At 67.6% G+C, this 115,343-nt stretch carries 102 protein-coding genes and 1 pseudogene (1 of these 103 running past the window's edge); 50 read left to right on the top strand and 53 right to left on the bottom strand.

The genetic code is table 11. The features are described from left to right. The 4 genes in view from VNF71_04180 to VNF71_04165 are tightly spaced (at most 33 nt apart) and all read left to right on the top strand, a layout consistent with a single transcriptional unit that may run on beyond the window. Positions 1 to 289 carry the 3' end of a Stp1/IreP family PP2C-type Ser/Thr phosphatase gene (locus tag VNF71_04180; protein HVA73743.1) on the top strand. Its footprint begins 947 nt before the window's first position, so only the last 289 of its 1,236 coding nucleotides appear in the window; the start codon falls outside the window, past its left edge; the stop codon is at positions 287 to 289. After that, the gene (locus VNF71_04175; GenBank protein ID HVA73742.1) at positions 286 to 1,626 is read left to right on the top strand and encodes an FtsW/RodA/SpoVE family cell cycle protein; all 1,341 of its coding nucleotides are present in this window, start codon (positions 286 to 288) and stop codon (positions 1,624 to 1,626) included. The genes VNF71_04180 and VNF71_04175 overlap by 4 nt, the downstream gene beginning before the upstream one ends. Beyond that, complete coding sequence (locus tag VNF71_04170) at positions 1,623 to 3,104, top strand: penicillin-binding protein 2 (protein ID HVA73741.1); 1,482 nt, start codon at positions 1,623 to 1,625, stop codon at positions 3,102 to 3,104. The genes VNF71_04175 and VNF71_04170 overlap by 4 nt, the downstream gene beginning before the upstream one ends. A 33-nt stretch (positions 3,105 to 3,137) precedes the next feature. Continuing rightward, positions 3,138 to 5,177, top strand: coding sequence for a PASTA domain-containing protein (locus VNF71_04165; GenBank protein ID HVA73740.1), 2,040 nt, complete (start codon positions 3,138 to 3,140; stop codon positions 5,175 to 5,177). Here the strand turns inward: VNF71_04165 and VNF71_04160 are convergent. Continuing rightward, on the bottom strand, positions 5,174 to 5,809 hold the full coding sequence (locus VNF71_04160) for an aminodeoxychorismate/anthranilate synthase component II (protein ID HVA73739.1): 636 nt from the start codon (positions 5,807 to 5,809) through the stop codon (positions 5,174 to 5,176). The two genes, VNF71_04165 and VNF71_04160, sit on opposite strands and share 4 nt — an antisense overlap. 32 nt (positions 5,810 to 5,841) lie before the next feature. Between VNF71_04160 and VNF71_04155 the strand changes: the two genes are divergently transcribed. Continuing rightward, positions 5,842 to 6,174: a cell division protein CrgA gene (locus tag VNF71_04155; GenBank protein HVA73738.1), complete on the top strand. Its 333-nt coding sequence runs from the start codon at positions 5,842 to 5,844 to the stop codon at positions 6,172 to 6,174. A 106-nt stretch (positions 6,175 to 6,280) separates the two neighbouring features. Here the strand turns inward: VNF71_04155 and VNF71_04150 are convergent, their stop codons facing one another. The 3 genes from VNF71_04150 to VNF71_04140 form a co-directional block, all read right to left on the bottom strand. After that, the gene (locus VNF71_04150; protein ID HVA73737.1) at positions 6,281 to 7,471 is read right to left on the bottom strand and encodes a thiolase family protein; all 1,191 of its coding nucleotides are present in this window, start codon (positions 7,469 to 7,471) and stop codon (positions 6,281 to 6,283) included. A gap of 125 nt (positions 7,472 to 7,596) precedes the next feature. Continuing rightward, on the bottom strand, positions 7,597 to 8,232 hold the full coding sequence (locus VNF71_04145; GenBank protein HVA73736.1) for a peroxiredoxin: 636 nt from the start codon (positions 8,230 to 8,232) through the stop codon (positions 7,597 to 7,599). Between the two features lie 92 nt (positions 8,233 to 8,324). After that, on the bottom strand, positions 8,325 to 9,305 hold the full coding sequence (locus VNF71_04140; GenBank protein HVA73735.1) for a mechanosensitive ion channel family protein: 981 nt from the start codon (positions 9,303 to 9,305) through the stop codon (positions 8,325 to 8,327). Positions 9,306 to 9,513: 208 nt separating this feature from the next. On the opposite strand from VNF71_04140, the gene rpmH reads away from it, so the two are divergent. From rpmH to VNF71_04105, 7 genes are all read left to right on the top strand, one after another. Beyond that, a complete protein-coding gene (gene rpmH / locus VNF71_04135) occupies positions 9,514 to 9,648 on the top strand; it encodes a 50S ribosomal protein L34 (protein ID HVA73734.1) in 135 nt (44 codons plus the stop codon). A gap of 322 nt (positions 9,649 to 9,970) precedes the next feature. Beyond that, complete coding sequence (yidD, locus tag VNF71_04130; GenBank protein HVA73733.1) at positions 9,971 to 10,288, top strand: membrane protein insertion efficiency factor YidD; 318 nt, start codon at positions 9,971 to 9,973, stop codon at positions 10,286 to 10,288. Then, the gene (gene yidC, locus VNF71_04125) at positions 10,285 to 11,637 is read left to right on the top strand and encodes a membrane protein insertase YidC (protein HVA73732.1); all 1,353 of its coding nucleotides are present in this window, start codon (positions 10,285 to 10,287) and stop codon (positions 11,635 to 11,637) included. Before yidD ends, yidC begins: the two co-directional genes overlap by 4 nt. A gap of 7 nt (positions 11,638 to 11,644) precedes the next feature. Continuing rightward, entirely contained in the window at positions 11,645 to 12,754 is a 1,110-nt protein-coding gene (jag, locus tag VNF71_04120; GenBank protein ID HVA73731.1) for an RNA-binding cell elongation regulator Jag/EloR, read from the top strand. 21 nt (positions 12,755 to 12,775) lie between these two features. Continuing rightward, positions 12,776 to 13,414 (top strand): RsmG family class I SAM-dependent methyltransferase, encoded by a 639-nt coding sequence (locus VNF71_04115; protein HVA73730.1) that lies wholly within the window; start codon positions 12,776 to 12,778, stop codon positions 13,412 to 13,414. A 127-nt stretch (positions 13,415 to 13,541) separates the two neighbouring features. After that, positions 13,542 to 14,750, top strand: coding sequence for an AAA family ATPase (locus tag VNF71_04110; GenBank protein HVA73729.1), 1,209 nt, complete (start codon positions 13,542 to 13,544; stop codon positions 14,748 to 14,750). After that, positions 14,725 to 15,600: a ParB/RepB/Spo0J family partition protein gene (locus VNF71_04105; protein HVA73728.1), complete on the top strand. Its 876-nt coding sequence runs from the start codon at positions 14,725 to 14,727 to the stop codon at positions 15,598 to 15,600. Before VNF71_04110 ends, VNF71_04105 begins: the two co-directional genes overlap by 26 nt. A 151-nt stretch (positions 15,601 to 15,751) precedes the next feature. On the opposite strand, the gene trxA is transcribed toward VNF71_04105, so the two are convergent. From trxA to VNF71_04090, 3 genes are all read right to left on the bottom strand, one after another. Next, a complete protein-coding gene (gene trxA / locus VNF71_04100) occupies positions 15,752 to 16,078 on the bottom strand; it encodes a thioredoxin (protein ID HVA73727.1) in 327 nt (108 codons plus the stop codon). Positions 16,079 to 16,340: 262 nt separating this feature from the next. Further along, the gene (gene trxB, locus VNF71_04095) at positions 16,341 to 17,369 is read right to left on the bottom strand and encodes a thioredoxin-disulfide reductase (protein ID HVA73726.1); all 1,029 of its coding nucleotides are present in this window, start codon (positions 17,367 to 17,369) and stop codon (positions 16,341 to 16,343) included. A gap of 34 nt (positions 17,370 to 17,403) precedes the next feature. Beyond that, a complete protein-coding gene (locus VNF71_04090; protein ID HVA73725.1) occupies positions 17,404 to 17,754 on the bottom strand; it encodes a phage holin family protein in 351 nt (116 codons plus the stop codon). A gap of 97 nt (positions 17,755 to 17,851) precedes the next feature. Here VNF71_04090 and VNF71_04085 point away from each other — a divergent pair, with 97 nt between their 5' ends. Beyond that, positions 17,852 to 18,274 carry a hypothetical protein gene (locus tag VNF71_04085; GenBank protein ID HVA73724.1) on the top strand — a complete coding sequence of 141 codons (423 nt, stop codon included), beginning with the start codon at positions 17,852 to 17,854 and terminating at the stop codon, positions 18,272 to 18,274. 11 nt (positions 18,275 to 18,285) lie between these two features. Here VNF71_04085 and VNF71_04080 read toward each other — a convergent pair whose 3' ends face one another. The 4 genes from VNF71_04080 to VNF71_04065 all read right to left on the bottom strand — a co-directional run bounded on the left by VNF71_04080 (position 18,286) and on the right by VNF71_04065 (position 23,927). Next, a complete protein-coding gene (locus tag VNF71_04080; protein ID HVA73723.1) occupies positions 18,286 to 19,929 on the bottom strand; it encodes a protein kinase in 1,644 nt (547 codons plus the stop codon). A gap of 73 nt (positions 19,930 to 20,002) precedes the next feature. Beyond that, positions 20,003 to 20,842: a DegV family protein gene (locus tag VNF71_04075; protein ID HVA73722.1), complete on the bottom strand. Its 840-nt coding sequence runs from the start codon at positions 20,840 to 20,842 to the stop codon at positions 20,003 to 20,005. A 131-nt stretch (positions 20,843 to 20,973) separates the two neighbouring features. Beyond that, entirely contained in the window at positions 20,974 to 23,205 is a 2,232-nt protein-coding gene (locus VNF71_04070) for a DUF6049 family protein (GenBank protein HVA73721.1), read from the bottom strand. Then, on the bottom strand, positions 23,202 to 23,927 hold the full coding sequence (locus VNF71_04065; GenBank protein ID HVA73720.1) for a GNAT family N-acetyltransferase: 726 nt from the start codon (positions 23,925 to 23,927) through the stop codon (positions 23,202 to 23,204). Before VNF71_04065 ends, VNF71_04070 begins: the two co-directional genes overlap by 4 nt. 51 nt (positions 23,928 to 23,978) lie before the next feature. Here VNF71_04065 and VNF71_04060 point away from each other — a divergent pair, with 51 nt between their 5' ends. Next, positions 23,979 to 24,995: a histone deacetylase gene (locus VNF71_04060; protein ID HVA73719.1), complete on the top strand. Its 1,017-nt coding sequence runs from the start codon at positions 23,979 to 23,981 to the stop codon at positions 24,993 to 24,995. 81 nt (positions 24,996 to 25,076) lie between these two features. Then, positions 25,077 to 26,165 (top strand): PilT/PilU family type 4a pilus ATPase, encoded by a 1,089-nt coding sequence (locus VNF71_04055; protein ID HVA73718.1) that lies wholly within the window; start codon positions 25,077 to 25,079, stop codon positions 26,163 to 26,165. On the opposite strand, the gene VNF71_04050 is transcribed toward VNF71_04055, so the two are convergent. Genes VNF71_04050 through VNF71_04035 form a run of 4 tightly spaced genes read right to left on the bottom strand, consistent with a single transcriptional unit; the run spans position 26,158 to position 30,105 of the window. Continuing rightward, entirely contained in the window at positions 26,158 to 27,552 is a 1,395-nt protein-coding gene (locus VNF71_04050) for a CCA tRNA nucleotidyltransferase (protein HVA73717.1), read from the bottom strand. The two genes, VNF71_04055 and VNF71_04050, sit on opposite strands and share 8 nt — an antisense overlap. Positions 27,553 to 27,607: 55 nt before the next feature. After that, positions 27,608 to 28,327 carry a class I SAM-dependent methyltransferase gene (locus tag VNF71_04045; protein HVA73716.1) on the bottom strand — a complete coding sequence of 240 codons (720 nt, stop codon included), beginning with the start codon at positions 28,325 to 28,327 and terminating at the stop codon, positions 27,608 to 27,610. A 39-nt stretch (positions 28,328 to 28,366) separates the two neighbouring features. Continuing rightward, positions 28,367 to 29,443, bottom strand: coding sequence for an inositol-3-phosphate synthase (locus VNF71_04040; protein HVA73715.1), 1,077 nt, complete (start codon positions 29,441 to 29,443; stop codon positions 28,367 to 28,369). Beyond that, the gene (locus VNF71_04035) at positions 29,440 to 30,105 is read right to left on the bottom strand and encodes a PadR family transcriptional regulator (protein HVA73714.1); all 666 of its coding nucleotides are present in this window, start codon (positions 30,103 to 30,105) and stop codon (positions 29,440 to 29,442) included. The genes VNF71_04040 and VNF71_04035 overlap by 4 nt, the downstream gene beginning before the upstream one ends. 106 nt (positions 30,106 to 30,211) lie before the next feature. On the opposite strand from VNF71_04035, the gene VNF71_04030 reads away from it, so the two are divergent. The 3 genes from VNF71_04030 to panB all read left to right on the top strand — a co-directional run bounded on the left by VNF71_04030 (position 30,212) and on the right by panB (position 33,737). Next, positions 30,212 to 30,616, top strand: coding sequence for a DUF5318 family protein (locus tag VNF71_04030; protein ID HVA73713.1), 405 nt, complete (start codon positions 30,212 to 30,214; stop codon positions 30,614 to 30,616). A gap of 39 nt (positions 30,617 to 30,655) precedes the next feature. Next, complete coding sequence (locus VNF71_04025; GenBank protein ID HVA73712.1) at positions 30,656 to 32,806, top strand: transglycosylase domain-containing protein; 2,151 nt, start codon at positions 30,656 to 30,658, stop codon at positions 32,804 to 32,806. A gap of 70 nt (positions 32,807 to 32,876) precedes the next feature. Continuing rightward, the gene (panB, locus tag VNF71_04020) at positions 32,877 to 33,737 is read left to right on the top strand and encodes a 3-methyl-2-oxobutanoate hydroxymethyltransferase (protein HVA73711.1); all 861 of its coding nucleotides are present in this window, start codon (positions 32,877 to 32,879) and stop codon (positions 33,735 to 33,737) included. A 258-nt stretch (positions 33,738 to 33,995) separates the two neighbouring features. On the opposite strand, the gene VNF71_04015 is transcribed toward panB, so the two are convergent. Continuing rightward, on the bottom strand, positions 33,996 to 34,583 hold the full coding sequence (locus VNF71_04015) for a DUF192 domain-containing protein (GenBank protein HVA73710.1): 588 nt from the start codon (positions 34,581 to 34,583) through the stop codon (positions 33,996 to 33,998). Positions 34,584 to 34,780: 197 nt separating this feature from the next. Here VNF71_04015 and rpsF point away from each other — a divergent pair, with 197 nt between their 5' ends. From rpsF to rplI, 4 genes and pseudogenes are all read left to right on the top strand, one after another. Further along, positions 34,781 to 35,155 (top strand): 30S ribosomal protein S6, encoded by a 375-nt coding sequence (gene rpsF, locus VNF71_04010; protein ID HVA73709.1) that lies wholly within the window; start codon positions 34,781 to 34,783, stop codon positions 35,153 to 35,155. A gap of 20 nt (positions 35,156 to 35,175) precedes the next feature. Next, positions 35,176 to 35,619, top strand: coding sequence for a single-stranded DNA-binding protein (gene ssb / locus VNF71_04005; protein HVA73708.1), 444 nt, complete (start codon positions 35,176 to 35,178; stop codon positions 35,617 to 35,619). A 3-nt stretch (positions 35,620 to 35,622) separates the two neighbouring features. Next, positions 35,623 to 35,880: pseudogene (rpsR, locus tag VNF71_04000) on the top strand (30S ribosomal protein S18). A 186-nt stretch (positions 35,881 to 36,066) separates the two neighbouring features. Then, the gene (gene rplI / locus VNF71_03995; GenBank protein ID HVA73707.1) at positions 36,067 to 36,513 is read left to right on the top strand and encodes a 50S ribosomal protein L9; all 447 of its coding nucleotides are present in this window, start codon (positions 36,067 to 36,069) and stop codon (positions 36,511 to 36,513) included. A gap of 38 nt (positions 36,514 to 36,551) precedes the next feature. Here rplI and dnaB read toward each other — a convergent pair whose 3' ends face one another. Further along, entirely contained in the window at positions 36,552 to 39,044 is a 2,493-nt protein-coding gene (dnaB, locus tag VNF71_03990) for a replicative DNA helicase (GenBank protein HVA73706.1), read from the bottom strand. Positions 39,045 to 39,480: 436 nt separating this feature from the next. On the opposite strand from dnaB, the gene dnaA reads away from it, so the two are divergent. The 8 genes from dnaA to VNF71_03950 all read left to right on the top strand — a co-directional run bounded on the left by dnaA (position 39,481) and on the right by VNF71_03950 (position 50,000). Then, positions 39,481 to 40,917, top strand: coding sequence for a chromosomal replication initiator protein DnaA (gene dnaA / locus VNF71_03985; protein HVA73705.1), 1,437 nt, complete (start codon positions 39,481 to 39,483; stop codon positions 40,915 to 40,917). Positions 40,918 to 41,161: 244 nt separating this feature from the next. After that, positions 41,162 to 42,262 (top strand): DNA polymerase III subunit beta, encoded by a 1,101-nt coding sequence (dnaN, locus tag VNF71_03980; protein ID HVA73704.1) that lies wholly within the window; start codon positions 41,162 to 41,164, stop codon positions 42,260 to 42,262. 9 nt (positions 42,263 to 42,271) lie between these two features. Continuing rightward, entirely contained in the window at positions 42,272 to 43,387 is a 1,116-nt protein-coding gene (locus tag VNF71_03975; protein HVA73703.1) for a DNA replication/repair protein RecF, read from the top strand. Further along, positions 43,384 to 43,746 (top strand): DUF721 domain-containing protein, encoded by a 363-nt coding sequence (locus VNF71_03970; GenBank protein HVA73702.1) that lies wholly within the window; start codon positions 43,384 to 43,386, stop codon positions 43,744 to 43,746. The genes VNF71_03975 and VNF71_03970 overlap by 4 nt, the downstream gene beginning before the upstream one ends. A 151-nt stretch (positions 43,747 to 43,897) precedes the next feature. Continuing rightward, positions 43,898 to 45,856, top strand: a complete 1,959-nt coding sequence (locus VNF71_03965; protein HVA73701.1) for a DNA gyrase subunit B — start codon at positions 43,898 to 43,900, stop codon at positions 45,854 to 45,856. Beyond that, positions 45,853 to 48,357 (top strand): DNA gyrase subunit A, encoded by a 2,505-nt coding sequence (gene gyrA, locus VNF71_03960; protein HVA73700.1) that lies wholly within the window; start codon positions 45,853 to 45,855, stop codon positions 48,355 to 48,357. Before VNF71_03965 ends, gyrA begins: the two co-directional genes overlap by 4 nt. Next, the gene (locus VNF71_03955) at positions 48,357 to 48,992 is read left to right on the top strand and encodes a DUF3566 domain-containing protein (GenBank protein HVA73699.1); all 636 of its coding nucleotides are present in this window, start codon (positions 48,357 to 48,359) and stop codon (positions 48,990 to 48,992) included. The genes gyrA and VNF71_03955 overlap by 1 nt, the downstream gene beginning before the upstream one ends. Positions 48,993 to 49,088: 96 nt before the next feature. Further along, the gene (locus VNF71_03950) at positions 49,089 to 50,000 is read left to right on the top strand and encodes an SDR family oxidoreductase (GenBank protein ID HVA73698.1); all 912 of its coding nucleotides are present in this window, start codon (positions 49,089 to 49,091) and stop codon (positions 49,998 to 50,000) included. Here the strand turns inward: VNF71_03950 and VNF71_03945 are convergent. After that, on the bottom strand, positions 49,997 to 51,673 hold the full coding sequence (locus VNF71_03945; protein HVA73697.1) for an amidohydrolase family protein: 1,677 nt from the start codon (positions 51,671 to 51,673) through the stop codon (positions 49,997 to 49,999). The two genes, VNF71_03950 and VNF71_03945, sit on opposite strands and share 4 nt — an antisense overlap. Positions 51,674 to 51,714: 41 nt before the next feature. Between VNF71_03945 and VNF71_03940 the strand changes: the two genes are divergently transcribed. Then, the gene (locus tag VNF71_03940; GenBank protein ID HVA73696.1) at positions 51,715 to 52,218 is read left to right on the top strand and encodes a MaoC family dehydratase N-terminal domain-containing protein; all 504 of its coding nucleotides are present in this window, start codon (positions 51,715 to 51,717) and stop codon (positions 52,216 to 52,218) included. Between the two features lie 19 nt (positions 52,219 to 52,237). Here the strand turns inward: VNF71_03940 and VNF71_03935 are convergent, their stop codons facing one another. Beyond that, positions 52,238 to 52,663, bottom strand: coding sequence for a MaoC/PaaZ C-terminal domain-containing protein (locus tag VNF71_03935; GenBank protein ID HVA73695.1), 426 nt, complete (start codon positions 52,661 to 52,663; stop codon positions 52,238 to 52,240). Positions 52,664 to 52,730: 67 nt separating this feature from the next. Then, positions 52,731 to 53,882 (bottom strand): amidohydrolase family protein, encoded by a 1,152-nt coding sequence (locus tag VNF71_03930; GenBank protein HVA73694.1) that lies wholly within the window; start codon positions 53,880 to 53,882, stop codon positions 52,731 to 52,733. 64 nt (positions 53,883 to 53,946) lie between these two features. Between VNF71_03930 and VNF71_03925 the strand changes: the two genes are divergently transcribed. Further along, positions 53,947 to 55,632, top strand: a complete 1,686-nt coding sequence (locus tag VNF71_03925; GenBank protein ID HVA73693.1) for an AMP-binding protein — start codon at positions 53,947 to 53,949, stop codon at positions 55,630 to 55,632. Here the strand turns inward: VNF71_03925 and VNF71_03920 are convergent. After that, entirely contained in the window at positions 55,629 to 56,285 is a 657-nt protein-coding gene (locus tag VNF71_03920; protein ID HVA73692.1) for a TetR/AcrR family transcriptional regulator, read from the bottom strand. The two genes, VNF71_03925 and VNF71_03920, sit on opposite strands and share 4 nt — an antisense overlap. A gap of 29 nt (positions 56,286 to 56,314) precedes the next feature. Then, on the bottom strand, positions 56,315 to 58,027 hold the full coding sequence (locus tag VNF71_03915) for a class I adenylate-forming enzyme family protein (GenBank protein HVA73691.1): 1,713 nt from the start codon (positions 58,025 to 58,027) through the stop codon (positions 56,315 to 56,317). 58 nt (positions 58,028 to 58,085) lie between these two features. Here VNF71_03915 and VNF71_03910 point away from each other — a divergent pair, with 58 nt between their 5' ends. After that, positions 58,086 to 59,657, top strand: a complete 1,572-nt coding sequence (locus VNF71_03910; GenBank protein ID HVA73690.1) for a class I adenylate-forming enzyme family protein — start codon at positions 58,086 to 58,088, stop codon at positions 59,655 to 59,657. Here the strand turns inward: VNF71_03910 and VNF71_03905 are convergent. Beyond that, positions 59,623 to 60,735: an acyl-CoA dehydrogenase family protein gene (locus VNF71_03905; GenBank protein ID HVA73689.1), complete on the bottom strand. Its 1,113-nt coding sequence runs from the start codon at positions 60,733 to 60,735 to the stop codon at positions 59,623 to 59,625. The genes VNF71_03910 and VNF71_03905 overlap by 35 nt on opposite strands. Positions 60,736 to 60,810: 75 nt before the next feature. Here VNF71_03905 and VNF71_03900 point away from each other — a divergent pair, with 75 nt between their 5' ends. Genes VNF71_03900 through VNF71_03890 form a run of 3 tightly spaced genes read left to right on the top strand, consistent with a single transcriptional unit; the run spans position 60,811 to position 64,059 of the window. Then, on the top strand, positions 60,811 to 62,010 hold the full coding sequence (locus VNF71_03900) for an acyl-CoA dehydrogenase family protein (protein HVA73688.1): 1,200 nt from the start codon (positions 60,811 to 60,813) through the stop codon (positions 62,008 to 62,010). A 10-nt stretch (positions 62,011 to 62,020) separates the two neighbouring features. After that, positions 62,021 to 62,824 carry an SDR family oxidoreductase gene (locus VNF71_03895; protein ID HVA73687.1) on the top strand — a complete coding sequence of 268 codons (804 nt, stop codon included), beginning with the start codon at positions 62,021 to 62,023 and terminating at the stop codon, positions 62,822 to 62,824. Next, positions 62,821 to 64,059 carry an alcohol dehydrogenase catalytic domain-containing protein gene (locus VNF71_03890; GenBank protein ID HVA73686.1) on the top strand — a complete coding sequence of 413 codons (1,239 nt, stop codon included), beginning with the start codon at positions 62,821 to 62,823 and terminating at the stop codon, positions 64,057 to 64,059. The genes VNF71_03895 and VNF71_03890 overlap by 4 nt, the downstream gene beginning before the upstream one ends. Positions 64,060 to 64,088: 29 nt before the next feature. Here VNF71_03890 and VNF71_03885 read toward each other — a convergent pair whose 3' ends face one another. From VNF71_03885 to VNF71_03865, 5 genes are read right to left on the bottom strand one after another with little or no spacing between them, the layout of a single operon-like run. Further along, positions 64,089 to 65,276: a thiolase family protein gene (locus tag VNF71_03885; GenBank protein ID HVA73685.1), complete on the bottom strand. Its 1,188-nt coding sequence runs from the start codon at positions 65,274 to 65,276 to the stop codon at positions 64,089 to 64,091. After that, positions 65,263 to 66,810: a hypothetical protein gene (locus VNF71_03880; protein HVA73684.1), complete on the bottom strand. Its 1,548-nt coding sequence runs from the start codon at positions 66,808 to 66,810 to the stop codon at positions 65,263 to 65,265. Before VNF71_03880 ends, VNF71_03885 begins: the two co-directional genes overlap by 14 nt. Next, complete coding sequence (locus tag VNF71_03875) at positions 66,807 to 67,616, bottom strand: enoyl-CoA hydratase-related protein (protein HVA73683.1); 810 nt, start codon at positions 67,614 to 67,616, stop codon at positions 66,807 to 66,809. The genes VNF71_03880 and VNF71_03875 overlap by 4 nt, the downstream gene beginning before the upstream one ends. 3 nt (positions 67,617 to 67,619) lie before the next feature. Then, positions 67,620 to 68,276 (bottom strand): L-fuculose-phosphate aldolase, encoded by a 657-nt coding sequence (locus VNF71_03870; protein ID HVA73682.1) that lies wholly within the window; start codon positions 68,274 to 68,276, stop codon positions 67,620 to 67,622. Then, positions 68,273 to 69,265, bottom strand: coding sequence for an NAD(P)-dependent oxidoreductase (locus VNF71_03865; protein ID HVA73681.1), 993 nt, complete (start codon positions 69,263 to 69,265; stop codon positions 68,273 to 68,275). Before VNF71_03865 ends, VNF71_03870 begins: the two co-directional genes overlap by 4 nt. 46 nt (positions 69,266 to 69,311) lie before the next feature. Between VNF71_03865 and VNF71_03860 the strand changes: the two genes are divergently transcribed. From VNF71_03860 to VNF71_03840, 5 genes are all read left to right on the top strand, one after another. Then, positions 69,312 to 70,688 (top strand): FGGY-family carbohydrate kinase, encoded by a 1,377-nt coding sequence (locus VNF71_03860; protein HVA73680.1) that lies wholly within the window; start codon positions 69,312 to 69,314, stop codon positions 70,686 to 70,688. After that, positions 70,689 to 72,899: an acyl-CoA dehydrogenase gene (locus VNF71_03855; GenBank protein HVA73679.1), complete on the top strand. Its 2,211-nt coding sequence runs from the start codon at positions 70,689 to 70,691 to the stop codon at positions 72,897 to 72,899. A 74-nt stretch (positions 72,900 to 72,973) separates the two neighbouring features. Then, the gene (locus tag VNF71_03850) at positions 72,974 to 74,776 is read left to right on the top strand and encodes an NAD(P)/FAD-dependent oxidoreductase (protein HVA73678.1); all 1,803 of its coding nucleotides are present in this window, start codon (positions 72,974 to 72,976) and stop codon (positions 74,774 to 74,776) included. Continuing rightward, on the top strand, positions 74,773 to 76,437 hold the full coding sequence (locus VNF71_03845) for an SDR family NAD(P)-dependent oxidoreductase (protein HVA73677.1): 1,665 nt from the start codon (positions 74,773 to 74,775) through the stop codon (positions 76,435 to 76,437). The genes VNF71_03850 and VNF71_03845 overlap by 4 nt, the downstream gene beginning before the upstream one ends. Then, the gene (locus VNF71_03840) at positions 76,434 to 77,306 is read left to right on the top strand and encodes an amidohydrolase family protein (protein HVA73676.1); all 873 of its coding nucleotides are present in this window, start codon (positions 76,434 to 76,436) and stop codon (positions 77,304 to 77,306) included. The genes VNF71_03845 and VNF71_03840 overlap by 4 nt, the downstream gene beginning before the upstream one ends. On the opposite strand, the gene VNF71_03835 is transcribed toward VNF71_03840, so the two are convergent. Together VNF71_03835 and VNF71_03830 are read right to left on the bottom strand one after the other, a co-directional pair. Beyond that, entirely contained in the window at positions 77,296 to 79,224 is a 1,929-nt protein-coding gene (locus VNF71_03835) for a GMC oxidoreductase (protein HVA73675.1), read from the bottom strand. The genes VNF71_03840 and VNF71_03835 overlap by 11 nt on opposite strands. After that, the gene (locus tag VNF71_03830; protein HVA73674.1) at positions 79,221 to 80,291 is read right to left on the bottom strand and encodes a gluconate 2-dehydrogenase subunit 3 family protein; all 1,071 of its coding nucleotides are present in this window, start codon (positions 80,289 to 80,291) and stop codon (positions 79,221 to 79,223) included. The genes VNF71_03835 and VNF71_03830 overlap by 4 nt, the downstream gene beginning before the upstream one ends. Positions 80,292 to 80,385: 94 nt before the next feature. On the opposite strand from VNF71_03830, the gene VNF71_03825 reads away from it, so the two are divergent. Genes VNF71_03825 through VNF71_03810 form a run of 4 tightly spaced genes read left to right on the top strand, consistent with a single transcriptional unit; the run spans position 80,386 to position 85,329 of the window. Next, complete coding sequence (locus VNF71_03825) at positions 80,386 to 81,543, top strand: acyl-CoA dehydrogenase family protein (protein HVA73673.1); 1,158 nt, start codon at positions 80,386 to 80,388, stop codon at positions 81,541 to 81,543. After that, complete coding sequence (locus VNF71_03820; protein HVA73672.1) at positions 81,540 to 82,487, top strand: acyl-CoA dehydrogenase family protein; 948 nt, start codon at positions 81,540 to 81,542, stop codon at positions 82,485 to 82,487. Before VNF71_03825 ends, VNF71_03820 begins: the two co-directional genes overlap by 4 nt. Next, the gene (locus tag VNF71_03815; GenBank protein ID HVA73671.1) at positions 82,484 to 84,130 is read left to right on the top strand and encodes a class I adenylate-forming enzyme family protein; all 1,647 of its coding nucleotides are present in this window, start codon (positions 82,484 to 82,486) and stop codon (positions 84,128 to 84,130) included. Before VNF71_03820 ends, VNF71_03815 begins: the two co-directional genes overlap by 4 nt. Positions 84,131 to 84,141: 11 nt before the next feature. After that, positions 84,142 to 85,329, top strand: coding sequence for a MaoC family dehydratase N-terminal domain-containing protein (locus tag VNF71_03810; protein HVA73670.1), 1,188 nt, complete (start codon positions 84,142 to 84,144; stop codon positions 85,327 to 85,329). Between the two features lie 10 nt (positions 85,330 to 85,339). Here VNF71_03810 and VNF71_03805 read toward each other — a convergent pair whose 3' ends face one another. Then, positions 85,340 to 86,017, bottom strand: coding sequence for a TetR/AcrR family transcriptional regulator (locus tag VNF71_03805; GenBank protein HVA73669.1), 678 nt, complete (start codon positions 86,015 to 86,017; stop codon positions 85,340 to 85,342). A 130-nt stretch (positions 86,018 to 86,147) separates the two neighbouring features. Then, positions 86,148 to 87,434: a cytochrome P450 gene (locus VNF71_03800; GenBank protein HVA73668.1), complete on the bottom strand. Its 1,287-nt coding sequence runs from the start codon at positions 87,432 to 87,434 to the stop codon at positions 86,148 to 86,150. 233 nt (positions 87,435 to 87,667) lie between these two features. Here VNF71_03800 and VNF71_03795 point away from each other — a divergent pair, with 233 nt between their 5' ends. Next, positions 87,668 to 89,395, top strand: a complete 1,728-nt coding sequence (locus VNF71_03795) for a PQQ-binding-like beta-propeller repeat protein (GenBank protein ID HVA73667.1) — start codon at positions 87,668 to 87,670, stop codon at positions 89,393 to 89,395. A gap of 130 nt (positions 89,396 to 89,525) precedes the next feature. Next, on the top strand, positions 89,526 to 90,734 hold the full coding sequence (locus tag VNF71_03790) for a hypothetical protein (GenBank protein HVA73666.1): 1,209 nt from the start codon (positions 89,526 to 89,528) through the stop codon (positions 90,732 to 90,734). A 36-nt stretch (positions 90,735 to 90,770) separates the two neighbouring features. Here VNF71_03790 and VNF71_03785 read toward each other — a convergent pair whose 3' ends face one another. The 12 genes from VNF71_03785 to VNF71_03730 form a co-directional block, all read right to left on the bottom strand. Next, the gene (locus tag VNF71_03785) at positions 90,771 to 91,988 is read right to left on the bottom strand and encodes a CoA transferase (protein ID HVA73665.1); all 1,218 of its coding nucleotides are present in this window, start codon (positions 91,986 to 91,988) and stop codon (positions 90,771 to 90,773) included. Positions 91,989 to 92,022: 34 nt separating this feature from the next. Beyond that, positions 92,023 to 93,531, bottom strand: coding sequence for an aldehyde dehydrogenase family protein (locus VNF71_03780; protein HVA73664.1), 1,509 nt, complete (start codon positions 93,529 to 93,531; stop codon positions 92,023 to 92,025). Continuing rightward, complete coding sequence (locus VNF71_03775; protein ID HVA73663.1) at positions 93,518 to 94,405, bottom strand: acyl-CoA thioesterase domain-containing protein; 888 nt, start codon at positions 94,403 to 94,405, stop codon at positions 93,518 to 93,520. Before VNF71_03775 ends, VNF71_03780 begins: the two co-directional genes overlap by 14 nt. 94 nt (positions 94,406 to 94,499) lie before the next feature. Then, entirely contained in the window at positions 94,500 to 95,102 is a 603-nt protein-coding gene (locus tag VNF71_03770; GenBank protein ID HVA73662.1) for a helix-turn-helix domain-containing protein, read from the bottom strand. Positions 95,103 to 95,108: 6 nt separating this feature from the next. Beyond that, complete coding sequence (locus VNF71_03765; protein HVA73661.1) at positions 95,109 to 95,411, bottom strand: hypothetical protein; 303 nt, start codon at positions 95,409 to 95,411, stop codon at positions 95,109 to 95,111. A gap of 34 nt (positions 95,412 to 95,445) precedes the next feature. Continuing rightward, entirely contained in the window at positions 95,446 to 96,663 is a 1,218-nt protein-coding gene (locus VNF71_03760; GenBank protein ID HVA73660.1) for a thiolase family protein, read from the bottom strand. Beyond that, on the bottom strand, positions 96,660 to 97,103 hold the full coding sequence (locus VNF71_03755; protein ID HVA73659.1) for an OB-fold domain-containing protein: 444 nt from the start codon (positions 97,101 to 97,103) through the stop codon (positions 96,660 to 96,662). The genes VNF71_03760 and VNF71_03755 overlap by 4 nt, the downstream gene beginning before the upstream one ends. Next, positions 97,100 to 97,567: an SRPBCC family protein gene (locus VNF71_03750; protein ID HVA73658.1), complete on the bottom strand. Its 468-nt coding sequence runs from the start codon at positions 97,565 to 97,567 to the stop codon at positions 97,100 to 97,102. Before VNF71_03750 ends, VNF71_03755 begins: the two co-directional genes overlap by 4 nt. Further along, positions 97,564 to 99,123: an AMP-binding protein gene (locus VNF71_03745; protein HVA73657.1), complete on the bottom strand. Its 1,560-nt coding sequence runs from the start codon at positions 99,121 to 99,123 to the stop codon at positions 97,564 to 97,566. The genes VNF71_03750 and VNF71_03745 overlap by 4 nt, the downstream gene beginning before the upstream one ends. Beyond that, positions 99,120 to 100,070 carry an enoyl-CoA hydratase gene (locus VNF71_03740; protein ID HVA73656.1) on the bottom strand — a complete coding sequence of 317 codons (951 nt, stop codon included), beginning with the start codon at positions 100,068 to 100,070 and terminating at the stop codon, positions 99,120 to 99,122. Before VNF71_03740 ends, VNF71_03745 begins: the two co-directional genes overlap by 4 nt. Further along, a complete protein-coding gene (locus VNF71_03735; GenBank protein HVA73655.1) occupies positions 100,067 to 101,332 on the bottom strand; it encodes an amidohydrolase family protein in 1,266 nt (421 codons plus the stop codon). The genes VNF71_03740 and VNF71_03735 overlap by 4 nt, the downstream gene beginning before the upstream one ends. Before the next feature lie 75 nt (positions 101,333 to 101,407). Continuing rightward, a complete protein-coding gene (locus VNF71_03730) occupies positions 101,408 to 101,602 on the bottom strand; it encodes a ferredoxin (protein HVA73654.1) in 195 nt (64 codons plus the stop codon). Between the two features lie 47 nt (positions 101,603 to 101,649). On the opposite strand from VNF71_03730, the gene VNF71_03725 reads away from it, so the two are divergent. Next, the gene (locus tag VNF71_03725) at positions 101,650 to 102,459 is read left to right on the top strand and encodes an SDR family oxidoreductase (GenBank protein ID HVA73653.1); all 810 of its coding nucleotides are present in this window, start codon (positions 101,650 to 101,652) and stop codon (positions 102,457 to 102,459) included. A gap of 14 nt (positions 102,460 to 102,473) precedes the next feature. On the opposite strand, the gene VNF71_03720 is transcribed toward VNF71_03725, so the two are convergent. Genes VNF71_03720 through VNF71_03710 form a run of 3 tightly spaced genes read right to left on the bottom strand, consistent with a single transcriptional unit; the run spans position 102,474 to position 106,050 of the window. Beyond that, a complete protein-coding gene (locus VNF71_03720; GenBank protein ID HVA73652.1) occupies positions 102,474 to 103,670 on the bottom strand; it encodes a cytochrome P450 in 1,197 nt (398 codons plus the stop codon). Positions 103,671 to 103,705: 35 nt separating this feature from the next. Further along, on the bottom strand, positions 103,706 to 104,914 hold the full coding sequence (locus VNF71_03715; protein HVA73651.1) for an acyl-CoA dehydrogenase family protein: 1,209 nt from the start codon (positions 104,912 to 104,914) through the stop codon (positions 103,706 to 103,708). Then, positions 104,914 to 106,050 (bottom strand): acyl-CoA dehydrogenase family protein, encoded by a 1,137-nt coding sequence (locus tag VNF71_03710; protein HVA73650.1) that lies wholly within the window; start codon positions 106,048 to 106,050, stop codon positions 104,914 to 104,916. The genes VNF71_03715 and VNF71_03710 overlap by 1 nt, the downstream gene beginning before the upstream one ends. Before the next feature lie 75 nt (positions 106,051 to 106,125). Between VNF71_03710 and VNF71_03705 the strand changes: the two genes are divergently transcribed. Both VNF71_03705 and VNF71_03700 read left to right on the top strand, forming a co-directional pair. After that, positions 106,126 to 106,788, top strand: a complete 663-nt coding sequence (locus VNF71_03705; protein ID HVA73649.1) for a TetR/AcrR family transcriptional regulator — start codon at positions 106,126 to 106,128, stop codon at positions 106,786 to 106,788. Positions 106,789 to 106,855: 67 nt separating this feature from the next. Beyond that, the gene (locus tag VNF71_03700) at positions 106,856 to 107,869 is read left to right on the top strand and encodes a hypothetical protein (protein HVA73648.1); all 1,014 of its coding nucleotides are present in this window, start codon (positions 106,856 to 106,858) and stop codon (positions 107,867 to 107,869) included. 28 nt (positions 107,870 to 107,897) lie between these two features. On the opposite strand, the gene VNF71_03695 is transcribed toward VNF71_03700, so the two are convergent. The 6 genes from VNF71_03695 to VNF71_03670 are packed head-to-tail and all read right to left on the bottom strand — an operon-like array spanning position 107,898 to position 114,943. After that, positions 107,898 to 108,539 (bottom strand): hypothetical protein, encoded by a 642-nt coding sequence (locus VNF71_03695; protein ID HVA73647.1) that lies wholly within the window; start codon positions 108,537 to 108,539, stop codon positions 107,898 to 107,900. 8 nt (positions 108,540 to 108,547) lie between these two features. Continuing rightward, positions 108,548 to 109,966, bottom strand: coding sequence for a hypothetical protein (locus tag VNF71_03690; GenBank protein HVA73646.1), 1,419 nt, complete (start codon positions 109,964 to 109,966; stop codon positions 108,548 to 108,550). Further along, entirely contained in the window at positions 109,966 to 110,673 is a 708-nt protein-coding gene (locus tag VNF71_03685; protein HVA73645.1) for an ABC transporter ATP-binding protein, read from the bottom strand. The genes VNF71_03690 and VNF71_03685 overlap by 1 nt, the downstream gene beginning before the upstream one ends. Then, positions 110,670 to 111,464 (bottom strand): ABC transporter ATP-binding protein, encoded by a 795-nt coding sequence (locus VNF71_03680; GenBank protein ID HVA73644.1) that lies wholly within the window; start codon positions 111,462 to 111,464, stop codon positions 110,670 to 110,672. The genes VNF71_03685 and VNF71_03680 overlap by 4 nt, the downstream gene beginning before the upstream one ends. After that, positions 111,457 to 113,403: an ABC transporter permease gene (locus VNF71_03675; protein ID HVA73643.1), complete on the bottom strand. Its 1,947-nt coding sequence runs from the start codon at positions 113,401 to 113,403 to the stop codon at positions 111,457 to 111,459. The genes VNF71_03680 and VNF71_03675 overlap by 8 nt, the downstream gene beginning before the upstream one ends. Before the next feature lie 10 nt (positions 113,404 to 113,413). Further along, positions 113,414 to 114,943, bottom strand: a complete 1,530-nt coding sequence (locus tag VNF71_03670; protein ID HVA73642.1) for an ABC transporter substrate-binding protein — start codon at positions 114,941 to 114,943, stop codon at positions 113,414 to 113,416. Positions 114,944 to 115,343: the final 400 nt, after the last annotated feature.

Here is a 115,343-nt window from a genome sequence, read left to right as displayed (position 1 = left end):
CAAGATCACCATCTTCCAGGGCCAGCCGGGCGGTGTGCTCTGGCTCCACCCGACCATCGCGGACGCCACCCACACCACGACCTCGGACGTGCTCCCCCACCAGGTGCCCCGCCTGCGCGCTGGCCAGACCGAGCCGTCCCTGGAAGCCGCGCGCCAGTTCATCAGCCGGCTCGTCGCCGAGGCACAGGCCGCACGCGCCGCCGCGGCACCGCCGCCGGCTGCCCCGCCGCCTGCCCCGACGACGACCACCCAGCCAGCCCCGCCGATCACGGCCCCGCCGTCGACGTGAGGCGCAAGCTCGCCGCCGGCGGCGTGAGACGAGTGCCTGCGAGGCGGCGCACCGAGCTCGGGCTCATCATCCTCGCCGTGATGCTCACCGGCGGCCTGTACGCCCTCGCAGGGCTGGGCAAGGCTGGCAACCTCCCTGCGAACATCGGGCCGTTCCTGATAATCATCTTCGCCCTGATCTTCGCCGCGCACTTCGCGGTGAGACGGCTCGCGCCGAACGCAGACCCGATCCTGCTTCCCACAGCGGGGCTTCTCAACGGCATCGGCTACGTATTCATCGCACGGTTGTCAAACCACGAAGCCCGGTTGCAGGCCGTGTGGACCGCTATCGGCATTGGCTGCTTCATCGGCACGCTCCTGCTGGTGCGCCGCGGCAGGGATCTCGAGCGCTACCGCTACAGCTTCGCGTTCCTCGGAATCGGCCTGCTGCTGCTTCCCCTGGTTCCCGGCATCGGCGAGAACATCAATGGGGCGCGGTTGTGGATCCACCTCGGGTCGTTCAACTTCCAGCCGGGCGAGATCGCCAAACTGGCGCTGGCCATCTTCTTCGCCTCGATCATGGTCGAGCGCGCCGACCTGCTCAGCCAGGGCACGCGGCGAATCGGACGATTCTTGGTACTCGACCCGCGGTACCTGGCACCGATCCTCGTCGCGTGGGGGCTCTCGCTGGTCATCTTCTTCGCGGAAAACGACCTGGGCTCTTCATTCCTCTTCTTCGCGTTGTTCATCGGGATGCTGTGGGTCGCCACCGGCCGGCACTACTACCTGGGCCTCGGGGCCGGTCTCTTCGCGGTCGGCTCGGTTCTCGCGCTGAAGGTGATCGGCCACACCCGTTCGCGCATCAGCGGCTGGCTGGACCCGTGGGCGCACTCCAACACGAGCGGCTACCAGCTGATCCAGGGGTGGTTCGCGATAGCTGCCGGCGGGATCTTCGGCGAGGGTCCCGGGCAGAGCAATGCCGCTCACATCCCCGAAGCATCGACCGACCTGATCTTCGCGGTGATCGCCGACGAGCTCGGGCTGATAGGCGCCGCCGCGCTCCTGTTCGGTTACCTGCTGATGGTCGGCACGGGTCTGCGCGTCGCGGTGCGCTGCGAGCGACCCTTCGAGAAGCTGCTCGCCACCGGCTTGTCCCTCATCATCGGGGTGCAGACCTTCGTGATCGTCGGCGGGGTCACCCGGCTCATTCCGCTCACCGGCATCACGCTCCCCTTCGTGTCCTACGGCGGCTCGTCGCTGATCGCCAACTACATCCTGCTCGCGCTACTGCTGCGTCTTTCTCATGACACCGAGACGCTGCCGGCTCCGGCTCCGATCATGGAGGCGGTCAGCGCGTGAACCGCCAGATTCGTCTCGTCGGCCTCGGGATGATCGTGCTCTTCGTGGCACTGTTCCTGCAGCTCAACTACCTGCAGGTCGTGCACGCCAAGGCGCTCGAGTCCAATCCGCTCAACGGCAGGGCGGTCGTGCGCGAGTACACCGCCAAGCGCGGTGACATCGTCTCCGCCGACGGGGTCACGCTCGCGACGTCGGCGCCGGCACCCGATCAGTTCAAGTACCTGCGCCAGTACCCGGCAGGACCGTTGTTCGAGCAGATCACCGGCTTCTGGTCGTTTACCTACGGCGCCGACGGCGTCGAACGGACCTACGACAAGGTCCTCACCGGAGGGAGCAGTCCCTTCCACCTGCCCACGAGCCTCAGCGGTCTGCAACAACTGTTCTCCAACCACGACAAGAGCCAGTCGCTCACTTTGACCGTCCTCGACAAGCTCCAGACCCTCGCTCAGAAGGAGCTCGCCGGGCGGATCGGCTCAGTTGTCGCGCTGAACCCCAAGACGGGCGCGATCCTCGCGATGTACTCCAACCCCACGTTCGATCCCAACCAGCTGAGCTCGCACAACCTCCAGCAGGTACAGGCCGCGTACAAGGCGCTCCAAGCGGTACCCGGCGGCGTGCTCTCGCCGGGCGTCTACCGGCAGCGCTGGTTCCCCGGTTCGACTTTCAAGATCGTCACCTCGTCCGCGGTGTTCGACCACCAACCCTCTCTGGTGACCAAGACGTACCCGGTGCTCTCCGCGCTTATTCTGCCCCAGACGACCAACCTGTTGCACAACTTCGCCGGCGAGCGCTGCGGGGGGCAGCTGATGCAGTTGTTCACGGTGTCGTGCAACAGCGGTTTCGGGCAGATCGGCCTGGACCTGGGTGCAGGGTCGTTGTACGCGGAGGCGCACAGCTTCGGCTTTGGCCAGACACCGCCGGTCGACCTTCCCTTCGCCGCGCAGTCGACGTTCCCCACTGCGGACGCCTTCACTCACGACCTGCCGGGTCTCGCCTACTCCGCGATCGGCCAGCAGGACGTGCAGGCGACGCCGCTGGAGATGGCGCTCGTTGCTTCGGCGATCGCGGACGGGGGGACGATCATGACGCCCCACGTGCTCGACAAGGTGACGAATGCGCAGAATCAGGTGGTCAGCACCTACCAGCCCAAACCCTGGTTGCAGGCGACTTCCACTGCGACAGCTGCGCAGGTCACCCAGTTGATGCTGTCGGTCGTCAATTCCCCCAACGGGACCGGTGCCGCAGCGCGGATCCCCGGCATCCAGGTGGCAGCGAAGACCGGGACCGCGCAGACCGGTACCAACAAGATCGACGCGTGGTTCGCCGCGTTCGCCCCCGCGCAGGACCCCCAGATCGCGGTCGCCGTGCTCATCCCCGACCAGCCGTCCCAAAACGAGTACCAGGGCGGGACGCTCGCCGCGCCTATCGCAAAGGCGCTGATTCAGGCCTACCTCAGCACCGCGAAGGCGACCCCATGACCCCACCACTCGCCCCTTAGGCTCAGGAGCCGAATGCAGGAGCAGCAGGTTTTCAGCGACCGCTACCAGCTGGTCAACCACATAGCCCGGGGCGGGATGGCCCAGGTGTACCTGGCGCGCGACCTGCTGCTCGACCGGCCGGTCGCTTTGAAGGTGCTGTTCCCGGAACTGTCTGTGGACAGGGCATTCGTCGAGCGGTTCCGCCGGGAGGCGAAGGCGGCGGCGAACCTCACCCACCCGCACATCGTCTCGATCTACGACTGGGGCCAGGGGGAGAACACCTACTTCATCGTCATGGAGTATGTCGACGGGCGCACGCTCTCGTCGATGCTTCGCGACGGCGCGCTCGACCCGGTTCGCGCCGCGGCCATCGGAGCCGACGTGGCGGCCGCGCTGGACTTCGCGCACCGCCGCGGTGTGATCCACCGGGACGTCAAGCCCGGCAACGTGCTCATCGACAACTCCGGCCAGGTGAAGGTCGCCGACTTCGGCATCGCACGCGCGATCGGCACCTCCGAGGACCTGACCCAGACGGGGTCCGTGATGGGCACCGCCACGTATTTCTCACCCGAGCAGGCGCAGGGCTACGGAGTGGATCCGAGGAGCGACGTGTACTCGCTCGGCGTCGTGCTCTACGAGATGGTGGCCGGGCGGGCGCCCTTCGCCGGGGACAGCCCGGTGTCCATCGCCTACAAGCACGTGAAGGAGCCGCCGCCACCGCCGCGCACCGTCAACCCGGCAATCCCGGCGGCGTTCGAGGCGATCGTGTTGAAGTGCCTCGAGAAGCAACCGGAGAACCGCTACCAGACAGCCGAGGAACTCCGAGCCGACCTGATCCGCTTCGCCAACGGCCAACCGGTGATGGCGGCGAGCGACATCACAAGGGTCGGCAGCGCCGTGGGTGCCGCTGCGGCCGGCGGCCTCGTGGGAGCGGCGCTCGCAGGAGCCGGTGCAGCCGGTGGCGGTGCGGCATTCGGGGGTGACCCCGCCGGCGCTACCCGCGTCCAGCCCGCCGCCGGAGGCACGGCGGCCATGCCCGTCACCACCGTCGGCGGCGCCGGCGTGCCTGGTGCGGGCGGGTGGGGCTCGGGCGATGAGCCTGGCGATCGGCGGGCTTGGACCTACGCTGCGATCGCCGCGATCGTGCTGGTGCTGATCGGCGTGGGGATCTTCTTCCTCGGTCGTTCTCAAGGCTGGTGGGATGCTTCGGCCAAGACCCTCACCGTCCCATCGGACCTCGCCGGCAAGCCGGCGTCGAGCGCACTCAGCGAGCTGCAGCAAATGGGCTTCACGAAGGTGAGCGAGAAGAACCAGGCGAGCTCCCAATACCAGTCGGGTGACGCCATCGGCACCCAGCCACCGGGCGGCACATCGGTGAAGAGCGACTCGCCCGTGGTACTGCTCGTCAGCACCGGCCCGACGCCGGTCCAGATCCCCGATGTCGCCGGCAAGACCCAGGATCAGGCCACCGCGATCTTGAAGCAGGCGGGATTCACCGTGAACGTCACGCAGCAAAACTCGAACACCGTCGACCAGGGAATCGTGATCGGGACCAACCCGCCGGCTGGCCAGACCGCCGGCAAGGGCGCCGCGGTGCAGCTGATCGTCTCCAGCGGGAAGCAGCAGGTGCAGATCCCCTCACTCGTCAACCAATCCCCCGGACAGGCGGGCCAGGCGCTCGGCCAGCTGGGCCTCAACGTCAAGCAGGCGAGCGAACCGTCCTCGTCGGTCCAGGCGGGCCTCGTGACGCGGACCGACCCGCCGGCGGGAGCCACAGTTCCGGTGGGATCCACCGTGACGGTGTACGTCTCGAGCGGGCCCCAGCAGGTCACGGTGCCGAACGTCGTCGGTGAGACCCAGAGCCGGGCACAGCAGGACCTGACCAACGCCGGGTTGCAGGCCAACGTCGTCGACGTGGCGGTTACGCGCCCGGACAAGGACGGGATCGTCCAGCAGCAGAACCCACAGGCGGGCCAGACCGTAAGCCAGGGTTCCGCGGTCACGATCTACGTCGGCCAGTACCAGGGCCCCCTGCCGACCACTACGACATCGACGCCGGTCCCCCCCGGCTAGGCGCTGATCGAGGCCTCGGCGCCGGCGACGACGTCGGGCGGGACCGCCTGGCCGCACGCGGAGAGCCAGTTGGCCAGCAAACGGTGGCCGCCGCCGGTGATGATCGACTCGGGGTGGAACTGGACCCCCTCGACGCGCAGCTCGCGATGGCGAAGCCCCATGACCACCCCGTCCTCGGTCCACGCCGAGACCTCGAGCGCCGGCGGGACGGTGGCGCGCTCGACCACCAGCGAGTGGTAGCGCGCCGCGGTGAGCGGATCGGGAAGGCCGGCGAAGACCCCACGGCCGTCGTGGGTCACCTCGGAAGCCTTGCCGTGCATCACCTGGTTGCGGACGATCTCGGCGCCGTAGACGGCCCCGATGCACTGGTGGCCGAGGCACACGCCGAGCACCGGTACAGCCAATGCCAGGCTCTCGATCAGCTCGCAGCTGGCGCCGGCGCTCTCCGGGCGCCCCGGCCCGGGCGATACCAGCAGCCCGTCCGGCTGGAGCGAGGCGGCGGTGGCGGCGTCGATGGCGTCGTTGCGGTACACGAGCGGCTCGGCTCCCAGCTGGCCGAGGTACTGGACCAGGTTGTAGACGAACGAGTCGTAGTTGTCGACGACCAGGATCCGCGCCACGCCGTGCTGCACGCCGGCACCCTACCGCCACCTAGAGTCGAGGTATGCCGAGGAAGACCAAGGACGCTCCCGGGCGCGTCACACCCAAGGGAGGCCCCGTCAGGCGCGGGTCGGCCGGTACCGGCGGGCGCACGACGGCGGGTGCCAGCGGGCGGACCACGCCGGCGGGCGGGCGCTACACCGCGCCGATCCCCCGCGAGTTCCGCTCGAGCCCGTGGTGGGTGCCGGTGCTCATCCTCACCTTCTTCGGGCTCGGCCTGATCTGCATCCTGCTCAACTACCTCGGACTGCTGCCCGGCGGTGCCAACAACTGGTACCTGCTGCTGGGCCTGGGCCTGATCGTCGCCGGTTTCATCGCGGCTACCAGATACCACTGAACGGGTTACGGAATAGTTACATATATGTAAGTAGTCCCCAGCCTGTGGAGAAAGCTGGGGACTACTTTCTGCTATCGACTTGCTGAGGCGCTGAGCCTCTCGATGCCTAGAGCCTCTCGATAATCGTGGCGTTGGCCATGCCGCCGCCCTCGCACATGGTCTGGAGGCCGTAGCGGCCGCCTGTGCGCTCGAGTTCGTTGAGCAGAGTTGCCATGAGCTTGGCTCCGGAGCAGCCGAGCGGATGGCCGAGGGCAATGGCGCCGCCGTTGACGTTGACCCGTTCCATGTCCGGGTGGTGCTCCTTCTCCCACGCCAGGACGACCGGGGCGAACGCCTCGTTGATCTCGACCAGGTCGATGTCGTCGATGGCGAGCTTCGCCCGCTCGAGGACCTTCGAGGTGGCGGGGATGGGGGCCGTCAGCATGATCTGCGGGTCGTCGGCCGCGACGGCGAACGAGTGGAACCTGGCGCGGGGGGTGAGCCCGAGGGAGGACGCCTTCTCCTCGCTCATGATCAGCACCGCAGACGCACCGTCGGTGATCTGCGAGCTGTTGCCGGCGGTGATCTTGCCATCCGGCTTGAACGACGGCTTCAGCTTGGCGAGCGTCTCGACGGTGGTGTCGGGGCGAATGCCTTCGTCCGCGGTCACCGCCTCGCCGGACTCGGTGACCTTTCCGGTCTCCTTGTCCTTGTGCTTGGTGGCGACGGGCAGGATCTCACGCTCGAAGCGGCCCTCGGCGGTGGCGCGGGCGGCGCGCTGGTGGCTCTGGGCGCTGAACCGGTCGAGGTCCTCGCGCGACAGACCCCACTTCTCGGCGATCATCTCCGCCGAGATGCCCTGCGGGACGAGGCCGCCGACCTCTGCGTAGCGCATGCCCACCGTGGGCCCGAACGGCAGCCCGACACCCTGGCCGATGCTCGCGCCCATAGGCACGAGGCTCATCACCTCGACACCACCGGCGATGACCACGTCGTAGGCGCCGGCCATCACACCCTGCGCGGCGAAGTGAACCGCCTGCTGCGAAGAGCCGCACTGGCGGTCAACCGTGGTGCCCGGGACCGACTCCGGGTACCCGGCGGCGAGGACCACGTTGCGGGCGATGTTGACCGCCTGGGCGCCGACCTGCATGACGCAGCCGAGGATCACGTCGTCGACGATCCCGGGGTCGAGGTCGTTGCGTGCGGCCAGCGCCTTCAGCGTCTCGGCAGCGAGGTCGACTGAGTGCCAGCCGGACAGCTTGCCGTGGCGCTTACCGCCGGGGGTGCGCACTGCATCGACGATTACGGCAGAGGGCATCGGATCTCCTTGGTCACGCGCCGTTACAGCGGAAAGGCTATCCCCATGCCGGGTGTAACCGACAATTGCGACGGCGCCGGCAGTATCCCGCCGGCGCCGTCACTCTGAGTTGCTGGTGGTGCTGATTACTTGTTGGGCTGAGGAGTGATGCGCAGGTAGGGCCGCGGTGCGGTCCAGCCCTTGGGAAACTTCTCCTTGGCCTCGTCGTCGGAGACGGCGCCGGAGATGATCACGTCCTCGCCGTCCTTCCAGTCGGCCGGCGTGGACACCGAGTACTTGGACGTCAACTGGAGGGAGTCCAGCACGCGCAGGATTTCCTGGAAGTTGCGGCCGGTGGACTGCGGGTAGGTGAGGGTGAGCTTGACCTTCTTGTCGGGGCCGACGATGAACACCGACCGCACGGTGACGGTGTCCGACGCGTTGGGATGGATCATGCCGTAAAGGTCGGCGACCTTGCGGTCCGGGTCGGCGATGATCGGGAAGTTCACCGTGGTGCCCTGGGTCTCGTTGATGTCGGGAACCCAACCCTTGTGCGAGTCGATGGGGTCGACGCTGACCGCGATGACCTTCGCATTGCGCTTGTCGAACTCGCCCTTCAGTTTGGCGACGGTGCCGAGCTCGGTCGTGCAGACCGGAGTGAAGTCCTTCGGGTGCGAGAAGAGGACTCCCCACTTGTCGCCCAGCCACTCGTGGAAGTTGATGGTCCCTTCGGTGGTATCAGCGGTGAAGTCGGGGGCTTCATCGCCCAATTGCAGCGCCATGTGGTTCCTCCTGTTGCTTGCCTTGGATTGTCCTGATTCAAAGTCGCCGAGGCCAACCTACCGCGCCACGGCGCAAAAGGCGACCGGCCAGATCAGCTTTCGTCCGGACTATCACCCGGAACGGCCGGTGGTGGGACCGGCACCGCGTCGGCCCACGCAAGCCCGGATTGGCGCAACCTCTCGAGGATGCGCAGCCTCAACTGGCGGCATGCCCGGAAGTGCTGCCCCGGCTGCGTCCACGCCATGATCCGCAACGTCGCGCCATCGTGGTCGGTCGCCTGCACCCCCGCGAACGTGGGATCGCCCACGAACACGCCTTTCCATGCAGGCTCGCCCGCTAGCTCCCGCGCCGCCTGCTCCGCGGCCCGCCCGGCAGCCTGAAGGTCCGTGCCGTGCGGGACGACCACGTCGACGATCGCCTGGCTGTCGCTCTCGGTGTTGTTGCCTACGGTGCGGATCTCGCCGTTGGGCACGTACCACACGACGCCGTCGACTCCGCGCACCCGGGTGGTCCGCAGGTTCACGCCTTCGACGGTTCCCGACGTGGCATTCGGACCCGAGCCGACCACGATGCTGTCCCCCACCCCGTACTGATCCTCGGCGAGGATGAGGACGCCGGAGAGGAAGTCCTTTACGAGGGTTTGCGCGCCGAAGCCGAGCGCGGCGCCGATCACGGTCGCTGTCGCGACAAACGGCACGAGGTTGATCTTCAGTTGCCCGAGGATGGTCAACACCGCGATGATCCAGATCACGACCCTGAACACCGACGCGAACACACTGGCGAGGGTCTTGAGGCGGTCCTCGCCCCGCGGCGTGGCGCGCAAGAGCGGGGACATGAGCCGAAGCGAGCCGACGAGTCGCCGGGCGAGCCTGGTGACGAGGCGCGCCAGGATGAGCGCGATCACGACGATCAGCAGGATGCGTAGCGGCCCGATGAGGTAGACCTGCATGGTGTGGGCCCGCTCGGGGCTCACACCGAGGTCGACGAGGATCTGGCGGATGATGCCCCGGTCGTTGGAGGACGCGCTCGACTCGGCGGGGTGCGCTGCGGCCGCTTGGACGACTGAAAGCATGACGGGCCAAGACTAAAGAGGTTCGCGCCATTGGTGGAGCAGAACCCGGCCGCGGGCGTGCCCCACACGACGCGTGGTCTTTTTCCGTAGGTCGCCTTTACCGTGTACCATCGTGGGCTGTGCCAGCGGGCCGAGTGCGCTGACGCGCACCCCCTTCGCCCGGGAGTACCGGCGACTGGTAGCGCTGCCGGGACCGAGGAGGCGATGAGTGAAGCGAACGTTTCAACCCAACAACCGAAAGCGGGCGAAGAAGCACGGCTTCCGCCACCGCATGTCGACCCGCGCTGGACGGGCGATAATCAAGGCGCGCCGGCTGAAGGGTCGCGTCCGCCTGTCGGCCTGATCTGGCGGGTTGACCGGCGCGAGACCTTCGAAGAGTTGCGCCGCGCGCGCCGACAGAGGAGCGGACCGCTCACAGTATCGTGGGTTCCCGGTGACCCCGCCGAACCCCCCCGGGTTGCTTACAGGATCGGGCGGCAGACCGGGCCGGCCGTCGTTCGCAACCGTGTTCGCCGGAGGCTCCGGGTGCTGATCCGCGAAAACGCCGCGAACCTGCGCCCCGGCGCGTACCTCGTCGGCGCTGGATCTGGCGCGGTCTCAATGAGTTTCGATGATCTTCGACATTCACTCGTGTCCGCGCTGCGCAAACTGCAGGCGGTGCCCAGGTGACGGCCACCCGCGTCGACGTCGGCGCCGGCAGGCGTTCGGTAGCGGTAAATGCCGTGGTCGCGCTGATCCGCAGCTACCAGCTGGTACGGGTGGGGCGCGTGTCTCCTTGTCGTTTTACGCCTACGTGCTCCGCCTACGCGCTCGAGGCGGTCGAGAGCCACGGCGTCGCCAAAGGCGTGTCCCTGGCCGCCCGCCGGCTGGCCCGCTGCCGGCCCGGCGGCCCCAGCGGCTACGACCCTGTCCCCGAAAAGCCGCCGCAACGTCCTCGGGAGGCTGAAGGCGGCGGCTCGACAGCTTCCGAAAGAGAACAGTGATCCTCCACCTCGCCACGCTGCTCGCCAGCGGCCCCACGACCACGGCCGCGGCGGCGCACAAGTCGAGCGGCAGCCTGCTCGATCCGATCGCCAAGCCGATCGCAGGTCTGCTCGCCTACATCTACGGCGTGATCCCCAACTACGGGGTCGCGATCCTCATCCTGAGCGTGCTCTGGATGATCCTCATCTCCCCGCTCACCCTGAAGAGCACCCGGTCGATGCTGGCGATGCAGAAGCTGCAGCCTCAGCTGAAAAGGCTGCAGGAGCAGCACAAGAACGACCGCCAGGCCTTCGCCCAGGCCCAGATGGACCTCTTCCGGGAGCACCAGGTCAGCCCCTTCGGCTCCTGCCTGCCGATGCTGCTGCCTATGCCGGTGTTCTTCGCCCTGTTCAGGGTGATCGACGGCCTCAGCCATATCGGCAAGAACGGTGTCGCCGACCCGAAGTACCTGTCGAGCGGCACCCGGATGTTCCACGACATCGTCGCCTCCCACGGGCACCTCAACGCCTTCGGGATGGACCTCTCGCACAACGCGTTCAGCCCGCACTCGAGCTTCGCGGCGGCGATCCCGTTCTGGATACTGCTGTTGATCATGGCCGGGACGTCATACATGCAGACCGTCCAGACCATGTCGCGCAACCCGGCAGCTCAGCAGAACCCGCAGATGCGGATGATGAAATTCCTTCCGCTGCTTTTCGTGGTGTTCTGTATCAAGTTCCCCGCCGGAGTGATCCTCTACTACTGCATGTCCAACGTTTGCCGGATCGTCCAGCAGGACCTCATGTACCGCTTCGACCCCAAGGTGAAGGCGCTCGTCGCTGCGGAAGTGCAAGAGATCGAGGCGATGACCCACGAGATCGACGAGATCGAGGAGCAGAAGCGACGCTCGCCCGGATACACGCCGCCGCGCGGGGCGCCGCCCGGGAAAGCCGGTGGCCGTGAGGGCGGTACGGGTCGCGGGACCGGTGGCGGTCGCGGCGCCGGTAGCGGTGGCGACCAGCAGGGTGGGCGGATGAAGTTCCGGGACCTGCTCGCTTCCGCGGCGGAGCAGCAGCGAAAGGCACAGGAGGCGCGCAAGTCGGGCGGGACAGCCGGCTCGGGCGGGTCCGGATCGGCCAAGGCTCGCCCGGAGCTCGGGCGTGGTGGCGCTCCCGGCAACGGCACGGCCGGTGGTGGTCCTAGTGGATCGAACGGGGCAGGCGGCGCCGGCGGGGCGCGAGGCGGCGACGACAGTCAGCCCGGCCCCGGCCGCACCCCCGCCTCCAGCGGTCAGCGGGCGGGCGGAAACCGCCCCGGGGGCAACCGTCCCTCTGGAGGACGCAAGAACCGTAAGCGCCGCGGAAGGTAGAGGGTTCATGGAGTGGGTCGAGACGACCGGGAGAACCCTCGAGGAGGCCAGGGAAGCAGCCCTGGACCAACTCGGGGTGGACGAGATCGATGCCGAGTTCGAGGTTCTGGAGCAGCCGAGGGCCGGTCTTTTCGGACGTATGCGAGGCGAGGCGCGCGTTAGAGCTCGCGTGAAGCCCACCGCGCCGCGCGCGAAAGAAGATCGGCGAGACCGGCGCCGGCGGGCGAAGTCCGCCGGCAGTGGGGCCGGCGAGGCTGCCGGTGGTCAGCGGGCGGGGGCCACGAGGCAGGCGGGATCTGCTGGGCGGGCGCAGCCTGCGGCTTCTGCAGCCGGGGACTCGACTGGTAGGTCAAGGACCACTGCGCCGGCCGGCGCCGGCGAGGAGAGCGCCGGAGGTGTCGCCGGCGGCGCGGCTGGCGGAGACGGTGGCGGTGCATCGTCGGGGTCCAGTTCGCGGCGGAGGCGGCGCCGGCGGCCGGGCACGGGCACTGGCGGCGATGCGGCTGGAGGCGGTGGCGAGGGCGGCAGCTCCGGTGGTGAGGGCCCGGCCCGCGGAAGTGAACCGGCAGCGGCCGGCCGATCTCGGCCTGCCAAAGCACGTGACGAGTCCGAATTCGAAAACAACCAGAGAAGGGACGGTACGGAAGTGGAAGTACCTCTGCAGGAGCAAGGGCGCATCGCCGAGGACTTCCTCTCGGGCCTCATCTCCGAGTTCGGGTTGACTTCGCGGATCACCGTCACCGAGAGAGAGGAGGACAACCTCGATCTCGCGTTGGCCGGGAGCGACCTGGGCCTGCTGATCGGGCAGAAGGGGGCTACCCTTCTCGCCGTCCAGGACCTCACCAGGACCGTCGTGCAGCACAAGACAGGTGCCACCAACGGTCGGATCCATGTCGACATCGGCGGGTACCGCCAGAAGCGCAGCGAGGCTCTCGCGAACTTCGCCCGCGACGTAGCCGCGAAGGTCAAGCAGAACGGTCAGCGGACCGTGCTCGAGCCTATGAGCGCAGCCGACCGCAAGGTGGTCCACGACGCGATCACCGAAATCGACGGCGTGGAGACGATCTCCGAGGGCGAGGAGCCCAGGCGTCGGGTCGTCGTCATCCCCTCGGAGTAGAGCTCGCCGGCTGCTCCTGGTGTGACATCGCTTGACCCGCCGGACCAGGCCGTGCTGGCTCAGCTGCGGGGCGTGCTGGCAAAGGCGAAAGAACTCGGCTTCCTCGGTCCAGGCCCGGTCGACGAACACGTCACGAGGGCTCTCGATCTGGGCCGGGCAGGGGGTTTCCGCCCGTCCCGGGCTCTCGACCTGGGCAGCGGCGGCGGCGTGCCGGGGTTGCCTCTCGCTCTGCGGTGGCCATCATCACGGTGGATCCTGCTCGACGGCAGCCTCAAGCGCTCGTCGTTTCTCCGAGACGTCGTCGGTGAGTTGGGCCTAGCGGACCGTGTGTCCGTGGTGGCCGAAAGGGCGGAGACCGCAGCCCGCTCGGATGATCTCAGGGGAGCCTTCGATCTGGTTGTGGCCCGCGGCTTCGCCGGGCCAGCCGTCACAGCAGAATGCGGCTCGCCGTTTCTGCGCAGCGGCGGAGTGATGGTCGTCGCCGAACCGCCAGGGGGCGAACCTTCCCGATGGGATGCCCCAGGACTGGCAGAGCTAGGCATGGTGGCAGGCCCCGCCGTCGACTCCCCCACCGCCTGCCAGGTCCTCGTCCAGAACGAATTGTGTCCCAAGAGATTTCCGAGAAGGGTAGGCATACCCGCCAAGCGTCCACTGTGGTGAGATCGTTGAGGTTTCACGTGAAACGACGTTGGTCGGGATCCCGCGTTTCACGTGAAACGTGCCGGGCATCTCAACGAGTACTCGAGGGTGCTTGAAATCGGTGGCGCCATCATCAAGGATGGGCGACGTGAGCGAGTCGGACGATCTTCGAGCGCGGGCCGACTCGATTTTCGAGCGCCTGCGTTCCGTCGTGGGCGGTGATGACGGAGGGCAAGAGGCGGCACGAGACCCCGGATCCCCTCCTGCCGAGACCCAGGTGGACGAGGCTTCGACCACCGCCGAGCTAGCCGAGCCGAGCGTCGGCGGCCATGGGGAGGACGGCTCGCTCGGTGACGAGCCGCAGGTCGGCGCCGAGACGTCGGAAGAGGCCTCTGGTGGCGAAGCGGCGCGTTCCGGAGAGGACCCTGGGACGGTCGACATCACAACGCCCGACGGAAGCATCACCGAAAGCTCGGCGGAAGAGCCCTCGGAGGGGGCCGAAGCCACCGCCGGCGCCCAGCCGGATGCTGAGCCGCAGGGGGTCGACCAGTGGGAGCACCCCGGCCCCCGCAGCCACCAACTCCCCCGCCGCCTGGCGATCGCCAACCAAAAGGGCGGGGTCGGCAAGACCACCACGGCTGTCAACCTGGGAGCTGCCCTTGCGGAGCTGGGCTACCGCGTGCTCGTAGTGGACCTCGACCCCCAGGGCAATGCCACGACGGGGCTCGGCATCAACGGTCGCAACCTCGACTCATCCATCTACGACGTGATCCTGCACGACGTCCCTATCGAGGACGTCATCGAGCCGACCAACCTGCGCAACCTGTTCGTGGTGCCGGCGACGATCGACCTCGCCGGCGCCGAAATAGAGCTCGTTCCGGTTTTCAGCCGCGAGCTTCGCCTGCGCCGGGCGCTGGAGAATGTCTCGCAGGACTTCGACTTCGTCCTCATCGACTGCCCGCCATCGCTCGGCCTGCTGACTGTCAACGGTCTGGCGGCCGCCGGTGAGGTCGTCGTGCCTATCCAGTGCGAGTACTACGCTCTGGAAGGGCTCGGTCAGCTCCTTCGCAACGTGTCGCTCGTGCAAGCGAACCTCAACCCTGAGCTGGAGGTCAGCACGATCGTGCTCACCATGTACGACGCCCGAACCCGCCTGGCGGAGCAGGTGGTCGACGAGGTGCGCCAGCACTTCGGGGACATAGTGTGCCGCAACGTGGTGCCGAGGACGGTCCGGCTGTCGGAAGCACCGTCCTTCGGGCAGCCGATCATCGTCTTCGACTCGTCGTCACGAGGGTCGATCGCCTACAGGGAGTTGGCCAAGGAGGTGAGTGGTGGCGCGCCGCAGCGGGTTAGGTAGGGGGCTGGGAGCGCTGATCCCGACCGAGATCTCGGGGGAGAAGGGCTCCGCGCTGCTGGAGGTCCCGGTTTCGTCGATCCGGCCGAACGCCAACCAGCCACGGTCGAATTTCGAGGAGGAATCCCTCGCCGCTCTAACCGCTTCGGTCAGGGAGGTCGGGGTCCTCCAGCCGGTCCTGGTCAGGGCCGTCGGGGAGGATGCATTCGAGCTGATCGCGGGGGAGAGGCGCTGGAGAGCGGCCAAGCGTGCCGGGCTACAGGTGATACCGGCGATAGTGCGGGACGTCACCGACATGCACAGCGTGGAGGCGGCACTGATCGAGAACCTCCACCGCCAGGACCTCAACCCGCTCGAGGAGGCCGGCGCATACCAGCAGCTGATAGAGGACTTCGGGCTCACCCACGAGCAGCTGTCGATCCGGGTAGGCAAGAGCCGGGCGGCTATCACGAATACCTTGAGGCTGTTCCAGCTGCCGCCATCGGTCCAGAAACTGGTGGGCGAGGGGCAGCTGAGCGCGGGTCACGCGAGGGCGTTGCTCGGGACGCCGGACAGATCGTTTCAAGAAGCGCTCGCGCGACGTGCGGTGGCAGAGCAGCTGTCCGTGCGTGCCGTAGAGGATGCAGTCCGGGAACGCAACGAGCTAGGGGCGCCGGCCGCCTCGGAGCGGGCCAAGAAACAGTCGAAGCTCAGGCCTCCGGGGATCCTCGAGCTCGAGGAGCTCCTGTCGAGCCACCTGGACACCCGGGTGAACGTCAACCTGGGCGCCAAGAGGGGCCGCGTGGTGATCGAGTTCGCCACCCTCGAGGATCTCGAGCGGATCTACCGGGCGATGACGGAGGGCCGCAGCTGAAACTGCAGCTCCGGCGAGCCCACCCGCGTCGCGTAGAAGCCCCGAAACCTCGAGTCGCAGCTGAGGCTTCGGGGCTGTATACCTCTTCCACAAGCTGTGGTTAAAGGTGTGGACATCCGGCGAGCGGGCTGGCTACAGCCCGCTGACCAGGTCAAATGTAGGGGTTAAGTTCCTGGAGAAGCTGACCCTTACCCTTGGCGCCGACTATCCGAGCCTGGGGCTCGCCATCCTTGAACAAGATCATGGTAGGGATGCTCATCACCTCGAAGCGGCGGGCCAACTCGAGGTTCTCGTCGATATTGACCTTCGCGACCTGAAGCTTGCCGGCCTGATCCTCCGCGATCTCGGCCAGGATCGGCGCCACCATCTTGCAGGGGCCGCACCACTCGGCCCAGAAGTCGACCAGTACCGGCTCGGTAGCGGACTTGATCTCCTCATCGAATGTCTGGTCGGTGAGGGTTAGCTCCTGATGCGCCACTGTGATTCGCCTTCCTCCTGCGGCTGGGACTTCCGGCCGGCTCAGATGATCCAACGCCCCATACGGACTGTCCATTCCGCGACTTGCGCAAACCGCCAGTGAATCTGCCGGCGGTGGCTATTCGAACTTAGAACATGAGTTGGCATTGGGACGCGGAACATGTACTAAACAACACTGTTAGAGACCAAAATATCATATGATGCCAAGTTCGAGGCCGGAGCCGGCAGGCGAACCCACGAGGCGCGCACGGGCCGAACAGAGGTCAGGCGGGGTGGGCCTCCAGCCAACGCTCGGCGTCGATCGCCGCCATGCACCCGGTCCCGGCCGCCGTGATCGCCTGGCGGTACACGTGGTCCTGGACGTCGCCGCTGGCGAAGACCCCCTCGACGTTGGTCGCCGTGGAACCGTCACGGGTGACCAGGTAGCCGGATTCGTCCATGTCGAGCTGGCCGTTGAACACATCGGTGTTGGGCACGTGGCCGATCGCTACGAAGAGGCCGCTCACCGGCAGGAATGACTCCTCCTGGGTCACGGTGTTGCGAAGCTGCAGCCCCTCCACCTTGGTCTCGCCGGCGATTTCGGTCACGACGGAGTCCCAAAGGAACTTGATCTTCGGGTTCTTGAAGGCCCGGTCCTGCATGATCTTGGAGGCCCGGAGCTCCTTGCGCCGGTGGATCACGGTCACCGTCTCGCCGAACTTGGTGAGGAAGATCGCCTCCTCGAGCGCAGAGTCCCCGCCGCCGACCACCGCGATGTCCTGGCCCCGGAAGAAGAACCCGTCGCAGGTCGCACAGGTCGACACGCCGCGGCTGAGTAGGCGCTGCTCCGACTCCAGGCCGAGCATCAGGGACCTCGCTCCGGTGGAAACGATCACCGCCCGGGAGCGGTACTCCGTCTCCGAGCCGGTCGAGGGATCGGGAGCCCAGACCCGGAAGGGCCTCTCCGACAAGTCCACGCGGCTGACCTTGGTGGTCAGGTAGTCAGCACCGAACCTGGCCGCCTGAGCGCGCATGTTCGCCATCAGCTCCGGGCCGGCCAGGCCTTCGATGAAACCGGGGAAGTTCTCGATGTCGGTGGTGAGCATCAGCTGGCCACCCGGCTGGTCACTCGTAGAGGACGGCTCACCCTCGATGACCAGGGGGTTGAGGTTGGCCCGCGCCGCGTAGATGGCAGCCGTCAGGCCTGCGGGCCCCGACCCGATGATGATCACGTCGCGAACCGGGGCGGTCGGCTGAGCGACGCGCCCTGCGCCCGCCTCCGACGCGGCGGGCTTGGTTCCTGTCTCTGTCATGGATGCTCCTCGGGTGGGCCGAAACGGCGGAACCTCAGGCCTGCTGCCGGGGTCTCCTCCTCCGCCACGCGAACGCCCCAGCGCCCAGGAATATTGCAGCGGCCCCGGCGTCCACCGTCCAGACACGCCGGGCGAGGGGATGCCACGGGAGGTAGACGTCGAGAAGCCGTACGATCCCTATGACTAACAAGAGGAACGCGACGGCGCCGAGCACCCCGGCGACAAGGCCGAACACGAGCCCCCGGGCCGCCCTCGTGACCGGCACGGTGGTCTTGCTCCTGACCACGAGGACCACCGACTCGATACGGTCGGCGATCTCGTCTGGCCAGTCCTTGCCCGTGGTACCGGCTGAGTGCGGCGGCGAACCCGGCGAGTGATCTGGCATAAAACGAGCCTAGCCAGCCCGGTCCCGGACCTCGCACGCCGGCACAGTTCGGACGTCGCGCCGCCGATCGCCGGCACCGCCGGGTTACCCTCGCCGCGTGACACGCCTGATCGCCGCGGTGCTCGCCGGCTGCCTCATCGCCTGCCTCGCCGCGGTGACCCTCGGCGAGTACCCGCTCACAGGTGCGATCCCTTGGCTGGCGTGCGTCATCGTGCCGGCGCTGATCGGCACGGCTATGGCCGCGATCGCCGGGCGGCATCAACGCGCGCTGTGGTTTGCGACCGGTCCGCTCTCGTGCGCTTGCCTGGCATGGGGGGTGGGCATTTCGACCACGTGGGGCCTCGAGCCGCTTCCCTCTGCGGCGTGGGCCGAGATGACAATCGGTCTCGCCTGGCCGATCGTGTGGGCGGCGCTCGGGAACTGGCGACCTGCAGCGGCCGGACGCACGGCAGCAGCCCAACCAGCTCCGGCCCAACCCGCACCGGCCGAACACCCCGCCGCGGGCGGCTCCATCAGCTGAGCAACCGTCGGCTAACTGATAGCCACTTCGGATATGCGCCCCTCGTAGATTCCGCTGGGCAGCGGCGAACCGAGGTCGGTGATCCAGAGCAGCACCCACTCGGCCTTCCGGTCGCCGAGCTTGAACGTCACCCTGCCGGCAGGAATGTCGCTCTTGGCGTCGGTGCTCTGTCCCCACGCGGAGACCGGCTGGCCGGAATCCACCGGTGCCGAGGACACGAACGTCTCTGCTGCCCACCCGCTGCCCGGCGACGTGACGACGAGCGATCGCCCCTGCTCGGGTTGGCTCAGGTGGATCGCAAGCCCGATGCCCGGGTACAGGTTGCCGAACTTAGCGGTGTGGTACTGGTCCGTCGGCCAGTAGGTGGAGGTGTTGCCGTCGAAGATGTTCTCGGCGGCGGAGGCGTTGTCGGGGGGCCGGTCGTTGACCATGAAGACGTTGACGGAGGAGATAGCGATGGTCGATTTGACGGGGGTGCTCGCTCCTGACCCTGCCGGTCTTCGAGCGGGGGATCCGGATGCCGAAAGCAGCGCCGCCGCCGTCACAGCGCCGATCAGCAGCAGCGCGCCAACGACCGTCCCGACGCGCCGCCTCGTCGCCCATCCGGGTTCACGCTGTGGCGGCACCGCGGCGGAGCCGTAAGGATCCGTCGCGGGGCCGCGCAGATCCATCGCAACGGTGCCGTTGTCGGATCCGGTCGCGGTGCCGGCCCGGGTCGCGACGTGCGAAGCGGCCGCGTCGACGCGGTCGCGCGACCGGGCGCTCTTTTCCCGGACGACCGGAGTTGCCGGAAGAGGGGGGAGCGAGTCGATCCTCTGAAGCAGCGCAGGAGCCGAGGGGACCCGGTCAACGGGCTCTTTGGCGAGGAGGTCGTCGTTGAGGCGCTCAACCGCGGGCGGGAGGCCTTTGGTGCGGGTGGAGAGCTTGGGGACGTGGTCGTTGAGGTGGGCGAGCGCCGTGGCCATGTCGGTGGCGCCGGTGTAAGGCGGCTCGCCGGTGAGCATCTCGAACAGGACCACTCCGAGCGAGTACAAATCGGCTCGAGCATCCGGCTCGATCCCGCGTATCTGTTCGGGGCTGAGGTACTTCGGCGTCCCCAGCACGGTCCCTGTCCTGGTCAGGTCGGCGCCGAGACCCTGGCTCGCCTTGGCGATACCGAAGTCGGTGACCTTGACCCGCAACCCACCCCAACCGTCGTCGACGAGGAGGATGTTCGCCGGCTTGATGTCCCTGTGCACCAACCCGGCCTTGTGCGCGGCCGACAACGCGTCGGCTACCTGGCGCGCGATGAAGAACGCGGTTGCCGGCTCGAGAGCGCCGCGACTGCTGAGCCTCTGGCGCAGCGTCTCCCCGCGCACCAGCTCCATCACGATGTAGGGCGTGCCGGCGTCGACGCCGGTGTCGTAGGTCGCCACCACGCACGGGTGTGCAAGGCGCGCCGCGGTGACCGCCTCCCTCCTGAATCGCTCGAGGAAGACGCCGTCGGTCGACAGGTGAGCCTGCAATACCTTCACCGCGACCGGCCGGCTCAGCACCTCGTCGTGCGCCTCCCAGACCTCCGCCATCCCGCCGCGGGCGATCATCGAGGCGAGCCTGTACCTCCCGCCGAGCGTTCGGCCCGCCGTGATCGGGTGGGTTGGGTCGGTGCCGGGCACGGGATCTCAGGCTACCTCCGCGGTGCAACCCTCCTGCAGGCGGGCAGGTGGACGCGAACTGGATCGCCCGCTGTCAGGCGTTGATCCAGGCGACGCCGATCGCGCCGGGTCCGGAGTGGGTGCCGATGACCGGCCCAACGTCACCAACGAGGATCTTGTCCGAGGGCCGGGCCACCCGCAGCATCTCGAGGAACTCGTCCATGTCGGGAGCGTCGGCGCCGAACGCAGCGATGCTCGACACGGTCCCCGCGTCGCGCGCCTTGTCAGCGAGATATCGCAAAGCCTTGCCGCGAGTGCGCTGCTTCGACTCGGGCTGCACCTCGCCGTCGAGCACCTGTATAACCGGCTTGATCGAGAGCAGCGACCCGAGAAGAGCCTGCGCGCCACCGATCCGGCCGCCCTTCTTCAGGTTCTCGAGTGTGTCGATGGCGCCGTACAACTTCATACCGCCGACAGCCGATTCTGCCGCCGCGGCCACCTCGTCGATCGAAGCGCCGGCGGCCGCCTTCCGCGCGGCCTCGATCGCGACGAGTCCCTGACCGAGCGAGACGCTCTCGGAGTCCACCACCCGCACCGGCAACGACCCAGCGATCTCCTGAGCCGCCTGGCGCGCCGCCTGGATCGTCGCGGACATCTTCGAGGAAAGGTTCACGCAGACCACGCCGGAGGCACCACCCGCCGCCATCGCCTCGAACGCCTCCTTGAACTGGCCCGGCGAAGGCGCCGAGGTCTCGGGAAGCCCGTCGAACGACGAGCATCGCGCCCAGAACTCCTTCGTCGACAACTCCACGCGGTCGACGAACTCCTCGGGGCCGAACCTGATCCTGAGCGATACGAGCCCGATCCCGAGTTCGTTGAGGATCTCGTCGGGCAAGTCACATGCTGTGTCGGTGACGACTCGAATGCCGGGCATTGTTCCCCCTCCGGGTCGCGGGCCGGGACGTTCCCGGGTTGAAACGGGTTGAACCTGTTGGACCGACCGGGCGTGTCAAAGGTGACATCGGGATCAGGGAAAAGACAGGGAGGTTCCGCTGCTCGAGTCTCCTAGCCGCGCGGACCGGTTCCGGTCCCGCCGCCGTCGAACCCTGGTGGAGGCTTCTCGAAGAACTCCCGCACCACCGGGTCGTCGACGAGCAGCTCGGGCTCGTCCTCGCCGGGGGCGGGGACCAGGCGCCTCGCACGTCTCCCGTGGCGCAGGTCGCGGCCCCACCACAGCGCCAGCGAGAGAACCGCAAGGATGATCAGGATCACGCCGACTCCCGAGACGGCTGTGCTGCGAACCGTGTTCTGCCGCTTCACGAGCCGCACCCCGCCGCCGGGAGTCCAAAGGGACACATCGAGGGGAAAAACACCCGACGAGCGGGTCTCGACCGGGACTTTCAGCGTGGTGTTCTGCCCGGAGACGACCAGCTCGCACACCTCAGAGGTCGGGGTCGGGACGCGGCACGTTCCACCGGGCGGGGTGAACGGGCGGAAGATGAGGCGCTGGCTGCTCAGCCGCAGCTCGACGTGGGCGCGCAGGCCGCCAGCCGAGAGGATGGTCAGCGGGATCTGGCCCCGCGTCGCCGTCAAGGTGATCGACGAGGAGCGGGGGAGCGTCACCTGTTTCAGCGCGCCGGCGCTCCCGCTGCGCACGGCGTTGAGGATCGCCCTGCGCTGAACCTCGGTGATGTCGGTCGACTCCGCTACCAACAGCGCGTCGGCGAGCTGGGCGGCGGCCTGCTGGTCGGACGCCAGGACGGCCTGGAACACCTGGATCCGCCGGCGCTCATCCCGTATGTCCACGGCGTCCTGGGCCAGCCCGCCACTCGGGGGCGCCAGGCCCTGGCCCGTTGCACCCTGGTTCGACTGCGAACCCCCGGACGATCCGGCCAGGCCCCGCTCGACGGCCGCAGTCTTCACGGCCGAGAAGAGTCCCGAAGCGGTTACCGCCTGCAACAGCGGATGAGCTGCCAGCCCGGCGAGCAACGTGTTCACGAACGCGGGGTCCGCGTTCCAACGATGAGGTGGTACGACGGCCACACCCCGGCGGATCCCCGGTGTCTCCGTCTGGATCATCGCCAGCTCGGCGAGGAGGCGGTCCGCGGCGAGCACCGGACCACCCGAGTCGTTGAAGTCGGATGTGAGCTGCGTGTCCGCCGCGTACACCTCGGGGCCGGTACCTCTGCTCACACCCGTGAGGCGGGTCGGCAAAGCGAACGTCGTCTGGCGAGCGGCGTTCGGAAGGGCGGTCAGGTCGCTGTCGGGCATGATCAGGTGGGTGATGCCCCGCCGCCCGAGCACCGCCCCGACCGCCGACTGGTCGACGGGCCCGTCGAAGACCCACGTCGAACCCGCCGGTGCCGCTCGGAACACCTTCTCGAGTGCCGAAGACCCTGCCTTGAACTGGGCGGTCAGTTCTCCACCGAGACCCGAGCCGATGAGGTCTCCCATCGACACGCGGGCGTACGTGTCTGGGAGGACTTCGTCCACACCGGAGCTTCCGAGAGGCGCCAGCGAAGCTGCTGTCGAGCGGTCCGTCGGTGAGCCGGACTGCAGCACGTCCAACGTCTGTGGTGAGACCGCCAGGCTCAGCGGAACGTCCTGGTGTGCCTGGAACACCCCAACCAGCTGCTGCAGGCGTGACGATTCGGAGGCTGCCACTGGTTGGATCCCGCCATGTGATCCCACCGACGGCTGGGACCGCACCGGTACCACGACCGCGACGTTCAGCTTCGGCAGGCCTGTAGGCGACCCCTGGGCCGACGCGTAGACAAGGAAGGTCGTCAGTGGCCGTCCTTCCGGGACGCCGGCGGCCGTGAACAACTCGACCTGTAACGGGAACACCCCGCTGTCGCCCACGGCGGAGAACGGCGGAAAGGTTCCCGGCCCCTGCGGCGTCGCGGAACCCGACGGGTTGACGGGGATGTCGATGTCGTAGCCACCCCGGGGGTCCGGTTGCAGCTGGCTCAGCGGCATGACCACTGCCGGGTAATGGAAGCCGCCCTGCACGGTGCCCAGGACTGCCGCCTCGAAGTCGCTGCGGGTATGCAGGCGGCTGAAGCCCTGCACCTGGATCTTGTCCGTCGCCACGTCGGCCGCCGTGATCTTGAGGCGCATGTGGAAGTCCTGGCCGGACATTACCCAGGGTGACTGCGCTTCGACGGCGATCGGCTGCGCGATGCTCGACAGGCTCGGCTGCGAGGGGGAGGCGGCGCTCGGCGGGATCGGCGCGGCGGCAGCGAAGGCTATTGCCGCCGCCGCCGCCAGCGCTGCCGCTCGCCCGACCGCCTTCACCTAAGGCCGGCCGACAGGACCGACAACCCGACCGGCTCCTCGCGGAAGCCGGTGGATGTGTAGAGAGAGAGGGCGGCGTCGTTGCCTTCCTGGGTGTTGACCGCCGCGGTAGTCGCGCCGCGCGACGCGAGCCAGCGAAGGCCGTCGAGAAGGAGCCGGCGTCCCGTGCCGGTGCCCTGGTATTCCGGGTGGACGGCGAGGCGCTGCACGAAGCCCCGGGACCCCGACCGGCCGCAGATCGCGTACCCCGTGACAGGCCCGCCCCGCCCGTCAGCGACAGCCATACGGAAACGCACGGCTGGGGTCGCCTTCAGCGAGTCGACCAGACCGGCATCGTCGAGCTGCCAGAAAGGAGGGAAGGCCGCGCGGTCGACCTCGAGAACCTCGCCACGCCGCCGGCGTGGCACCCGCCGGAGGCGCAGCCCCGGCGGCGCCGGCGGCAGGAGGGGCACGAGGTCGATGGTGAGGAGGTGGAGTCGTTGTTCGACGTCGAAGCCCGCGGCGAGGAAACCGGCCTGTTCGAGTGGTGAGAGCGCGGCGGTGACGACACGCTCGTAGCCGCGGTCGGCCAGAGCTCCGAGGCAGCGCTTGACGAAGTCCGCCGACAGGAGCGGTGCGTTGGCCACCGGGGTCAGGTAGGCCACGTGGTCGTCGCCGCGCCAACGACCCGTGCGAGCGCGCTCGCGCCCCCAGCTGATCACGTCGGCAGGCGCTGCTGTCACGGGGCCCCCACGCTACTGCCCATACCGGCCGCAGGGTCGTAGCCTGGCGTGATGGCGCCGGTGCCCGTACTGATCGAGATGCACCCGGCCTGCGCCGAACACGACACGGGAGGCGCCCACCCCGAACGGGCGAGCCGGCTCTCCGCCGTTCATCGCGGACTCGAGGTGGCGCTGGCTTCCGAGGCCGCCGTCGTGGTGACCCCGAGGGACGCGACAAGGGACGAGATCACCAGGGTGCACGACCCCGCGACGGTTGACGCCATAGAGGCGTTCTGCCTCGCCGGGGGCGGCCACATCGACGCGGACACGACGGCCTCGGTCGGATCGTGGAAAGCAGCGCTGGCCGCCGCCGGGGGTGCCCTCGACGCCGTGCAGCGGTTGCGGGCCGGCGAAGCAGATGCCGCGTTCGTCGCGGTGAGGCCCCCTGGTCACCACGCAACACCCGACCAGGCGATGGGGTTCTGCCTGCTCAACAACGTCGCCATCGCCGCCGCCGCTCTCGCGGATGCCGGGGAGAGGGTGCTGATCGTGGATTTCGACGCCCACCACGGCAACGGGACGCAGGACGCCTTCTACTCCGACGACAGGGTCTTGTACGTGTCGCTGCACCAGTCACCGCTGTACCCGGGAACGGGCCGGGTCGCCGAGAGAGGCTCCGGCAACGGCCTGGGGGCGACGGTGAACATCCCGGTCCCCCCCGGGGCTACGGGCGATGTGTACCTGGCCGCACTGGACGAGGTGGTGTTCCCGGTGGCGGAGAGGTTCGCCTCCACCTGGTTGATCATCTCGGCAGGCTTCGACGGGCACCGCGACGACCCGTTGACCGACCTCGGGCTCACGTCGGGCGACTTCTCGGAGTTGACGTCCCGGCTGTGCTCCCTGGCGCCGGCGGGCCGCCGGGTGGCGGTCCTCGAGGGCGGCTACGACCTCGCAGCCCTCGCCGCGTCCACGGAGGCGTGCGTGGCGGCGCTGGCCGGTGAACGCGTGCACCCAGAGGGCGTGACCTCCGGTGGCCCCGGCCGCGGCGTCGTGGAGGCAGCCCGGAGCATCCACGTCGAAGGGCGTTGAAAAGGGAAAAAGACGCCGGTAGCGCGGCGGGCGGTATTTTTCACTCTTAACCCGGGGTCCGGCAATCCCGATAGCCGACTGATGCTGGATTTGCAGGCCGTGCTCACCCATGTGATCGAGGTTGGTGGGTCCGACCTTCACGTAAAGGGCGGCTCTCCGCCGCGGGTGCGGGTCAACGGCGACCTGCGCCCCACCCCGTTCCCTCCCATCGAGCGGACCGAGGTGGAGGAATGCCTGCGCGTGATCATGCCCGTCGACCGGATCGAGGAGTTCCACCGCACTGGGGAGGCAGATTTCTCGGTCTCGGTCGAGGGCATGGGCAGGTTCAGGGGCAACGCCTTCCGCCAGCGGGGGAGCGCCGCGATGGTGCTCCGTCGGGTGCTGCCACAGGCGATGTCCGTGCTGGATCTGGGTCTGCCGCCGATCGTGACCCGGCTGGCCGAGGAGCCTCGCGGGATGGTGCTGGTCACCGGGCCCACGGGTTCCGGCAAGACCACGACCCTTGCGGCGATGATCGACCACATCAACCAGACGCGCTCGGCGAACGTGATCACCATCGAGGACCCGATCGAGATCCTGCACCCCGACAAGCGCTCGGTGGTCTGCCAGCGCGAGATCGGCACCGACACCCGCGACTACGCGCAGGCGATGCGCCGGGTGCTGCGCCAGGACCCCGATGTGATCCTCATCGGTGAAATGCGCGACGTCGAGACCGTCTCCGCGGCGTTGATGGCGGCTGAGACGGGACACCTGGTCCTGTCCACATTGCACACGACCAACGCGACCGAGACGATCAACCGGATCGTCGACTTCTTCCCGCCGTTCCAGCAGCACCAGGTCCGCTTGACCATCGCCGGCGTCCTGCGCGGCGTGATCAGCCAGCGGCTGGTGCCTCACTCCTCGGGTGAGGGCCGGGTGCCCGCCGTCGAGGCGATGGTGGTCACCGGGCGCATCGCCGACCGCATCATCGACCCGAAGGGCGCCGGCGGCGAGACGATCGAAGAGCTGATCGCGGACGGCGAGTACCACGGGATGCAGACATTCGACCAGAGCCTGTTCGGGCTCTTCAAGAGCGGCGAGGTCACGCTGCGGGCCGCGCTGGCCGCGGCCACCAACCCGCACGACCTGCGCGTTGCTTTGCAGGCGGCGGGGCTGCTGGAGACTATGTAGCGCCGGCGCCGCTCTGGCGCTGCGCCCACCAGGCGTCGAGCCGGCGCCCCGCCTCCTCCTCGCCGAGCGGCCCTTCTTCCAGCCGGAGCTCGAGCAAGAACCCCAGGGCCTCACCGACTTCCGGGCCTGGCCGGATGCCAAGGCGCGCCATGACCGCGTTGCCGTCGAGGTCGGGCCGGATCGCCTTCAGCTCCTCTTGGGTCCGTAGCACCGCGATGCGCTCCTCGAGCTCGTCCATGCGCCGTGCCAGCGCCTTCGCCTTGACCGGGTTGCGGGTGGTGCAGTCGCAGCGAGTGAGCTCGTTGAGCTGATCGAGCAGCGGGCCGGCGTCGCGCACGTAGCGTCTCACCGCGCTGTCGGTCCACCCCATGCGGTAGGTATGGAATCGCAGGTGCAGTTCGACGAGGCGGGTCACCGTCTCGACGTCCTCGGCCGAATACCGCAACACCCTCATCCGGTCGCGTGTCATGCGCGCTCCGACGACCTCGTGGTGGTGGAAGGTGACGGTTCCCCTGGGACCAAAAGACCGGGTCTTCGGCTTGCCCACATCGTGGAACAGCGCCGCCAGACGCAGAAGTCGGTCGGGTGAGGTGTTGTCCACGACCGCGATGGTGTGAGCGAGGACATCCTTGTGGCGGTGGATGGGGTCCTGTTCGAGTGCAAGCGAAGGCAGTTCCGGTAGGAATTCCTCGGCCAGGCCGGTGTGCACCAAGAACCACAGGCCCTCGCCGGGTTTCTCGACGACCATGAGCTTGTCTAGCTCGTCTCGGACCCGTTCGTCGGAGACGATGTCCAGCCTCGAACGCATCGTGATGACCGCTTCGACCAGCGCCGGGTCCGGGGCCAATCCGTAACCGGCGATGAACCTCGCGGCGCGAAGCATCCGCAGCGGGTCGTCCGTGAAGGACTCCTCGGGTGACAGAGGCGTGCGGAGACGGCCGGAGGCGAGGTCCCGGACCCCGTCGAACGGGTCGATCAGCTTGAGGTCGGGCAGGGACAGGGCCATGGCGTTGACGGTGAAATCGCGCCGTGAAAGGTCCGCCTCGACGGCATCGGCGAACACGACCGAAGGTTTTCGGCTGTCGCTGCTGTATGCCTCGGCCCGGTGGGTCGTGATCTCCATGTTGCGGCCACCCGCCCGCAAGCCGATCGTGCCGAAGCGCTTCCCTTGGGTCCACACGGCGTCGGCCCAGCCTGCGACTACCGCCTCGGTTTCCTCGGGACGAGCGTCGGTCGTGAAATCCAGGTCACCGCCGTCGTGCAACCTGCCGAGAACGGCGTCACGGACGATCCCGCCGACCAGGTAGAGCCGGTGACCGGCGCCATCGAAGCGCGCCGCGATCTCACGGGTCTCATCGACGAGCGGCTGCAGCCTGTCCGGGATCACGGCGAGCCAGCGTACCGGTAGGTCGAAGCAGCACCCGTGGGGTTCCGTCGGGCGGCTAGTTGCCCTCCTTGCGGGCGCGGATGATCAGCGCCGGCGGCACCAGCGCCACCCCACCGGCGCCGGCGACGACCGGCTCGGGTTCGAGCACCAGGTCGACCCGGTAGCTGGAGCGGTGGAGGCCCATGTAGAGATCGGCGAAGGTGTGGTGGTACGCCGGCGAGCGCACACCGCCGAACGTGGACTCGTAGGGGCGGGTGTCGAAGTACGAGCGCGGTCCCGGTCCGACCACGCCGGAGCCGGCGCCGGCGACCAAGCGCGCCGCAGGGTGCGGCAACGAGAACACCAGCGGCGAGCCGACCTTCAACACCCGGTGCACCTGACGGAACACCCGGTTGAGATCCTCGACGTACCCGAAGGCGAACGCCGAGAACACGAGGTCGATCGTGTCGGCACGCAGGAAGGCGAGGTCGGCCATGTCGCCATGGCGGAGCTCGACGCGCACCTCCTCCGCCTCGCACAAAGCCCTGGCGTATTCGAGCTGCGCGGCGGAGAAGTCGACGCCGATCGCGGTGGCTCCGTGCTTCGCGAACGCGATCGACGTTTGCGCGCCGCCGCACCCGAGTTCGAGGACGCGCTTGCCCTTGAGGTCGCCGAGCAGGCGCAGGTCGGCCTCGGTGGGCAACCCGGGCCCGTAGTGGGCGACGTCTGTCGGAAGCGCGGCGGCCGCCTGGTAGGAGGCGGCGCCGCGGTCCCATGCGGCTGCGATCTCACTCACAGCCGCGGACTCTAGGTGGTCTACGACTCGTCGGGTGATCTACGACTCGCCGGCAGCGAACTCCTCCACCATCCGGTGCGCGACGTCGTCGTGGTACTGCACCGGGGGCGACTTCATGAAGTACGCGGAGGGGCCGAGCAACGCGCCGCCGATGCCGCGGTCGGAGGCGATCTTGGCGCAGCGAAGCGCGTCGATGATCACGCCGGCCGAGTTGGGCGAGTCCCAGACCTCGAGCTTCAGCTCGACGTTCAACGGCACGTCGCCGAAGTTGCGGCCCTCCAGGCGGATGTAGGCCCACTTGCGGTCGTCCAGCCAGGCGACGTGATCGGAAGGGCCGATGTGGACGTCGTCCGCCTCGATGCCGTTGTCCAGCTGGCTGGTGACCGACTGGGTCTTGGAGATCTTCTTGGACTCGAGACGCTCCCGCTCGAGCATGTTCTTGAAGTCCATGTTGCCGCCGACGTTGAGCTGGTACGTCCGGTCGAGCACCAGACCCCTGTCCTCGAACAGGCGGGCGAGGATGCGATGAACGATGGTGGCGCCGACCTGGCTCTTGATGTCGTCGCCGACGATCGGCACACCCGCGTTCGCGAACTTCGCGGCCCACTCGGGGTCGCTCGCGATGAACACGGGGATCGCGTTGACGAAGGCCACCTTCGCCTCGAGGCAGGCGGTGGCGTAGTGCTTCTGTGCCTCTTCCGACCCGACGGGCAGGTACGAGACGAGCACATCAGCCTTGCTCTCGCGAAGTACCGACGCCACGTCCACGGGCTCGACAGGAGACTCCTCGATCGTCTGGCGGTAGTACTTGCCGAGGCCGTCGAACGTCGGGCCGCGCTGGACGGTGATGCCGAGGTCGCCGACCGCTGCGAAACGGATGGTGTTGTTCTGCCCGGAGAAGATGGCCTTGCCAAGATCGAGCCCGACCTTCGCCGCGTCGACGTCGAACGCCGCCACGAACTCGACGTCGCGCACGTGGTAGCCGCCCAGGGTCACGTGCATGAGACCGGGGACCGTGTCGGTGGGATCGGCGTCCCGGTAGTACTCGATGCCCTGCACGAGCGAGCTTGCGCAGTTGCCGACACCGGCGATGGCGACCCGGATCTTGTTGCTCATTGGTTGTTGTCCTCCTGGTTCTTGGAAAAAGACGGGACCGGCGCGGCACCGACCGCCTCTCCACGAGAGAACGAGGCGGCCCTCTCGTTGGCGATCAGTTGTTCGATCCAGGTCAAATCGCGCTCGGCCGAGTCGCGGTCGTGCTCGACGAGGCTGCGCGAGTAGCGGTCGCCCTCACGGAGGGCCTTGACGCGAGCGCGCACTTGGACGAGGCGCTCGAGTAGATGGGCCCGCCGGCGCTCGAGCATCCCCAAGCGCGCGTCGGGCGGCAGGTAGCGGGCGAAGGCGAGCCGAAGGTTGAACACGCGCTCGTCGTCGCTCGATTGGGTCTCGGTGGCGAGCAGTTCCTCGAACAGCGCCTCGCCGCGCTCGGTGATGCCGTAGACCTTCTTGCCCCGGCTGCCGCGCGACCCGGCCTTGCGCGCCCGGAACACCGCCAGCTCCCCGCCGAGCGATCCCGTGAGGGGGATCGGCGCCGCCGGCGACGCCAGCGCGTCCACCGCCTTGACGGCCCCCGCTGCTTCGAGTCGGGCGAGTGCCGGATACAGCGACCCAAACGACACCCCGCTGGCGAACCCGAGCGTCTCCGACAGGCGCTTCTTCAGCTCGTAGCCGTGGAGCTCCTGCTCCTTCAGCAGCCCGAGGATCGCTAGTTCCAGCACGACGGTAACTATAGCAGCTCGATGTATCGTTCCGATATATCGGCGGTAGATAGGTGTACAGGGAGTCCCGCCGCCGGACGCCGCGAACGGTAGGGTGCCTGGGATGATGAGCGCTCGCCCGGACATGCTGCGGGCCGCCGGCGCGGGCTCGCGACTGGCCGGGGAGGTCGACTACACCCTGGCTCGCAACGCCGTCGTGAAGGAGTACCGCAAGGGCAGGCTCTCCCGCCTCGACGTCTGCGACGCGCACCCCGAGCTGCTCCGGGCGGCCATCAATGTCGGCGAGGAGAGCAACGACGACTGCCCCATCTGCGAGGACGCCAAGCTCCGGTTCGTGTCCTACGTCTTCGGGCCGAGGCTTCCCCCGTCGGGCACGTGCGTCACCTCCAACAAAGAGCTGTCGAGGCTCTCCCGGACAGCCCGGGACCTCGCCTGCTACGTCGTCGAGGTTTGCCCTCTTTGCGCGTGGAACCACCTCGCGCGCAGCTTCGCCGTCACTTCCCGCCGCTGATTGGGTAAGAGCCCTCCCGTGCTAACGCGGGAAGGACCGGTGAGCCGCCGCGCTCACGACGAGCCCTCCCACGGCCGGATCTGGAGGTGGCGGAGGTGGCTGTTCGGCGTTGCGCTGCTCTTCTTCGCAATCATCGCCACCGGGCTCTACATGTTCTCGCACCTGAAGCTGCCGGCCCCCAAACCCCTCAAGCAGACGACCCTCATCTACGACGCGTCCGGCACTCACGTCATCGCGTCTTTTTCCCAACAGAACCGGATCAACGTGACCCTGAAGCAGGTCCCACCGGTCGTCGTCAACGCGGTGGTGTCGACCGAGGACCGGCACTTCTTCACGGAGGGCGCCCTCAACCCCATCAGCATCCTGCGGGCCGGGGTCGCCGACGTCACGGGAGGGCACCTCCAGGGCGCCTCGACCATCACGCAGCAGTACGTGAAGCAGGCCTACCTCAACTCGAAGCGGACGGTGACCCGCAAGATCGAGGAAGCACTGCTGGCTATCCGTCTGTCCAGGAGCGAGTCGAAGAAGCAGATCCTGCAGAACTACCTGAACACCATCTACTGGGGACGCGGCGCCTATGGCGTCGAGGCCGCGTCGATGGCCTACTTCGGCAAGCCCGTCCATCAACTGGGACTGCCCGAGGCTTCCTTGCTGGCGGGGCTGATCCGCGAACCCGAGGCGGCCGACCCCGCGCACAGCCCGACGCTGGCCAGGCAGAACCAGGACGACACGTTGAACGCGATGGTCCGCGATCACAAGATCACGAGCCAGCAGGCGGGTGCGGTGAAGGCGATGCCGTTCTCGTCGTACGTGATCCGGCCGACCGCCTCGACGAGTGCCGGAACTGCCGACCCGACCGGTGAGGCCTACTTCATCGCCGCCGTCCGACAAGAGCTGTACCAGAAGTACGGTCGCGCGCTGGTCGACGGGGGAGGTCTGCGGGTCACAACCACGCTCGACCCGGCGATGCAGGCCCAGGCGTACGACGCCGTCTACGGAAAGGGCAGCCCGCTCAGCCCCGCAAAGGGGACACCGTCCGGCGCGCTGGTGTCCGTCGACGACACGGGGGCCGTGAAGGCGCTCGTGGGAGGCCAGGACTACGGCACGTCGACGGTCAACCTGGCGTTGGGCGCCGCAGGGGGCGGCAGCGGCCGCCAGGCGGGTTCCACCTTCAAGGCCTTCATGCTCGCCGAGGTCCTGCGGGAGGGCTACTCCGCCAACTCGGTCTTCCCGGCGCCACCGCAGTACATCGTGCCTCACGGCAACGCCAACGGGACCCCCTGGAAGGTGACGAACTTCGAAGGCGAGACGCCGGCGCCGACCCTGACCCTCGTGGACGCCACCGTGCACTCGATCAACACCGTGTACGCGCAGGTGGTCATGAAGATCGGCGCCGACAAACTCGACTCGATGGCCGAGGCGCTCGGGATCAGTCCCAAGGAGATGGCCGGCGCGTACCCGTCCCAGGTCCTCGGGACCGCCGACGTGTCGCCACTCGAGATGGCGTCCGCGTACGCGACGTTCGCTGACGGGGGTGTGTACCACCGGCCTCTGTTGGTGACGAGGGTGACTACGGCTGGGGGGAAGTCGTTGCCGTTGCCGGTCCAGCCGCAGAGCAGCGTGGTGCTGACCCCCGCGCAGGCGGCGCAGATGGACTACGTGTTGCAGCAGGTGGTGCAGCGGGGTACGGGCGTCGCGGCAGGTCACCTCCCGTTCCCGGTAGCGGGGAAGACCGGGACGACGGAGAACTCGGCCGACGCCTGGTTCATCGGGTACACGCCGAAGCTCACCACCGCGGTCTGGATGGGCTACGCCAGCGGCGACAAGCCAATGGGGTACGTGCAGGGCGGCACCATCCCGGCCGGGTTGTGGCACGACTACATGAAGTCCCTCCTGACCTCCATGCCGAAGTACGGGGGGCCGTTCCCGGCAGCGCCGGCCCTTACCGGGAAGATGCTCACGCCGCCGTCGGCGTCGTCGTTGTTGTATCCGGGTGAGACCGCACCCCCCGTGTCGTCCGGGCCCGGGTCGCAGACCTCGACCACGTCCGCGCCGAGCGTGACCAACCCGCCCACACCGAGCACCTCTCCGCCTCCACCCACTACGTCGCCTCCGACGACATCACCGCCTACGACTTCACCGCCTACGACGCAACCCACGACCAGTACCACCGCGCCGTCCGGCGGATAGAGTTGGAGAGGTCTCGGGACGAGAACCCGCCGGCAGCCGCGAGGCGCTGGACGGAAAAGGAGGTAGCTCTATGGCCCCTACGCACACCGCGCCTTCTGTTCGCGCGCGGAAGGGAAGCGGTGACCCGCTCGTGATGGTGACCGCCTACGACGCCCCCTCGGCGCGGGTGGCCGACGCCGCGGGTGTCGATCTGATCCTCGTCGGTGACTCGGTCGCCATGGTGGTGCTCGGCTACGAGGACACCCTGCAGGTGACGGTTGATGACATGGCGCACCACGTCGCCGCCGTGTCCCGCGCGCGGCCGGCGCCCATGGTCGTGGCGGACATGCCGTGGATGAGCTACCACACAACTGTCGGCGAAGCGGTCGTCAACGCTGCGTCCCTGGTGCGCGCCGGCGCCCAGGCGGTGAAGCTCGAAGGCGGCGCCAAGAGGGCGCCCGTGATCTCGGCGATCATCGACGCGGAGATCCCGGTGATGGGCCATCTCGGGCTGACGCCGCAGTCGTTCCACGCGATGGGCGGCTTCAGGGTGCAGGGGAAGGACCTCGACGCTGCCCGCATGCTGGTACAAGATGCGCGCGCTCTCGAGGACGCCGGGTGCTTCGCCGTGGTGCTGGAGGGGATCCCGGACGTCGTCGCCCAGTTGATCACCGACTCGCTCTCGATCCCCACGATCGGCATCGGCGCCGGCATCCACTGCGACGGTCAGGTCCTGGTGTTCCACGACGTTCTCGGCCTGGACGACCGGCCGGCGCCGAAGTTCGTCCGCCGCTACGCGTCCTTGAAGTCCGATGCCGTCGCCGGCTTGCGCGAGTGGGCCGAGGACGTGCGCAGCGGCCGGTTCCCGTCGGATGCGGAGACCTACCATCTTGGCGGCGGCCTCGCCGGCGAGGTCGCGGCGGAGCTGGCGCCGGTCATCTCGCTTTACTGATCGGGCGCCGGCGGGCGGTCGGTCGGGGCGCCGGCGGGCGGTCGGTCGGTCGGGGCGCCGGCGGGCGGTCGGGGTCACAAGCGGACAGGGTTCGGAGCAACCGATACATGAGGACGCGGACTCTGTCCACTTGCTCCACTTGAGGCGTACCCCAAGGGGACAGGGTTGGACCGTCCCCCACCTGCCTCAACGAACTCTGTCCGCTTGCGGCGCTTGCGGCGCTCGCACCGCTTGCACCCCGAGGCCCAGGCCGGACGGTCAGGCCGAGCACGAACCCCCGAGGTGCAGAACCGACCCCGGCCCGATGCCGAGTGAGCCCAGCTTGCCCTGCGGGACTTCCAGCGCCAGCTGGTACGGGACCCCCGGCCCGTAGGTCGGGCATATCGATTGGGTCGTGGGGCAGGGCTTCATGTCCACCGACACCAGGTAACCCCCGTCTGCCCCGAACCAGGCGACGGTGAGCGGGATCAGCGTGTCCTTCATGTAGAAGTTGGTCTCGGCCGGGTGGGAGAAGCGGAAAGCCATGCCGGCGAAGCCGTGCAGGGACGTCTGGCCCATCAGACCGACGGACTGCTGCGCGCTCGTCGACGCCACCAGAACGCATGCGCCGGAGGGCGCGTGGAGCCCGTAGCCGGGGGTCACGGCCAGCCGTGCGGTCGCGAAGCCCGGCAACCCCTGCGCGCTAAGGCGGCCGTCGGGAGCGAGCAGGTAGGGGTTCGCCGGCCGCTTGGCACCGACGATCAGGAATGCAACGACGCCGAGGGCGACGAGCGCCCATGCCGCGCGCCGCAGCACGCGGACCAAACCTTCGGGCGGGTCACCGAGCAGTTGCTGGTCGGCAGGCACGGCTCATTGTCACATGGCCGCGCGAGGATGCGCCCATCACTTAGTCGTCCCGCAGCCGCCTTGCTGTTTCACGGAGGCTGCCGGGACCGGTATCGCAAGCGTCGAGTACCATGCCATGTCTTCACAACAAGACCCTGCTCCGGATCGTCCGGGGCCCCGAGCCGAAGGCCGGGTCCATAGGGAGGTGGTGAGCCGCGATGCGGCACTACGAAGTCATGGTCATCCTCGACGCCGGCCTGGAAGAGGACGCCATCCGGGAAGTCGTCGACCGAGCCACCCAGGCCATCACCAGCAACGGTGGCACGGTGGACAAGGTGGACCGCTGGGGTAAGCGGCGCTTCGCGTACGAAGTGCACCACCGCAGCGAGGGCTACTACGTGCTGGTCGAGGCCAAGGCCGAGCCAGCGGCAGTCGACAGTGTGGACCGGATGCTCGGACTCGCAGACGAAGTGATCCGCCACAAGGTGATCCGTCTGCCGGAGAAGGCAGCGGGCAAGGTCTCAACGACCCCCGCCACCACGGCCGGCCCCGACGGCGCACCGGCGGAAGCCAACGCGAACGGAGCGAACTAGCCATGTCCAACGGAAACCATGTGAGCATCGTCGGGAACCTGACCCGCGACCCGGAGCTGCGTTTCACGCCGTCCGGTCAGGCCACCGCCACCTTCGGCGTCGCCGTCAACCGCCGGTGGCAGAACCGGCAGAACCAGGAGTGGGAGGAGGCGACGTCCTTCTTCGACGTCGTCTGCTGGGGACAGCTCGCGGAGAACGCTGCCCAGTCGTTGTCCAAGGGCGCCCGGGTGCTCGTAAACGGACGCCTCGACCAGCGCAGCTGGGAGACGGCCGAGCGGGAGAAGCGTTCGAAGATCGAGATCACGGCTGACGAGGTGGCGCCGAGCTTGCGCTGGGCGACGGTGAGCATCACCAAGAACGAGCGCCGCGCGCCGGACGGGGGAGGCCAGAGCTACGGCGGCGGTGGACGCCAGGTGTCCAACGAAGCGCCGACCGAGTACCACTACGAAGAGGAGCCCTTCTAAGCGATGGCCCGCAACAACGATCGGGACCGCGGCGCCAAGCGGACCCTCAAGGACACGCGCCCGCGCGGCAAGAAGAAGGTCTGTGTCTTCTGCAAGGACCACGCCCCATGGGTGGACTACAAGGACGTCAACCTGCTGCGTCGTTTCATGAGCGACAGGGGCAAGATCAGGGCTCGGCGTGTCACCGGGAACTGCGCCCAACACCAGCGGGATGTCCAAGTGGCCATCAAGACCGCGCGCGAACTCGCGCTGCTTCCGTACACGCAGCGCACGGTCAACGAGCGGGGGCCCGGCAGGCCCCCGCGCGGCCGCCGCGAGGACGCTCTCGGACCCGAAGGAGTCGAGACTGAAGGTATGGAGGACGGGCTCGTGCTCGACGACGGAAAGGACGTCGGCGAAGAGGGCGAGAACACCGAGGCCGCCGAGATGGCAGAGAGCGAGGTATAGGTGCGCGTCGTACTCAGGACGGATCTCGACCATGTCGGCAAGCGCGGAGACATCGTCGACGTAGCCGACGGCTACGCCCGCAACTACCTGCTACCAAAGGGTCACGCCATCGCGGCGACGGCCGGTGTCACCGCCCAGGCGGCCGCCATGCGCAAAGCCCGCGACCTCAAAGATGCACGAGACCGTGAGTCTGCGGAGGTCGTGGCGCGCACCCTCGTGCCGATGGTCATCCGGATCCCCGCCAAGGCAGGATCCGGCGGCAGGCTCTTCGGCTCGGTCACCTCGGCCGACATCGCCGAGGCCGTTTCCCACCAGGCCAAGGTCAATCTCGACCGCCGGCGCCTGCAACTCGACGAGCCGATCAAGTCCACCGGCACGCACGAGGTTCAGGTGAAGCTGCACTCCGACGTCGAGTTCCGGATCACGGTCGAGGTAGTCGCAGGCTAATCGCCCCGTTCTGAGGCCCCCGGAGAACTGTCGGATCCTTACATCCTGGCCATGTTGGCGAAGCGGGTGTGGTGGTCCAAGAAGGCCAGCTGGCATTTGCCGGTGGGACCGTTGCGGTGCTTGGCGACGATCACCTCAGCTGTGCCGCGGTCCGCGGAGTCGGGGTTGTACATCTCATCCCTGTAGAGGAACATGACGACGTCGGCGTCTTGCTCCAGGGACCCACTTTCCCTCAGGTCGGCAAGAATGGGCCGCTTGTCGGCACGCATCTCCAGGTTCCGGGAGAGCTGCGACAGGGCAACCACGGGCACCTCGAGCTCTCGGGCGAGCACCTTCAGACCGCGGCTGATGGACGAGACCTCGATCTGCCGGTTCTCGGCCGAGGTTCGCCCCGACATCAGCTGGAGGTAGTCGACGATGATCAGTCCCAGCCGGCCCTCACGGGCTTTCAGGCGCCTCGCCTTGGCCCGGATCTCCATGACGGTGAGGTTCGGGTTGTCGTCGATGAACAGCGGCGCGTCGCTCAACCTCGCGACTGCCTGGCTGATCTTGGGCCAGTCGCTGTCGGTGAGCCGGCCGTTGCGGATCCGGCCCGAGTCCACCCGTGCCTCGGAGACCAGGAGTCGCTGGGTGATCTCCTCGTGGCCCATCTCGAGCGAGAAGATCAAGGTCGGTATCCGCGCCTCGACCGCGGCATGCGCTGCCATGCCCAAAGCGAATGCCGTGTTGTGCGTCGGGATCATTGATTTGCCGGCCAAATACAGGTGGGATGGCGAGTCGACCGTTATGCATTTGACGGGCACCGAGTCGACGGGGCGAATCGCAGTCACCGTGCGACGGCTCGCCTTGCCGAACCGAGGGTGAGACCCGAAGCGGCGCAATCGCTCGGCCTTGCGCTCCATGCGGAACACGGGATCGAGGGGAGTCCACGTGAATCGCCAGGCGACCGCAGTCCGACCGTCCGCTAGAGGGATCCGCTTCTCCTTGATCTGCCCGGGCTTGTGGCCGAGCGAGCACACCAGCTCCCGCATCTGCTCACACAGGTGACGATTCGCCAGACACAATTCGGCTCCACCCTGAGAACTGGCATACCCATCGGTGTCCAGGACGCCCTGCAGCAAGGAGAGGCGCTGCTTGAACGACGACCGCAGATAAACCTCGGGGATGTGCTTGATCGAACCACCCAGGAGGTTCAGTTCCTGCAGTTCCCTGGCCAGCACCCGCTTCTCGCCTCGGTACCCCTGCCAGGCCCCCTGACCCGGTACCGGGGTCGTCGCATATTCGATCCCTCCTCGATGGACGAGGGGATAACCGGCAACGGCGAACTGGGCTTCGAAATGAGCAACGTCCTCATTGCCGATGGTCATCCCGGTTCCAGCCGTGCGGCCGCCTCCGAGCCAGCACCCCAGCACGTAGGGATCGACCGGCAGATCCTGCTCGGCCAGTTCCAACGGGGCGCTCAACGGTAGGTACCATCGCGGACAGCCGTCGTCAGTACGGACGCCCTCGTCGAGCATCTGTTGCGTCGTGACGACCCTGGGCAACTTCCATCTCGAGCTCTGATCTCGCGCAAGGCTCGGGCGCAAGGGACCGGGGCGGCCCGAAAGGCGGTGCCTTTCCCTCGCTGACTTCCAGGCCGGAAGGTCGTATGCAAACCATTGATGCTCGGCGTCGGCTACCAGGCTCGACCCGTCATCGAACTCGACGCTGTAACACGAACGCTGTTCATAGATGGGCGAGATGTAAGAAACGGAGCACGGGACACCGGACTCGTCGAACACCTGATCCCCGACCTGGACCGCACCCATCGTCGTCCAGCCGCCAGGAGTCGGGATGAGCGTGTCCAATGCGAGCGCCTTACCCATGGCGGGCCTGGCCCCTACGATCACCAACGACGACGGCTGCAACCCGTAAAGCCTCTCGTCCAAGTCGACGTATCCCGTCGGGACACCGGTGATCGACTCGCCTCGCGTGTACAGGCTCTCGAGCCGGTCCAGGCTCGCCATGAGCAGGCTCTGCAGCGGCTTGAGCGTGTCGGTCACCCGGCGCTCCGCAATGTCGAACACCATCGCCTCGGCCTGGTCGACCGCGGCCGTGACGTCCTCGGGAACGCTGTAGCCCATCTCAGCGATCTCGCCGGCGACCGCTATCAGCCTCCGCAACAGGGCGTGCTCCTCGACGATCTGCGCGTAGCGGCTCGCGTTCGTCGTCGCCGGGGTGTCCGCCTGCAACGACACCAGCGCCGCGAGACCGCCCGCCGCCTCCAGCAGCCCAGCGCGCCCGAGCTCGTCGGCGACGGTCACGGGGTCCGCGGGCTCTCCACGGCTGTAAAGCGTCGTGACTGCATCGAAGATGTGGGCGTGCGCCGGCTTGTAGAAGTCGTCGTTGCCGCAGAACTCCACCGCGGCGGCGATCGCATCGCGGGAAAGGAGCATCGCTCCTAGCAGCGACTGCTCCGCGTCGAGGTTGTGTGGTGGAACTCTCGGCGATTGCCTCGACCGCCGGCGAGCTTCGTCGATCGCCTGAACCATGGAGCGCCTACCTAACTACGGCCGGTCTGTGGGCTTCCAGACCCAAAACCCTGTGGATTCGACGGGGACAACTTCCCGGTTGCGTGGATAACCGCAAACCGCCGGGCGACGTCGCTGCACCTCCATGTCTCTCGACCATAAGGAGGGGGTGTGACGGCGAAAATTCTGTCGTTGTTCGCGGGCGTGCCAATAGACGCCCAAAAAAGCCGCGAGGCTTGATTGGCGGGACCCCGCGCGGTGCTAGCTTTGCTCTCTCGCACCCGAGAGGAACCCCACCAGCGGGGGAATCGAAGGTGCCGGAGATCGGCTTCTTCCCCAGGGGGGCACGGGTAACGGGGCGTGAGCCCTGCCGCCTCGTCTCCCAGCCGAGTTCTCCACAACTTGTGGAACAACTTGTGGATCTCGGACAGGTGGGAGGCACAAAGTCCAAGTGACGATGGTGAAGGAGCTGTGGACAACGTGTTCCGACGTCCTCAGGGCGGAGGTTTCCGATGCTGTATGGATGACCTGGTTCGCGGAGGTGCGACCCGAAGGACTGGAGGAGGGGAACCTGACCCTTTCAGCTCCAAGTTCCCTGGTCAGGGACCGTTTGGTCGAGAGGTACGTACCTCTGATCGGCCAGGCCGCCCAGCAGGCCTCCGGCGGGCCGCTCGAGGTCCAGATCGTGGTGCGACCGGCTCCCACCGGTGCCGATCGTCCTGTGGATATCAACGCAGTCACAACGGACTCCCAACACAGCCCCACCACAACTGAATTCCCTGCTGAGGGCGTACAAACGCAGCCTCCGGGCCACCATGTAGAAACACGGGGGGTGCCGGAGGTTCCCGCCGTGACCCGCGCTGACGGCCCGTCTTTGAACCCCAGATATACCTTCGAGGCGTTCGTCATCGGGGCGTCGAACCGCTTCGCCCACGCCGCGGCCCAGCGGGTAGCCGAAACGCCGGCGGAGAGCTACAACCCGCTCTTCATCTACGGCGACTCGGGGCTAGGCAAGACACACCTCCTGCACGCCATTGGGCATTACGTGGTCCAGAACTTCCCTGGCAAGCGGGTGCGCTATCTGTCCACCGAGACGTTCATGAACGACTTCGTCGACGCCATACGCACCAACGGCCAGACCACGTTCAAGCGCCGCTACCGGGAGTGCGACGTCCTGCTCGTAGACGACATCCAGTTCATGGAGGGCAAGGAGGGGCTCCAAGAGGAGTTCTTCCACACGTTCAACTGGCTCTACGAGGGATCGAAGCAGATCGTCCTGTCGTCCGACCGCCATCCGAGGTCGATCGCCACGCTGGAGGACCGGCTGCGCAGCCGATTCGAGTGGGGGCTGACGACGGACGTCCAGCCGCCCGAGCTAGAGACGCGCCTGGCGATCCTCCGGAAAAAGGCGGACGGGGAGCGCGTCCCGATCCCGGGGGACGTTCTGGAGCTCATCGCGACTCACGTCAGGGACAACATCCGCGAGTTGGAGGGCGCTCTCATCCGCGTCTCGGCCTTCGCGAGCCTCAACAGGGAGCCTCCCACCCTCGACGTCGCGGCCCGCGTCCTCTCCGACATCCTCGACGCGGACCGGCCACGCCAGATCACGCCGCAGCTGATCCTCGAGTCGACCGCGTCCGCGTTCGGCTTCTCGGTCGACGATCTGTGCGGCACCAGCCGGCGCCGTCCCTTGGTGAACGCCAGGCAGATCGGCATGTACCTGTTCAGGGAACTGACCGAGTACAGCTACCCCGCGATCGCGCGCGAGTTCGGTGGGCGCGACCACACAACCGTCATCCACGCTGTCGAGAAGGTTTCCCGCCTGATGAAGGAGAGGCGCCAGGTCTACGACGACGTGACCGAGCTGATCTACAACATCAAGGGCGGCAGCTAGATGGGTGGGGACCGGGCTGCGGAACGCTTGTGTCGGCGCGATGTGATTTCAGGGGACGGTGCTTCGACTCCCCACAGGGCATCCGTGGAGGGGTCCCAAGGCTGTGGGATCCTGGGGACGGTCCCAGGTGATCCCAATGGTCTCCGACCAGGACCGATGATGGTTTTTCCACAATCCACAGCCCCTATTACGGCTGCTACCAAAGAATTTCAATTCAAAGAAGAGAAGTAGGGAAGGCACTGCGGTGAAGTTGCGATGCGAACGTGATGTCCTGGTAGAAGCCCTGAGCACAGCGGGAAGGGCGGTGGCCGGCAGGAGCGGGGCGCTTCCGGTGCTAGGAGGAATCAGGCTTTCCGTTGTCGGCGACAAGTTGCAGGTGACCGGTACCGACCTGGATCTCACGATCACGGTGGAGGCGGCGGTGGGCGGGGGATCCGACGGGGTCGTCGTTGCTCCGGGCCGTCTGGTCACAGACATCGTGCGGGCACTGGAGCCTGGAGCGGTCAGCCTCGAATCCGATGATGAAGAGCTCAGGATCGCGTCCGGGCGTTCTCACTTCACCGTTCGGACCCATCCTTCCGACGATTTCCCGCGGCTTCCAGCACCTACTGGCGAGACTGTGACGTTGCCGGCATCGGGTCTGGCGGACGCGCTGAGACAGGTGACGCGCGCCGCATCAGGTGAAGATTCGCGGCCGATCCTGACCGGTGTGCTGATGGCCACGGAAGAGGGTGGGCTGCGGATGGTGGCTACCGACTCGTACAGGTTGGCGGTGCGCGACGTGCGCGGCCTGGGAGTGATTCCCGAAGGCCAGAAGGTACTGGTGCCGTCCCGCGCCTTAAACGAGTTGATGCGGCTTCTCGGTGGGGACGCGGGCGAGATCACACTGAGGCTGGGCGCCCATGATGCGACCTTCGGGTTGCCGGGGGTGTCTCTGACGACCCGGCTGATCGAGGGTGAGTTCCCCAACTACCGGCAGCTCATCCCGTCCAACTACCCGAACCGGTTGATCGTCGGGCGCGAAGCTCTGCTGGACGCCGTTCGGCGAGTGAAGCTGCTCGCACGTGACGCGACGACGCCCGTGCGGATCGCGCTGCGTCCCACCGGAATAGAGCTCACGGTCATCACGACCGACTGGGGAACCGCCACCGAGGATGTCGACGCCAAGTACGAGGGTGCGGAGATGACGGTCGCTTTCAACCCGAACTACCTGATCGACGGGGTGGAGGCGGTCACGGGAGACGAGGTGGTGCTCGACACCCTCGATGCGTTGAAGCCGGCCACGCTGCGGCCGACCGAGGGCGACGACTACCTGTACCTGTTGATGCCCGTCCGCGTGTCGTGAGTGTCGACGGTGCACGTCGACCGTCTGTGGCTGACGGATTTCCGCAGTTACACCGAAGCGGAGTTCTCGCCGGCCTCTGAGGGGCTGACGCTGGTCAGCGGGTCGAACGGGGAGGGCAAGACCAACCTGGTGGAGGCGATCGCCTATCTGGCGACGCTGAAGTCGTTTAGGGGCAGCCCCGGCGAGGTACTGGTGCGGGTAGCGCGCCCAGGCGAGCCTGCGGTGCAGCGCGCGATCGTGCGGGCTGAAGGTTCACGCGAGTCGCGCCGCGTGCTCGTCGAAGCGGAGGTCAACGTCGCGGGGCGCGATCGGGTCCAGGTCAACGGGCAACCATTGAAGCGTTCCCGGGATCTGCTCGGCTTCTTCCAGGTGACAGTGTTCTCACCGGACGACCTTTCGCTCGTCAAGGGTGGCCCCCAGGAGAGGCGCCAGTACCTCGACGACCTTCTCGTGGCTCTGCACCCCAGGCACGGCGACACGATCACCGAGGTGGAGCGGGTGCTCAAGCAGCGAAATGCCCTTTTGAAGTCCGCCGCTGCGGCCAGCCCGGTCCCGCGAGACGTCGAGGCGACCCTCGATGTGTGGGATTCGAAGCTTTCGTCCGCAGGAGAGAAACTGGCGTCGGTCCGGGATTCGCTGACCGGCGCGCTCGAGCCGTTGGCGGGCGAGGCCTACGCGCGGCTGGCGGCCGCCGTGTCGGAGCGGGGGAGGGACGCGATAAGGCTCAGGTACGAACGCAGCTGGCGCGGGCCGCTGGAGGACGCGTTGCGCGAAGCACGCCGGGACGACCTCAGGCGTGGGGTGACCACCGTCGGTCCTCACCGCGACGAGCTCGAGATGCGGGTAGGCGACTTTCCAGCGCGCACCCACGCGTCGCAGGGAGAGCAGCGGTCGCTGACGCTCGCCCTCCGTGTCGCGGGCCACCATCTCGTGACCGAGCGGATAGGAAGCTCCCCGATCCTGCTGCTGGACGATGTGTTTTCGGAGCTGGATGCCACGAGGTCGGAGTCGTTGTTGGCGTGTCTGCCGCGCGGGCAGGCGATCGTCACGACCGCAGGAGCCGTGCCGTCGGGTGCTGAGATCGCGGCGCGCTACCGGGTTGAGGGCGGGAAGCTGTTGCGGTGAGCACCTGGAAGCCGTCCGGGCCGGCGGAATGGGAGCGCGATCCGAAGCGCGTCGGGGAGTCTTTGGACCGGGTTACGGCGTCGATCGGCGGGCCGAAGGCCTCTACCCTGTCCGCGGTTTTCTCCGGGTGGGAGGAGTTGGTGGGCCCCGAGATCGCATCCCACGCGCGGCCGCGATCGCTGCGCGGCGGAGTGTTAGTGGTGGAGGTCGACGAGCCTGCGTGGGCGGCTCAACTCGGCTTCTTGGCGGCGCAACTGCTGACGAAGCTACAGGCCGAAGCGGGAACGGAAGAGCTCACCGAGATCCGCTTCCGTGTGGTGGGCGCCGGGGACGCGAAGGGGCGCCGGGGAAGTCGCTGAGAACCCCAAGAAATGGGTGTCGTTGGGCCGGAACCGACACCCCCCTCTGGTAAACTACAGCTATCGAATTTCGGGCTGCTGACCTGCGATTTTGCGCCTCGGCGGCCGGCGGCCCGATGTCCTGTCTACCCCCGCTGGAAAGGCCGCGTCCATGGTGATGCAAACGACCGTCGAAGAAGGGCAAAAGGACGCCCGCGCGGGCAGCTACAGCGCCCGCGACATGGCCGTCCTGGAGGGCCTCGAACCGGTCCGCAAGCGTCCCGGGATGTACATCGGCTCGACCGGCACCAGCGGCCTGCACCACCTCGTCTGGGAGGTCGTGGACAACTCGGTCGACGAGGCCATGGCGGGTTACTGCAACCGCATCGACGTCACCCTGACCGCCGACGGCGGGTGCCGGGTCATCGACAACGGGCGGGGCATCCCTACCGACATGCACCCGCAGCACAAGTTGACCGGTGTCGAGATCGCTCTCACGAAACTGCACGGCGGAGGCAAGTTCGGCGGCAGCGGTTACAAGGTCTCGGGCGGGCTCCACGGGGTCGGGGTATCCGTGGTCAACGCGCTGTCGACGAAGCTGATCGTCGAGGTGGACCGCGGCGGCAAGCACCACCGGATGGAGTTCGCCGACGGCGGCAAGCCGCAGACCAAGCTCGAGGTCACCGGTGACGCGCCTCGGGGCAGGACGGGGACGACGGTCGCGTTCTGGCCCGACGGCAGGATCTTCGACGAGACGGAGTTCCGTGCCCAGACCATCCTCGAGCGGCTTCAGGTCTACGCGTTCTTGAACGCAGGCCTCGAGATCCGGTTCAAGGACGAGCGCCCCGGCGCCGAGCCCGCGGAGACCATTTTCAAGTTCGCCGGCGGGATCATCGACTTCGTCAAGCATCTCAACGCCTCGAAGGACGCCCTATTCAAGAAGGTGTCGTACTACAAGGTGGCCGAGGAGGACGGCGAGGTCGAGGTGGCGCTCCAGTGGAACACCGGTTACTACGAAGGCATCCACGGCTTCGCCAACGGCATCGCCACGACCGAAGGTGGTACCCACGTCGAAGGTTTCAAGAAGGCACTGACCGCCGTGGTCAACAAGTATGCGCGCGCCGCGAGCCAACTGAAGGAGAAGGACGAGAACCTCCTGGGTGAGGACATACGCGAAGGTCTCACCGCGATAGTCTCGGTGAAGCTGCGGGATCCTCAGTTCGAGGGCCAGACCAAGGCGAAACTGGGCAACGTCCCCATGCGGTCGTTGGTCGAGCGCGCGACCAACGAGAAGCTCGCCGAATGGCTCGAGGAGAACCCGACCGAGGCGCGCCAGATGGTCACTAAGTCGGTACAGGCGTCGCGGGCGCGAATCGCAGCCCGCCAGGCGCGCGACGCGACGCGACGCAAGTCAGCTCTCGAAGGTGCCGGCATGCCGGAGAAGCTGCGTGACTGTGCCAGGGGGACGTCACCCGAAGACGCCGAGTTGTTCATCGTCGAGGGGGATTCAGCGGGTGGCTCGTCGACGCAGGCCCGCAACCCGGTAACCCAGGCGATCCTGCCGATCCGGGGCAAGATCCTCAACGTCGAGCGCGCCCGGCTCGACAAGATGTTGAAGAACAACGAGATCCAGGCGTTGATCGCCGCCATCGGAGCAGGTGTCGGCGAGGAGTTCGACGTCACCAAGGCCCGGTACCACAAGGTCTGCATCATGGCGGACGCAGACGTCGACGGAAGCCACATCCGCACGCTCCTGCTCACATTCTTCTTCCGCCAGATGCGGCCCCTCGTCGAGTCCGGTTACGTGTACATCTGCCAGCCGCCGCTGTACTCGACGGTGGTCGGCAAGGAGAAGATCTACCTGAAGGACGACGCGGCGAAGGCGGCGTTCATGGCAGAGCACCCGAACCACAAGAACGAGTTCAACCGGCTGAAGGGTTTGGGTGAGATGGACGCCGACGAGCTCGGCCCGACGACCATGGACGCCAGCACCCGGACTCTCCTACAGATATCGGTGGAGCAGGCAGCGATCGCGGACGAGGTGACCGCGATCCTGATGGGCGACGACGTCGAAATGCGCAAGCACTTCGTGCAGACCAAGGCCAAGGACGTGAGGTTCCTCGACATATGAGCGACGCGACATTGCCTCCAGACGGTGCGGGTGGCGACGGCGACGGAGCCATCGACGAGGATGACGGCGGCACCACCCTCGTAGGCATCGAGCCGATCGAGTTCCAGGAGGAGATGGAACGCTCCTACCTGGACTACGCGATGTCGGTCATCGTCTCGCGTGCATTGCCGGACGTGCGCGACGGGCTCAAGCCGGTGCACCGCCGGCTCCTGTACGGCATGCACGACATGGGCGCCAGACCGGACCGGCCGCACCTGAAGTGCGCGCGTGTCACCGGAGACGTGATGGGCCGCTACCACCCTCACGGGGACATGGCGCTCTACGACGCGCTCGTGCGGATGGCCCAGCCGTTCAGCCTGCGCCACCCCCTCGTCGACGGCCACGGGAACTTCGGGTCCCTCGACGACGGGCCGGCGGCGGCCCGCTACACGGAGTGCCGGCTCTCGCAGATCGCGACGCACATGCTGGAGGGGATCGACCAGGAGACGGTCGACTTCGAGGACAACTACTCGGGCGAGTACACCGTCCCAACCGTTCTACCGGCGAGGTTCCCCAACCTCCTCGTCAACGGCAGCCAGGGCATCGCCGTCGCCATGGCGACCAACATCCCTCCCCACAACCTGGGCGAGGTGATCGACGCCACGGTGCACCTAATCGACAACCCCGAGGCGACGCCCGAGGAGCTGATGCAGTTCGTCAAGGGTCCGGACTTCCCGACCGGCGGGTTCATCCTGGGCCGCCAGGGGATCATGGACGCCTACCGGACCGGGCGCGGGTCGGTGAAGATGCGCGCCAAGGCGGAGATCGTCGAGACCAAACGCGGCGGGACGAGCATTGTCGTCACGGAGCTGCCATACCAGGTGAGCCCGAGCGCTGTGCTCAGCCGGATCAAGGATCTCGTCGACGCGCGTGATCTCGACGGCATCCGGGACGCCAACGACTCCTCCGCCAAGGGCCTCACCCGCATCGAGATCGACCTGAAGCGCGACGCCAACGCCAACGTGGTGCTCAACAACCTGTACAAGCACACCCCGCTGCAGACGAGCTTCGGTGTGAACATGGTCGCCCTCGTCGACGGTGTCCCGCGGACCCTCAACCTGGTCCAGATCCTGCAGGCGTACGTTCGCCACCAGGTCGAGGTCATCCGCCGGCGATCGGAATTCCTGCTGCGCAAGGCACGCGAGCGTGCTCACATAGTCGAGGGCCTGATCAGGGCCCTCGACATGATCGATGCGATCATCGCGGCGATCCGCGGTTCGGAGGACCGGCAGGGAGCGATCGCCGCTCTCCAGGCGGAAGCGTTCGCGTTCAGCGAAGTGCAAGCGACGCACATCGTGGACATGCAGCTGCATCGCCTCACGCGCCTCGGGCGCGCCAACCTCGAAGAGGAGCTCGCCAGACTTCGCGAGACCATCGCGGAGCTCGAGGCCATCCTTTCCGACGATGCCAAGCTGCGCGGCGTCATCAAGACCGAGATCGGTGAAATCCGCGACAAGTTCGCCAATGCCCGCCGGGCCATCATCACCTACGACGAGGGTGAGATGTCCGCCGAGGACCTCATCACCGACGAGGAATTGGTTATCACCATGACCAAGGCGGGTTACGTGAAGGCCGTACAGGCCGGGTCATTTCGCACGCAGGGGCGCGGAGGCAGAGGTGTCCAAGGAGCGAGGCTCAAAGAAGAGGACCTCGTCACGAGCATCATCCACACCACGGCACACGCGTACCTGCTGTTCTTCTCCAATCGGGGGAAGGTGTACCGGCTGCGCGCTTTCGAGGTGCCGATCAAGGAGCGCACCGCTCGGGGCACCGCCATCGTCAACCTGCTTCCCTTGGCGGCGGACGAACGGATACAGGCTCTGATCGACACGCGCGAGTTCCCGTCCGACCGCTACCTGCTGTTCGCCACGAAGAACGGTCAGGTCAAGAAGACCACCTTCTCGGAGTACGACAAGTCCCGTCGCGAGGGTTTCATCGCCATCAACCTCAAGGAGGGAGACGAACTGGTCGGAGTCATCACCACGGGTGGTTCCGACGACCTGTTCATGGTCTCCCGGATGGGGATGGCGATCCGATTCCACGAGACCGACGTTCGGCCGATGGGGCGCGACGCCGCCGGCGTGAGGGGCATGAACCTTCGCCAAGGCGACGAGGTGGTTTCCATCGACCCGGCTCGTGACGAGACCAGCATCCTCATCGTGACCGACGCCGGCTACGGCAAACGCACCCAACTGCACCACTTCAACGCCCAGAACCGGGGAGGTCTCGGGGTGAGGGCGATCAAGCTGACCGAGAAGAAAGGTCGTGTTGTTTCGGCGTTTATGGTGGGACTCGACGACGAAATTATTGTCACTTCTTCGTCAGGCGTGATGGTTCGCATGGCAGTACGGGAAATATCAAGTCAAGGACGCGACGCGACCGGGGTGAGGGTGGTGACACTCGATCCAGGCCAAGTGGTGGCGTCCGTCGCACCAGTACTGGCTATGGAGGAAAGCGGCTGATGTCGGAGAACCCCGTCCGTTCGGAGAGTGAGTCGAGGGCGGGCGGGGGCTGGGGAGCCCCGCTGAAAGGTGATTTCGGGCCGGCGGATCTCCGCCGGCCCGGTCTTCTTTTCGACAGCCTGCTGGCCAGGGGCTCTCGCCGGGCGGGCCCTTCGTCGTTGGCAACGCCGCCGTTGGGGCCCCCAGTGGCCTGGCCCGACGGGATCTCGGCCCGTTCGGCGGCGGTCCCTGTGGGGGTGCCCGTCACGCCCCTGCGGCGGGCGCCGGGTCGCGGCCGGCCGGCGCCGGCGCCGGCTCCGCAGGTGCGGACCGTCACGCACCTCGACGTGAGAAGCGTCGCGAAAGTGTCGGCGGTGTTCTACACCATCGTGTTGATCGTGATGGTGGTTGCGTCGATCCTGCTGTGGGTCGTCGCCGACGCGGCGGGCGCTGTTCACTCGATCGACCACTCGGTTCAATCTCTGTTCGGCGTCAAACACTACGTACTGCATCCCGGGACCATCGCCATGTACTCGTGCGCTGCCGGCGCCGTCGTGGCCATGACCGGGACACTGCTCAACGTCCTAGCTGCCACCGTGTACAACCTCATCGCAGAGGTCGTCGGGGGCATCCGGTTGAAGGTTTCCGACAGCTGACCGGCCGGAAGTCCGTCTAGCCGGCCCGTGGTAAAAAGAGCCGCCACGCCTGGCTGAGCCCCCCTCCGATTGCCCAGGCGGTGGCGAGGAGACGCTGTGGGACATCTGGACGGCAAGATCGCGATCGTCACCGGAGCCGGGCGCGGCATCGGCAGGGGTGAGGCGCTGCTACTCGCGGCCGAGGGTGCGAGCATCGTCGTCAACGATCTCGGCACCGCGCTCGACGGTGGCGGGCGTGACTCCTCGGTGGCGCAGGCTGTGGTCGACGAGATCGTCTCGGCGGGCGGCAAGGCAGTCGCCAACGCAGACGACGTGTCCACGTTCGCCGGCGCCGGACGACTCGTGCAACAGGCCGTCGAATCCTTCGGGGACCTGAACATCCTCGTCAACAACGCCGGCTTCGTCCGCGACCGCATGAGCTTCAACATGAGCGAGGAAGACTTCGAGTCGGTGATCCTCGTCCACTTGAAGGGCCACTTCGCACCGGTGCGGTTTGCTGCGGCGCACTGGAGGACGAAGCACAAGGCTGGCGATCCGGTGTACGGGCGGGTGATCAACACGACCAGCGAGGCGGGACTGTGGGGGACGCCGGGCCAGGCGAACTACGCCGCAGCGAAGGGCGGGATCTACTCGATGACGCTGACCCTCGCCCGGGAGCTCGAGCGGTTCGGAGTGACCGTCAACGCCATCGCCCCACGCGCTCGCACCCGCATGACCGAGACGCTCGGAGGGGGATTCCTGGCCGGCGGGGAGGAGGGGACCTTCGACGACCTACACCCCGACAATGTCGCACCGGTCGTAGGGTGGCTCGCCAGCGACGCGGGCGCCGAGATCAGCGGGCAGGTGTTCGTCGTCACCGGCGGGCGGGTGCACCTCATCCAACCCTTGAGCGACGCCTCGGGCGTCAGCCGCGACAGTCGGTGGACGGTAGGAGATCTGGTCAAGGAGCAGGAGCGTCTGTTCGGTGAACGCCGCAAGGGGATCCCCGGCTTCGGGATCGGCTTTTAGGTAGCGCGCAGGAGGACACCGGGCCCGGAACTCAGGCCTTCCTCGTCGGCGGCGCCGTCGACGCGTATGGGCGTGCCGTTGACAAGCATGTGCGTCATCCCGGTGGGAGAGTCCGCGGTGAGACGCTCGCCGTTGGCGGGGAAGTCACGTACCCGCTTGAGGGGCCCCGGAGCGATGGTCTCCGGGTCGAAGACGCATATGTCCGCAGCCTTGCCGACCTCGATGGTCCCCCGGTCAGCCAATTCGTAGACGGCCGCGGGCTCTCCGGTGAGCTTGTGAATGGCCCGCTCGAGCGGCATCACGCTCCGCTCGCGGACCCAGTTGCCGAGCAGGTCGGTCGCGAAGCACGCATCGCAGAGCTGCGACACGTGGGCCCCCGAGTCGGCCAGGCCCAGCAGGACGTGGTCGCGGGGGAGCAGCCAGGCGATGCCTTCAGGGTCGTCGTTGGCCAGAACCGACCAGAAGCGGCTCCTCAGGTCGTCGCCGAGGGATATGTCGAGCACGACGTCGAGCGGCGTGCATCCCCATTCCTCCGCCACCTCCATGACCTTGCGCGACACCATGTCGGGCCGCGAGTCAGACTCGGCCACCGACAGCGCCTTCCAGTTGAAAGGCAGCTTCCCGCCGCCCTCGCCGCTCAGCTCAGACCAGGCGGAAGCGCGCCACGACGGGTCCCGGTAGGCGGCGGTGCGCTCCTCGTGCGACATCCCCATCAGGGCCGCGAACGACGGGCGCATGTTGAGCGTGAACGGCTCCTCCAGGTTCATCTGGAACACGAGCGGGCGGCAGGACACCTGCGGCCACACCTCGGCGCCGGACTCCCACGCGGCCTCGTGCTCGCGGATGACCTTCTCGTGGTAGGGGTAACCCTGAACGGTCAGCAGCGCCGTCCAGGTGAACGGCCGGCCGATCTCCTTCTGCAACTCGAAGACCTGCTCGTGGCGGATCACTCCCCCCGGCAGCAGCGCCACGACACCCTTGCCCGCTTGGCGTACCGGCTGCAGGAGCGCCCGCAGCTCCTCCAGGTCCGCCACACGCGACGGTACCGGGCGCCCCTTGTCGCCGTTGTGGGTGGGCGACGCGCTGCTCGCGAAGCCCATCGCCCCGGCGGCGACCGACTCGGCGACGATCTCGCTCATGCGGTCGAGCTCCTCAGGGGTGGCAGGCCGCTCGTATGCGTCCTCTCCCATCACGTACAGGCGCACAGCAGTGTGGCCTACGTAGCAGCCGTAGTTGAGGGCTGGCCGGCGCTTCTCGACAGCGTCGAGGTACTGGGGGAAGGTTTCGAAGCCGTCCCAGGGCACGCCGGCCTGCAACGTGTCGAAGCTCATGTCCTCGACGTGCTGGAGGGTTCGCGCCAGCAGCGCGACGCCGTCACTTCTAACCGGTGCTATGGAGAAGCCGCAGTTGCCGGCGACGACGGTCGTGACGCCGTGGAACGACGAGGGGGTGAGCCACGGATCCCAGAACACCTGGGCGTCGTAGTGGGTGTGGATGTCGATGAAACCGGGGCTGACCACCTGGCCCGATGCGTCCAGCTCCCTGTTGCCGCTGAGTCCCTCTCCGACCGCGACGATCTTCCCCCTGGCGACGCCCACATCGGCCTTCCTGCCGGGCGAACCCGTCCCGTCGATGACCGTCCCTCCACGCACGACCACATCAAAATCTGACACGCTCGTCATACTACGGTGACCACGGAGGTGCTGCTACCGGCATGGGGCTCGACACGACCGTCATAGGGAAGGTGAGCGCCCGCAGGGTGGTGGCCGTGGAGCGGGCTCCGGTGTCCGTTTTCGCGAGAGCGGTCAAGGACCAGAGCAGGATCTACCAGGACCAGCGAGAGGCCCAGGCGGCAGGTTTCGCTTCGATCCCGGCTCCGCCGACATTCCCGTTCGCCATGCCTTACTGGGGGGAGTACCCCGAACTGCAGGAAGGCCTGGAGCCGGTGGCGTCGAACCCGATGTGGGAGGTCATGGGCAAGCTCGGTCCCGGGCTCATCCTGCACGGTGAGCAGGAGTTCGAGTACGCCCGGCCCGTCATGGTCGGCGACGTGCTCGAGGCGCAAGACGTGATCTCGGATCTCTACCAGCGCGAGACGGACACCCACGTCATGACGTTCCTGGTCACCGAGACCAGGTGGACCGTGAAGGGCAGCGGTGAGCCGGTGGTCACCGCCCGGTTCAACCTCGTGCACCGGGCGAGGAAACCGGCCGGCTAGAGAGGTCCTGCGGACCTGTCTAGGACGCGAGGCGCAGGGGCAAGGCCAGGGTCGCCTCGCCGGCGACCTTCACCTCCCCTTGCTTGTTGGCGAGGCTGCACTCGACGTCGACGAGGCCCCTCCCTTCCTCCTTACGTTTGGCTGTGACCCTGACGCTGGTCTCGAACTCCTCGCCAGGCCACGTCTGCTTCACGAAGCGGACCTTGTACCGCACCACGCTGCCGACCCCCGACCAGTTGGTCATCGCCGTTGCGAGCAGACCTGCGGAGAACATGCCATGGCCAAACACGCTGGGCATGCCGGCCTCCTTCGCCGCGACCTCGTCGGTGTGCATCGGGTTGAAGTCCCCGGATGCGCCGGCGTACTCGATCAGATCACCGCGCGTGAGCGTGTGGGTGAGCACCGGGGCCGCGTCGCCCATGGTCACGTCCTCGAAGCACAACACGCCGAGATCGTAGGTTGAGCATGAGTGACAGTCCTCAACCACGCCGACATCTGCGGGGCGTGACCGGTCAGGTCGGAGGGGGCTTCACCCCGAACAACTCGCAGGCGTTGCCGTAAGTCACCTTGCGGATCACCTCGTCCGGTAGGTGGCCGAAGTTGGCCTTGACCGCTTCGTAGCTCGACGGCCAGGTCGAGTCGGCGTGCGGGTAGTCGCTCTCGACCATGATGTGGTCGGCACCCATCCGCTGGATGACCGCGTCGACGCTGCTTGGGTCGTCGATGGTGCAGAACCAGAAGTTCCGCGCCAGGATCTCGCTGGGGCGCAGGTCGCCCTTCCACGAACGACTCTCGGTCCCCGACGCCGAATGGGCCAGGACGTAGTCGGCTCGGTCGGCGAGCATCGCGACCCAGCCGATGCCGCCCTCCGACATCGCTATCTGCAGCCCTGGGAAGCGCATGCACACACGGGACCACAGCCAGTCGGTTGCCGCCACGAGGCTGCTGGCGGGGAACAGCGTCGGGTACAGCTCGAACGGAGGATCGGGCGAAGGCAGGGGCGCCCACCCGGATGAGCCTGTGTGCAGGCAGAGCACCGTGCCGGTCTCCTCGCAGGCCGCCAGGAATGGATCCCAGTAGCGCGAGTGGAGCGACGGAAGCCCGAGCTTCGACGGGAGCTCCGCAAAACTGACTGCCTTGAAGCCCCGCTCAGCGTTGCGGCGGACCTCGTCGGCCGCGATGGCGGCATCTTTGAGCCACGTGAGTTGCAGTGGGATGATCCGGCCCGGGTAGGTGCCGGCCCACACGTCCAGGTGCCAGTCGTTCCACGCGCGCACGCATGCCAGGCCGAGCTCGGGATCCTTGCTGTTGGAGAACACCGCGCCGCAGAAGCCCGCTATCAGCGACGGGAAACACACCGAGGACCAGATGCCGCCGGCGTCCATGTCTTTGACGCGCTCGTGGATGTCGAAACAGCCGGGACGCATCTCGTCGAAGCGCGCCGGTTCCATGCTCCACTCGTCACGTGGGCGGCCCGCGACCGCATTGAGCCCGACGTTGGCGTAGAGATTGTCCTCGTAGACCCAAGCCTGGCGCCCGTCCTCGAATTCGACGATCCGCGGCGCCCGGTCCACGAGTGCGGACGGCATGAGGCCTTCGAACAGGTCCGGTGGCTCGATGAGGTGGTCGTCGACGGAAACGATCATGGAGTCGCCAGAAGCCATCGACCACGATCGTAGACCGCCGCGCACTGAACCTGACATAGACGTCAGGGATTAGAGTTCGCCTGTGCCTTCTGATGTCGGGGTAGAGGCGCCGGCGACGATCGCTCACCACGTAGTGGCGCGAGGCGACGACCCGTCCCCGGGACTGATATTCGAGGGGAGGACCTGGTCGTGGGCCGAGGTCGTCGCCGAGTCCGTGACCCGGTCCGCGATGCTGCGGTCCCTGTGCCGTCCAGGTCCGTTCCACGTGGGGGTGCTGCTGGAGAACCTGCCGGAGTACGTCTTCCTGCTCCTGGGATCGGCCCTGTGCGGGACAACGGTCGTGGGTGTCAACCCGACCAGGCGGGGTGAGGAGTTGGCGGGCGATGTCAGGCACACCGATTGCCAGATTGTGGTCACAGACGAAGGCGGCTCGAAGCTCCTTGCCGGCATGGACCTCGGTTCAGCCAATGGGCGCGTACTCGTCGCCGGGTCGCGCGAATACGACGACCTGCTGAGCGCCAGCGCCTCCGGTGGGGCTCCCGTGGAGCGACCCGGACCGGGTGACCTATACCTCCTCGTCTTCACGGCCGGTTCGACCGGTGCCCCCAAGGCTGTCCGCGTGTCGCAGGGGCGCGCGGCGCGCACAGCGGCCGACTCCGCCCGAGCGTTCCGGCCCGACGACGTCCTCTACTGCGCGATGCCGCTATTCCACGGCAACGCGCTGCTGGCGAACCTTTTTCCGGCGCTGATCACCGGTGCTTCGGTGGTGTTGAGGCGGCGCTTCTCGGCGTCGTCTTTTGGCCCGGACATCCGCTACCACGGGTGCACCTTCTTCAACTACGTGGGTCGGGCGCTGTCGTACATCGTCGCGGTTCCGGAGGCTCCAGAGGACAGGGACAACAAGCTCAAGTGGGCTCTCGGTTCGGAGGCCTCACCGCAGAACATCGCGGAGTTCACCCGCCGTTTTCATTGCCCGGTCTTCGAGGGTTACGGGTCCAGCGAGAACGCGGTGGTCATCGTGCCCGCTCCGGGAATGCCCCGCGGCGCCATGGGCAAGGCAAAGCCCGGAACGGATGTGGCCGTCGTGGACCCTGCGACCGGCGCCGAGTGCGCGCCGGCTGTCGTCGACGAGCAAGGTCGACTGCTCAACCCGGACGAGGCGATCGGGGAAATCGTTGGTCGCGACACGGCTGATCGATTTGAGGGCTACTACAACAACCCGGAGGCCGAGGCGGCCCGCACGCGCGACGGCTGGTACTGGACAGGTGACCTCGGGTACCGCGACGCGGAGTCTTTCATCTACTTCGCGGGCCGGACCGCCGACTGGTTGAGAGTCGACGGCGAGAACTTCTCCGCCGGCAGCGTCGAGCGGGTCCTCAACCGCTACCCGTGGACCACCGGCGCAGCGGTCTTCGGCGTGCCCGACCCGGTCAGCGGAGACCAGGTGATGGCAGCGCTTGAGACGGAGGGCACTGGCAGGTTCGACGCCGGCGACTTCGCGACGTTTCTGTCCGAGCAGCCCGACCTGGGTACGAAGTGGGCGCCTCGTTTTGTGCGGTTGGTTGCCCGCTTGCCCACGACCGGGTCAGGCAAGTTGGACAAGTCTCCCTTGCGGGCCCGAGCGTGGTGCGTGGACGACCCGGTGTGGTGGCGCCCGGGCCGGGAACTCGAGTACCGGTTGCTCGACGACGCCGATGCGGCGGTGCTGCGAGAGTCGTTTGTGGCGGCTGGGCGCGAGCGCTTCCTGCCCGCGGCGCCCTCGCGCTAGACCTTTCGCCTGACACCGCCGAACAGGCCTACGTGCAGGATCGAGGCGAGGTTGTCGATGAGCGCCTCGCGCTCGACCGGCACCATGCGCACCACCGCGTAGAAACTCACCCGCTCGACCATCGACACCATCGCGAGCGCCGCGAGGTTCGGGTCGCTGACGACCGAGCGATCGGACTCCTGCACCCGCAGGACCAGCTGGTCGATGAACCTGCGAAGAACCTTCGTTCCCATCGCGGCCAGCTCTGCGTTCTGGGCGTTCGCTTCAATCCAGGCCCGGATCACGGGGTGATAGTGCTCGTAGATCCCGTAGAACTCGTCAAGCCACTCGCGGAGCACTTCGTAGCCCGACTTCGACGGCTTGATCGGTGGGAGGGATTCGGCGAGCTCGCGCATCGCCTCCGTCACATCCGCGACGAGCGCGAGGAAGAGGTCCTCCTTGTTGCGGAAATACAGGTAGAACGTCCCGTGCGACGTCTCGGCGACCTTGACGATGTCGTCGACGCGGGCGGCGTGGTAGCCGCGCTCGTCGAAAACGGTGATCGCTGCTTCCAGCAGACGACGGAGGGTCTCCCGACCTTGCCTGCGAAGCTGGCGGTTCTGGGCGGGCGCTCCCCCCGCAGCGGTGGACGGTGCCCGGCGGGCCTTGTTCACTCTCGGGATCGTCGGAGGTTACTGCCCGGCTACTGACCGGCCCCAGCCAGAAGCTTCTCGGCGAGCGTCAGGAGCGCGCGCCGGTCGACCTTCTGGCTGACGAGCCAGGGCACCTGCTCGTCGGTGATGAACAGGACGTGCGCTGGCACCTTGTAGGAGGACAGCTCTCCCTTCAGATGGGCACGGATCGCTTCGGAGTCGCGGGCCCCACCGCCGCCCGCCGAACGCGACGGCACCAGGAGCGCCACCACGACCTGGCCCTTCACCGGATCGGGCACCCCGACGACGAATGCGAGCTTCACGTCGTCATAGGCGATCAGGCAACGCTCGACCTCGGCAGGGGCGACATTGGAACCGCCGGTCTTGATGAGGTCCGTCTGTCGACCGGTGAAGAAGAACCACCCGTCACGGAAATAGCCGCGATCGCCCGTGTGGTACCACCCGTCGGCGTCGAAGACCTCCGACCGCTCGTGCTTGTAAAGACCGAGCATCAGGCTGTAACCGCGGACGAGGACTTCTCCTTCCTCGCCCTCGGGAAGGTCGCGGCCGCTGTCGGCGTCAACGATCCGGTGCTGCGTGCCCGGAACCTCGTGCCCGAATGCACCCCGGTAGCGCTCGGGGACCCCGGTCACCTCCTCGCCGCGTGTCCAGAAGGTGTGCGGGCCGCAGGTCTCGGACATGCCGAGGGAGCTGACGGCCAGGCCCGGGTCCGGGGGGCGCCGGTCGAGCGGCATCGCCTCGTAGAGCGACGTGGGTGTGCGCAGCGAACTCAGGTCAGTGTTGGGGAAGTCCGGATGCTCGCACAGCGTCTTGGAGATGCCGGGCCACGCGGAAACGTTGGTGACTCGCTCGTCCTGGAACATCTTCAACGCGGCGCCGGGCTCGAACACCGCTTGGGTCAGGAAGCATCCTCCGGCCACCAACGCTCGGAGCAAGCTGAACTCGAACCCACCCACCCAGCAAAGCGGCATGGGAGTCCATATGCGCGACGCCTCGTCGATACCCGAGAGGGCAGCGAGGTTGAACGCGTGCCGCACGGAACCGCCGTGGCTGTGAATCACTCCTTTGGGTTCACCCGTCGACCCTGAGGTGTAGGTGACAAAGAGCTCGTCACCCGGCGCGACGTCTTCTCCGAGGGCGTCTATGAGGCCGAGGGCGCGCGTGTCGGAGGCCGACTCGATCGCCGCTCCCACACCGGGCTCGGCCCAGGGCCGGGCCGGGTCTACCTCTCCCCAGAGCAGGATCCGGCGGAGCTGCGGGAAGTCCTGCAACCACAGTGGCCCGGGTCCCTGGTGGTGCTGCAGGTCGGGAGCGAGGGTCTCGAGCCTGGCGAGGTAGTCGTGCTGGAGGAACCCCCCGACAGTGACGAGGTACTGCACGTCCGCGTGCCTGAGGAAGCGACCCAACTCGGGTGCCTTGTAGAAGGTGTTGACCGGGATCGTCACAGCACCGACCCGGGCAGCGGCGGCCCACGTGAGCACCCACTCGATGCCGTTGGGAAAGAGGATGCCGACGCGGCTCCCCTTCGACACGCCAGCTTGCACGAGAAAGGCTGCGAGCCTGCGGGACTGCTCGTCCAGGTCGGCGAACGTGAGGCGGGCGTCGGGGGTGACGACGCAGTCATGATCCCCGAATCGCCGGCGCCCGGCTTCGAGGAACCTCGGGACCGTCGCCGGGAAGTCAGGGAAGTGGGGCTCCAGCAGGAGCGGATCGAGCACACCCGTGTCGCGCGTTTCTTCCATCCACATCTCCCGCTCGACTGGCTCGTGGGGCCGGCGCTAGATTCGGCTCTCACTGTATATGACACGAGCGTCAGGTTTCGAGACAAGCACCGACGAGCCGGGGACCCAGCCGGACCCCGGTCACCTGCTCACTGACCAGCTCCGGCTGATGGCATCCCATTTTCCGGAGGAGGCCGCCCTAATCGACGTGGACAGCGACCGACGGCTGACCTTCGCGGGATGGGATGCCGCCTCCGACCAGGTGGCAGCGGCACTTCTGGACGTCGGTGTCGAGAAGGGCGACACGGTCGCCATCTTCCTGCCCATGGAGGAGTGCCTGGAATGGGTCGTGGCTTACGCAGCGATCCACAAGGCGGGTGCCGTGGCCGTGCCGACCAGCACCCGCCTGGCTTCGCGGGAACTCGAGTACGTGATGGGACACTCGGCTGCGGTGGCGGCGTTCGCCGGGGCCGGTACCGCCGAGATCCTGGAAGGGGTGCGCCGTTCTCTGCCTTCGCTCCGATGGGTCGCGGTGAGCTCGAAGAGTTCTTCGCCCGAACGGCCCTGGAGCGGGCTCGGCGAGCCGGGCAGGGCCGTCCAGGTCGAGGTCACCGCCGACGACATGGCCGACGTCATGTACACCTCGGGCACTACCGGCCGGCCAAAGGGGGTCGTCGTCCGGCACCGCAACGTGGCCATGGTGCCCAACGGTCTGCCCAACTGGTCGGGGGACGGGTGGCTGCACTCGTCGCCGTTGTTCACCTTCGCCGGTATCTCGTCGATCTACAACCCAATGAAGCTGGGGATGACCGGCCTCTACCAGCCTCGTTTCGATGCCGGCGCCTGGCTGGAACATGTCGAGACCCGACGCCCGGCCGCCACGTTCATAGTGCCGGCGATGGCCCAACTGCTGATCTCCCACCCCCGCTTCGAAGAGGCCGACCTGAGCAGTCTTCGGATGGCGAGTCTCGGGAGCGCGCCGCTGGCTCCCGACACGTTCCGGAGGCTGCAGGAAAGACTCCCGCACGCGTGGGTGTCCAACAACTGGGGCATGACGGAGGCCGGCTCCGCCTACTGCATCCTGCCGCCGGAGGAGGCTTCCCGCCGCGTCGGCTCGGTCGGCAAGCCGATGCCGCCCGTGCAGTTCCGGATCGTCGACGAGGGCGGCCGGGAGCTCCCCGCGGGCGAGGTAGGTGAGCTGCTCGTCTCCAATCCCGGGAAGGAGCGCGAGTATTTCAACGATCCTGAAGCGACCAAGGCGGCATGGCGGGACGGGTGGCTGCACACCGGAGATCTCGCACGGCTCGACGAGGACGGCTACCTGTACATCGTCGGGCGAATCAAGGATGTGATCATCCGCGGCGGCAACAACGTGCATGCTGGCGATGTCGAAGCCGTGATCGCGGAGTTCCCTGGCGTCCAGGAAGTGGCCGTCGCAGGAGTGCCGCACTCCGTGCTCGGCGAGGACGTCGCCGCCTGGATCGTCCCGGTCCCCGGCACGACTGTCGACGGGGCCAAGCTGAAGGAGTTCCTCGCCGAACGCCTCAGCGACTACAAGATCCCGCGGAGGATCACGATGGTGGAGTCGCTGCCGCGCAACGCAACCGGCAAAGTGGTCAAGCGGGAGCTGGTTGAGGGGCGTCGAGGATGAGACCGGCGAGCCGCTGACGGTTCCAGGCCTGGTTGCCGAACAGCAGGTCGTTCTGCTTCACCCGGCGGAACAGCAGATGGCAATCGACCTCCCAGGTGAAGCCGACCCCGCCGTGCACCTGGATGTTCTCCCCGGTGACCATGACCGCCGCTTCCGCTACGAACGACTTGCAGGCAGCCGCGGCCTCGGCTCGGACAGGGTCGTCCACCTGGCTGGCCCAGGCGGCCCAGTGGGTTCCGACGCGTGCCAGCTCCAACTGGTGGAGCATGTCGACGATCTTGTGCTTGATCGCCTGGAACGTGGCGATTGGCCTGTCGAACTGAACCCTCTGCTTCGAATACTCGATGGCCATCTGCAGCGCACGCTCGCCGGCGCCGACGGTTTCGGCACAAAGGGCGACGGCCACGTCGTCGAGGATCCTCTGGAGAAGCTTCGTTTGGTCTCCGGACGGCCCGATCCGCCGGGCGTGACGTCCGTCGAGATCCAGGCGAGCCAGTTTGCGTGTGACGTCGAGTGTCGTAACCGGCGTCCCCGCCGGGTCGTCGAGGACGAACGCGGCGAGACCGCCGTCGGGATCCTTCGAGACGACGATGGCGACGTCGGCAGAATGCCCGTCCAGGACCAGAGGTTTTGTACCGCGCAGTTCCCACTTGTCACCATTCGGGATGGCCGTGGTGGCGATTCCACCGAGAGGCGCTCCACTTCGGCCCTCCTCGACCGCCAGGGTGGCCCGGCACGTCCCTGCCGCCAGGCGGCGCAGGAGGTCGTCGTCGCCGAGACGGAGGGTTGCGAGCGTCGCCGCAACGGCCGAGGAGAAGAAGGGGCCGGGCAGAGCGACGCGGCCCATCTCCTCCTGCAACACGACCATGTCGACCAGTCCCAACCCTGCCCCTCCGAGGGCTTCAGGGATCAGCGTGCCCGCCCATCCCATCGCGCTGATCTCGGACCACCAGGACTCCTCGAAGCCGCGCTCGTCGTCGATCATCCTTCGCACGTAGCCGATCTGAGCGGGACTGGACAGGAAGGATCGGACGGCGTCGCGAAGCGCATCCTGTTCCGGGCTGAAGGTGAAATCCACGGGGTGATCGTAAACCCTGACACGCGTGTCGGAGAACTGGTGACGGCCACTCGCGGGCGCGTTAGCGTTGCCTGCGTGGACTTCTCCTACGAGCCCGAGGACGAGGAATTCCGCAAGGAACTCAGGGCATGGCTCGATGCCAACCTGCCGGACTTCCGGGATCAAGGGGAGATTGGCCCGCCCGAGAGCGATCCCACGAAGAGGACGATGCTCCGCCGGCAGGCGTGGCAGCGCCGGCTCAACGAAGGCGGCTGGGCAGCGATCAACTGGCCGCGGGAGTGGGGTGGCCGCGAGGCGACGATCATGCAGAACGTCATCTACTCGCAGGAGATGGCCGCGGCGAAGGCACCGGGGATCTACAACACCAACGGCATCTGGCAGATCGGCCCCATGATCATCAAATGGGGCTCCGAGGAGCAGAAGAAACGCTGGCTCCCCGGCATCATCAACGCCGACGAGCATTGGTGCCAGGGTTTCAGCGAGCCCGAGGCGGGCAGCGACTTGGCCAACCTGCGCACCAAGGCCGAACGCGACGGTGACGCCTACGTTCTCAACGGCCAGAAGATCTGGATCTCCAGTGCCCACCTGGCGAAGTGGGGACTGTTCCTCGTCCGAACCGATCCGACCGCCATCGAGCGCGGGGCCAAGCACGAGGGCATCACTGCACTCATCGTCGACATGGAACTCCCCGGCGTCGAGTGCCGGCCGATCCGGGACCTGACCGGCGAGCGCATGTTCAACGAGGTGTTCTTCACCGACGCCCCGGTTCCCATCGAGTACCGGCTCGGTGACGAGGGGAACGGCTGGGGCGTTGCCATGGGCACGCTGGGCCACGAGAGGGTCGGCACCTCCGGGATGGCGATCGGCCTGAAGGCCGAGCTCGACGAGATGATCGAGGCGGCCCGCCGCGCGAACCCCGCGGCGTTGGAGGACCCGGAGATACGTGACCGCATCGCGCGAATGTGGACCCAGATCGAGTTCACCCGCCTCCTCAACTTCCGGGCTCTGTCAAAAGTGCTGAAGGGCGAGAAGAACTGGCCCGAGGTTCCCCTGGCGAAGCTTCAATGGAGCTTCCTGTCCCAGTCACTCGCCGAGTTGAACCTCGACATCCTCGGACCCATGAGCCTCATCGAGAAGGGATCCCCCGGGGCGCTCAACGGTGGGCACGCCGCCCACAACTACCCGTGGCAGCGCTACACCTCGATCGGCGCCGGCGCGACCGAGGTCCAGAAGAACATCATCGCCGACAAGGCGATCCAGCTTCCGAGGCGCTGAGGAGACCCAGGTGCAAGTAGCCGGGTCCAGGGTGCTCCTGACCGGGGCGTCGTCAGGTATCGGTGCTGCGACCGCGCGCCTGCTGGCAGCACAGGGAGCCACAGTGGGCATCGTGGGCCGGCGGGCCGGGCTGCTCGCCGAGGTGCTCGAGAACTGCAAGCGGAGCGCGTCTGGTTCCCGGATGTGGGTCGCGGACCTGGGAGACCTGGATCGGGCCGAGTCGCTCGTCGACGAGGCGTGGGAGGCCTTCGACGGTCTCGACATCGTCATCAACAACGCCGCCGTACCGAAGCGCCGGGCCGTCACCTCGCTCACGACGGGAGAGATCGAGGAAACGATGCGTGTCAACTTCCTGGCTCCCGCGCGCATGACGCTTCGGGTGCTTCCGCGAATGCTGGCGGGCACCGGGGGTGTCATAGTCAACGTCGCGAGCATGGGAGGAAGGTTGGGGATCGCACACGAAGCCGCATACTGCGCCAGCAAATTCGCGCTCACCGGCTGGAGCGAAGCCATGGCCATCGATCTTCACGGGTCGAACGTGGCTGTCCGGCTGATCCAACCCGGCCCGATAGACACGGACATCTGGGATCGGGAAGGCGAGGACCCACCTCTTTTCGAGGTTCCCAAGCTGCCACCGGACGTCGTCGCCAGCGGGATCCTGGAGGCCATCTCGGGCGAACAGTTCGAGCACTACCTGCCCGACCTCAAGGCAATCGTGACCGGTAAGGATGCCGACATCGATTCCTACATCGCCGGTATCGCTTCTGCGATCGCCACGAATCCGGGCGTTGCCGCATCGGGAGGTGCCCTATGAGAGCGCTGTTCTTCGGTGTCGACCCGGAGCCGTGGAACCCACCGGGTGGCGTTGGCGACAACCGGCTGCTGGCGAATCTCACGACCACCCCCATGCGGTTGATGGAGGTCGACGAAACACGACCGCTGCGCCCCGACTGGGTGGTGACCCGCCCGCTGCTGGCAGGGATCTGCGGCTCCGACTCCAAGATGGCCCTGCTTGACTTCGGCGACGAGGATATCGACAACGCGATGGCCGGGCTCTGCTCGTTCCCGCAAGTCATGGGGCACGAGGTGGTCGCGGAAGTGGTGTCGTTGGGTCCCGAGGCCCGCGGTTTCGAGGTGGGTCAACGCGTCGTGCTCAACCCATGGCTGTCGTGCGAACCCCGAGGTGTCACGCCGTTGTGCCCGCCCTGCCAGGTGGGCGACTACAGCCTCTGCCACAACTTCACCGCTGGCGACATAGCGACGGGCATCCACACCGGACTCTCGAGCGACGCCACCGGTGGTTACGCGGATCTCATGCCGGCCCACCCGCGCATGCTCTTCCCCGTTCCTGACGACGTGAGCGACGAGCATGCCGTGTTGGCAGATCCTTTCTCGGTGTCGTTGCACGCGGTGACCCGGCACCCGCCTCCTGCAGGAGGCAAGGCGCTCGTCTACGGGGCCGGGGCTCTGGGTTCGACGGCGGTGGCGATCCTTCGGGCGCTCTACCCCGACGTCGAGGTGGCGGTGATCGCCCGGTTCGACGCGCAGGCCCAGCTGGCATCCAAGTTTGGAGCCTCGATCGTCATGAGACCGAACGACCGGATGCAGATCATCGAGGAGCTGGCCAAGTGGTCGGGCGGGAAGCTCGTGCTCGGGACCACCGGTCTGCCGATGTGCCACCCGGGCGGGATCGACGTTGTGTACGACACGATCGGCAAGCCGGAGACGCTCGAGGTCGGCGTCCGGCTGCTCCGCGCCCGGGGCACCCTCGTGAAGGCGGGATTCCACGCGCCCGGGCGCTGGGAGTGGAGCCCGCTGTACTTCAAAGAGCTGTCGTGGGTGGGCTCCAACGCCTTCGGGATCGAAGAGGTCGAGGGTGTGCGCCAGCACGCGATGGAGCACTACCTGGAACTGGTGCGGGCCGACCGCGTCGACATCAGGCCGATGCTCACGCACACCTTCCCGCTCGAGGACTGGCGCGACGCGTTCGCTGCGCTGGCGGATCAGGCGAGGAGCGGCGCGATCAAGGTCGCCTTCGACCACCGCTAGGGGGCGCCTCGGCTCGCCGGCGCAGCTGCCTACGGCAGGCGTTCGATGACAGTGCAGTTCGCCTGGCCGCCGCCCTCGCACATCGTCTGCAGCCCGTAGCGCCCCCCGGTGGCCTCGAGGTGGTTCAGCAAGGTGGCGGTCATGCGGACACCGCTCGCCCCAAGAGGATGACCGATCGCGATCGCTCCGCCACGGGGGTTCAGCAGCTCGGGGTCCGGGTCGAACTCGCGCGCCCAACGCAGCACTATCGCGGCGAAGGCCTCGTTGCATTCGATCGCGTCGAAGTCGTCGATCTTCATGCCGGAGCGCTCGAGCAGCTTCCGGGTGACCCGGTTGGGAGCGGAGAGCACCAGGACGGGGTCCTCGGCGCCCACGGCGAAATGGACGAGCCTCGCCCGGATGGGCAAGCCCAGGCGTTCGGCAGTCGAACGATCTGCGATGATCGCAGCCGCGGCGCCGTCGGTCATCTGCGAGGAGTTCCCGGCAGTTATGCCAGCGGCGGTCCCCGGCTCCCACGACTGTGCCGGCGGCAGGCCGGCCAGGACCTCAAGGCTGCAGTCGGTGCGGATCCCTTCGTCGGACGAGAGCCTGTCTCCGGTCAGCGAGCCGTCCTCGGCTTTGATCGGGACCGGAAGGATCTCGCGGGCGAAGTGCCCGGAAGCCGTCGCTTCGGCCGCGCGGCGGTGGCTCTGCACCGCAAACGCGTCCATATCCTCGCGACTGACTCCGGCCTCGTCTGCAAGCTGCTGGGCGACCCGGAACTGGGCCCACAGCCTCCCGTCTATCGCTTCCATGAACGACGGGGAGAACGGCCCGGTCCCGCCCTTCGCGTTCGACGCCATGGGCGCCCGGGACATGGACTCGACCCCGCAAGCCACAGCGATGTCGTACATGCCACTGATGACGCTGGCCGCCACGAAGTGAAGCGCCTGCTGCGACGAACCGCACTGCCGGTCGACCGATGTGGCGGGCAGCGTCCACGGCAGCCCACCCGCCACGACAGCGTTGCGGGCTACGTTGCACCCTTGCTCGCCGGACTGCGTGACGCACCCGCAGACGATGTCGTCCAGCAGCTCGGGGTCCAGATTGTTGCGGTCGACGAGCTGGCGCAAGGTGAACCCCAGCAGATCCGTGGGGTGCCAGCCGGCGAGGGCACCCTTTCGTTTCCCGAACGCCGTCCTGACGACGTCGACGATCACGGCTTCACGCACCGGCACGGGCTGACATCCTTTCCCTCTCGACCGACACCACGCGGTTGATGCCAGCCTCCCCGGACTGCATTTGGACGACCGTGCCCACCCACTCTTCGGATTCCATGTCCGACAGCAAACCGGGATCCTCGACCCGTCCGTAGGCGCGGGCACCGCCCGGGATGTCACAGACCACGAGCCCCCATTCGGGTTCGCCGGAACGGGCGTGGACGACGGTGTAGGCGGCGATCGTCGCCTCACCACTGTGCGAGTTCTCGATCGGGCGTGCCGGCCGGATGGACGCCGGCGCCGAGCCCGGTGCCCCGGCTGCTCCCCTGATCCAGTCGATCGAATCCGGGGCCGCGCTGCTGTAGAGACCGAAAGCATGCTTTGTCATGTGCATCCCTACACCGCTGACCATTCCGAGCGACCCGGGGTCGCCGCGCAGGACATCTACCATCGCCGCTGTGCTGTGAAGCATGTAGCCACTGCCCGGTCCGCCTGCGAAGGGCAGGCCTCCTGTCACGGTGAATCCTCGGGGGTCCGAAGGGGACAGCCCGAGCGCGTCGATCGCCAGGTTCAACGAGCTCCCGAAGCAGCTATAGAGGTCGAAGTGCGCGATGTCGTCGACGCCTGCGCTGGCGGCACTCAGAGCGGCGGCCGACGCTGAGGCCATTGCCGGCGACGCCCACAACGGCTCGTGCTCGGCGACGTAGATCGGGTCGGTGGCGTACGCGAATCCTCTCGGGTAGACACGCCGCTCGGGTGGGACGCCGAGCGCGTCGGCTGCTTCCTCGCTCGCCAGAACCACCGCAGCGGCCATGTCGACGTCCATGATCGCCACCATGGTCTTGGTGTAGGGATATCCGACCATCCTGTTGGCGGGAGTCGGCTCGATGAGGTCCTCGGCAGTGTGCCGGCGGCGGAACCACGCGTTGGGGTTCGCTTCCGCGACGGCCGTCATGGGTGCAAGGAGCTCCCCCAGCTGGCGGCGGTACTCGGCGGGCGGAATTCCGAGCTGGGCGCGCCGTGCGATGTCAAAGACCGCGAATGTCAGCCACGCCTGGAAGACGGAGTGCGCGATCTCCGACGGGTGGAACGGCTCCTCGAACGGGAAGGGTCGCTTCACGGGGTCGTGGTAGGACCAGTCCGGTCGCTCGCCGGCCTTCTTGTACTGGCGGATCGTCTCGAGCGCCTCCGCGCTCACCACGACCGCGACGTCCAGGTCACCCGCGGCTATGGCGGCCGACGCCTCGGAGATGAGCACGTGAGGCGTCGTCCCGCCGATACCCGAGTACAGCGAGCGGGCGGGGTCGATGCCCAGGGCGTCGGAGAGCCGGGCCGGGGGGTCGTCGTACCGCCAGCTTTGGCAGTACAGGACCGCGAGGTCCCCGATCTTCTCCAGCACCTTTCCCGCAGCGACTCCGGTGTCCTCGGCGGCAGCGTGGACCATCTCCGACCACATCTGGAGGGGCTCGGGTGCAGGCTGGCTACCGGGATGCCAGGTCCTCTGTGCGGCGCCGATGATGCAGGGCGTGCGCCCGTCCAGCTCGGCCGTCATCGTCCCTTCCACTGGGGTGGCCGCTTCTCCGCGAAAGCCTTTGGCCCCTCCTTGGCGTCCTCGGAGGAGAACACCTTGGCGGCGAGCTCGCTCTCTATGTCGTAGGCCTCCTTCAGGCTCACGCCCAGACCTCGGGTGACGCTCTCTTTGGTCGCCTGAACGGCAAGGGGGGCGTTGGCTGTGATCCGTGCCGCCCACTCCCGGGCGCGTTCTGCGAGCCGTTCGGTAGGAACGATCTCGTTGAGCAGGCCGAGCTCCAACGCCCGTTCGGCAGGGAAGGCCTCGGCGGTCAGAAGGAACTCCATGGCAGCCGGATAGGTGAGCTGCCGCGGCAGGCGTGCCGTGGTCCCGCCTCCCGCGAACAGGCCGCGCTTCGGCTCCATGACACCGAACTTGGCCCTCGGCGTGGCGATGCGGATGTCCACGCCCCCGAGCATCTCCATGCCGCCGGCGACGCACGGGCCGTCGATGGCGGCGATGATGGGCTTGTAGACGGTGAGGCTGCGCAGAACCGCGTCGGTCCCGTCTCGCAGCCGGCACCCGTCGATCTCGGTCACCTCGCCTTTGGAGATCTCCTTCTGCAGGGCGGTGATCTGCGGTATGTAGGTCTTCAGGTCGGCACCTGACATGAAGTTCCCGTCCACGCCGGTGATGATCGCCACCCACGCCTCCTCCTCGTCACGGAAGCGCCGCCACGCATCGGCGAGATCGCGGAAGTGGTAGAGATCCAGCGAGTTGCGGGCTTCCGGCCTGTCGATAGCGATCAGCGCGACGTGGTCGTCGGCGAGCTCGTAGTGGATGGGCATGGATCAGAGTGGGTTCTGCCGGAGGTAGCCGTAGATGGACGCGAAGCGATCGTTGACCTGCTCTGGAAGAGGGTGAACGGCACCGAGCACCCTGGCCCCCCAGACGATCTGCGCGCTGCGCTCGACGAGCGCGGTGATGTGGAGGACGGTGGACGGCTTGGGCCCGACGGCCACCATCCCGTGGTTGGCGATGAGGGCCGCGCCGCGCCCTTCGAGCGCCTTGACAGCATGCTCCCCCACGTCGGGCGTGCCGCTCGCGGCGTACTCGGTGCACCGCACGTCTCCGCCGACGAAGATCGAGAACTCGTCGATACACGCGGGTATGGACTGGTGGGTGATGGCGAACATCGTTGCGTGGACAGGGTGTGAGTGGATCACCGAGCCGACGTCATCGAAGGCGCGGTAGCAGGCGAGATGAAGGAGCTTCTCCGAGGACGCCGATCGGCCTTCCTTGGCTGACAGGGTGTTGCCTTCGCCGTCTATGACCACCAGGTCGTCGAGCTGCATCTCCCCGTAGTCGACCGACGACGGGGTGATGACGATGGTGCCGTCCTCCTGGCGGGCGGAGATGTTCCCGGCCGTCCCTTCCACGAGCCCCTTGCGCAGCATGTCCTTGGCGGTCTGCAGGACAGCTGAGGGGGCGTCTTGCACGAACCTCATTCGTAGACCTCCGGGTTCACGAGGTTGGACGGCTTGTCGCCCACCACCAGCCGGGCGACATCGTCGGCGACGAGGGACGCCTGGCGGCATTCGGTGTCCCAGGTTGCGCCGCCGATATGGGGTGTCAGGATCACGTTCGGCATGGCCGTGAGAGGGTGGTCGACGGGCAGGTGCTCCCCGACGAAGTGGTCCAGCCCGGCACCGGCGAGCTTTCCCGATCTCAGGGCCTCGACGAGTGCATCGGTGTCGTGCAGCTGGGCGCGTGCCGTGTTGACGAAGAGGGACCCGTCCCTCATGGCAGCGAACTGGTCGGCTCCGATCATTCCCGTGGTCTGGGGGGTGACCGCCGCGTGGAGCGACAGCACGTCGGCCCTGGCGAGAACCTCCTCGAGGGAAAGCTTCGCCTCGTCGCTGTAGGGATCGTGGGCCACCACGGTCATCCCGAGACCCTCGAGCCGCCATCTCAGCGCACGGCCGACAGAACCGAGGCCGACCAGGCCGGCGGTCCGCCCCGACAGTTCCCACGCCCGGAAGCGTTGGTAGGGGATCCTGCCGTCCCGGTAGATCTCGCCGGCGCGCACGTCGGCGTCGGCAGAGGCGATGTGGCGGTTGAGGGCGAAGATGAACGCGACAGCTAGTTCCGCGACGGCGTCGGCGTTGCGGCCGGGGCAGCGCAGAACCGGCACTCCCGCCGCCGTCGCGGCCGGGATGTCCACGTTGACGGGATCCGCTCGGGTGGCGGCGACCGCCATCAGCGGGCGTTCGAAGACCTCCCTCCCTACGATGTCCGCCTCCACCACGAGAATGTCCGCCTTCTCCGATGCCGCTCGCTCGGCAAGCTGGGCGGACGAGTACATGCGAAGCGGGTTCTGGTCGATCCAGGGGTCGTAGACGACGTCGGCCAGATCCTGGAGCCGAGCAAAGCCCTCTCCCCGCAGCGGGGCCGTGACCAATGCCTTCGGCCGGTCTTTTCCATCCACGACGAACATCCTGTCCTACTGTGACGCTCGTGTCATATTTCGCGAGGATGTGGCAATGAGCCCTGGGCCCAGGAGCACAGTCACCGCTGGCATCGACATCGGGACCACGTCGGTCAAGGCGGTCGCCGTCGACGAGGACGGCGTCGTCCTCGCCCGGTCCCGGGTCCCCCACGAGATCCTCGTCCCGGGACCGGAGCTCATGGAGCACGACGCCGATCGGGCTTGGCGGCGGGGGCCCAAGCGGGCGCTCGCCGCGCTCGGATCCTTCGACGTGAAGGCGGTCGGGATCGCCGCCATGGTGCCCTCGATGACCGCCGTCGACCGTCGCGGCCGGCCGTTGACACCGGGGCTGCTTTACGGCGACGCCCGGGGCCGGTCGCCGGGCGGAACCGAGCGGGTCGGCTCAGCGGGGCCCGAGGGAAGCGGCGAGGCGGTGGGTTTCCTGCGTTGGACCTCGGTTGCCGCTCCCGACGCGGCCGGCTACTGGCACGCCCAGGCCGTCGCGACCAAGGCCTTCGGCGGTCCGCCGGCGGTGGACTTCGGCGTGGCGTTCACGTCGTCGCCGCTGTACGGCCCGGCGGGATGGGACGAGTCGATCTGCGGGTCGCTCGGGGTCGACCCTGCCAGGTTGCCTCGGGTCGAACTGCCCGGCGCCGCGGTCGGGCGGATGGGCCGCGACGGACCGGTGCTCGCCGCCGGCGCAGTCGACGTGTGGTGCGAGCAACTGGTCGCCGGTGCGAGCGAGGCGGGGGATGTGCATGTCATATGCGGGACGTCGTTGATCGTCTGGGCGGTGGTCCCCAAGCCCGTTTCAGCGCCCGGCCTCTGGTGCGTCGGCTCCGCAAAGGGCGGCCACATCGTCGGGGGTGCGAGCAACGCCGGCGGGCTGTTCCTGGACTGGGCTTCGAGACTGATGGGAGGCTCCGCCGGGCGGAAGCAGTCGGAGCGATCCGGGCAGCTGGACCCGGCAAACATCCCGGTGTGGGCGCCCTACCCGCGAGGTGAGCGAACGCCCTACCACGATCCGCGGATGCGAGCCTCGCTGCACGGGTTGAACCTGACCCACGGGCCTGCCGCCGTTCGCAGGGCCGCGTGGGAGGCGTCGGGTTTCGTCGTGAGGCACCACCTCGAGCTCGCGGGTGTCAAAGGCAAGCGGCTCGTGCTGACCGGCGGCGGCACAAAGGTTCCTGGGTGGGTGCAGGCTCTGGCTGATGTCACCGGGTTGCCGGCCCACGTCGCGGCCGACCCCGAAGGCGCCGCTCGCGGCGCAGCGTTCCTCGGGCGGGTGGCCGCAGGGCTGGAGGCCGGCGGCGAGGATGCGGAGCGATGGGCTCGGACCGGCCGGGTGGTCGAGCCCGACCCTCGTTGGGCGTTCGAGGCAGACACCCGGTACGCAATGTTCTTGGAGCACTCCGGGAGGCTAGGGCGCTAAATGGGCATCGGGATCAGCGAGGAGCACGTCGCGCTCGGGGCTGCAGTGCGGCGGTTCCTCGAGAAGAACTGCCCACCCGCCGTGGTGCGCGCGGGGATCGAGGAGGGGGGATCCCGGTCCTTGCCGCCGTTCTGGGAGGAGATGGCGGCGCTCGGGTGGCTCGGGTTGCACGTACCCGAGGAGAGCGGGGGTCAGGGGTACACGCTCATCGAGCTGGGTGTGGTGTCGGAGGAGATGGGGCGCGTGTGCGCGCCGGGTCCGTTCCTGCCGGCGGTGCTGGCATCGTCTCTGGTGACGAGGGGAGGCACGGAAGCGCTGAAGGCGGAGCTGCTTCCGCTGCTGGCAGCGGGAGGTGTGGCCGCCGTCGGCTTGCCTGGTTCGGGGGCCCTGCGCGGAGCACGACACGGGTCGGACCTTCGCGTCGAAGGTCGTGTGCGCCCGATCCTCGACGCCGCCGGCGCCCCATGGTCTGTGCTACCGGTGCAGACCGACGGCGGCGAGGTCTGGTGCGCTTTCCCGCCAGAAGAGCTGGCTGTGAGCGCGGTGGCCAGCCTGGACCCGACACGACCGCTCGTCGAGGTCGCGGTTGACGGGGTCGACGTGCCTCCCGATCAACAACTCGAGCTCAGCGGCGCCGAGGCGCGCGCCCTGATGGCGGCGATCACAGCTGCCGAATGTGTCGGTGGTGCTCGGTGGTGCCTGGAGACAGCGGTCGAGCATGCCAAGGTGCGGGAGCAGTTCGGCCGGCCCATCGGTCAGTTCCAGGCGATCAAGCACAAATGCGCTGACATGCTCGTCTCGGTGGAGCAGGCGCAGGCGGTGAGCTGGGCCGCGTTGCGGGCGATGCGCGTCGACTCGGGGAGTGGTGACCCGGACGCGGAACTCGCGGCCGCCGCTGCCGGCGCCGTCGCCGCCGAGGCGTTCTGCCGGGTGGCCAAGGACTGCGTCCAGATTCTCGGTGGCGTCGGCTTTACGTGGGAGCACGACGCGCACCTGTACCTCAGGCGGGCCATGAGCGTTCGCCAGCTACTCGGTGGTACCAGCGCGTGGCGGAGGCGGGTCGCGGACCTGGCGCTGGCAGGCGCCCGGCACAGGGTCGGCGTCGACCTCGGTCCCGAATCTGGCACGGTCCGTGAGAGCGTCAGGGCCGAGGTGCTGGCGGTCGCCGCACTGCCCGAAGCGGAACGCCGGCGGGCGCTGGTCGAAGCGGGTCTCTTCGTTGCCCACTGGTCGAAGCCGTGGGGACGCGATGCCGGCCCAGTGGAGCAGCTCGTGATTGACGAGGAGCTCAAGCGGGCGGGTATCAGGCGTCCTCACCTTGCCGTCGGCGCGTGGGCGGCTCCGACCATTGCGGTCCACGGGACGGAGGAGCAGCAGGAGCGCTGGGTCAGGCCCACCCTGCTGGGCGAGATCCATTGGTGCCAGCTGTTCAGCGAACCGGGCGCGGGGTCGGACCTTGCTTCGTTGACGACGAAGGCCACGCGGGTCGACGGCGGGTGGAGTCTTTCCGGCCAGAAAGTGTGGACGTCGTTGGCCGCCGAGGCGGACTGGGGCATCTGCCTGGCGCGGACCAATCCGGGTGCTGCAAAGCACCTCGGTATCACGTACTTCGTCGTGGACATGCACGGCGCGGGGATCGAGATCCGGCCGCTGAAGGAGCTGACGGGGAACGCCATGTTCAACGAGGTGTTCCTCGACGACGTGTTCGTTCCCGACGGTTGCGTCATAGGTGAGGTCGACGGAGGCTGGGCCCTTGCTCGCACCACGCTGGCCAACGAGAGAGTGGCGATGGGGAGCGGCACGTCGTTTGGCGGCGGGGTAGAGGCGCTGCTGGCTCTGGCCGTGGCGGGCGCCGGCAGCGGGGCGGATATCGACGCTGTCGCACTCGACGGGTTGGGAGCGTTGGTCGCAGAGGCGCATTCGGTCGCGCTGCTAGGCCAGCGAACGACCGAGAAGGCGCTGACCGGCGCCGCTCCCGGATCGGAGTCGAGTGTCCGCAAGCTCCTGGCTGCAGAGCACGATCAGCGGGTCCAGGAGTTCGGGCTGTCGTTGTTGGGCGGCGAGGGCGCGACTGCGGATGGCACAGCGGCACAGTGGGCCTTCGGGTTCCTTGCGAACAGGTGCCTCACAATCGCCGGCGGGACCAGCGAGGTGCAGCGCAACGTGATCGGGGAACGTCTGCTCGGGTTACCTCGCGACCCGGAGCCGTGACGGGTGACCGGCTGCCCTGTCTCGAACCGCTGGCCTGTTCGCTGACATGGGCGTCATAGAACTAGCGTGGGGGCGTGGGCTACGACGCCGAAGCCGTAAGGGCCAAGTATCTCGCGGAGCGGGACAAACGGCTGGTGCCAGGTCGCGCCCACATCCGCGACCTGCGGACGGACGAACGCTTCACTCACTTCCGGGACGACCCGTTCAAACCCCTCGTAGAGCGCGCCCCGGTCACCGACGTGGTCGACGCCGTGATCGTGGGTGGCGGCATCGCCGGGGTCCTTGCCGGAGCCAACCTCCGCAAAGCTGGCCTGCAGCGCATCAGGATCGTGGACATCGCCGGCGGTATCGGCGGTACCTGGTACTGGAATCGCTACCCGGGGGTGATGTGTGACGTCGAGTCATACATGTATATCCCGATGCTGGAGGAGTTCGACTGCATCCCGACGCAGCGCTACGCGTACGGCGAGGAGATTAGGCAGCACCTGGAGGCGATCGCCGAGCGCTACGACCTGGTGACCGATTCCTTGTTCCACACCGGTGTGACCCGCGCCGAGTGGGACGAGGACTCAGCCAGGTGGCGGATCGTCACCGACCGCGGGGACGAGATCCGGTGCCGGTGGTACGTGCTGGCGGTCGGGATCCTCAACCTGATGAAACTGCCTGCCATCCCCGGCATGGAGGATTTTGCCGGGCATTCGTTCCACTCGGCACGCTGGGACTACGGGTACACGGCTGGAGGTCCGCACGAGCCCCTCACTGGCCTTGGTGACAAAGCCGTAGCCTTCATCGGTACGGGGGCGTCCGGAATCCAGTGCGTGCCCCCTCTCGCAGAATCGGCGGAGCAGCTGTACGTCTTCCAGCGCACACCATCGGCCGTCGGCGTCCGTGGCAACCAGCCCACCGATCCCAGCTTCCGCGAGCAGCTCCAGCCGGGCTGGCAGCGAGCGAGGATGGACAACTTCCAGGCGATCATGATGGGCCGGAACGTCGATGTCGACTACGTGGGGGACGGGTGGACCCAGCACTACGCCGCGGCGCACCATCCTCCGCGAACTGACGGCATGACGATCGCCGACTACATGCGCGCGGCGGAGGAACTGGACTTCTCGATCATGGAGGAGCACCGGCGGCGCGTCGAGCAGCTGGTGTCCGATCCGGAGAAGGCAGGGATCCTCAAGCCTTACTACCGCTACCTCTGCAAACGCCCCTGCTTCCACGACGAGTATCTGCAGGCGTTCAACAACCCCAACGTCACCCTGGTCGATTGCCCCTCCGGAATCGAGAGGATCACGCCGAAGGGCCCGGTCGTCAACGGGCGCCAATACGAGGTCGACTGCATCATCTACGGCACCGGGTTCGAGCCTGAGCTCACCCCGCTGTTCCGGCGCGCAGGCCATGACATCGTCGGCCGTGGCGGCACGACCCTGGCGGAGAAGTGGGCGGTCGGCGCCGCCACCATGTTCGGCATGATGACCCGTGGATTCCCGAACATGCTGGTCATGCCCGCGCCGGGCCAGCAGGCCGTCGTCACGGTGAACTACACCCAACTGGCGGTCCTCGGAGGCGAGTTCATCGGCGGGTTGGTCGAGCTGCTCGAAAAGCACGGCGTCGACGTATTCGACGTGAGTGCCGAAGCCGAGGAGGCGTGGACGCAGAAGATCGTCGACTCCTTCGTCGACGGGAGCGCCATGATGTCGGCTTGCACCCCTTCCCGCATCAACAACGAGGGCCACCCGGAACTCCTCAACCCCCGCAACGGCAACTACGGGCGCGGGTTCGGCGACTGGTTCGGCTACCGGGAGCGGCTGGAGAAGTGGCTCGCGCAAGGCACCCTCGACGGGCTGGAGCTCGAGACCCGCTCGAAAGCATCGTGACGGCAGACATCGTGACCGCAGATCGTCAGAAGGTTGCCGTGGTGACCGGCGGTGGTGGTGGGATCGGCGCCGCTGTGGCGGCGGAGCTCGGGCGCGGGGGCTGGTTCGTTGTCACGGTCGATCCCCTGGTCACCCTTGACGGCTCGGCCAGGCTGCCGGCACCGGAGGAGACGACGGCTGGTCACATCAGGGCGGCCGGCGGCTCGGCCCGGGCGTCATCGGTCTCGGTCACCGACGGTGACGCGCTCCACGAGCTGTTCCTCGAGCTCGCGGACGAGCGCGGCGGGCTCGACGCGGTGGTGAACGTCGCGGGCATCACCCGGCCGACCACCTTCGCCAAGGGCAGCGAGGAGGACTGGCTCGCCGTGCTCTCGGTGCACCTCGGGGGCTACCTCAACGTGCTCGAGGCTGCGCTGCCGATCATGGCCGCTGCCGGGCACGGGCGCATCCTCGGGGTGACATCCGGCTCGGGCTGGCGGTCCGCCGACGCCGGGGCGTACAGCTGCGCCAAGCGGGCCGTCGCAGCGCTCACCTGGCAGCTGGGCCGCTGCATGCCGGCAGGCGTGACCGTCAACGCGATGTCGCCCATCGCTGCGACCCGGATGGTGACCGAGGCCCTGGAGCGTGCCCGTCGTGCAAGTGCGGCGGCCGGGCGAACCCCCGGCACCGGCGGGCTGTCGCTTTCGTCAATGCCGGCCCCGGACGACCTCGGGCCGATCGGTGCTCACCTCGCCGGTGACGGATTCGGATGGTGCAACGGAAGGGTGCTGTTCGCCGGCGGATCAGAGGTGGCGGTCATAGACGAGCCGCGGCTGCTCGAGGTAGTGCGAACGGGTGGCGTGGCGTCGCTAGCAGCGCTGCTGCAGGCAGTCGTGCCGGGCGCCTTGTCTCCTGCAGAGGCGGCTCAGGGAACGACCGGCGGTGGCAACCCACGGTTCGGGGCGATCTTCGACGAACCGGTGGCCGCCGCGGTTCCAGGCGCGCCGGTGCGCTCCTGTGCGGTCGTCTCGGACCGACCCGGATTGGCCGCCCTTGTCACTACGGCGCTCGAATCCCGGTCCGTGCTGTGCCACACCGTCGAGATGGAGGGCGGATTCGGCGACGCCGTCAAACGGCTCAACGCAATCGTGGATGCCGGTGGTCCTCTGGATGCGGTCGTCGTAGCGCCTTCCGGTGGTGAGCCGGCGGGTTCGGGTGGGCCGGAATGGGAGTCGGTCCTCGCCTCGCACCGTGGAATCGTCGAGCGGCTGCACGCCGACGCCGCATGGGCCCGCGCGGCCGCCGAGTATGCAGCTGAAAAAGACCACCCGGTGAGGCTCGTGACGCTGACTGACGGCAGGACCCCAGGTGGCAGTAGCAGGGCCCAGGCCTCGGCGCAGCTCGCCAGGGCAGCGGCCACATCGACGGGCGGCAGGGTCGCTGGGTTCGCCGTGAGCCTGGAGGCTGCCGAGGAAGCGGCAGGCTCCGCCGCCGCCGAGCTGGTCGCCTACCTTCTCGGAACCCCGGACTCGGGTCTCGCCGGGGCAGAGCTCGTGGTCGACGCCGACTGGTTGGGCCTGCGCAGCCATCCGCGGCCGATCGGAAGCGTCATCTACGGAGGTCCTACCGTCCCCGGTTGGCTCGACCGCGCGCTTCGGAACATCACAGGGGTGAAGTCATGACCGGCAAGCCCACCCGGATTGTGGATGCACACGTGCACATCTGGGATCCCGCCCGCACCGACTGGTACCCCTACCTCTCTGCGACCCGGGGCGAGGTTCCCGGAGGCGCGTCAGGGATGAGCCGAGTCTTCGAGGTGGCCACTTACAAGTCGGAAACTGCACGCTGGAACGTCGAGAAGTTCGTCAACGTTGCAGCCGCCACCGGTCGCTATTCGGTGGAGGAAACCATAGAGCTCGACCGGGAGGCCGCCGGCCGTGGGGGCCCTGACGCGATCATCGGCGGTCTGCCACCGACAGACACGGTCGCCGAGGCCATCGGGCTGATCGACCGCCAGTTGACCGCTTCTCGGTTCCGCGGCGTGCGCCCCATGGGTGGTCTCGACCGCCCCGTCCCAGAGCCGGAAGTGCTCCGGGCCCTCCACGAACGAGGTCTGGTCTTCGAGCTGCTCACCCACCCCGACCAACTCGTCTCAGCGGCGGCGAAGCTTGCCGACTTCGATGAACTGGTCGTCGTCATCGAGCACACGGGATGGCCCCGATCGAATTCGGACGACGAGCGCAAGCTGTTCGAAGCCGGGATCGATGCCCTGGCCGCGCTCGGCAGCAACGTCTTCTGCAAGCTGTCGGGTCTGGCTGTGCCGTGCCGGTCGATGAAATCCGATGCCCTGGCGCCGTGGCTCGAGTACGCCTTGGAGGCGTTTGGAACCGAGCGCTGCATGTTCGCCAGCAACTTCCCGGTCGACTCCGCGTTCGGGACGTTCGACGATCTGTACGAGACGTTCAGCGCGGTGACGTCAGGCCTTGACGCCGAATCCCGCGACAAGCTGTTCGCCGGCAACGCGGAGAGCGTCTACCGGCTCAACTCCTAGTCAGTACTCGGCCGATCATCGTGTTGCGGTCGACGCTCGCGTCGGTCAACACGTTCAACAAGGCCTGCTGGGCGTTCTGGACGTCGTCCGGAGAGTACTTCGACTGCTGGGGAACCCCCGCGGCGATCGCAGCAGCGGTGCGGTAGGACAGGGCGGCCATGGTCAGGGTCACGTTGAACCCCGGTGCGGTGCAAAACGATCCGCCGCCGGCGTGGTACAGGTTGTCGAACGCCCAGTAACGCCCGAACGGATCACAAGGGCCGTTGTCCTGGCTCAGCGCGATCCGGTGGGTGCCCATGATGTGCCGGCTGGCGGGGATCTCGTTGAACGGCGTCGCCGAGGTGATCTGTGATGAGTACTGATCCGCTGCCCCGGGCGTCACCGGCGGCAGCGTGGTGTTGACCACCGCCGTTGCAACGGTGCGGATGTCGTGTTCGGACGCATACGAGCCCTCGCCGATCGCCTCGAGTATGGCAATCAGTTTGGGGGCGTAGTAGGCGGCGGCGGCCAGTTCGTATTCGTGCGATTTGTATGTGATCCGCGGGACCGGGATGCCGTAGACGTCCACGATCTGGGGGTCGAGGTCGACGTAGTTGGCGAGCTGCGGCATGTCCTCGCCCTGCATCGTGAACGTGGTGATGCGCTTGGTCAACGGACCCAGCTCCATGTACTGCTTGTGCGCGGCCCCGAACATGAACGCGGCCACCTCGTTGGCAGCGGTGACCGGGTTTATGTTGCCACCGATCTCGACGATCCCACCCCTCGGGATGGTGGGATCGAAGCCGTCTTTGCCGGGTCCGCTTCCGCAGAAGGCGTCCAGGGTTTGCGTGCTCGTCCGCCCACGCCACGAATGGATGTCGCGGTTGAGGATCGCGATGGCCGTCGTCTGCAGGTGGAACATCAGGTTCTTGCCCAGGAGGCCGGTCGGCTCGGTTGTGGTCGAATCGAGAAGGCCGGACAGGAGGCTCAGTCGCACGGCTTCGATCGGCGTGTTGGCGAGGATCAGGATGTCGGCGGGTTGGTTCTGGTTGTTGCCGTCGCCGTCGATGTAGTCGACGGACGTGACGTGGCAAGGGGAGCCCTTGGAGTAGTTGATGTTGACCACGTTGGCGTTCGGTATGAGCGTCGCGCCGGCCGCCATGGCGTCGCTCACGGGCCATGCGCCCGAGGACTTCGCGTTGATCGGGCAGCCGTAGTTGAGGCAGAACCCGCAGTCGACGCACGCAGGGCGCCCGCGGTAGGGGCGGGAGTTGATCGCCGTGGGAACTGCCGCGCCGACGTAGCCGAACAACTTCGCTGCGTCGACGGGGAGAAGGCTGGACAGCATGTCGACGCCAGGGGGCATCGGGAACGGGGTTGATCGCGGCGACTCGTAGGGGTTCGGGTTGACCACCTTGCCCGCTGGGTTGCGGTACGCCGGACCCTGCGTACCGAGGATCTCCTCGCAGACCGCGTAGAAGGGCTCCATCTGGTCGTAGTTGACGGGCCAATCGACGTAGGTCGTACCGGGAATGGCGGGTTTGCTGTCCGTGCCGCCCATGAGGCTGTTGGTGACGAAGTCGACCTCCCGGAAGCGGCGGAACTTGGCGTCGAAGTGCACGGTCCCGCCGCCCACGGTCGTGGGCAGGAACTGCACGTCGCCGACGAAGGTACGGTCGCCGGCGTTCGCGTCGGTCCTGAACGTGCGTGGCTCGAGGACCGGATCCTGGTTGATCGGCGCGGTGCGAACCTCCCAACCGACTTCGTCGTTGGAGAAGGGGTTCTGCACGCCTGATGCCGAGTTGACGTTGTTCCCGAGGTTCGAGAAGAGGTTGCTGCCCTTCTCGAGGATGGTCACGTTGAAGCCCCTCAGCGCCAGGACGCGGGCCGCGATGCCTCCGGACATGCCGCTTCCGACGACGACGGCGTTGAGGGTCATCGCGATTGCGCCTCTCTCAGGAACTGGACCATCTGCTGCGCCTGGGTCGGGGTCAGGGCGCTCTCGTCGCCGGCGGTTATGTAGGACACCGGCCGGTACTCGTTGTAGCCGCCCGTGATGTCGTAGACGCCGTCGCCGAAGCCGTCGTTTTCACCGGTGAGCTCGGAGCCGTAGACGCTGTTGCCGAGCGGCTGCGTGTCGCCGTCGTAGCCGATCAGCTTCCATAGGGGGTTTGCGTCCTGTTCCCGGTACTCGGGCAGGCCGTAGCAAGCCTGGAAGGTGTGGGTGACCAGAACCGGATACAGCGCCTGAGCGGCGGCGGGCGGCGCCACCTGCGGGAGTTGAGAAGGGAGGTTGGAAGTGATCTGCGGCGCTACGGCGGCCAGCACCACGTTTCCGGCGGCGGCGAGCATGACGTCCTGCTCCTGCGGGGATGCCTGGGCGAACGGTTGTCCCGTGGCGGCCCTGGAGTAACTGTCCAGGGAGTCCAACCCGTCCAGGTACAGCTGGCGGAAGCCCTGGGGGATGATCCCCGGAATGGTCCCGCTCTGAACCTGGGCGGCCCACTTGCCCATGACCGGGTCGTGCAGCGGGAGCGACGCGGTCCCGTAGAGCTGTGCCCACCAGGTGATCCGCTGGATGCGGGTCAGCGGGAGGCTGTGCATCTGGCCATTGGAGTAGAACGAGTCCGGAGAGAAGGTCGACGTGGGCTCGCCGGTAGCGTTGTCTGGCACGGGGTTCCGGTTGCTATAGGGCCCGGACAGCCAGACGGGTGGCCCGTCGGCGACCGTCGTTGGCAACTCGAACGCGGCGAGAAACCGGTCGATGAAGACGACCGCGCTGGCCTCGGTGGCGCCGGGGTCGGTCGCCGGGTCCGACCCGCTCGGGACGATGCGGGCGCACGCGGCGGCACACGTCGCTGCACGGGTGGCGTCGGTCAGGAAGTACATGGTTTGCGATTCGGCCAGGGCGGCCTGACCGACCCATTTTGCGACAGTTTCGGGGATGGCTGCTCCCGCTGCCGCGCCCGCGGTGATGGCCAAGAAATGGCGACGACTGAGGCGCACGGTCACTCTTTCGGCACGGCGACGACCGAAACCTCTTGGACGGGCTGGTCGTAAGATCGCCCCCGCTGGTCGCCGGCATACCGAGGAGGAGCGATTGGACTACGACGTCGGCGAGCGGGCGTTACAACTGCGCGGCAGGCTCCGCGAGCTGATCGCCCAGGAGATACCTGAGGGTTACCTCGGGGCGTTCACCGACGATCCCGCCGATCTCGACGTGGCCCAGCGCTTCTGCAGGACACTCGCATCCGAGGGTTTGCTCACCGTCGCCTGGCCGGAGGAGTACGGAGGTGCCGGCGGGTCGGTATGGGAGCAGACCGTGGTGCGCGAGGAGATGTGGGCCCACCACGAGCCGCGGGGCGCCCAGTACATGGGGCTGAACTGGGTGGGTCCCGCGATCATGGCCTTCGGCAACGACGACCAGAAACGCCGCCATCTCCCGCCGATCGCGGCCGGCGAGGTGATCTGGTGCCAAGGGTTCAGCGAGCCCGGCGCCGGCTCGGACCTGGCGTCGCTCAGCACGCGAGCCGAGCCTGACGGCGACGGCTTCGTGGTCACCGGCCAGAAGATCTGGACCTCGTACGCGCAGATGGCCCAGTGGTGCGTGCTCGCCGCCCGCGTCGGCGCGCCCGGCGCGGGGGCCCGCAAGCACGAGGGCATCACGATCTTCCTGGTCCCGATGGACCGGCCAGGGATAACGGTGCGCCCGATCCGCAGCATGCTCGGGCCGCACCATCTCAACGAGGTATTTTTCGACTCGGTCAGGGTCGAACCCGACGAGGTGCTCGGCGGCGTGGGCAACGGTTGGAAGGTGATCAGGCGTGCGCTGGCGCACGAGAGGGTGGGGATCGCCCGCTACGCCCGCTGCGACAGGCTCATGTCGGAGTACTCGGACCTGGCCGGAGGCATCGACGGCCTCCCGCCGGCATTGCGGGAGCAGTGGGTCTGGGCGCTCGTGCAGGTCCGGGTGGCGAGGCTGCTCGCTTACCGGGCGGTCGCCCGCCAGCAGAGCGGGGTCGATGACGCCAGCGCGAGCGCGGCACGCATCGCGGTGACCCAGTGCGACCAGCAGGTGGCCGAGGTGCTCTTCGACGCACTCGAGCAACGCAGCATCGAGGACAAGGCAGCCGGCGCTCCCCTCCACGGGGCAGCCGAGGACCACTGGCGGTACGCGCAGGCGGCGACCGTCGCATCGGGGACCATCGAGATCCAGCGGATGCTGGTCGCACGCGAGCTCCTGGGTGCCTCCAAGTGAACCCCCAGCTTCCGGACGAGGCCGCCTCCTTCGGGGCCGCAGCGGAGAAGGCGTTCACGGCCCTCGGGGCGGTCGATGTCGCGCGCCGCGCCGAGGCGGACCCTGCGGTACGCCAGCGGGAGGTCGTGCCCGTCCTGCAGTCGCTCGGCGCAGAGGACCTCGACCCCCGACAGGATCTCGACACCGCCGCCGCTGCAGGGGCGCTTTGCCGCGCCGCCGGCAGGGTGGCTCTCCCATACCCGGTGGCGGCGGCTGTCCTTCGCGACCACGACGGGAACCCGACAGCAGCCGCTGGCGGAGGCGGTACCGCACGGATAGACCACGGCGATCTGTTCACGACATGGCGGCTGGTAGGCCTGGACGGGACCACCGGGATCGCGGTGAGGGCATCCAAGCCGCTGGGCTCCCGGCTCGGCCCCTTCGTCAGCGACCTCGAGAGGGGCGAATCCCGCGACGCCGGCGGCGCGCGCGCCGCGGCAATGTGGATCACCCTCACCGGGTGGCGGATCCTCGGGTGCGTCGAACGCGCGCTGGAGCTCGCTGTCTCCCACGTCCGCGACCGTGAGCAGTTCGGCCAGAAGCTCTCCGAGTTCCAGGCGGTGCAGTTCCAGCTCGCCGACGCGGCGGTCGCTGTCGCCGGGCTCGACGAGCTGTGCCGCTACACCACCTGGAAGGCCTGCTCCGACCCCGCCGGTGCCGCTGTCGATGCCCTTGCCCTGCGGCTGTACGCGCTCGAGACCGCGCGAACGGTCCTGCGCACGGCCCAGCAGCTCCACGGCGCTGCCGGCGTGTGCGACGAATACGACGTATCGATCCTCGCCCGGCACATCCAGCCGGATCTTCGCCTACCGTTCGGCGCCGCCACCACGGCAGCGCATCTTGGCGCGGCAGTCCAGGAACACGGCTTCGAGGCTCTCTTCCCGCAGGGCGGCCCGCGGGCATGACGACCTTCGAGGGCCCGCCCGTCGCTCTCGCTCGTGGAATAGGCGCGAGGACGCTGGGCGGGTTCCTCCTCGAAGTGGTCGACCGCTTCGGCAGCAACGAGGCGCTCGTATTCGACGATCCCCTTCTCGGCGGGCGGACGGCCCGTTGGACGTACGAGCAACTCGGCCGGCAGTCCTGGAGGGTCGCCGGCGCTCTCATGGCGGCCGGGGTCCGGCCGGGAGTCCGAGTCGGGATCCTCATGGGCAATCGCCCCGAGGCGGTGATTGCTTTCTTCGGTGCAACCCTCGCCGGTGCGACCGCGGTGCTGATGTCGACCTTCTCCGCGCCGGCCGAGCTCGAGTACCTGATCGACCACTCGGGCACACAGGTGCTGCTCACGCAGTCGAAGCTCCTCGGCAGAACGCTCCCGAAGGAGATCGAGTCGCTCGAAACGCCGTCGCTCGAGACAGTCGCTGCTGTCGGAGAAGGATGGGAGGAGTTCCTCGCCGGCGGAACGACTATCGGCGACGGCGAGCTGCGAGCACGCGCCAACGGAGTTCGCCCAGAAGATCCCGGGTCCATCGTCTACAGCTCGGGCACCACCGACCGCCCCAAGGGGATACTCCACGCCAACGGGGCCCCGAGCCTCCAGTTCTGGATCCAGGCGCAGGTCTTCGGGCGCCACCCGCGAACCCGGATGTGGACCGCTCTACCGATGTTCTGGACCGCCGGCCTCAACACCGGGATGGGAGCGACGCTCGCCGCCGGCGGCTGCTGGGTAATGCAGGAGACGTTCCAGCCCGAAGAGGCGCTCCGCTTGATTGAGCGCGAGAGAGTCACCGAGCCCTACACGCTTCCTCACCAGACGGCCGCTCTAGTCGAGTTGCCCGAGTGGGAGACGGCCGATCTTTCATCCCTGAAGAACGTCTTCGGCAAGTCGGCGTTCGCCCGTCACTCCAGCGTCAAAGGTGACCCGGCTTGGAACTCGCCCGTGGGATACGGCTTGTCGGAGACCTGCTCGATCTTCGCGACGCATTACAGCGATGATCCGCGGGAGCTCCTGAAGCACAGCACCGGGCGGCTCCTGCCCGGCAACCGGCTGCGGGTGATCGACCCCGGCAGCGGCCGCCTGCTCGGTCCTGGCGAAGCGGGCGAGCTTGCCGTCGCCGGTCCGACGCTCATGGAGCACTACGTCGGCAAGACGCCGGACGAATGCTTCGACGACGAGGGCTTCTTCCATACCGGCGACGCGGGCTGGTTCGACGAGGCGGGGTTCCTGCACTGGACGGGCCGTCGTTCGGAGATGATCAAGACCGCCGGAGCGAACGTGTCGCCGGCGGAGATCGAGGTGGCGCTGCGAGCGTTCCGGCCGGCCAAGCTCGCCAGGGTCATCGGCCGGCCAGACCCGCGCCTCGGTGAGATCGTCGTGCTGTGCCTCGTGCTGCGGGACGGCGAGCACGCCACAGCGGACGACGTGCGAAGCTTTCTGAGAGAGCGGCTGGCCGCCTACAAAGTCCCGACGGAGATCCTCTTCCTGTCCGACGGAGAGGTGCCCATGACATCCAGCGACACGAAGGTCCGCGACGACGAGCTTCGGCGAATCATCGACGCCCGCCTCGACACATCGAGAGCCCTGCAGACACCGGAGAACAGCCACAGATGACGAGCCCAGAAATGGTTATGAGGGAAAAGGACACGACCGAGGGTCTCGACACGTCCGATCTCGACAAGTACATCGGCGTGCCGATGGAGCCGGGGGAGTTGAAGGAGCCGGTCGCCGTCAACGACATTCGCCGTTGGGTGCAGGGCATGCACTACCCGAACCCGCTTCACTACGACGAGGATTGGGCCGCGACGAGCAGGTTCGGGCGGATCGTCGCGCCGCAGTCGTTCACCGTCGCGTGCGACACGAGCCACGGCGCGTCGCCGGCGCAGGTCGGCCTGATCCCGAACTCGCACCTCATCTTCGGTGGCGACGAGTGGTGGTTCTTCGGGCCGCGCGTGGAGCCGGGTGACCATCTCGTGTGCCACCGCATGCCGTTCGACTACAAGGTGACCGAGACCAAGTTCGCCGGTCCCACCTGCTTCCAGCGCGGCGACACCCTCTACATCAACCAGCGTGGTGAACGGGTCGCTCTCCAACGTTCGACCGCCATCCGCTACCAGGTGCGCCAGGCCCGGGAGAAGAAGATGTTCGACGAGCCGGGCGAACCCGAGTGGACCGACGAGCAGCTGCTCGAGTTGGAGGAGATCAAGGGCGGGTTCATCGCACAGATCCAGGACCTCGCTCACGAAAAGCGCCTGTTCGGCTCCGTGGAGGAAGGACAGGAACTCGCCCTCAACGTGCTCGGGCCGCACAGCCTGGCCAGCTTCACGACCGAGTGGCGTGCCTACCCGATGACGACGTGGGGTGCCACGCTGAAAGGGCCGACGACGGTGCGCGCGGAGGCGCTCGGGTACACCAAGGAGATGGCCGGCTTCGAGGGCGACCGGCGTATGGAGCGAGTGAACCCCGAGCTGACGGACGGTGCCTATTACGGGCCATCCCGAGGGCACCTTCAGCCGCGCTGGGCCAAGCACGTCGGCATGGCCCGCGGCTACGGGTACGGTGCCTCGATGGGAGCGTGGGTCCTCGACTACGTCGCGGCGTGGGCCGGGGAGTGGGGGTTCATCCGTCACTCGAACGCGCAGTACCGGAACCCGGCGTTCACGGGTGACGTCACCTATGTGCGAGGCACGGTGACGGGCAAGAACATCGAACGAAAGCGCCGCCACATGGTCACGGTCGCTGTCGAGCTCATCAACCAGCACGACGCGGTCATGGCGAAGGGCACCGTCGACGTGGAGCTGCCGGCGGAATAGGTCCCGGCTTTCAGCGTTTGGTGCGCGTCGATCGGCCGGCCTTCTTGGGGCCGCTACTGCTGCGACCGGCCGTGCTGCGCCCGGTGGTGCTGCGCCGGGCTTGCTTGGGCAGCTCCCGGCCGGCGGCGAGGCGGACCATGCTCCCGAGGGTGCCCTCCAGCGCGCCGACGACGGACGCCCGGCTCTCACCGGGCACCAGGAACACGGAGAGGACGACGCGCAGGAGCAGCTCGTTGAGCTCGGCGATCGTCACCCAGCCTTCCCTTACCGGGACGGTGTTGCGCATGACGGGGTCGATGAGCTCTTCCGTGATGCGGCGGAACACCGGCAGCTGCTGGCTCAAGAAGCCCAGCACGAAAGCCGGCTCGGTGTCGATGAGCAGCGTCAGCGCCGGGTGCTGGCGCAGGTAATTGATGATGTACTCGACGACGAGATCGAGGCTCTGGTCCTCTTCAGGGATCCCTTCGAGCGTCCGCCGCAGCCCCTCCGAGAACCGGTCGCGCTCGTACTCGGCCAAGACTGCGAGCAGGTCCTCCTTCGACGGGAAGTACCGGTAGACCGTTCCGCGCGACAGACCGGATCGCTCGCTGACGTCGCTCATCGTCAGGCGGCGCATGCCGACCCGGCCCAAAGCGAGCAGAGCGCCTTCGAGGATGCGGTCGCGGGTGGCTGGTACGAGGTCGCTCACGGTCACCCGACGGTAGCGCCCCGCGACCCCGGGCCCCGGTATGAGGCTCTAAAGAGGTTCGCGCCATCGGTGGAGCAGAAGAACGCTGCTCAGCAGCGCTCTTCTGCTCACGCAATTCTGCGAACCTCTCTTAAGGCTTGAAGACGAGCGGCATCTCGTGAACCGCCCGGAGCATGGGGGTCCACACGAGCTCGGCATCCTCGGCGATGTGGTAGTCGGGGATGCGCCTGTGCCACTCGCGCATCGCGATCCTGAGCTCTAGCCGCGCGAGGTGGGACCCCAGGCACCGGTGGATGCCACCGCCGAATGCCTGGTGGCGATTGACAGCCCTGTCGAAGTCGACCCGGTCGGCGTGCTCCACCGCCGAAGCGTCGGTGTTGGCCGCCCCGACGAAGATGAGCAGGGCTTCCCCCTTGTAGACCGGGCAGCCGCTGATCTCGGTGTCCTCCGTGGCGACACGAGCGACCCCCGATACCGGAGACTCCCACCGCAGCAGTTCCTCCACAGCTGCAGGGATCACGGCCGTATCCTCGACGATCCGCCGGCGGTTGGCCGGGTTCTCGGCGAGGTGGGACCAGAAGCAGCAAAGGCTGTCGGTGACCGTGTCGAGGCCGGCGATGATGAACAGGTAGCAGATGTCGATGATCTCTTCGCGGGTCAGGCGGGCCCCATCGACCTCCGCGTCGTGAAGGTCGAGAAGGATGCCTTCGACCCGGTCGGCGACGATGCGGTCGAACGCTTCATCGAAGTATGCATAGAACTGCTCCCCGGCAGCCTTTCGAGCCTCCATCTGCTTCATGATGTTGGTCTCGCCATTGCCGCGGATGATCCCGTCCTTGATCCGGAGGAACAGGTCGAGGTCCTCGAGCGGCAGACCCATCAGCCGGAGGAAGACCGTGCACGGAAGCGGGACAGCGAAGCCCGAAGTGAACTCGCACTTTCCGTTGTCGATGAACCCGTCGATCAACTCGTTGACGAGCTTGGCGACATCTTGTTCGCGCTTGGCCATCTGGCGCGGCGAGAAGTAGGGGTCGAGCAGAACCCTGTACTTCTTGTGGTCCGGCGGATCGATCTGGAGCGGGATGAGCGGCCGGTCGTTGCCGAGCGATCCCATGCCCTCCCCGAACTGCGACGAGAAGAGCTTGGGGTTGCGTAGCGTGCTCTCGACGTCGCTCGCCGTGGCGACCAGCACGGTGGGCTTTCTGCCTTCCATCTGGAACTCGTCGCGCATGGGTGCCCCCGCCCGCATCCGCTCGAAGAACGGGCGCGGGTCCTTGGCGAACTCGGGGTCCAGCATCACCTTGAGTGACCAGCCGGGCTCGCTGGTGTCGAAGGGCTCCACCGATCCGGCATGAGGGCACACTCCCTCCAGCTGGCTGTCCACTGTGTCAACCGGACGGACTTCTGTGTGGCTCATCGAATCCTCCCCACCGGGTCCGGCCCCGCTTGTCGCAGGGTCGGGCGAATCTCACCCTTGGACGCTGTGTCTGTGATCTGATCCTCAGGCTCTCTGATACCCAGGACGGGGACACATGTTACATGTTTGGTCGTTTCTGTTACATGCGTCCGGGGAGGTGTTGTGCACCACCGCCTCCCAATATTCTTCGGCGTCCAGGCAGGAGCACCTGCGCGCGCTGAGAACCTCGCAGTATGGGGACAATCCGGCGACGCCGCCGTTGGGTGCTTCTGGCCGCTGCGGCGGCGCTCTCGGTGGTATCAGCCGGGTTGCCGGCACGTGCTGCCGGCCCCGGCCTGCCATCGCTGCTCGGATCGCCCCAACCGTCCTGCGACTGGCCGATGTACGGCGGTGGCCCCGCCCGCACCATGTCGAGCGACTGCCCGGGTGCTCCGTCTGTGTCGTCCGCCGGCACCTTGGTCCCGGCCTGGCACGTTCACACCCCCGACGTGGTGACGGCGACGCCGACGATCTACCGCGGCGTGGTCTACGTCGGGGACTGGGGCGGGAACTTCTTCGCGCTGGACCTGCAGACGGGGCAGCAGCTCTGGAAGACCGTCGTGGGCCCGGCGGCCGCGACGCCCTACAGGGATCAGCATCGAGGGGCCTACGGGACGATCACCTCGTCCGCGGCGGTGGCGGCCGTCAAGGGCGAGGACATGGTCTTTGTGGGTGGCGGCGGGTCGCTGTACGCGCTCGATGCGTCCTCCGGCGCCATCGTGTGGCGAACCGACTTCGATCCCGCTCATTCCACCAGCTCCGGGGAGGTCGAGTCGTCGCCTCTCGTGTGGGAGAGCGCTCCCGGCGGCCCGACGGTCTTCGTGGGCTCCGACGCGAACCAGGACAGCGGGTACACCGGCGAGGGAATCTGGGCGCTCGATGCGCAGACCGGTCAGGTCCGGTGGCACTGGAATCCCGAGACCGCGGCCGGCAAGGCCCTCTACGGCTGCGGGAACGTGTGGTCGTCGCCGGCTCTCGGGCTCGATACAGGCGGTGACGCAACGCACCGCGCCGTCCTGTACTTCGGGACAGCGGACTGCCCCGACAACAGTGGCACCCCCTGCCCCAGCGACAACTCGGACCCGCTCTGCCCAGCGGGCCAGCAGTACAACTACGCCGACCGATGGTCCCAGTACTCGGAAAGCCTCATCGCCTTGTCGGTAGGGACACCGGTTCCCACGCCGTTGTGGAGCTACCAGGCTCATCCGCCGCTCAGCAACGACGACGACGATTACGGGGCATCCGCCCAGCTCTTCGACCTGCCGGACGGAACGCCCGTCGTCGGCCTGGCGGGCAAGGACGGCTACTACATGGTGGTAGACCGCGACACCGGCAAGCTCGTCTGGCGCTCAGCGGAGACCGGCAACGGCAACGTTCAGCCCGGCTTCGCCCTGGGTGGGTTCATCGGCACCACGGCGGTCGGCGAGGTGGCCGCCGCCCCGCGGGTGTTCGGCGGCGTGGCGATCAACACGCCTGTCACCTACGACTCGAACGGGAACCCGGTGCTGCAGGACCCCGCCACCTTGGTCCGGGGGGTTCCGGGGTTCCAGGCGTTCTCGGGCTCCACCGGCGCGAACGCGTGGTCCGGCGCGCAGGGATACAGCTACGGCCCCACCAGCACGGCCAACGGGGTGGTCTACACCGGATCTCTCGACGGCGTGTTCCGGGCGCTGGACGCCGCCACCGGCCAGCCGCTCTGGGCTTTCCCCCTCGGCGCGCCGATCTCCTCGGGGGCGGCCATCGGAAACGGGACCGTCGTCATCGGCCAGGGGACGTCCGAGAGCGACGTCGAGTTCAAGGCCTGCGCCGACCAGGCGCCGGCGGCGCTGCGCCAGGCCTGCGAGCAGACCCCCCTGAACCAGACCCTCAACCCCCTGGGCGACCTCGGCGGGGTCTGGGCGTTCCAGGCGGCGCCGGCGTGAACCAGCGCCGCCATCGGGGCCAGGGCGGAGCGTTGTACCAACAAGACAGGTTTTGTTCTATATGCGTTATATGGTTCACTTGGGTTGGTCGCCCGCACAGGCGGGGTGCGTGATCTGGGGAGGTTGTGCGATGGAACCGACGCCCTGTAGGCGAGGTCTCTGGACCTGGGCTGCTGTCGTGGCTCTCGGTTTGGCGGGTGCCACAGCCGGCTTCACGGGCGCGGCCTGGGCTGTGAGCGGAGGCGGGTACCAGCCTTCGCAGCAGGACTGCTCGGCGAACGCCGATGCCAACAACGCCGGCAACCCCGGCACCTCCGAGCCCGCTGCGGAGCCGGGCTGCCACAACGTGGCGATCAACGTGGAAGGCGGCGACGGCAACACCCGCTACGCAGAAGTGGGTTTGGACCAGCTGCCGAACAACGGCCCGGCCGGAACGCCTACTCCCCTCTCGCTCGGATACCCGGGCAACGACAACTCGATCCACTCCGGCTGCGCCGCTGTGAACACGAACGGGACGGGCGGCGGCCCCGGTGTCGGCTGCGGCTCAGGCAGCGGCACGGGTGCCAACGCCACATTCGACATCCAGAACACGAGCAAGCCTCTGACACTGACACCGGAGACGGGCACGCCCGACACGTCGGGTCTCCAATCGCTCGTGATGGGCGGGTTCCGCCTCTACTACGGCCAGGACGACAACACCGACGCCGGCGAGCACGACGGTGCCAGTGGCACCAACGGAACGGCCGGCTCGGTCACCGGCCCCTCCGACGGAGGCGGCGTCGGCATCTTCTTCCTGCCGGCGATGGCGTCGCAGACCCCGACGGCTTACGACCCCGTTCCGTTCGCGGGCGCCTACGAGGGAGCCTGCGCCGACGGCATATGCGAAGAGGCGACGACGCAGCGCCAGACCGTCTACCAGGGCTGCGGCGCCAACGCCCAGGTTCAGTGCTCAGCGAGCCAACAAGGCAGCAGCCGGGACGTCTACAACTACCAGGGCAAGACGTGGGATCCCTACAACTGCAGCAGCGGCGACACGACATCCGAGGCGCCGGGGCCGAACGGGTGCGGAAACCACACGATGGACTGGTACCGCCAGCAGGAGGCGCAGAACGTCTACGCCGAGCCGGGCTTCCAGTTCTACGAGGACCCAGACCCGCAGGGCTCGCCGGCGCTGCCCGTGTACCCCCTGCCAGCGGTCTACGTGGGTACGTGCGGGGTGGTCGCCGGCGGCGGCCAGCAGATGAACCAGAACGGAATCCCGTCCACCCCGGCCGCACCGTCGGGCACGCCGGTCACCAACGACGCCGGCCAGGTCGCGATCACCCCGACCGGCTGCTGAAGCCGCCGGTGCCGACTGCCGCCTATCGGACGGCGCCTACAGGACGGCGCCGGAGATCTTCAGGTCGATGATGGCGTCCATGTCGAGGCCGAGCTCCTGCAGGACCTCTTCGGTGTGCTCCCCGTGGTCCGGCGCGCGCACCAGGTCGGGCGGCTCCTCGTCGAACTGCAGGGGTGAGGCGACCATGCGGAAGCTGGTCCCCGATGCGGCCTCGACCTCGCGGATGTAGCCGTTTGCCAGCACCTGCGGGTCGTCGAGAACCTCCTGGGCGGTCTGGACCGGCGCCCACACGCCCTTTACTTCGAGCAGCACCGTCTTCCACTCCTCGAACGTGCGGCTGGCGAAGATCTCGTCGAGCAGGGCCACGCACGCCTCGCTGTTCTGGGCGCGGGCGGCCGAGTCGACGAAGCGCGGGTCGGTCGCCAGTTCCGGCCGCCCGACCTTCTCCATCAGGTCGGCCCAGTAGCGGTCCGACTCGAGCATGATCAACGACAGATACCGCTCGTCCTTGGTCTTGTAGGTCAGCACCAGCGGGTTGGGAACCTTGGCCCGGTTGCCGCGTGGCATGCGCCCGAATCCGAACAGGCCGGCCATCAACACGGTGGCACCTGTCGCCCACATGCCGGTGGCGAGCAGAGAGTTGTCGACGACGAGAGCTTCGCCCGTCCGTTCCCGGTGGTACAGGGCGGCGGAGATGCCGCCGGCGATCGTCAGACCGCCGATCACGTCACCGTATGCAGGCCCCGGCTGCATCTGCGGGTAGCCGTCGGGGTCGCTGATGATGTCCGCCGACGCGCCCCTCGCCCAAAACGAGCACCCGTCGTACCCCCCACGCTCCGCCTCCGGTCCACGCTGGCCGTGGGCGGACCCGCGCACGTAGATCAAACGGGGGTTCACGGCGCGAAGGTCGTCGACGTCGATCTTGAGGCTCTTTCGCGCCTGGGGGCGGAAGTTGGTCACGAACACGTCGGCGGTCTTCACCAGCTCGAGGAGGATCTCGTGTCCCTTCTCGCTCTTGAGGTCGAGGCCGACGCTGCGCTTGCCGCGGTTGGGCAGCTCGATCATGAAGTTCACGCCACCCGGACCCGACGGCATCAGACCCGAGGTGATCAGTCCTCGCTGAGGGTCGCCCGTGTCGGGGTGCTCGATCTTGATGACGTCGGCCCCCCATTCGGCGAGCACGGCACCCGACATGGGCACGTAGGTCCAAGCGGCGACCTCGATTACCCGGATTCCCTCCATGATGCGCTTCACGATGAACGTTCTCCCTGTCTGGACCGGACGGTGCTCAGCTGCTGGGGTCGAGGAAGCCGCCGGCGCCGGGCTCGACCGGCAGCGGGCCAGCGATGGTCTTCGTCTCGGTGTACTGCTCGAACCCCTCTACGCCGTTCTGGCGCCCGATGCCGCTCGCCTTGTAACCGCCGAACGGGGAGTCGGCGCCGTACCAGATGCCGCCGTTGACCGAAGCCGTGCCGGCACGGATGCGGCGGGCGACTGCGATCGCGCGCTCCTCGGAAGCGGAGGTGACGCCGCAACCCAGCCCGTACTGGCTGTCGTTGGCGATGCGGACCGCGTCGTCCTCGTCCTCGTAGGGGATGACGACGAGTACCGGGCCGAAGATCTCCTGCTGCGCGACGGTCATCGAGTTGTCCACGTCAGCGATCAGCGTCGGCTCCACGTAGTAGCCGACCGGCAGGTGGGCGGGCCTGCCTCCGCCGAGCACTATCCGTGCGCCCTCGTCCCGGGCGGTCTGGATCAGGCCCAGCACGCGGTCGCGCTGCGCTGCGCTGATCTGGGGCCCCTGCAGGTTGGACGGGTCCGTCGGGTCTCCGTAGGACACAGTGCGGAACCCGGCCTCGATCATCTCGATGCCCTCGTCATATCGCGAACGGGGCAGGAGCAGGCGGGTAAGCATGACGCACCCCTGACCGCCGTGCACGCACACAGTCCACGACATCGAAAGCTTCGACGCGAAGTCGGCGTCGTCCAGCACGACGTCGGCGGACTTGCCGCCGAGCTCTAGGAACAGCCGCTTCAACGTCGGCGCTCCCTTCTCCATGATGCGCCGCCCGACAGCGGTCGACCCGGTGAACGAGATGAGGTCAACCCGAGGGTCGGTGACCAACCGTTCTGCCACCGTGTTGTCCGAGGTCGGGACGACCTGCAGCACCCCCGGCGGAAGGTCGGTCTTCTCGGCGGCGATACGACCGATGCGCGTTGCGTTCCACGGTGTGTTCGGCGCCGGCTTGAGGATGACCGTATTGCCGGTGGCGAGCGCGGGGCCGAGCTTGTTGAGCGTCACCTCGAAGGGATAGTTCCACGGGACGATCGCCGCGACGACACCAACGGGTTCCTTGACTACCTTGCGCCAGCTCCGCGATCCGAAGGCGGTTCCCTCCGGCAGGTCGCGTTCCCAGTGAAACTCGTCGATGAACGACGCCGGCCATGTGATCGCTTCCGACAACGGCGCGTCGAGCTGCGGTCCGTAAGTCAGCAACACGGGTGTCCCGACCTCCGCGACCAACTCGGAGCGAAGCTCCTCCTTCTCCTCCTCGAGAGCGACCTGGAGCTGGCCGAGGCAGTGCTGGCGGAACTTGTGGTTGGTGGCCCAGTCGGTCTGGTCGAACGCGCGGCGCGCGGCGGCGATCGCGCGGTCCATGTCCTCAGTGCCCGCGTCGGCCACGACTCCGATGATCTCCTCGGTGGCCGGGTTCACGTTGTCGAACGTCCGCCCGCTGTCTGCGTGGGTGAGCTTGCCCTCGACAAGCATGCGTTCTTCTGGTTCAAAGGCGGGCATCGGGCCTCCTGCCGTCGCGGATGATGCTTTCCTGGGAAAAAGACGCCACCAGTGCGCCGCTCTCGGCGAACACCTCGGCCCGCCCGAACGCCCGGCCCCGGCCGGCGTGGGTCGACTCCTGAGCCATCAACAGCCACGCTGCCGGCGGAACCGGCTCGTGGAACTGCATGGTGTGGGTCACGACGCCCGTGGTCAAGGAGCGGTGGGCCATGTCCTGGCCTACACCCTCGTGCGGGCGCATCGCGGCGCCGATGAGGTACCCGTCCGTCGCGAAGGCAAGAAGTGCCTGGCTCAAGGCTTCGGGTTGCGTGAGCTCGCCCGGGGGGCGAATCCAGACGTTGAGCTCGGGCGGGCCGGTCGGCTCGGAGGAGTCCCACGTGCCGGCGTCGCCGGCGACGCGTACCTCGGTGCCTTCCACTACCAGACCGCGCGCCTCGGCCGGCTTGCAGTCCGCGGGCCCGGGCACGCCCGGCTTCGGGTGTTGGTGGCGGAGGAAATCGGCCGCCGGCGCCTGGCGCAGAACCAGGGCGCGCGCACAGATCCGTTCGCCCTGGTGGACGGTGATCGTCTGGCTCGAAGCGGTGCGGCCGTCGTGAAGGACATCGACATCGATCTCGAGCGGCTTGGTGATCGTGGCCACGCGGCTGAAGACGGTGTGGATGGACGACAGGTCCTTGCCCGGCTCGGCGCCGCCCGCCGCGGTTTCTCTGGCAGCGGCTTCGCTGACGAGGATGGCCTGGGCGAGGATCTGGCCGCCGAACACCACGTCGTGCACCTCGGGGTCGCCGATGCTCGACGCGCGGAACCTCCCTCCGCCCAAGGCCTCGAGGTTGAACGCCTCGGGCAGGTGGCCGGCGCCCGTGTGCGACGTCAAGCCCGCAACCCCTCGTATGACCGATCCGATGCCACGCAGGTTCCTCTGTTCACCGGGAGCGGGCGCTCCGACGGCACCAGCGACAATACCGTTTTCAGTCGGTTGCGACGCCTAGTGCCGGGAGGCAGAACCGCAGCAGATGCTCTAGCGCCGATTCGCGTCCGAGCTGCCGCGCCGGGCCGGCGACGCTCCACAGAAGATCGAAGATCGTCGAGGCGTCCTCTTGTGGATCGGTCGACGGGAAGGTCTTGTCCGCGGCGCCGGCGGAGAGCACCTCGACCAGCGGTGCGCTGAGCGCCGCGCGCACGTAGGCGACCTCTTCGTCGAAGTCCGTCATCTGCCGGGCGACGTTGTTGAACATCACCATTCTGCTGAGCCGCCGCCTGTCGAACGCGATGGAGAGCATCTCGTCGACCCATGCCAGGAGCCCGTCCATCGGGTTCGACGCCTCGCGAACACGCTTGGCGACCGCGTCGACATCGCGTGCCGACGCGGTCCGGAACATCGCGAGGAGCAGGTCGTCCTTCGACCGGAACTGGCGGTAGAACGCCCGCGTCGACAGGCCGGCCTCGTCGAGGATGTCCTGGACGCTCGCCGCCTGGAAGCCGTTCACCCTCATCACCTTGAGGGCGGCGTCCATCAGCCGGGCGCGTTCTGCCTGCGCTTCGGGGCTGAGGTCCGTTCCGGTCGTGACCACCGATGCTCAGTCGCTGGAGGGCAGCGGCTTGGCAGCCTTGAGCGACAGTGCCCTGCCGTCACAGGTGAGCTCGCCCGTACCGGGCTTGGTGCAGAGCAACTCGAGGCCGGCGTCGTCGTCGACGTAGCGCTTGCCGAGCTGTGGGGCGGCGTCAGCGGGCGAGGCGTGGCCACCTTGTGGCCGGGCGGCATCGAGAGCCACCAGCTCGCACCCCGAACAGGCGAGCGTCGCCGACGTCTCGGCGGCGCGGGTGACGACCACCTCGGCGGGGCAGTCCGGGCAGGCGAGGCGGGCACCGACCTTGATCATGCCGGGCAGTGTATTGGCCCCTCTGCGATGCTGTTCAGGCGAGCCCGCGGGTGAGGAGCATGCAGCCTGCGGTGAACCCCGCGCCGTTGGCGACCGCGGCAACCTCGTGCCTTCCGGGCACCTGCCGCTCGCCGCCGTCGCCTCTCAACTGGACGACAGCTTCGTGGATCAGGCCGAACCCGTGGAGCCTGCCGGCGGACAGCTGGCCGCCGCTCGTGTTCAGCGGCAGCTCACCGTCGAGGGCGATGCGCTTGCCTCCCTCGAGGAAGTCGCCGGCACCGCCAGTCGGGCAGAAGCCGAGCGCTTCCAGCCACAGCACCGTGATCATAGAGAACCCGTCGTACAGCTGGGCCACGTCGACATCTGCGGGCGTCAGGTCGGCCCGTTCCCAAAGCTGCGCCGCGGGGCCGCGCCCCGGGAAGGTCGCCAGGTCCGCCCACTGGTCCCACGAGGGACGTCCCCTGACCGCTGTCCCGACGGCGTGGATCTGGATCGGGGTCTTGGCGGAGTCGGCCGCTGTGTCGACGTCGGAGATCACCAGAGCCGTGGATCCGTCGCAGGGAAGGTCGCAGTCGTAGAGGCAGAGCGGATCGGCGATCATGCGCACGGACAGGTACTCCTCCAGGGTCATCGGCTCGCGCAGGAGGGCCTTGGGATTCAGTCCGGCGTTGCGGCGGTTGTTGATCGCGATCTGACCGAGCTTCTCTCTCGTCAGACCGAAGTGGTGGAAGTGGTAGCGGGCGGAGTAGGCGAGCCAGTCGACGGCGGACATGGCTCCGAAGGGGATGAGGTACTGGAAGGGTCCCGGTACGCCGCGGCCCATCCCGGACGCCCCGATGCCTTCTCGGCTGCCTGAACCCTGCGCGGTCGATTCTGTGACGGTGCGGTAGACGAGCACGTGACGTGCGAGGCCGCTGGCGATGGCCATGCAGGCGTTCACGACGGCTTGCAGCTGCGCGGAGCCCTCCATGCTCCCGCTGTACCACTCGACGTTGAGGCCCAGAGCGTCGATCACGTCGGTCGCACCGGGCCCGCCGAAGCCGCCGGCGGACGTGCCCTTCCCGGTCCCCGGGTAGGTGGAAAGCCCGTCGATGTCCTCGGGGCGCAGGCCCGCGTCGGCGACCGCTTCGAGCGCCGACTGCATGGTGAGCTCCATCTCGGACAGGCCAAGGCGCCGGCCGACGACCGACTGCCCTATGCCGGAGATGTACGACCGGCGTTCCCCGATGCGCCGGGTGGTCGCACGGGTCATGCGCCGGCGCCCGATCCAGCGGCCCTGAACAGCGGGTACCAGACGCCGTTGCCTTCCTCGAACACGACCTCGACCTCCATGCCGATCACCACGTCCTCCGCTTCGATCCCGACGAGGTTGGTGGTGAGGTAGAGCGCCGGCTGCTCGGGCAACTCTACGAGCGCGACTATGTACGGCTCCGAGCCGGGGATCCAGGGCTTGTAGTTGACGGTGTAGGTAGCCACCCTCGCCTTGCCGCTCACCGGCTCCGGGGAGACATGCGCGCTGTGGCACTTCCTGCACCTCGGCGCGGCCGGGTGGGTCCACCAGCCGCAGTCGGCGCAGTGATGGATCAGCAACTGATCCTTCTCCCCGCCGGTCCAGAATGCGGTGTTGTCGGGGTCGAGGAACGGCTTGACCCGCAACGGCAGCACTCCCCCGACTTCCCTGCGTGCGGTCACAGGGCGGAGAGGCCCCGGCCTCGCTCGCCGGCTTCGAGGAGCCGCTTTATCTCAGCGACCTCCTTGCTGACCGCGCCGGCGAACCACCTGCCTGCGACGAGGTCGTACAGCATCCCGAGCGGCCCGTGACCGAAGTCCATCTCCTCGACGTGGCGCATCCGCGTCGCGCCGTGGCGCTCTTCGATCTCGAACCAGGCGTGCAGATGCGCCGGGACGCCGTGTTCCAAGGTGACGTCGATGTGGGTGGGCCTGTCCCAGCGGTAGCGGGTCACAACCGACCCGTTGAACCGGCCCATGAAGGTGCCGTCCTCGCGTGCGATCATCCCGTCCGGCAGGTCGGCGAGCTTCGTGACCCACCGCATCTTCGTGTCGGCCTTGGTGTACTGCGCCGGATCGAGCACGAAGTCGAAGACGTCGTCCGCGCTCACCCCCTCTATGAGCGCCTCACCTTCGCCGCGGATCATTTCCCAATCATGGCATCGGGTGCGGTTGGTCGCTCTACCCGAAGGATCTCCATCACTTCGGCGCGCGGGACCTTTCCCATCTGGTTTCTGGGTAGCTGCTCGACGAACTCCATCCGCTCGGGCACCTTGTACGCGGCGAGAGCTACCCGGCAGTGGGCGAGGATGGCGCCGCGGTCGGGTGCCACACCGGGGACGGGCTCGATCACCGCTCCCACCCTTTCGCCGAGGCGCTCGTCGGGCACGCCGACCACGGCACAGGCGCGGACCCCCGGGGCGTCAACGAGCACCCGCTCGACCTCCGCGGGGTACACGTTGGCGCCGCCGCGGATGATCAGCTGGCTGCGCCGGCCGAGGACGAGCAAGTGTCCGTCGTCGCCCAGGTGGCCGAGGTCGCCTGTGTGCAGCTCGTCGCCGGTCAGAACGGCACTGGTGGCTTCCGGCTGGTTCCAGTATCCGAGCACCGGCCGGTAGGTCCCGGACCACGGCCCGGTCCTGGTGGGGGATATGACGATCTCGCCGCCCTCGCCGGTGTGGATGTGGATGTGGTCGAGCGGTCTGCCGCTCGACCCGGGAGGGCGCGGACCCTCCAGGTCGTCGATGCTCACCAGCGCCGGGGCCTCGGTGAGGCCGTAGGTACGGCTGACCGGCACCCCAAAGCGTTGCTCGAAGCCGGTGCGCAACAAGTCGGGGCAGTCGCCACCGCCGACCCACACCTCTCGGAGGCTGGCCAGGTCCCCGGGTGACACGGACTCGTCGTGCAGGAGGGTGTGCAGCTGCGCCGGCGGTCCGTTCCAGACGGCGACCCTGTGGCGGCGGATGTAGCCGACGATCGAGGTGGTGTCGGCCTTCTCCATGATGACGGCGGTGCCGCCGGCCTGCGCTGTCAGCAGCGTCGTCAGGCACATCATGTTCACGATGGTGAGCGGCAAGGAGTCGCCCTTGCGAAGCTCCGGGCCCCAGCGCCGGCGTGCGACGGTGGCGGCGCCGGGCATGATGAGGCCGGCCTGGCAATGGACCGCCCCCTTGGGGAATCCGGTCGTCCCGCTCGTGTAGGCGATCGCCGCGGGTGCGAACGGATCGGGCTGCGACCGGGTCGAGAGAGTGGACGGCGGGCTGGACGCGACGAGTCCGCGCCAGGTTTCGAGGTCGACGGCTTTCGCCCCACGCGGCAGCTCCGGAAGGGGGGCGTCCGACGAGAGCAGGATCGTCGCGCCGGCGTCGGCGACCATGTACGCCTTCTCCGGGTTCGCCAGCGCGCGGTTGACGCCCACCCACACGGCGCCGAGGCGCATCGCGCCGTGGAACGCGACGACGATGTCGAGGTCGTTGGGCAGCGAGACCGCGATGCGATCGCCCGGGTTGACTCCCAGGTCGCGCAGGGCGTTCGACGCACGGTTGGCCAGGGCGTCGAGGCCCGCGTAAGAGGTCTCGCCCTGGCTGGTGACGAGCGCTGGGTGGTGCGGGCTGTTGCGAAGCGGGCGGTCGAGTACGTCGAATACGCCGGCGGGCAGGGTCGGGGCTTCCGCCCGGGTGTCGCCGCTGCCGGCGCCGGTCACCGAGCGGAAGGAGTCTGCGCTGCGGCGCCGTTGGGCGGCGCCGCAGACGGCTGGTCCTTGACGAGAGGGAGCACCGGCGGCGCCGTGCGCCAATCGGGGATACCGTCCGCCGGCTCGGCCACGGGGTACTTCGACTCGTGGATCTGCGCCCAATGGCTGTGGTTGAGCTCGTGGATCGTGAAGCAGGCGTTGAGAGCGTTGTAGAAGCCCATGCTGTCGACGCTCTGGTTGACCGACTCCTTGATGAGCAGAGCGGCCATCGTCGGAGTCTTGGCAATCCGCTTCGCGAACTCGAGCGTCTTGTCTTCGAGGCTCTCGCGAGGGAACACCTTCGAGACCATGCCGATGCGGTAGGCCTCTTCGACGTCGAGCGAGTCGCCGGTGAGCAGCAACTCCTTCGCACGCCGCGGTCCGAACTCCCAGGGATGGGCGAAGTACTCGACGCCGCACATCCCGAGGCGGGTGCCGACCACGTCGGCGAACATCACGTCGTCAGCCGCGCAGATCAGATCGCACGCCCACATCAGCATCAGGCCGGCGGCGAAGACGGTCCCCTGCACCTGGGCGATGGTGATCTTGCGGAGGTTGCGCCAGCGGCGGGTGTTGTCGAAGAAGTAGTGCCACTCCTGCAGCATCAGCTTCTCCGCACCGACGCGGGTGCCGCCGTTGATCACCATGCTCGGGTGCTGGTCGGGCCCCGGGGTCCTTTCGGCTACGGACTCGGACGATCCCATGTCGTGCCCGGAGGAGAACAGCGGTCCCACGCCGCCCAGGATCACGACGCGAACATTGTCGTCGGCTTCGGCTTGCCTGAACGCGTCGTCAAGCTCCACGAGAAGCCCGCGGTTCTGAGCGTTGCGGGTCTTGGGCCGGTTCAGGAGGATCCGGGCGATGGTCCCGTCTTCGAGGGCTTCGTAGGTGATATAGCGATAGTCGGTTCCGGTCATCGTTTGTAGTTCAGCTGGGAGGCGAGCGTCGCGCCAGTCCCCCGCTTTCCTTTTGCCTTGATCGACACGTCGTGGCCAGCCGCCTTACGCCTGAGCGCACCCACCGTGCATTCCTCTTTCGGCATGAAGCTGAAGGGGTCGTAGCCGAAGTTGCGCATGGCGTTGAGATGGCTGATCCGGTCGATGTCGTGGCGGTCCACGCCGTCCATCTGTTTCATGAATGTCTCGGGCGCTGTCGGCCAGGTCGAGTCGGAGTGGGGGTAGTCGCACTCCCAGCAGACCTTGTCCATATCAAGGAAGTCGCGGCTGGCGACGCCGAAGTGGTCGTCGATGAAACAGGTGATGATGTGTTCGTTGAAGACCTCGCTCGGGAGGCGGTCGCCGAAGTCCTGGCCGGTCCAGAAGTGATGGCGCTGGTAGTTGTAGTCAATCCGTTCGAGAAAGTACGGGATCCAGCCGATCCCGCCCTCTGACAGCGCGATGCGCAAATCGGGGAACTTGCGGAGGACGGGTGACCAGACCAGGTCCGCAGCTGCCTGGACGATGTTCATCGGGGTCAGGGTGATGAGCACGTCCATGGGGGCATCGGGTGCGGTTATGACCAGCTCGGATGAGGACCCGATGTGGAGGCACACCACGATTCCCTCGTCGCAGCAGGCCTGCCAGAACGGGTCCCAGTGGCCGGAGTGGAAGCTCGGCCACCCGAGTTTCGACGGGTTCTCCGAGAACGTGACGGAGAGGGCGCCCTTGGCGGCGGTCCGGCGCAGCTCGGCGGCCATCACCTCCGGGTCCCAGATCGCCGGGATGACACAGGGAATGAAGCGGCCCGGGTAGCTGCCGCACCACGCGTCGAGGTGCCAGTCGTTGTAGGCCTGGACCATCGCGAGGGCGACGTCTTTGTCCTTGGTCCGGGCGAACAGCTGACCGCAGAACCCCGTGAACGACGGGAAGCACAGCGAGCCGAGCACGCCGTTGGCATCCATGTCCTTGATGCGCTCGTGGATGTCGTGGGTGCCCGGGCGGATCTCGTCGAACGACGTCGGCTCGATGCCGTATTCCTCGGGGGGCCGGCCGGCGACCGCGTTGAGCGCGACGTTGGACATCACGTTGCCCTCGTACTCCCAGGCGTTGGTTCCGTCCTCGCGGGTGATGAACCTGGGCGCGAGGTCCCTGTACTTGGCGGGGAGCCTTCCCTCGAACACATCGGGCGGTTCGACCACGTGGTCGTCCACGCTCACCATGATCAGGTCATCGACGTCCATGCGGCCCTCCCCATCCGAAGTCCGCCCCGACCCTATACCAGCGACAACGGCGTTTTCACACCGGCCGCCGCCGGTCTAGTCCTCCTCGAGGACGACCGCGTGCTCCGGGCAGTTCTGCTGCGCCGCGTCCGCCTGCGAGCGCAGCTCCTCGGGCACGTCCTCGCGGGTGACTGCGCCGTAGCCGCTGTCGTCGGCCCCGAACAGGTCGGGGGCGAGCACGTAGCAGCGGCCGTGGCCGGTGCATTTGGACTGGTCGATGCTGATCCTCATTCGGGACCGATACTACGACGCTCGACTGCTAGTACGATCTGGGGCCCGTGGACCTCGGTATCGCCGGCCGGACGGCGATCGTCACTGGTGCCAGCCGGGGAATAGGGGCGGCGGTCGCGATGGTCCTGGCCGCCGAGGGCGTGAACCTCGTGGTATCCGCGAGGGGGTACGAGGGCTTGTCATCGCTCGAGGCGGATATCCGGGCGGCGCATCCCGGCATCGAGCTGAGATGTGTCGCCGGCGACGTGTGCGACTTGGCCACCACTGAGGCGCTCGTGTCGGCCGCATCCGGGGTGAGTGCATCGCACGGTGCCGACATCGTCGTGAACAACGCCGGCAGCGACGCCGGCCACCTGCCCATCGATCGCCTCACCGACGACGACTGGGAGAGGGCGTACAGAATCAACGTTGTCAGCGCCGTACGTCTCACGACGGCCGCTCTGGCGAACATGCGCCAGCAGCGGTGGGGCCGGATCGTGAACATGGCGTCCTACACGGCCCGCGTGCCCGAGCCGTTCTGCGCTCCTTATGCCGCGGCGAAGGCGGCGCTGGTGAACGTGACCCGCAACCTTTCGCGCTCGTACGCGTCGGAAGGGGTTCTCGCCAACTGTGTGCTGCCGGGACTGACCCGGACCGAAGGTATCGTGGCGAGCTTCGAGGCGGCGTCCTCGGCGACCGGTCGCTCCACCGAGGACCTGCTCGAGAGGATGGTCGAACGCGCTCCGATCGATGCCGGGCGCGTGGGCACGGCCGGCGAGGTGGCGGCGGCGATCGCATTCCTCTGCTCCGAGCAGGCGGCGTGGATCACCGGGGTTGCGCTACCGGTCGACGGGGGGACGATCCGCAGTGCCCCGTGAGCGCGTTGCGGGTGCTACACCGGCGCGGCGGTGAACACGAGCGGCAGCCGCTCGATCTGGCGCAGTCCCGGCGTGTAGACGAGCTGCGTTTCGGGAGCGATGTGGTACTCGGGGATCCTGCGGTGCCACTCGCGCAGCGCGACGCGCAGCTCCATCCGCGCGAGGTGGGACCCGAGGCAGCGGTGCACGCCGCCGCCGAACGCGAGGTGACGGTTCGGGTTCCTCGACAGGTCGACCTCGCCGGCGCCCGGTATCACCGAGTCGTCGGTGTTGGCGGCGCCCAGCGCGATGCCCACCTTGGTCCCCTTCGGGATGGGGCAGCCGGCGAGCTCGGTGTCGACGGCGGCGACGCGCCCGAGAGCGGTGACAGGTGTCTCCCACCTCAGTAGCTCCTCGACGGCTGAGGGGATCAGGTCGGGGTTCTCCACGATCGCCGCGCGCGCGTCGTCATGTTGTGCCAGGTAAGCGAAGTCACATTCGAGGGTGTCGGTCACCGTGTCTAGGCCCGCGAGCAGCAACAGGAAGCACATGCCGAGGATCTCGTCCTCGCTCAGCTTCTCGCCTGCGACTTCAGCGTCGAGAAAACGACTCATCAGGTCGTCCCGCCGCTCCTTTTCCCGCTCCTGCAGCGCCGACGCGAAGTAGTCGTCGATCCGGCCGGCCCAGCCGCGCTGGTTGTCGCGGATCTCCTCCAGGTCGGCGCCTTGGGGGCGGATGATCCCGTCCTTCATCTGGAGGAACATCTCGAGGTCCGAGATCGGCATCCCCATCATCTTCAGAAACACGGCGGAAGGAAGCGGGATCGCGAACTCCGCACCGAACTCGCACTCGCCCCGCTCGATGAAATCGTCGATGAGGTTGTTGACAAGCTCCTTGACGTCGCCTTCGATCCGCGCCATCTCACGGGGGGCGAAGATGGGGTCCAGGAGCCGGCGATACTTGACGTGGTCGGGTGGGTCCACCTGGAGGGGAATGAGCGGCCGCTTCTGCCCGAGGTCCACAGCGTCCATGGCAGAGGAGAAGACCTGCGGGTTCTGGAGGGCGAACTCGACCTCGCGGCGGCCCACCACCTGCACGTTGCCGAACAGGCCCGGCACCACGGGCCCGATGCTTCTCAGTCGGCCCCAGAACGGCTGCGGGTTGGCCGAGTTGGCCGGATCGAGGAACTCTCTTGGGTCGAAGTCCGCCGCCTGTTCGGAACTCGCGCTCACGGCCTCACGCTCCCGGTTCTGTGTGTTGGTGGCTGTCAGTTTCTAGGAAGGCCTAGCACCTTCTCGGCGACTATGTTGCGCTGGATCTCCGAAGTCCCGGCCGAGATCGTGAGCGCGAAGGTCCGGAAATACAGCTCGAGCCAGTTGCTTCCGACTTCGCTGCTGAGCATCGTGCCTCTTACCGAGGGTGGGCTGGACTTCAGGACCTCCGGTCCTTGGACCTCCGTTCCCACGAGGGCCAGCCGCCGGCGTGATTCGCTCGCGAACGCCTTCAACACGGCTTGCTCGGGGGCCGTGCCACCCTTCAGCAACTTGCCGAACCCGCGATAACCCAGGCAGCGAACGGCGACGGTATCGATGTACGCGTCGGCGACCTCGCCGGCGAGGGTGGCGCGCTCGGCGTCCCCCCGGTTGCCGAGGCACTGGCGCGCGTCTGCGATCAAGCGACTTACGTCCTCGTCGAGCACTATCGAAGCCGACACCCAAACCATCCCCCGTTCGTGAGCAAGGGAGCCGTTCGCCATGGCCCAGCCGTTGTTGAGCGTGCCGACGAGGTTCTCTCTCGGGACGACGACGTCGGTGAAAAAGACCTCGTTGAGGTCGGGGTGCTCGGGTCCGACGATTTCCGGCAGCGGGCGCACGGTGATCCCCGGCGTGTTCATGTCGACCAGCACGACCGAGATGCCCTTGTGCTTGGGGGCGCTGGTGTCGGTCCTGCAGAACAGGAAGCAGAAGTCGGCATGGTTGGCTCCCGATGTCCACACCTTCTGCCCGTTGATCACGAACTCGTCGCCATCGAGGACGGCGCGGGTGCTGAGCGACGCGAGGTCGCTGCCCGCGCCGGGCTCGCTCATGCCGAGGCAGGCGCCGACCTCGCCCCTGAGGAGCGGCATCGCGTAGCGCTCGATCTGCTCGGGCGTGCCGTAGTCGAGAAGTGAGGGGGCGACGATTCCGAGGCCCTGAGGGTTCGTGGTGCGCGGAACGCCAGCGCGGGCCATCTCCTCGAGATAGACCAATTGCTGCACCGGTGTCGCGTTGCGCCCCCCCAGCTCAGGCGGCCAGCCCGGCACGAGCCACCCGTCGTCGAACATCCTGCGGGTCCACCGCTTGGCCCACCCCGGTACGTGGCCCGACGACTTGGCGGGATCGGCCTCTATCTCCTCGGTGCTCGGGCGGTTCCTCTCCAGCCACGCGAGGAACTCTGCGCGGAAGTCCTCGACCGACTGGTCGAACGTGAGCCGCATCAGGCCACCAGTCCGAGGGCCCGAGCAACGGCGGACCTGTGCTCGCGGCCGGAACCGAGCAGGAAGTCCCCCGACTTCGCGCGCTTGAGATGCAGATGCAGATCCTGCTCCCACATGTAGCCAACCCCTCCGTGAAGCTGCAGACCGTCCTGGACCAGCAGGCGCTGGCAGTCGCCGGCGGCAGCTTTCGCCATCGATACGGCGGTCGAGCGGCGATCGTCGTCTTCGGCGATCGTCAGCGCCGCGAAATACGCGAGTGAGCTCGCTCGCTCGAGGGCGATCAGCATGTCGACCAACCGGTGCTTGATCGCCTGAAACGACCCGATCGGTCGGCCGAACTGCTCGCGATCCTTGGTGTACTGCAGGGTGGTGTCGAAGATCGCTCGGCAGGTCCCGGCCGTGCTCAACGCCAGGGCCGCGACCGACTGCTCGATCGCCCTGCGCACGGCCCTCTCTGCACGGGGATCGCCGGGCTCGATCAGTACGCCCTCCGCCGGAACCTCCACACCGTCGAACTCCAGATCGGCGAGCGGCTGGCTCGGGTCGATCACCTCGTAGGCGATCGCCTTCGCAGACGATCTCGGCACGGCGAACACCCCCGGCGTACCCCCTCGATCGCTCGCGGCGACGACGACCACGGTGTCGGCCGAACCGCCATCGAAGACGAACGTCTTGCGTCCCGACAGCACCCATCCCGTCGCGCTCGTGCGCGCGACGCCCCCGAGCCGGCGCAGATCCCAGCCGTGCTCCGGTTCCGCGACAGCTAGCGTGCCGGTCCCTCCGCCCGAGGTCACCGGGTCCAGAAGCGACTTGGCCTGCTCCTCGCTACCCGCCTCCAGCACCATGGGAACGAACTGCGTGACCGTCGACATGAACGGCGCCGGCGCCACGACACGGCCCAGCTCCTCGCACAGCAGTCCGAGCTCGGCGAAGCCGTAACCCAGCCCGCCGAGCGACTCGGGCACCGCGAGGCCGGGCCAGTCGAGATCCACCATCTTCTTCCACAGGGCCGCCGAGACCTCCGAAGCGCGCCCTTCGTAGGCGCTTCTCACCAGCGAAGGAGGGCACTCGCGCTCGAGTACGGACCTCGCCGTATCCCTCAGCTGTTGTTGGTCGTCAGTGAGCTCGAAGTCCATTGCTTCTCCGGCGGGTAGTCCATCTGGAAATGTTGTCCAACCGAGCAGGTAGCACAGTTGGACACGGAGCCATCGATGACCCGAGCCATTCCAGCGACCCGAGCCGCATCTTCAAGTCAAGCCGATCCCGAAGCGGAAGGCGTCTCGCCGCGCGGGACCCTCAACGACCGCCGCTGGCAGGAAGTCCTCGACGCCGCCTCGGCGCTGTTCGAGGAGAAGGGATACCAGGCGACCACGCTGCAGGACGTCGCGTCGCGAGTTCAGTTGCTGGCGCCCAGTCTCTACTACTACATCAAGACCAAAGAGGATCTGCTGTTCTCGGTGATGAAGCGGGCGCACCAACTTGGCCTCGCTCTGCTCGACGAGCCGGGCGAAGTGGCGGGCGCGGACGCGGAGACGCGCCTTGCGGCATTCATCCGGCAGTGGATGGGTGGCACCTACCCACCGCAGATCAGGGTCGTCGAGCGCGACATCCGGTTCCTGTCGGAAGAAAGACAGGCCGAGGTGCTCGCATGGCGTGACCGGATGAACCACTTCGTCGCGGACATCATCCGGCAGGGCATCGACGAGGGCGTGTTCGATGAGTCGACTGACCCGACGGTGGCCGCCAGCACCCTGTTCGTGGTCCTCAACGCCACGCCGACATGGTTTCGGGAGCCGGGGAGGGTGAGTTACACCGAATTGACCGATTGGTACACCCGCCTGTTCCTGCAGGGAATGGGCGGTTCGTCGGCTTGACACCGCGTCGCCTGGAGGGGCAATCTAACGTCTGTTAGATAGACAAGGTACCGGCTGGGGGTCTGAAATGTCGGTTGTAGCCCAAGCGCTGTCCGGAGGTGGAGCCGACGAGGGTGCGCTCGCCTCGGTCGATCAGCTGCAGATCCGCCACCACCTGCGCGCCGATGGGCTCGATGAGTCCCACGTAGCAGCGCTCGCAGAGCTCGAAGGGAACTGGCCGCCGCTGCTGGTGTGGGCCGACCACCCGAATGTCGTCCTCGACGGAGCGCACCGCCTGGCGGCGGCGAGGAGGCTGGGGCATCCGACGGTCCGGGTCGTGGCGTTCCACGGAACCGCAGACGAAGCCTTCGTCGAGGCGGTCCGTCGCAACGTGGGCCACGGCCTGCCGCTGTCGGTCGCGGACCGCACACGGGCGGGCCAGCAGATCCTCGCCCGGCACCCCGATTGGTCCGATCGCCGCATCGCCGAGGCGTGCGCGCTGTCGCCCCACACCGTCGCCCGGTTGCGCTCGTCGCGCCCCAAGCCCCTAACCGCGGCAGCGCCGCTTGCAGCCGTGGCAGCGTCCCCTGCCGAGGGCGCCCGGAAGGAGAGTGCTGCAGTGTTGGAGAGAGGGACCGTGGTCGACATCGAGTCGCGGCTGGGGCGCGACGGGCGCTGCAGGCCGGCGCAACCCGGGATGATCCGTGAGCGGGTAGTCGAGGCGCTGCGAGCGAATCCGGGTGGGTCGTTGAGGGAGATTGCGAGCGTGGCGAAGGTGTCCCCCGAGACGGTGCGGCGGATACGGCGGGAGTTCGACGGGGCGCCGGCGACCCCAGTCGGCGTGTTGCCGCGAGTGCCGCCCCGTCCCGCCGGCGACTGGCGCGACGACCCGGCGATGGCCTCCAGCCCGGAGCTGTCGGAGCTCGTCGAATGGCTCGACCGGACCGAGCCCGGAAGCGAGCTGGCGTCATACGCCGGCGCCGTGCCGCTCAGCCGGGTATACGAGCTCGCCGACGAGGGGCGGCGCCGCGCAGCGTTCTGGACCGCGTTCGCGACCGCGCTCGAAGCGCGCGCTCACGGCCGCGCTTATTCGCTTCCGTAGGCGTTCGGGCGGAAGGCCCGGCCTGCCCCTAGGTCTGGGGGACCAGTGGCTCGCAGATGCGGCAGGGAGCGAGCTGGCGCGCCGCCTTCTCCGAGACCGCTCGCAACCCGCGGGGATGGCGTGCGACGATCGGGCAGTCGGGGCGGTGGAAGTTGGAGCCAGACGCGGTCGCGACAAACGCCGAGCCGTTCGCGGCCGACTCCCCGGTGGTGACGTCTACGGCCTGCTCCGGCGAGCGGCGCCGCAACCCGCCGGCGGCCGGGCGGTTGCCCCCGCCGGAGAGGAGCGCGTCGCGGATCTCGGCCTGGCTGCGCATGAACTCCTGGTGTTGGACGGCGGCCTGGTCGTAGATGCGGTACAGCCAGTGCGCCCAATAGAGCAGTGCGCCGGCGATTATCGCCCCGAGACCGAGCAACCCGCCGCTGATGAGGTACGGGATCTGCTGCTGGTCGACCCGGGCGTGGGCCGCCCCGTACCAGGCCATCATGATCGCGGCGACGCCGAGGGGTATGAGAATGGAGCCCGCGACGACCTGCCAGGTGTTTCGAAGGTCGAGGCGCGAGGCCAGGCCGGGCCCGGTTCGCTGGCGAGCGGCCGGTGGTCCTGAGCGCCGGCGTCCGAGTAGAGGGCGTCGTCCGGCCCCTCCGCCGAGCGAAAGCTTCCTGGGCATTGAGAGTTTCAACTCCGTCTCCCGTCGATCAACTGCCAGCGGGCGTAACCGAGCATTCCCCCCGAGGCGCACAGCGCCAGGAAGAGGAGCCCGATGATCAGCCCTACCGACATGGGTTTGCCGAGACCCGCGAGGACGGCGCTGAACCGCCGGGCGGCTTGTGCGCTGGAACCTGGGCCGGTTGGTGGGATGGTGACAGTCGTGGGTGAGAGCGTCGGCGCGATTCCGCTGGCACCGGTGAGGCCGGAGCCGGAGGAGCCGGTGTCTGTCCCCGAACCGGTGGATGCAACGCTGTTGCCGAAGTCCGAACTGCCGAAGTTGAAGTTCGGGAGCGGGCTGGCGTTCGCGGTGGCGTCCGCATTGCCGATGAGGATGTTGATCACCAGAGGGATCGATGGCGCTCCAGGAACAGGTGGTGCGCCCGGAACCAGTGAGCCGGCGCCCGGCACGTCCGGGGTCGAGGTCGTGAGGGTGACCACCACCGCGCCCGAGTCGCCCGACCCGACCGGACCGTTGGTGACCTCGGTGGGCGAGATGGTGTGCACGCTGATGCCCTGGTTAGCGAGGTTCTGCAGCACCCCGTTGGCGACCGTCACCCCAGGGCCGCCGGCGTTCTGGCCCACTAGGTGCACACCGTCCTGGTCGATGTAGGCAGGCTGACCGGCGACGGTCACCTTGCCGATCGTGAGGGCGGCTTTGGGCGTCCCGTTGTTGCCATCCGACGTGCCTCCGGCGGTGCCTTCCACGCTCGATATCTGGATCTGTCCCGCAACGTCGATCCCGGTAGCGACAGAGGTGGCGATGCTGGAGACGCTGCTGTCACCGATCTGCATCGCGTTGGTGGCGTGGGCGCTCTGAATGTGAACGAGATTGGTGGCGCTGCCGACGGGTGGGCCTATCCCGATGTCACCGATCGTGGAGTCGACCGAAGCGCCGGTTGGCGAACCCTGAGACTGAGAGGAAGCGGGGCCGACGGAGAATGCGCCGTTGCTGACACCGGGAACAGAAAACGACTCGCTCGTCTTGGTGGTCGGCGTCGGGGGGTAGGTGGCTTCCGCCAAGACGGGATCGTTCGGAAGCGATGGGCCGCCGAAGGTGGCGATTGCAGTGCCGGCGTGGGCCCCGGGGTCTCCGGGGTAGATCGGCGAACCCAGCGCATCGATCTGCGGGCCGCTTGACGCCGTGGTGCGCGCCAAGGGGACGTCGGCGGAGAAGATGTTCCCGACCGTCGGGTCGCCCAAAGGCAGGAGTCCCGGGCTGTTCAGCTCGAACTGCACCACGGCTGACGTCGCGCCCAGGTTGAAGCCCGCGAGCGATCCCGCTGTCTGGGCGGTCGCTACGGGGAGGCCCAGGCCGGTCGCTGCTCCGGCGGCGGTGCAGAACGCAACAAGCCTGGCTGCGGTGCGAGCCCTCGTAGTCATCCTCATCAGTGGCCACCTCCCAGGTAAGCCGTCAATAGGCCTTCTTCGCGCAGGTCTCCGGGTTCGCCGATGTCGGCGACCCTGCCTTTGTCGAGGACGTAGGCGTAGTCGGCCAGCTCCAGAGCTGCCTCGACGTACTGCTCGACGAGGAGGATGGTCACGCCTCGCTCAGCCAACTCCCGTACCGCGGCGAACAGCTGGCTCACGATCAGCGGAGCGAGCCCCATCGAGATCTCGTCGAGCATCAAGAGGCGGGGCCGCATGATCAGGGCCCTGGCCATGGCGAGCATCTGCTGCTCCCCCCCGGACAGCGTTCCGGCCAGCTGGCCGAGCCGTGAACTCAGAGCCGGGAAGACTTGGATTCCTTCGCCGACCGCGTCGTCCGCCATCCGAAGGGCGTAGTCGGCCATCAGGAGGTTCTCCTTGACCGACAGGCTCGGGAAGATCCCCCTTCCTTCGGGCACATGGAGGATTCCGCGCCGCGTGATGGCGTGTGGAGGAATCCGGTCGATTCGCTCATCGTCGAAGGTGATCGCACCCGCCTCCGGGCGAACCAGGCCGGAGATCGTCCGCAGGGTGGTGCTCTTGCCGGCCCCGTTCGAGCCGAGCAAAGCGACGACGCAGCCCTCCGGTACGGAGAAGGACACCTCAGACAGAGCGCGCACGCCCCCGTAGGACACGCTGACGTTGTGAAGCTCGAGGAGCTGGCTCATCGCGTGCTCCCTGAGCCGTCTTCCTGGGCGCCCAGGTACGCAGACACGACCGCCGGGTTGTCGCGGACTTCGTCGGGGGAGCCCTCGGCGATCGCCTTCCCGAAGTCGAGAACGGTGATGTGATCGCACACGTCCATGACGAGGCCCATGTCGTGCTCCACCAGCACCACGGCGGGCCCGTTCGGATCGCGCGCCACCTCGAGCAGGATGTCACGGAAACGATCGGTCTCGCGGGAGTCGAGGCCCGAGCTCGGCTCGTCGAGGAGAAGCAGCCTGGGGTTCGTGCACAGCGCCCGACCGAGCTCCACCAGCCGCCCCTGGCCGGTCGAAAGCCCTCCGGCCGCCCGGTACGCGAGGTCCTCGAGGCGTAGCCACTCGATCACGCCCTGGACCACCTCGCGGCCGTCAGCCGAATGCCGCCCGACCACGCCGCCCCTGACAGAGGCCTCCCACGCCGCAAGAAGGTTGTCGTAGACGGTGAGACCGATGAACAGCTCGAGCCGCTGGAAGGTGCGTGCGATCCCGGCCCGCCCCCTGCGATGCGGGGCCCACGACGTGATGTCGACCCCGTCGTAGTAGACGCGGCCCTTAGTCGGCTCCAGAACGCCGGTCATGACGTTGAAGAGGGTTGTCTTGCCGGCCCCGTTCGGGCCGATGAGACCGGTGATGCTCCCTGCCCGCGCAGCGAAGCCGACGCCGTCGAGAGCGACGAGGCCACCGAAACGTACGGTGATCTCCTGGCAGGTGAGTACCTGCGCTACCGCCAGCTCGACCGTGGTGTCGCTAGACACGGGCGCCTGCCGGGGTCGGTACGGACGGCTGTTCGTCCACCAGCCGATGTGGGGTCGCCTGTTGGGCCGGGGGCGCGACTTCGCCGGGTCGCGGCGCGCGTTGCAGCACAGCTGACAGGTACTTGACGATCCTGACCGTCATGGCGATCGGGCCCTCTGGATTGTTCGCCACTCCGATGACCCCGAGGGCGACACCCAGCGGGATGTACTGCTCGACCGTTGCCGGGATGGGGAAAAGCTGCACTCCGAACACGGCCCCCGCCACGAGTGCTCCCCCGACCAGGGACCGTCCGCCGAGCACGACCAGGAGCAGAAGCTCCAGGGAGGCATTGAACGAGACGTCGCTCGGGCTCATGAACTGCCTGCCTGCAGCGAAGAGGGCGCCGGCGAAAGCGGCGGCGGCGCCGCACGCCGCGAAGGTGATCAACTTGGTGAGGGTCAGGCTGACGCCGAAGGTCGACGCGGCCAGGGGCGAGTCGTTGATCATCTGCAACCGCCGCCCGATGGGGCCGCGACGCAGGACCGAAGCCCCGATCACGTAGACCACAAGGACGCCCAGGCACAGGTAGTAGAAGCTGGTCGTCGACGCGAAGTTCCACGGTCCCAAACGTGGACGGTGTATCGGCATCCCGGTCGACCCTCCCCCGACGTCAGGCCGGTTGAAGACGAGGTTGTCCATCAGGAGGGCGAACGCCATCGTGGCCAGAGCCAGGTACAGGCCCGACAGTCGCAGCGACGGCAGTCCGACGAGCAGTCCGACAGGGATCGCGATCAGAACGCCGAGCAGCGCAGCGGGGAAGAAGCCAGCCCCGTGGGCACCGCCGAGGTGACCGACGGTAAAGGCGCCTATCCCGACGAAGCTGAACTGCGCGAGCGAGATCTGCCCCGCCCATCCGGTCAGCACCACGAGGGTCAACCCGATGGCGGCGAAGATCACCCCAAGGGTGACGTCGCTCAGCTGCGGCCCGCTGACGAGCGACGGAAGGATCAACGCTGCGATGAGGAGCACGATGCCGGCGACAAACGACGATCCGCTGATCGGCCGCGGCGGTGGGCTGCGCAGCGGTCGGAAGGAGGAGCGAACCTCCTTGAGCCGGCCGCCGTACGCCACGAGGAGCACGAACAGAGCGGCGTAGGGGAACGCGAGCCGGATGTCGGCCACGGTGGCGTTGCTGTCGTACTTGGTGAGGACGCTCAGTACGACGCCCATCACTATGCCCCCTAGGAAGGCGAGAGGGAGGCTGACCAGTTTCCCGAGAACGGCCGGAGCGAAGGCGTAGATCACCAGCAACACCAGCGAGTACCGATCGAGACCCTCGCCCGGGCTCAGGAGGATTCCCACCAGGCCCGCGAAGACGCAGGAGATGACCCAAGCCACCCGGCTCACCGACTCCGACCTCACCCCGGCCAGCGCAGAAAGGTCCCGGTTGTCGACCACCGCCCGGGTGGCCATGCCGAACTTCGTGCGACGCAGCAGCAGCCATAGGCCCAGGCCGAGCCCGATCGTCAACAGGAGCGTCGCGAGTTCGTCGTACCCGACGCGCAGGGTTCCGATCCTGAAGGTGGACGTCGGGAAGATGCTCGGCAAAGCGCGTGCCTGGCCGCCGTAGATGATCGGTTCGAGGGCCTGGAAGAAGGCGAGCACGCCGAGCGTCACGACGATCTGGATCTCGGCTGGGACCGAGGTCAACGGCCGGAACAACCGCTCCATGGCTACGCCGATCACGGGCGCTACGACGATCAGCACGATGGGCAGCGAATACCACTGGCTCAGACCAAGCGTGTCGCGCAGCTCCGAAAAGGTGAACGCGCAGATCATGGCGATGGCGCCGTAGGCGAAGTTGAAGATGCCTGACGTCTTGTAGGTGAGCACCAGGCCCATAGCGGCGAGCGCGTACACCGCTCCGGTGAAAAGACCGACGACGATGAAGGGAAACACCAGGGGTCCCCTATGAAGCCGGGACGGCTACGAGGTTGTTCGAGCAGTAGAACCCGCTGGACGGCCAGACACGCACGAAGTCGTTGCCCTTCACCTGAACCTCGATGATGCAGTTGCCGGGGGTGCGGGCCTGTTCATGGGCGGGTGCCATCGCGCCCGCCGTGTCCCAGGTGGTGAGGCTACTGAGGATGCTCTTGATCGCAGCCCTGGTCGGATTCTGGCCGGCCTTGATCAACGCATAGATGAACATCTGCGCGGATGCCCAGGCCTCGATGCCGAAGGAGCTGGGCTGCTTTCCCGGCTCGTAGGTCTGGAGCTGGCTGAGGTACATCTTGAGGGCCGGCTGATTCTCGTTGAACGGGGTGAAGTTCAAGAAGATCTGGAAGCCCTGTGCCTGCTGTACGCCTGCGGTCGAGATCTGCGCCGGCGTGTACCCGTCGAGGGTGGTTCCCGCATATATGGGTCCCCCGGGCTTTCCAACCACATAGCCCTGGTTGTACATGGCCTGCAGCAGTTTGGCGTTACCGCTCACGTCCATGGTGGTGAACACCCCGTCACAGTGGTCGTTCTCCATGTTGAGCACGTCCGCCGTCAGGTTGGGGCTCGCGGGCGACACGTTCAGGTCCGATGCCGCGCAGACGCCCCCACCGCTGTCCTGCCACAGGGTTTCGAACTGCTTGGCGGCCAGGGCACTGATGGGAATGCTGTAGGCGAGGAACGCCATGTTCTTCGGGAAGTTGTTGTTGGCCTTCAGGCCGGCGGCCAGCGTGTCGTAGATGTAGTCCTGGTTGCCCTTCTGCTGCGCTCCGAAAGTTCCGGCGGTGAAGTAGTTCGCGTTCGCTCCGCGCGTGAAGTTGATCGCTTGACCGATGTCCGGTATCCCGGCCTGTTGCATCGCGGGGACACCGCCATTGTCGGCGTCCGATGTGGACCCGACGAACACGAATGACTTGGGGATGAGGTCCTGTATGTCGGAGGCGTTGTGCGATGTGTCCTGGCCGTCGTCCTCGACCTGGAGATTGAGTTTCCGTCCGCAGACGCCGCCGGCCTGGTTGACCGCGGCGAACAGCGCCTGCACCGCCTCTGGGCCCTGGTTGAAGTTGTTGGACAGGAGGCCCGACAGGCCGCTGACGTTGCCCACGTTGATCGTCGTCGGCGTGATGCCGACGTCGGAAGCCTTGTTCGCAGAGCCGCCTGAGCAGTAGGCGGCCTCAGCGCGAGGGTCGAGGTTGAAGTTCGCCGGTGAGAGGGCCTGCGCAGCAGCCGTTTGGCCACCGGCGCCACCACTTGATTGTCCTCCGCCCCCGGCCTGGGCGGCGCTCGCCGACTGCGCGACGCCGAGACTCGACAGCGTCGTGGCGGTCGTGCCCTGGCCCGACGCGCTCTGCCCGCCGTTGGAGACTGCCGATTGGCCGCTCCCGGCCCCGACGCCCACTTGGCTGGCCGGCCCGAAGTAGGGCGGGACCCTGGCCCCGCACGCTCCTGCGATCAGTGCCACCACCGCTGCGATGGCAGCGGTCTGGCGTCGTGACGATCTCACTCTTCGGACCCCCCAGTAGGCCGTAGAAGGTTCGGTTTCGGCCACCTTCCGGCTCTCGCGCTGGCAGGGGCCCTCCTCGCGGCCAACCTAGCAACGCGGTCGTGGACAGCTGATGGCATGGTGCTCCTCAGAGTTCTGCCTGCGGCAGGCGGCTACCTGCACGATCGGGAGCGTGTCTTGCTTGTTTTGCCCTTTTGCCGGCGCGAGCGAGCGGCGTCGGACGCGAACCTTCTAATTACTTCGCCCCGAAAAACTCTTTTCGGTGACGGGTTCGTTGGTGGCGTGAATGGCTGGTGGAGGGCTGTGTTTGCCTGTCCCCGCCCGTTTCCGGCTTCTGTCGGCCCTTGTTTGGGGCCTTTCCCGGCCGTTCGGGCGCGGGAGGAGAAGCGGGGCGGGCGGG

This window comes from Acidimicrobiales bacterium (genome assembly GCA_035533095.1).
Lineage (GTDB): Bacteria > Actinomycetota > Acidimicrobiia > Acidimicrobiales > Palsa-688 > DATLUM01.
The sequence above is the reverse complement of the archived record's forward strand: the minus strand, read 5'-3'. Positions and strand labels throughout refer to the sequence as shown.

Coding starts and splice junctions, on each gene's coding strand:
- VNF71_04165 (HVA73740.1), top strand. CDS start 3,138: ATGCAGGAGCAGCAGGTTTTCAGCGACCGCTACCAGCTGGTCAACCAC.
- VNF71_04155 (HVA73738.1), top strand. CDS start 5,842: ATGCCGAGGAAGACCAAGGACGCTCCCGGGCGCGTCACACCCAAGGGA.
- VNF71_04150 (HVA73737.1), bottom strand. CDS start 7,471: ATGCCCTCTGCCGTAATCGTCGATGCAGTGCGCACCCCCGGCGGTAAG.
- VNF71_04145 (HVA73736.1), bottom strand. CDS start 8,232: ATGGCGCTGCAATTGGGCGATGAAGCCCCCGACTTCACCGCTGATACC.
- VNF71_04140 (HVA73735.1), bottom strand. CDS start 9,305: ATGCTTTCAGTCGTCCAAGCGGCCGCAGCGCACCCCGCCGAGTCGAGC.
- jag (HVA73731.1), top strand. CDS start 11,645: ATGGAGTGGGTCGAGACGACCGGGAGAACCCTCGAGGAGGCCAGGGAA.
- trxB (HVA73726.1), bottom strand. CDS start 17,369: ATGACAGAGACAGGAACCAAGCCCGCCGCGTCGGAGGCGGGCGCAGGG.
- VNF71_04090 (HVA73725.1), bottom strand. CDS start 17,754: ATGCCAGATCACTCGCCGGGTTCGCCGCCGCACTCAGCCGGTACCACG.
- VNF71_04075 (HVA73722.1), bottom strand. CDS start 20,842: ATGCCCGGCATTCGAGTCGTCACCGACACAGCATGTGACTTGCCCGAC.
- VNF71_04060 (HVA73719.1), top strand. CDS start 23,979: ATGGCGCCGGTGCCCGTACTGATCGAGATGCACCCGGCCTGCGCCGAA.
- VNF71_04055 (HVA73718.1), top strand. CDS start 25,077: ATGCTGGATTTGCAGGCCGTGCTCACCCATGTGATCGAGGTTGGTGGG.
- VNF71_04040 (HVA73715.1), bottom strand. CDS start 29,443: ATGAGCAACAAGATCCGGGTCGCCATCGCCGGTGTCGGCAACTGCGCA.
- VNF71_04030 (HVA73713.1), top strand. CDS start 30,212: ATGAGCGCTCGCCCGGACATGCTGCGGGCCGCCGGCGCGGGCTCGCGA.
- panB (HVA73711.1), top strand. CDS start 32,877: ATGGCCCCTACGCACACCGCGCCTTCTGTTCGCGCGCGGAAGGGAAGC.
- rpsF (HVA73709.1), top strand. CDS start 34,781: ATGCGGCACTACGAAGTCATGGTCATCCTCGACGCCGGCCTGGAAGAG.
- dnaB (HVA73706.1), bottom strand. CDS start 39,044: ATGGTTCAGGCGATCGACGAAGCTCGCCGGCGGTCGAGGCAATCGCCG.
- dnaA (HVA73705.1), top strand. CDS start 39,481: ATGGTGAAGGAGCTGTGGACAACGTGTTCCGACGTCCTCAGGGCGGAG.
- VNF71_03965 (HVA73701.1), top strand. CDS start 43,898: ATGGTGATGCAAACGACCGTCGAAGAAGGGCAAAAGGACGCCCGCGCG.
- gyrA (HVA73700.1), top strand. CDS start 45,853: ATGAGCGACGCGACATTGCCTCCAGACGGTGCGGGTGGCGACGGCGAC.
- VNF71_03955 (HVA73699.1), top strand. CDS start 48,357: ATGTCGGAGAACCCCGTCCGTTCGGAGAGTGAGTCGAGGGCGGGCGGG.
- VNF71_03940 (HVA73696.1), top strand. CDS start 51,715: ATGGGGCTCGACACGACCGTCATAGGGAAGGTGAGCGCCCGCAGGGTG.
- VNF71_03930 (HVA73694.1), bottom strand. CDS start 53,882: ATGGCTTCTGGCGACTCCATGATCGTTTCCGTCGACGACCACCTCATC.
- VNF71_03915 (HVA73691.1), bottom strand. CDS start 58,027: ATGGAAGAAACGCGCGACACGGGTGTGCTCGATCCGCTCCTGCTGGAG.
- VNF71_03910 (HVA73690.1), top strand. CDS start 58,086: ATGACACGAGCGTCAGGTTTCGAGACAAGCACCGACGAGCCGGGGACC.
- VNF71_03890 (HVA73686.1), top strand. CDS start 62,821: ATGAGAGCGCTGTTCTTCGGTGTCGACCCGGAGCCGTGGAACCCACCG.
- VNF71_03880 (HVA73684.1), bottom strand. CDS start 66,810: ATGACGGCCGAGCTGGACGGGCGCACGCCCTGCATCATCGGCGCCGCA.
- VNF71_03875 (HVA73683.1), bottom strand. CDS start 67,616: ATGCCCATCCACTACGAGCTCGCCGACGACCACGTCGCGCTGATCGCT.
- VNF71_03870 (HVA73682.1), bottom strand. CDS start 68,276: ATGAGGTTCGTGCAAGACGCCCCCTCAGCTGTCCTGCAGACCGCCAAG.
- VNF71_03865 (HVA73681.1), bottom strand. CDS start 69,265: ATGTTCGTCGTGGATGGAAAAGACCGGCCGAAGGCATTGGTCACGGCC.
- VNF71_03860 (HVA73680.1), top strand. CDS start 69,312: ATGAGCCCTGGGCCCAGGAGCACAGTCACCGCTGGCATCGACATCGGG.
- VNF71_03855 (HVA73679.1), top strand. CDS start 70,689: ATGGGCATCGGGATCAGCGAGGAGCACGTCGCGCTCGGGGCTGCAGTG.
- VNF71_03840 (HVA73676.1), top strand. CDS start 76,434: ATGACCGGCAAGCCCACCCGGATTGTGGATGCACACGTGCACATCTGG.
- VNF71_03835 (HVA73675.1), bottom strand. CDS start 79,224: ATGACCCTCAACGCCGTCGTCGTCGGAAGCGGCATGTCCGGAGGCATC.
- VNF71_03815 (HVA73671.1), top strand. CDS start 82,484: ATGACGACCTTCGAGGGCCCGCCCGTCGCTCTCGCTCGTGGAATAGGC.
- VNF71_03810 (HVA73670.1), top strand. CDS start 84,142: ATGGTTATGAGGGAAAAGGACACGACCGAGGGTCTCGACACGTCCGAT.
- VNF71_03800 (HVA73668.1), bottom strand. CDS start 87,434: ATGAGCCACACAGAAGTCCGTCCGGTTGACACAGTGGACAGCCAGCTG.
- VNF71_03795 (HVA73667.1), top strand. CDS start 87,668: ATGGGGACAATCCGGCGACGCCGCCGTTGGGTGCTTCTGGCCGCTGCG.
- VNF71_03790 (HVA73666.1), top strand. CDS start 89,526: ATGGAACCGACGCCCTGTAGGCGAGGTCTCTGGACCTGGGCTGCTGTC.
- VNF71_03780 (HVA73664.1), bottom strand. CDS start 93,531: ATGCCCGCCTTTGAACCAGAAGAACGCATGCTTGTCGAGGGCAAGCTC.
- VNF71_03765 (HVA73661.1), bottom strand. CDS start 95,411: ATGATCAAGGTCGGTGCCCGCCTCGCCTGCCCGGACTGCCCCGCCGAG.
- VNF71_03760 (HVA73660.1), bottom strand. CDS start 96,663: ATGACCCGTGCGACCACCCGGCGCATCGGGGAACGCCGGTCGTACATC.
- VNF71_03750 (HVA73658.1), bottom strand. CDS start 97,567: ATGATCCGCGGCGAAGGTGAGGCGCTCATAGAGGGGGTGAGCGCGGAC.
- VNF71_03740 (HVA73656.1), bottom strand. CDS start 100,070: ATGACCGGAACCGACTATCGCTATATCACCTACGAAGCCCTCGAAGAC.
- VNF71_03735 (HVA73655.1), bottom strand. CDS start 101,332: ATGGACGTCGATGACCTGATCATGGTGAGCGTGGACGACCACGTGGTC.
- VNF71_03730 (HVA73654.1), bottom strand. CDS start 101,602: ATGAGGATCAGCATCGACCAGTCCAAATGCACCGGCCACGGCCGCTGC.
- VNF71_03715 (HVA73651.1), bottom strand. CDS start 104,914: ATGCGGCTCACGTTCGACCAGTCGGTCGAGGACTTCCGCGCAGAGTTC.
- VNF71_03710 (HVA73650.1), bottom strand. CDS start 106,050: ATGGACTTCGAGCTCACTGACGACCAACAACAGCTGAGGGATACGGCG.
- VNF71_03705 (HVA73649.1), top strand. CDS start 106,126: ATGACCCGAGCCATTCCAGCGACCCGAGCCGCATCTTCAAGTCAAGCC.
- VNF71_03700 (HVA73648.1), top strand. CDS start 106,856: ATGTCGGTTGTAGCCCAAGCGCTGTCCGGAGGTGGAGCCGACGAGGGT.
- VNF71_03695 (HVA73647.1), bottom strand. CDS start 108,539: ATGCCCAGGAAGCTTTCGCTCGGCGGAGGGGCCGGACGACGCCCTCTA.
- VNF71_03690 (HVA73646.1), bottom strand. CDS start 109,966: ATGAGGATGACTACGAGGGCTCGCACCGCAGCCAGGCTTGTTGCGTTC.
- VNF71_03685 (HVA73645.1), bottom strand. CDS start 110,673: ATGAGCCAGCTCCTCGAGCTTCACAACGTCAGCGTGTCCTACGGGGGC.